We start from the raw sequence: 115,343 nt of genomic DNA, 5'->3' as shown, positions 1-115,343 counted from the left end.
ATAACGATGAAGATGAAATGAAAAGCATTTCTAGTTCAGACGATGTTTACAACACCGAATTGAATATTGAAGATGATTTTATAGATGAAAAAACAAAAGAAAATATTTCTGAAAAAATCGCAAATATTTCGGATATTGAAAACCGAGAATAGATTATGAGAATGTTTTACTTCATAGGCTGCATTGGGTTATCCATTTTCCTTGTACACTCTACTGGAATAATGGCAGAGCAGTTCTTTCAAATAAATAACCAAATAACATATCTTGGTGTTCTTATAGGTTTCGCCTTGACCCTTTACACTTTTGGTTTATCAATTTTGAAGGATATTTATGAAGCGATTGAAAAAATTTCCTTCACAAAAATAGAAAACAAAGAAGAAGTTTATAAATCATTAAAAGACGCATTCGATGAAATTAAAAGCGACATCTTTCTCATATTTGTTTGCATAATCTTCCTTTTTATAAATTCTATCATTGCAAACACAATTAATCCTTTTAATTGGAATGTTGAATATTTGAAAATTCCAGATATAATGAGTGTTTCTGTATTTTTGTTGAGTTCCTTTGCCCTACTTGACATTATGAAAGCTTTGTTTGGATTGTCGAAATTAATATTCAAGGATTAGAACTGCTGGTAACAGCGGTTTTCAGTTTACCGCTTTACATTTTTTCTTAACTTGCCGTTGCTGCGGGTAGCTGCGGGGCGTTAGCGACTATTTTATGAACACTGCACAAAAAGAAATACTTGACAAATTAAGAACCTATTTGGAAAAGAATCCGAACCAGAGATTTGGACAAGTACTTTTCAATTTAGGAATTAACGAGTTTATGGAAAATAAAGAATTTCAGTTGCGTGATATTTATGGCGATGCAGATTCAGAAATCCTAAATAGAATTAAAAAGCGACTTGAACTATTTGACTTGGAAGAGAAAGTGAAAATTGGAGTTGCAAAAGTTGATGGAATTGGAGGAATGACAGTTAACGAAAGGTTATATGCTTCAGATTTGAGTGAACTCTTTGATGAAGTGAAAGAGAATAACAAAGAGCACGCAGAATTTATATTGAAAGCTCTAAAAGTTGATGAAGAATCAATCATGAAAATATTGAAATAAAAAATAGTGCTAACAGCGGTTTGGCCTCGCTCAGTTAGGCCTGTGGCCTTGGGTGTGTCGGTTTTCAGTTTACCGTATGCTATTTTTTATTAACTTGCCGCTACTGCGGGTAGCCGCAGGGCGTTATGAGCAATGCTATAGAACTATGCAAAAATTTTCACTTTATATTAAATCAAACAAATTTTATTGGAGTGCCAATAAAATAATATATTCAGCAATTTTTATATGTTGTGGAATTCTTCTTTTTAAACAGAAAATCTTAAATATAGAAAGTAATATTTTCGATAAAATTTTTGGCTGGATAATAATTTGCTTCTTTATCAGTGGTTTAGTTACAAAATTCAAGGGCTTTTATCAGATTGAACCAATTCATGGAAAACTAGAAGGCTACTTAATATTGGAAAAAGAAGCAATTATTGTTGGAGACGAAATATATCCAATCGAAAAAATAAGAACAATTAAAATTTCAAATGACGATTATAGTGGTGCATTTAAAAATATATCTAAAGGAAATTTAGGACCAGCACTTTCAAATGGAACAAATAACTTTATTGTAATTTATCTTGTGTCAGGTGAATCGAAGAGATATCAGTTTGAGTTAATTAATTCAGATGACTTTCAAAAAGTGAGAGAAACATTAATAGATTACAATATAATTGGAAAAATTGATTATTGGGAATTAGCACAAGTATTAGGTGAAAGAAGTACTTCTGAGACACTTGCTCTAACTGATGAAATTGAAAAAAGGCGCACTACCGCTAACAGCGGTTTACTTCGTCAGTCGGCTTCGCCTCGTGTCGCGCAATAGCTCGTTAGCATTGCGCCGGAAACCAAAACTTGTTCTTCCGTATAACATTTTTTCTTAACTTGGCGCTACTGCGGGTAGCCGCGGAACGTTAGCAGACATTGCTCCTGGCCAACGAAGGACAATAGAAATCGAAAATAATAACTTAAACATTTGAAAAATGAGAAGAGAAAATTTGAACACTTTTTTACTTTTAATTTGTGTTGCATTACTTAGTCTATGTGTATACAAACTTTATCAAAAACCAACTTCGCCAACTTTGGAGCAAATAGATGAGAGAATACAACATTGGGGACAGCACTACGGAGCAGCTTTTTCTCACTAGTTTGTTTGTAAAGTTTGCCGCATAACATTTTTTCTTAACTTGCCGATACTGCGCGAAGTCATGGGACGTTAGCGACTATTTTATGAACACTGCACAAAAAGAAATACTTGACAAATTAAGAACCTATTTGGAAAAGAATCCGAACCAGAGATTTGGACAAGTACTTTTCAATTTAGGAATTAACGAGTTTATGGAAAATAAAGAATTTCAGTTGCGTGATATTTATGGCGATGCAGATTCAGAAATCCTAAATAGAATTAAAAAGCGACTTGAACTATTTGACTTGGAAGAGAAAGTGAAAATTGGAGTTGCAAAAGTTGATGGAATTGGAGGAATGACAGTTAACGAAAGGTTATATGCTTCAGATTTGAGTGAACTCTTTGATGAAGTGAAAGAGAATAACAAAGAGCACGCAGAATTTATATTGAAAGCTCTAAAAGTTGATGAAGAATCAATCATGAAAATATTGAAATAAAAAATAGTGCTAACAGCGGTTTGGCCTCGCTCAGTTAGGCCTGTGGCCTTGGGTCTGGCTGTTTTCGGTTTACCGCATAACATTTTTTCTTAACTTGCCGCTACTGCGCGAAGTTGCGGGGCGTTAGCAGAAACTTTTTACTCAACATTAAAAATAAAACATGCCCAAAATAGACCGAAGAATATTCATAACTGAAAATAATTCTGAACATTTTCAGATTATGAGTATTTCTCAACATATTGATGGAAGTATCTATTTTAATTGGCCTAATTTTGATAAAACAACTTGGCACTTTTTAAAAGATTCAGAAGATGGAATTTTACCATTAGAAGCCAAGTTGCCAAAAGAGGGCAAATTTACAATCCATGGTTCAGGAATGACAGGATTTAGAGAACATAATGGACAATATATTCCAACTGTTGTTTTTCATGGTAACGAACTAAAAAATACGTCTAACAATACAACTGGAATTAGGCATTTACTAACTGCACAAATTCCTCAGCCTAATTTTATTCCATCTCAATCAAAATATCTTAATAGAAAAACAGATTATTTAATTTCAGCATCTGCTATTATTCCTTCAGTTCTTGTTTTCTTTGCTTTTCCAAAGCAAGACTTTTCATTATCTATGCAAATCAAGTTTGACAAGGAATATATGGCTTATTCCGAGGAAGGGTTAATGATTAGTTTTCTTGGAAACATTTTTATAGAACTTGACACACATGTAATTTTATGTACTTCATATTTTACTAAAAATATGTTTTGGCCATCAAATATGCATATCTTTTATGATAATGGATATAAGGTTCCTATAGTCTTAGGGATTGGTGATAGAAAATGCAAAGCTGAATTTAGAGAACCTGAATACAGTAAATCAGATAAAGGTGAAATAATAATCAAATTGTGATAAAAGTTTCTTCTAACAGCGGTTTAGCTTCGCTCCATTTGACTGCTAAAGTAGTCTCGGGTCTTCGCCGGAAATTACTACGTTGGAATTTTTGTTTACATTTACAACTAATCATTAAAAACACGCCACCTTCGGTTAGCTGTAAAACGTTGTGTAACATTTTGACCGAACTACATGAATAACGGTAATGAACAATATAGCTTATCATAAACTTAATGTAATTCTCTACTTTTTACTTGGAATAGTATTTTACTTTTCAATAATAGTTTTAATGCTTTTGAAAGCAACGAAGATTGTCCATTTTATATTTCCTCTAATTTTAATATTCATTGGTGGTTATTTCTATTACCGAATCGTTAAAGCAATTTTTCATATAATAATTAAAAAACCAATGATTGAATTGACTAGCGAAGAGTATATAGATAATTTTAATGGTGTGAATGTAAAGTGGAAAGACATTAAACTACTTTTATTTGAAGACGGCAAAGCTCCTTTTGTTGTTTTTTATTTAAGCCAAAACTCATTATTCTACAATCAAATAAAAAATCCTTTCAAACGTTTATTCTATAAATTGGAAGCGTTTTCCGGGAAATCTTTGCAGACAAACATTCGTTTTGCTAAAGGAAAAAACTCAGAGATCTATAAAGAGATAGAGAGAGAATACAAGAAATCGCAAAAATAAATGCATGACATAGCAGCGGTTTGAAGCAATAGTTGAAGTTACTAATTTGAAATTTTATTTATCTTTACAGTTGCCACTCTTTTTGCCAAGCTGCGAAACGATAGTGGACCGGCTTTGCCCACGTAGGATTCACTTTTATTGTAAACGATATGCTGACTCAAATTTGTCCAAAATTACCCATGCGGGATAAAAACCAAACCAAACGGTTTTATCTTGAAAAGTTGCACTTTTCTGAAATAGCCGATTATGGCCATTATCTTATTTTGCAAAAAGATGCTATGGAATTGCATTTTTTTGAGTTCTCAACACTCGATCCAACCGAAAATTACGGACAGGTTTACATCAGGACTACTGAAATAGAACGTTTGTATGCCGGCTTATTGGAAAATAAGGTTGACATACATCCGGCAGGGCATTTAGAGGTTAAGCCCTGGGGACAAAAGGAATTTGCGGTGTTGGACCCCGACCATAATTTATTGACTTTTGGGCAAAGTGTATAGCGAACGGATGCAATAAAGTAATCGGTCAATATCAACAGCTTCAAAACCAAGCTGCTGTTGTGTGCTCGTCCGATATGATAGATAACCTAACCCTTAAAACAATAACATCATGAAAAACATTCTAAAAAACAGTCTTTATTTGTTTGCTTTTGCCGGAGCCGGTATTTTATTTCAAATCAGTTGTTCGAATTCAGAGGAGAATTCTATAAGTACGGCAATGACCAATAAAGTCGTTTATATTAAAGTAACGAGTGGAATTCCTCATATTTTCACGTGCAATTATGATGGTTCGAACCAAACAGAAGTGGTACTGAACATGCCTCCCGGTGTGGAAATATGGAATCTAGCGTCACAACACAACAATCCGAGAATTTCTCCTGACGGACAAAAAATATTCTTTCTTGCTCAAGACAACTCTGACTTAAATACGCATATCTATTCTGCCAATATCGATGGGAGCGGGGTTACACAGATTGTGAACAGCAGTGACGGACAGATTGAAATAGGGAATATCAATTAGCACCCACCCGGGAGCGGTGTGTGTATTCCCCTAAAACGTCATGACAAAGGCACCTCCTAATTGCTTGCCGTCAAAAGTAGGGGTGAGCATGGCGGTGGTTTTACCGGTAAGCTTAGGAAAGATGTGCCGGTTGAGCCAAGGCGACATCCAATAGGCGGCTTTGGTGCTCAAAATTCCGAAGCCGGCACCGGCGGCTACATCTGTCAACCAGTGCTTGTTGTTGTAAATGCGGAAGACTCCGGTGGCAGAGGCCACGACGTAGCCCGAAACGCCATACCAAACCGAAACGTCTTTGTATTCCTGGTATAAAAATTCGGCTCCGGCAAAGGCGAGGGCTGTGTGTCCGGAAGGAAAGGACTCGTTGTTGGACCCGTCCGGGCGTTCTTCTTTGGTGATTCTTTTCAGTGCCGTTACAGTCGTAGCCACCAAGAGCATCGAGGTACCTATAATCACGGTGCGGTCTTTGAGGTTGTGCTTGCTCGGTACGCCCAAATTGTTGAGGGCGTATACTGAAACGGCCGGGGTGTATTGCATAAAGTCATCGATGGTCAGCTTTTTGTCAATGTCTTCCACCACCTCAGTTCTGATGTCTAAGTTTAAATCTTTTAACTGGTCACTTTCTATTCCGATGACTCCATATCCGATTAATACTGTCGGAATGATGATTTGCTTGTAATTGAATTTGGTGTTTTTAGGCGCTTTGACGGTCACCGTATCTGTTGTTGCCGGGGTTTGGGCGGTGACTGAGAGGCTTACAAAGAAAAGAATGACTGAGAAAACGGAATGTATTTTCATATAAAACAGGTGTTAGCATAATTGAGATTACAACAGTCTATCAGGTATTCACCCTCCTGCAGGTTCCTTTTTATTGTTCTTTTTAAGGATTTGGGTTTCATATCCTACTACTATCAAAAGTAATACAAAAAGCAATAATGAGGTGCCTTTAGTGCCTAAATTCAAACCGCCCTTATCGGCAGACTTTGTCAACACATCTCCGAAAGTGGCTCCGAAAGGACGGGTGAGGACAAATGCCAGCCAAAACAAGATTACCCCTGAGATTTTGGTGCTGTAATGAACCAGCAGTACTATGCCTAACGCCAATCCGATTAAAGCGGCTCCACCGGCGAATCCCAGTCCGGAGTCATCGGCTAAAAAATCCCCCAATGCTGTGCCTAAAGTGTTGGATACCAATATGGCTGTCCAGTAAAACATTTCGGTACTCCGACGGGTAATCTGGGTTACGGATAATGACTTTTCGGAGAATTTCCACACCAAGAGCACCACGCATAACAGTGTCGCAATACACAAGCTGCCTGTAGCATAGCCCAGTTCTAAAGTACGATCCATATAGTCGGAAAGGGTAGTCCCCGAGGTGCTGGTGGCCAAAACAACCAACCAATATATCCAAGGCGTGTATTTTTTGCTGAACAACTGAATTGCCAACAAAACTAAGAAGCATCCGAAAAGCAGCAGCGAACTTAGGGCATAGCCCACATGCAACGTTATTGATACTAAATCGCCGGCGGTTTCCCCCAACGTAGTTGCGATGATTTTAGTTAACCAAAACAGTGCCGTTAGTTCGGGCAACTTTTTCATTATTATTCTTTTTGGTATATCTTGTTTTTAAGCAAATAAGCAGAGGTTTGATAGTAAGCAATGGTTTGATTTACCAAATCTTCGCGCAGGGTAGTCATCGGTTTTTCTTCAAAATACAACTGAAAATTAGGCTGTACTTTAGGATTGGGTTGTGGAATCAATTGGAATTGCTTGGCTTTTTTAACCGGAGAGATGATGGTGAGGATGTTGTCTTTGATTAAGCCTAAATCCTGATAGGTGGCCACAAAAGCTCTGGGCTGATAACCGGGCTGAAAGATATCCTGACCATAGAATTTGCTATCGTAGTTGAAGTGCAACAGGCCGAACAAGGTAGGCATCACGTCAATCTGCGACATTAGGGTATTGACTTCTTTCGGTTGGATCATCTTTGGCGCAAAGATAAAGGCCGGAATGCGGTATTTGTCCATAGGCAGTTCTGTTTTTCCGGAGCTGGAAGCACAGTGGTCAGCCAGTATCACAAAAACAGTGTTGTGGAACCAGGGTTGTTTTTGTGCCATGGCAAAGAACTGGCGGAGGGCGTAATCGGTATATTTTACCCCGCCCATGCGGGATTTGGCTTTGCCGGAAATATCAATCTTCCCTTCGGGATAGGTAAACGGACGGTGGTTGCTCACAGTCATGATGTGGTTGAAGAACGGCTTGTTTTGCTGTGCTTCGGCATTCATCACCTTGATGGCTTTACGATACATGTCTTCATCACAAACGCCCCAAATGTTGGAGAAAGTAATCTCCTGTGGGGAAAACGTTTTTTTATCGACGATGTCATAGCCGTTTCCGCCAAAGAAATCGCCCATATTGTCAAAGAATGCATCGCCTCCGTAAAGGTACTTGATAGTATATCCTTTTTGTTTGAAGATGCTTCCGGTAGAAAATTTGTTTTTATTGTCTTTACGTTTGACCACACTTTCCGCAGCGCTGGGCGGCAGGCAGAGTGTAACGGCTTCGAGACCACGCACGGTGCGATTGCCCACAGCATACAGATTGGTAAACTGGAGACTTTGGGTGGCTAATGAATCGAGGAAAGGGGTGACATTGCTCTCGTTTCCATAAGCTTTCATAAACTCGGCACTGTAGCTTTCTATAGTAATTAATACCACATTTTTGCGATTTTCGACAGAATCGCTGACGATTTTACGCATTGATGTTTCGCCTGTTGTTCCCGGGGTTTGTTTTTGGAGCAAAGCAAAGGCTTCAGCATCGGGCATGGTTTTATAGAATTTATGGAATTCCAATTCGTTATTCATAAAGGCAATATAGAACTTGTACAGCCCGTCAGCCTGTAGCTCATTGGTGAATACATTAGAGGAATTCTCTTGTTTGGCCAAAAAGGGAATTGCCCAAAGTGCCACTAACATTAGCACAACATAAGCCGTCAGGCTTTTGATTTTATCGGCAAATGAAGGTAATTTGGCCAAGAACGGTTTGGTGCGTCTGACCACGATAAAAGTAAAAAAACCGGCTACCAATCCTACGCCGGTAAAGAGCGGCACCACCGGATAGGATTCCATAATGTTCCCGATGACGGTATTGGTATACACTAAATAGTCGACAGCGATAAAGTTGTAACGCACTCCGAATTCATTCCAGAAAAAGAATTCACTGATGGCGTTTTGGATGATGACCAAAACAAAAATAAATACAGTAATGGTGTACAACACCAAGCGGATTTGTTTGCGGTAGCGGGGTAAAAACAATAGCAAACCGAATAAAACCGTTTTGAGGGTGATGAAAGTAATTCCTATTTCGGGTAATGAACCTCCGTATTCATTCAGGATGGTGTTGCCAAAAGTAACATAGAGCATCAAAGCGACCAAGCCGGCAAAGATGGTATAACCCCATGGTTTTTCATATTTGCTGTCAGATAAAAACAACAGGTAAAGCCACAACAAAGCACTGGCTACCGTAAAGACACAAACATCAGAAAGGAATCCGAAAGTGAAAATCTTTCCTATTTCTAAAATACTGAAGGAGGATTGTGTAATAGGATGGAAGAGGAGTACGATTCTGAGAACGATATTGGCGATTACGAAAAGAACCAGCAAGTTGATAAAAGGCGATGATTTCCTGAAGAAGTGCATGTTTATGAATGTTTTGTACAAAAATAGCAAAACATTGGGTCGGAACGTTAAGCGACAAAAAATATATTGTTTGAAATTTCTATTCCGACAGCTAGGGTAAACGGTTTCCCTAAGTGTTTTAGTCACATGAAATAATAATAATCCAAATAATAAAATTATGACGCGTAAAGAATTTTTTTCGAGAGTGGGTTTTGGAGCGGCCGTAGTGTTGGTTCCGGCATGTATTGGAGGTTTAGCCTCCAGTTGTTCAGAAGACGAGGGGTCGCCCGTACCGGCACCCACCAATGTTGATTTTACGTTAGACATCAGTACCGGTGCACTCGCTACTAACGGAGGATTCTTAGTGCATGGCGGCATAGTGGTGGCCCGTACGAACACGGGTGATTTTTTGGCCGTTTCCGCTTCGTGCACCCATCAAGGAACCAACGTGAATTATAATGCGGCAGGCAATAATTTTATTTGTCCGAATCATGGCGCACGATTCAGCAGTACAGGTGTCGTTACCCAAGGACCGGCTACGTCTAATTTGCAACAATACAATACGGAACTGACCGGGAATTCACTACATGTATATTCTTAAATTATGTCTTTCCTGTCTGGAGAAAAACAAGAGTGATGATTAAATTTTGATTAAAATAAAACCTTGGCAATTGCTAAGGTTTTATTTTTAGGTTATATTTATCCAATGCAAAATCAAACTAAAATGAAGCATATACTAATAGTGGAAGATGAGGAAGGAATTGTACAATTTCTGAAACAAGGCTTAGAAGAAGAAGGCTATGAAATATCTTATGCCACGGATGGAGCAGCGGGATTAGCCCTTTTTAAGCAACACAAATTTGATTTGGTTTTACTCGACTGGATGTTGCCCAAAATGACCGGAGTAGAGCTCTGTCAGGCCATCAGGCAATTGAATACAAAACTCCCGATTATTTTTTTAACGGCCAAAGACACCGTTCAGGAAACGGTGGAAGGACTGAAAAGCGGTGCCAATGATTACATCAAAAAGCCGTTTAGTTTTGATGAATTGGTAGAGCGCATCAAAGTACAGCTTCGTGATAAAAGCGAACAGGAAGTCATGACCTTGGGCCCCATTGAAATTAATGTACAGAAACATCAGGTTACGGTGGATAAGAGAGAAGTATCGTTGACCCAAAAAGAATTTGATTTGCTGAGTTATTTGGTAAAAAACAAGGGCAATGTTTGCTCGCGTACGCAAATTATACAGGATGTATGGGATATTCATTTTGAATATGATACCGGAGTGATTGATGTATTTATGAATTCCATCCGAAAAAAACTCAATTTGAAAGTGGATGAGGATTACATCAAAACGATTCGCGGAGTAGGGTATATTGCTAATGAATAAGAACTAATGCAGCAACTTTCGTTTAAAAACAGAATCGCCTCCAATTACATGATTACCACGGCACTACTGATTTTTGTAGTGTTTTCGGTTATTTATGCTATTGTAAAATTCAGTGTTTACATTCGGGTGAATAATGACATTCAAATTGAAGTCGCCAAACACATGAAGGAGATTGAAGTTAAGGAAAACTGTGTTTTATTGGTCAGAGAGCAACAGTGGAAACAGATTCAATTCAACAAGGTAGACGTCAGTCCGGCTTTTATACAATTTGTGGATGAACTTGGTGCTTTGGTCAACAAGTCGCCCAATTTGAAACAAAAAAAGCTAACTTACTATCCTGATGCCATTAACAATGAATTATTTGACGGGAAGCTTGATAATATTTCTGTCCGACAGATTCAGGTACCCTTGTATCAGGGAACCAAGATTATCGGCTTTTTGATGGTGGCCATGTCACTGGAAGATTCCAAGATGGTACTGAATAACCTGTTTGTAATTTTGGTGGTGGCTTATCCTTTGATATTATTGGTACTATTCTTAATCGCCCGTTTCATCGCCGGAAAAAGCATTAAACCTATCAGTGCTATCATTGAGACTTCGAAGGTTATTACCAAAGACAATCTGAAATCGAGAATTCCGTTACCGCAAAACAAAGACGAGTTGTACTTGCTGTCGCAAACCATCAATAACCTGCTGGATAGGGTAGAAAATGCTATTGAAAGAGAAAAGCAGTTTTCTTCGGATGCTTCCCATGAATTGCGAACGCCTTTGGCCGTAATTAAAGGAACATTGGAAGTTTTAGTGCGCAAACCCCGTAATCCTGAAGAATATAAGGAGAAAATTGATTTTTGTATTACCGAAGTAAACCGGTTGAACCATTTGGTGGATGAATTGCTGCTGTTGGCCCGATTTGAAGATCAGAAGCAAACCATCAAGATGGAAAGAGTTTCACTGAATGCTATTTTTTTAGAGGTAATTTCCAGAAACACCACTATTATCAGTGAGAAAAAAATTAATTGTATTGCTCACTTTACCCAGGATTTTTATGTGAATACTGATGCCTATTTGTTATGCATTATTGTGAATAATATTTTAACGAATGCCATAAAGTACTCTAAAAAAGGAGGTACTATTACCTTTGATATCATTGAAACCGAAACGCGATTGCTTTGCTCTGTTTCCGATCAGGGGATTGGTATTGCTGAAGAAGACTTGCAGAAAATTTTCGATCAGTTTTACCGTTCTAAATCCAATCAACATCCTGAGATTAAAGGAACAGGACTGGGGCTCTCCATCGTAAAACGGTTGTCCTCGCTACTTCAAATTGATTTAGATATAGAAAGTCAGGAAAATGTCGGAACCAAAGTCATCTTAAGCTTTGTCAAGTAAACTGTATTGATTCTAAATTGTTGATTATGACATTTCTCATGTATTTGAAACCATATAAATGTTAAATTTGAGCAACACTTTATAAATCTTATCACTTATGAACGATGCACACTTACACTTATTAGTCAACCATTTTCCAATTATCGGAACGATTTTTGGATTGGGAATCTTAGTTGCCGGAATTGTCTTAAAAAACAATGTGGTTAAAAATGTAGCCTACTTGTTATTTGTTGTAGCGGCTGTAGCTGCTGCAGTTAGTATGGGTACCGGGGAAGGTGCTGAAGAGGCTGTGGAAGAAATGCCGAATATCGGAAAACAAATCATTCACGAGCATGAGGAAATGGCTGAGAAATTAGCTTTGGTGTTGTATGTACTTGGAGCGGTTTCGTTATTGGGACTTTACACTAATATCAAAAAACACAGCAAAGCCAATATGATTTCGTATTTGGCAGCACTAATCGCATTAGTGGGTGTGTTTTTAGCCAAAGAGACCGGAACCAGCGGTGGTGAGATACGCCATACTGAAATCAGAAGCGGAGCTGCTGTGCAAAACAATAATGAAGCCGGAGAGGAAGAGCACGATTAATTTTGAACAAAATCTATTCCAGACATAATTTTCACAATCGTACCTTTTGTGTTTGGCAGGAGGTAAAGCTTGAGGCTATTGCCGGCTTGGCCATCAGCTATCAAAGCCCGTCAGGAAGTAAATATATTTTTAACGATACCGGTGTGTACCGCATTTCTAATCATTGGGGAAGAGCTGCCAATTGTCGGTGGCGGTTAGAACCCTTGGAAGCTTACAAGAATCAGCATGTAAAAGTTGGTTTTGCGCTCTGGACCGATTTTTATCCCAACGATGAAAGTTCCAAGTTGTTTTACGTCACAGCCAATTTGGAGACCAATGAAGTTAGCTTTCATCACAAAGATGCCCAACCTTACGATGAAAAATCGGTTTTGAGGAATGCTGCTGAAACTGCCAAAACAATCAAAGCAGTCCGACAGGTTTTAACTGAAACGCATTGGGCGAACCATTTACAATATGATCAACTGTCGACGTTGCGAAAGGAAATTGTAAATGAGTTGATTACTACTGAGAAGCCATTTATTTTGATTAAACAAAAATACCATCAAAACTGATGGTATTTTTTTTATTCGACAATCAATAAAACCTGACTCTTGAGTCTTTCGATGAGCATGTTCATCATCCGCTTGTTAAGATTGGAAGAGTTCTGAATGTATTCGGCATACTCATCCAAAGTGAATAAGGCAATTATCATCCCTTTTAAGGCATTTCTGAACTTGATGTCACGCTGAATGACATTTTCAATGTAAGCCATCTTTTTTTCGGGAGTAAGGGAGAAAAAAACATTTTTCTGTTTGACAGCATAATTGATAAAAACCTGAACGAATAAATCATTTTGCATCTTAAGAATAGGACGGAGCGTTTGGTTTTGAAAAGTTTCCTCCATTGATGACTGACTTGTGATTGTTCCTAAGGCTTCTCCTCGGAGCTCAAGAACGTGGGTATCTCTGGGTTCCATGTTTTTCTTTTAAAGTTAAAAAAAAAACCTCTGTTGGAAACAGAGGTTTTTTATAGTTATTAATAATTAATTGTTAATTATTATTTGATTTTGAACACTACTTTGCGTACTAAACGTCTGGCGTAATCAGAGTTTTTATCAACTGAGTCATCGATACCGTTTCCAACAATTGTTAAACGATTAGGGTTGATCCCTGCTTTTGCTAAAATAGCTTTAACGTTAGCAGCTCTGTCACCTGATAGTTTGTTGTTGTATGCTGTACTTCCTAACTCATCAGCATAACCAATAATTTCAATTGATTTATCCGGATTGTTTTTCAAGTAGTTCAAGATAAACCCAATGTTGTCAGAAGAAGCTGTAGTTGGTTGTGTTTTATTCGGGTCAAAGTATGCCGCAACATAACCATCGTTAATCAATTGTTCTAACATACCATTAGTAACGGTAGCGCTGTTGGTATTGTTATTGTTTGTAATCGTTTTGTCAACGTATTTTTCTAACTCATCCGGAACACCATTGTTGTTTTTGTCAACCATTCTTCCTTTGGTATCTACGGCTACACCAGCAATAGAGTTGTTTTCTGCATCTAAATAATCCGGAACACCATCTTTATCAGAATCGTTCATTAAGGTTTCAATTTCACCTATACGATTGTTAAGAGCGTCAATTTCTTTATCTTTCTTATCTTGAATAAGTGCCCAGTCACCATGAATTTTTTGTTTTCCGAAGGCGTAGGAAAATCCTAATGATGTGGTGAATAAACTTCCGGTTAAGTTATTGCTTCTTTCAGAATAAGAACCGTCCCAGTTGAAGTGTTGTCTGATATTGGAGTTGATGGCAATATCAGCAAAAAGACTTAGGTTATCAAACAGCCTGATGGCAGGAGTAACTCCAACAATGACACCACCGTTTAATTCTTTTTTACCTTTATTATTCGGAGCAGCAGCCGTATTCATTTTTGGAGACATTTGAGAGGCCTGAATACCAAAGTGGAACAATAAACCAAAACGTTTAGCCTCATCCTGAAGATCAAACAAGCGAACTGCATTTACTACTCCTTCAAAAGTCATTTGAATGTGTTGTACCTTGAAATCTAAACTTTCCGAACCCGGAAGTTTTTTGATATCATCATACGAAAGGTGAGTTTTAAGACCAAATTTTGGACTTATCATATAACGAACACCAAAGCCATAGTGATTCAATTGAAAACCACCTAACACTTTGTCCGGATCACTCATATAGTAACCTTCGGCGTAGGGCTTACCTCCTTTACTTTGACCTAAATCAATCTCGACTGACCATTTGTTGTAAGTATCTCCGGTGATTTCTTTATCGGGCTCAGCCGCAATAAGTTCTTTGTCTGCTTTTTTGTCGTCTTTCTTTTTCTGCGCAGTAGCAGTCAGGGAAACACTTAAAAGAGTGATTAGCAATAGTAGGCGATTCTTCATACTCTATGATTTTGTATTTTATTTAATGAAATGTTAAAAATCAATGCAAATATAAAAGTTTCCGCCAAATAACCAACTTTTTTGCCGATTATTGATGTAGCGATTTTGCAAAGGTATTCCTCTCTGAAATCACTGAAATGATCCGTGTTTTCACGTCTTTGTTATCAGTAAGCGCTGTTGTCTTTTAAACTATTAACAATTAATTCAAATTTGTTGTTGATAAAAAGATATTATGCGTTGATTTTAAAGGGTATCTACATGGCAGATAATGGTTGTAGATGATAATACTTTACCTATTTGCCAGTGTTGCTGTTTACCCAAACGAAATCATTAATTTTGCTTTATCAAAAAAGATACAGAACCATGAGATTCCATACCAGAAAATGGGTAAAACCTGAAGATTTAAATCCCAACAGCACTTTATTCGGTGGACGATTGTTAGCCTGGATAGATGAAGAATTGGCCTTGTATTCGGTCATTCAGTTACAGAATAATAAAATTGTTACCAAACATATGTCAGAAATCAATTTTGTCAGCTCGGCCAAACAAGGCGACATTGTTGAAATTGGGATTGATGTGGTGAAATTCGGAATCACATCCCTTACCTTGACCTGTCAGGTGCGTAACATGATGACACATGAAGTAATCATTACATTGGATAATATTACCATGGTAAGCTTAGGAGCAGACGGGAAACCGGCACCTCACGGTAAAACCAAAATCGAATACATAAAAGACCGGTTGAGTGAGAGTTAGTCTATGATGTTCCGAAATCTTTGTCTGAAGGCAGTTCGTAAACTTTTAAATCAAAATAACGGACAGAGGCAAAAATATGATCAAATATATCGGCCATGATGTATTCATAATTCTCAAATCGCTTATCGTTTGAGAAGGTGTAAATTTCCAACGGAACCCCTTGAGGGGTAGGTTGTAATTGGCGACAAAGCAAAATCATGTCTTTGTTCAATCCCGGGTACTGGCTCAGGTATTGGGTGATATACTTTCGGAACAAACCAAAATTGGTCATGTTTCTGCCATTAATCAAAACAGATTTATCAACATTGTGATTTTTGTTAAATTTATCAATCTCCGTTTGACGATGTTCAATGTAATTACTGACTAACTCAATTTTCTTTAACTCTTGGAGCTCTTTTTCGTTTAAGAACCGAATGCTGTTGGCTTTAATCAGGATATGACGTTTGATACGTCTACCGTCAGAATTCAGCATACCACGCCAGTTTCGGAAGGAATCCGAAATCATACTGTAAGTAGGGATGGTAGTGGTCGTATTGTCAAAGTTTCGAACTTTAACCGTAGCTAGATTGATTTCGATTACATCGCCATCAGCGCCAAATTTATCAAACGTAATCCAGTCACCAATGCGAACCATGTCGTTTAAAGAGACCTGAACGCTGGCTACAAAACCCAATATCGTATCTCTGAAAATTAAGATAACAATAGCCGAGATGGCTCCGAATGTTCCCAGCATGGAAGTCGTGCTGATGTCAAAAATTTTGGATACAATGATAAAAAAACCAAAAATCCACAGCACAATCATGATTACCTGAATGTAACTGTCTATGGGTTTATCGCTGTATCTCGGATTTTGTTTCAAGTGATCCCGAAGCGCATGGAAAATAGTTTTGGTAATCCACAAACTCAATAAAACAATATAGATCCCTACCAGTTTCCCAAAAATGGATTCCCAATACACAAAATTTTCCAGAATAATGGGAACACATTTATAAATAAAAAGCAGCGGAATAAGATGGGCAATGTACTTCGCTGTTTTGTTAGAAACCAGTAAATCGTCAAACTTGGTTTTGGTTTTTCGAGCCAATATAATTAAGGTTCTAACCAATAAAAATCGAAATATCAAAAAGATACCATACGATAAAAAGGCTAAAACAACTATATTTATAGCCAAGCTCAAATAGGAGGAAAGTGTTTCTCCAAAATCCCATTTTTTAAATAAATGGTAACTCCAGCCGAATATTTTTTCAACGAGTTTATGCATTTTTCACATATTTTCTTTCCACATAAAAAGTAGCGAACGGAAGGAGGGAGGCTACTTGTATTACCGCGAACTGTTTCAGGTTCCAATTCTGTACCTTTCGAATCATAACTGCAAATAAAACATAGCTGATAAACAATAAACCATGAGCCATTCCAAAAGGAAATAAAAGAGATTTATACAACTCGGGATGTGAAGGTTTTATAACCAGCATATTGAAAAATAAAACTAAATATGAGATTCCTTCTGATACAGCAATTAACTTAAAGAGTTTGGTCATGATTTTTGGATTTGAAGCAAAATTAAACAATAACATTAAAAAAGCCTTTACTTTTGTGGGCTTATTCCTGGTCATGAGTAAAAGAGATTTAAAAAAATACCTGAACGAACTCGGTAAAGAACAACTGGAAGCACAAATTTTGGAGCTTTACGACAAGTTCTCCGATGTAAAAGTGTACTATGATTTTGTTTTCAATCCCAATGAAGACAAACTAATTCGTGAAGCTAAAATTAAAATTAGCAATGAATACTTTCCGGTAAAAGGTAAAAAAGCTAAAATGCGCCGTTCTGTGGCTCAGAACTATCTTAAGCACTTCATAAAGCTGGGAGTTGACCCTTTTATGGTAGCTGATGTGATGCTTTACAATATTGAAATCGCTCAAGCTTATACGCTTGAAAAAACAGTAAAACAGGATTCGTTTTTTAACAGTATGCTGACTTCTTTTCAACAGGCGGTTTTGTTCTTAATTGATAAAGGTATTCAGATGGAATTTCAGAATAGAGTAATAGCCATAAATGAGGAAACGATGCACCAAAATTGGAAGAATCACTATGAGTTCAATACCGTAATTGAGCGATTGGAGTATTAATTTTTTGTAAATTAATCTGAAAATTGTGCGATAACTCTTTTTTAGCTGTACTTTTGCAAAATTGTACAAATCGCCATGACTCATAAAGATTTTAGTATCGAAATTGAAGAAAAAAAGGAGCTTTACGGTTACCAAAAGGGCGATATTGACAAAATTTTTGACCGGCTGGATAATGCTCCGAGTGATCATCATTTACTATATCAATTGCCAACCGGTGGCGGAAAAACAGTAATTTTTTCTGAAATCGTACGACGCTACTTGGCGCAACACAATAAAAAAGTTGTTGTTTTAACGCATCGTATTGAGCTTTGCAAGCAAACTTCTAAAATGCTGAAAGGCTTTGATGTCAAAAACAAAATCATCAACAGCAATATTAAGGAACTGCCTGATCAAGATGAGTATTCTTGTTTTGTGGCTATGGTGGAAACCTTGAAAAATCGATTGAATGATGAGAAGTTATTGATTGACAATGTTGGCTTGGTAATTATCGATGAGGCCCATTATAATTCGTTCAGAAAACTATTCAGCCAGTTTAAAAAGTCATTTATTCTGGGTGTTACAGCCACTCCTTTGAGTTCTAATATTAAGTTGCCAATGCATCATAACTATGATGAATTGATTGTTGGGGACACGATTCAGTCTTTGATAGACAAAGGTTTTTTGGCCAAAGCCACCACGTACAGTTACGACGTGGGACTGACCTCTTTAAAAGTCGGAATTAATGGGGATTACACGGTAAAATCTTCTGATGACCTGTACACCAATATGGTAATGCAGGAGAAATTATTGCATGCCTATACTGAAAAATCTTTAGGAAAGAAAACATTGATTTTCAATAACGGTATCAATACTTCATTGTACGTATATGAAACATTTAAAGAAGCAGGATATCCTATAAAGCATCTTGACAATACAACATCTGCCGAAGATCGAAAAGATATTTTGCATTGGTTCAAAAAAACACCCGATGCCATTTTGACTTCGGTAGGAATATTAACCACCGGATTTGATGAACCTACCGTGGAAAGCATCATTTTAAATCGGGCAACCAAGTCATTAACGCTTTATTTTCAGATGATTGGTCGGGGTTCCCGTAAGCTGCCACACAAAGATAATTTCACAGTAATTGATCTTGGAAATAATGCGCTGCGTTTTGGATTGTGGAATGACCCTGTGGACTGGCAACATATTTTTAAATCACCGGAATATTATCTGGAAAGTCTTCGTGACGATGCTGAAATTGAAAATAACTTCAAATATGTAATGCCGGAAAGCGTTAGGAAAATGTTTGCCAAGTCAGCTGATGTGAGTATGGATATGGAAGATGAATTCCGGAAGAATGCTGCTCAAAATAAACGCGCTAAAGATGTATTGGAAAAATCCATAAACCAACACGCATTGATGTGTGTTGAAAACGCCACTGAATTACAGGAAGCTCGAATGCTGTCCAAATTATTATCAGATGATATTGAATATCGTGTTAAACGGTATGTAAGTTGTCTTGGGAAAACCAGTAAAAATTACCGAGAATGGTTGATTGAAGATTATAAAACCAAATTGAGTTTGGCCATAGGTAAAAAATACAGAGAACTAAATTTTTGATTTTTTACTTTAGAAGAATAACTTAAAATAACTGTAAAACAATATTTAAGAAATATTTATCAGTTCAATATAACGACTTTATAAAAGCGATTAATTAAAACTATAATTTATAGTATGGAAAGCTGAATGAATATTTTTTTCTATATTTGTAGACATCATTTTATTAATTAACCGGCGAGCATGTGCAAAATGCGTTTGAGCCGGTTTTTTTTATTTAATGTTAAACCTTTTTTTTGGTAGTTTAAAAAATTTAGATCCGGGAAGCCGGTAATTTTTTTAATGTATTGAAATAAAAAAAAGGTCACCACAATAAGTGGTAACCCTATGACTGATTAATTAAAATCCAAAATGTAGTGAATTGTTATCATTTTATTAGGTTTTAGGTTATCGGAGTGCAAATCCGAATGCTAAGATAATAATTAATTTGTATCAGCCAAATAAAATAGTGAAAAATTACTTTTTTGGGAGTTTCTTTGATACTTCAACAAGGCTTTGAAGAAATACCGCAGATAGTAATGAGGTTGATTTTAAATAAGCAGATTTATAAGCACAATCAAATTTTTCAAGTGATTTATAGTACTGTTGTGTTAAATCCTTATTTAATGGAATAGCTACAACGTAAAAATTGCCGTAAACAGATTTTGAGAGACAAATAACACCAACGGGGGTATCATTCTTTTCAAATAATTTGTATTCAAATTGGTAACCGTCTTGATTGTCGGTAAAAATATTTTCCACTTTATAGCCTGATTTGATATCCAAGCCTTTTGTGATAGTTTCTAAATATCCATTTTGCATATAATTAAACTCTTCTTGAGTTGTTTGTGATTTAAGAGTGCAAAAGGGGATAACCAATAATAGTAAATAAATTTTTCTCATAATTTTTATGTTTATTCGATAAAAGTAAGAAAAAATTTGAACCGACGGAGATAATCCGTCGGAAAAGCCACATTTGCGCGGGGCTGTTTGTGCGCCCCGCACAATCGCGCCTTTGGGGGCAAAAAGGGTGAAAATTCAATCTTTCCTTTTTTATATATTGCCACCTCCGGTAGGGTCATGACTTTTTGAAAAAAGTCATCCAAAAACTTTTATTAATTGAATGACTAAGGGGTAAACTCGAATAAATATACAGTTTCACCGGCATTTCTGAAATGTGAGGGCTGTATTGGATATTGAGCATTAGAATTTACCTCTTTAAACAACTTATAATAAGTAAACTCATTGTTATTTAAATGGTCGGTGCTTATTTCAATGTTCGGAACATCTACAGCACCACCTTTGCGAATCAACAAAACACAAGGCAATAAAAATGCTTTTTCAGGAAGTATAATATCGATTTTTTGATGCAAATAAGGGTCATCTGTTGTTTCTGAATAGGAATTAATAAACTTTATGAGACCACTTTCTGAAATGTAAGGTAAAGTGTGTATAACTTGTCTAGGTTCCATATTATAAAATATTTAACTGTTGTAATTTTTGTACTTGTGCGGTTGTAAGGTAATCTAAGCAGTCATTTTTTAAATTCCTGCGTGGTGTATCAACATAGTAGTATAGTTGCTCCAAAAGGTGAAAATTATACCTTTGATACATAAGGTAATTAAATGCTTCCTCTTCGCCCCATTCAAACCAATTTGTTGGATTTAAATAATAAGTCCAACTGTTATTATCAAACTTAGTACGAAAGACATTTGCTATTGCAGTTGAGGCAGTTTGTATATCTTTTCGTTTAGTAATTGAATCAGCTGTTACCTGAGAGGTTACCGGATTTAGATTATTAACATATTGTTCGGTAGAAGCGTTGTCGTTTTCATTGACTGCATTTTTAACCGTTTGGTTACGAGACCAACGGCGTAAAATTGGCAATCCAACAACGAAAAAAACAATTATTGCCAAAACAACAATCCACTGTTTTTTGAGAAAATCAAAGACAGTGGAAATATTATTTATTTTGTTGTTTAACGCCATTTTTAACGTTTTTTTGGTTTGAAATACCACATCCCAATTAGGAAACCAACAGCCATACATACAACGGCAGAAAGTACCGGAGAATTAGTCATGAAGTTTTTTAATGTTTGCATATCGCTTTTTTTTTTAAAGTTGATTAGTGAAAAATTTTCTTTGTAATACTTTGCGAAATAATCGGTTACTTCGTGCTTGTATATTTTATTATCGTGAGGATTATTGTCGAAAATTGGATTTTGTTGTGCAATCAAAGAAGCACTTAAATTACTTGTTTGGAACAAATAATCATCAGGTTTACCCAAAGCCAAGGGAAAGAAAACAGCCAAATATAAATCGGTATAACTTTCGATTTTGTCCTTATATGGTTTGAGATACAAATAAACTAAGTTTAGTTGCTCTTCAAAACTCATTGATTTAATTACGTCTAAATCATATTTTAAACCTCCAATTGTCTTATAATTTACACCGGCTTTATCCCTTGTAAACTGAATCAGGCCAACAGCACCCGAAACGGGGTTTGTTTTAGTTGTAGAGAAAGTACCGGCAGTTTCAAAATACATAACACCCAAAATTGAATTAAGAGTTATACCAAGTGGTTTTGAAACAATGTTATAAACAGAACTTAATTGCGCTTCGGTTAGTTTGTTTGTGAAAATTGCCGGTACTGACATATTGAATTGAAGAATTTAAATTTTACTTATCGTTTTTGTATTCGGGCAACTCCTGAATTTCTTCAATAATTGATTGAACACCTTTTACAACGATTGCGATAATCGCACCATATTTTACCACAACGGATAAAACATTTATAATACCTTTAATCTTTTGCATAACTCAAAAAATTACATCGACTGAGGTCGATTCTGTTTTTTTACATGAGTTACACGAACCCAAAATGAAACACCATCTTTGTTTGCCTCGGATGGCTCAAGCTTGTAAAGCTTGCCCCCAAGCTCAACATAACCAACGGCGAAATCAGGATTCTTTTTTGATGGTTTACAACCAATGACCTGATAAGAATTACCAAAACGGTCTGTACTAATTGAACGTGCCATAAATATTAATTATTTTTGTTACGGTTCCGATTAAATTTTATACCTACTATGGTAAAATAAGTTACAAGGATGGAACCTAAAATCCTAACAACTTCATATAATAGACCCAAAAAGGGTAACATTCCAAATAAATTGATAACGGTTAAACCGATTGTACCAATTAACCAACTCTTACCGTGCATAACGTCTTTGAGTTTGTTTTTTATTAGCCAACTTAATTACTATGAAAATAGCAAAGAAAAAGCCCACTAAATAGATCCAATTCTTTTGGAACCATTGAGCAACTGAATTTTGTAAAACATTTGCACCCAAATTTGACAAGGATTGTTGTACATTTTGTTGTCCGGCTACATTTTCAACCGCTGAATTAGTTACTGTGGAAACAACCGTATGAACGGCAGTATCTAAAATATTACCTAACCCACTTTGCACAGTATTCCAAAGATTTCCAAAAAAAGAGCCGGTATCGGATGTTTGAGGGGCAACAACTGTTTGTACCGTAGTAGGTGCAGTATATTGCAATAAAGGAGGTATAGGCGAATCAACCGAAGGTTGTATATTCGTTGCCTCAGTAAAAGCCGAAAAATTCGTAATTTGCTCAGGTGTTAAATTTAAAGTAGGCATTATCTGCGTGTTTTTCGTTTGTTAGAAAATGCTAATTTGTAAACCAAAAAGGAAACAAGAGCAAGCCCCAAAATGACCCAAAGCATATTAGCTTTTAATTGTTCCAAAATTGTTGGTTTAAAGGCTTCTGTACCGGTTTGAGAACCCGCTCCGGTATATGGTTGTAATGTTGTTAATCCCGTTTGTTGCATCGATTGTATTTTTAATTGTAAATAACTTGTAAACTGTGGAGGGGTTGACATGGATTTTGAAGCAAAATAACTTTGCAACTGCTGTTGTGTAGTTATTTGCCCGTTGTCTATCATTGTTTTTGCAGTTTGCAACCATGCTTGCAATGTTGATTGTGATACTGAGGGAACCGAGTAGTTTTGACCTTTGGTACCCAAAGCACTTATAACCAACTGCTGACCAACGGGACCAAGCAAAGAAGAAGCACCGCCCAAAATACTTTGCAAAGAAATCCCACTCAAACCATTCTGTAAAACCTGTTGAACAAATGAACCGGCAGGTAGAAAATTTGTTCCGGCTTGGACTATGTTATTTAACGAAAATCCGCTCCATCCATCCTGAATAACATTATTTATCAAAGAACCCCCAGGTATTGTATTGAGTACCGTTGATGTTAAATCACCAATGTTGATATCGTGGATAGTATCAGTAACACTATTAACAAGACCGCCAAGAGCGCCCCCGATACTATCCCCAATGTCAGAAAAGAAACCCATTTATATACCTAACTAATGAATAAAATTTTACTTTAATTAATCGTTTGACTGTACGATATATCTGCCGTAAAAGTTAACGATTGTTGTATTGTCCTTTTGAACATTAACACTCTGTACCGAATGAATAGGCAAAGCAAAAAAGCCGGTAATTTGTGTTAAGGAATCAGCCCAAGCACTCGAATAATTAGCAATAGGTCGAGCAGTTTGTGACAACATTTTTAACTCGTCATAAGTGTACTTTGCCTGACCGGTTGGATAGTGAAAAGTCATTTGAGCAACCGTATTTGTGTCCGTGAACGATACTACATCGTAAATTGAAGTATTTACATTGTAATCAATTTCAGCGGCCGCAATAGGCTTCATTTCATACTTAAATAATTTGTTTGTGCTTTGTGCATCCTCGAAACCGTCAACCATGTAAGTTTTAGTAGCTGTTAAACCACTTAAAGAGATTACAATTTGTTCTCCCGTTTCTTTTAACTTGTATGCCTTTCCGTCAGGTGTAAATGGAATGACAACCTTTACATTGTAATCAGCATCAGAAGTAATGACGCCACGATGCAAAGAAATCAATTGAAGAATTGGAACGAAACCACCGGTAACATCAATATTACCGTTAGAGGCTTGTTTTACAACCTCAATTTTGATTTTAACTCCGGTCAAATCGGAGGCTTTTACACCGGCCATAATTGAAAAAGCGGAAATACCTTTTGTTGTATATCCGGTTGCTGTTGTTGACGCTGTTGTAGGTGCTGAAATAATTCTCATATTTTTAATTTTTTTATTTGCTTTTGTTGAGTCAAATTTCATATAAAAAAAAACCCCTATTTGAAAATAGGGGAATCTATGGTAATTTTAAGTCAATTTAAAGTATTCTTTGACATGACCAAAGGTAACAACCTTAATATTAAAATGCTTCCTAATATCTGTATAGTACTCTTGTGCTTTGCGCATTGACATATTAACGAAGATCGTACAAAGGTCTTTAGCCTTGATTAATTGGTGTGGGTTTTGTTCGTTGTACATAATTAAAATAAATTTAATTGTTTTGCTTTTTGGGCTTGTATAGCTTCTTTTTTGGATTTTTGTTTTTCGGCTAATTCAAACAAATTTTTATAATATTGGCTTTTTTCAAGTTGCCAACATTTGGCGTTAACTTCTGACCCGTCGACAACCATACAAAAGCGCAAGCAATGACCGACGGCGTTATTAAAATCTGATATCTCATAATTTCCACATGATTGACATTTCAAATCGGGTAGGAGCGAAATTTTTTCGTTATTTACAACCTCTTTTTTCTGCGGTTTTTCAACCCGATTGAAATCGGGGTTAAAGAGTATCATAATGATTTTTAACAAGGTTTTCAAATCCTCTTAAAACAATATCTGTTGTTATATGGGAAACTGAAACTAAATTTGCTACACAATCTGATTGATTAATATAACCCTCAGAAGATGCAAAAATTATTTTACCGTTATCGGATTTAATTTGAATGCGCCATTCTTTTTTATTATCCTGATATAATTTTACTATTGCCATAATATCAATTTTTAATTAAGTATTTATTGATTAAATAGATCAACACTTTTACAACCATGTTAAGTAAATAATTACGTGTTGAAAAATTGCTTTCAGTTGTTTGGTTGAAATTGTCAACCATTGAAATCTGATGTACTCCGTTTGGTTCTACATCGATAGTAATTCTTTTAATTTCGCTTTGTAACATTTTATTAATTTTTTAAGTTTATTTTTTATTTTCTTTAATAAATTTTTCAATATCAGCAGTATAAAATTGCTTTTGTAAATTGAAAATAGTTAATGAAGCAGAAATAAGACCTTTTAATTTAAAATAAAGTTTGTCAGCTTCTTCACCACGTATGTAAAAAAGTTTTTCCTCTAAAGCCTTTAAACGGTCGTATTCTTGCTTTGCTTGTTGGTCAGTCATAATTTTATATTTTTTAATTAAACTATAATTGGTACATCATATTTATCATAAATAATATCGATGTTTTGAAAGTCTTTGAAATAAGTAAGAAGATTGTAAACCCCGTCTAAACCGAACTGAGCAAACTTGTTTATTATCAATGGTTGCAAATCATTTTTGGAAACTTTACGCCATACATTGAGAGAGATTCTTAATTCAGGAGTAGAGTCCTTTTGTTGTTCGTTTACTATTTCCTCATCAGTTTTTTGGAGGTCTTTTAACTCATTGGAGTACATCAATTTGAGGGAATTTGAAACACTTATATAGTGTTTACCTTGCATTGTTTCGACAAATTCAGAGTAAATACCTTTTAAAAGATGTTTTTCGTTTACATCTTTATAATCATTTACCGCTAATTTACCCAAAGCAGTAAAAGGAGTTAAACCATCATAGGATTTTGAAGTTTTAGAAGTGAAAGAAGTCATTTCTGAGGCAATATCATATTTAACCATATAGCCGGCAATTTTCTTTTGAGTATCAACTATTTGTTGATTTTGTGACTTTACCAAAGCGTTATTTTTACCGTATTGTTTAGTTTGATATTTTGCCCATTTGGATAATAATCTCTTTTGCATTGCTTCTATTTCCTTTACATCGGAATTTTTATCATAGAAGTACAATAAATGTAAATGAGGGTGCCAACCGCCTTGTTTTGTGAAAGTTACTTCTAAGGTTTTTACTTGACCTATATAACCTGAATTGGCACGCATATTTTGAAAGAACTTTGTATTTTGAAACGCTCGATAGTTTCCTAAAATTTTATCGAGATTTTCGGTAAGTCTTTGTGTACGCTTATGTCGTACCGTTAAAGTGATGAAACCCAATTTAGCACCGCTGTTAAAATGACTTTGTACCAAAGTTTCAATAACCTTTTTACGCTGTTCAGCGATTTTTACCGCACAAACGGGACAACGCCAAAAAGAACCACAAGAAGCAACACCCTCAAAATAAAATGAATTATCAACCGTCTTTTTGAGGGTTATAGGGCTATTATCGTTTGAGTGTACGGAGTAGCCACAGAACTGAATACGAGGTTTGCGTTTTTCCCTTGTTTCTTGTAGTGTATAGTTGCCTTTGGCAACGTTACGCATTTTGAAGTATAGAGTACGGTAAACTTCTGATAATCCCTTTGAATGCTTCAATGTTTTATCGATTTTAGAACCTTGTTTTTGTTGTACAATGATACGTTTTCCGCATACGGAATACGTATCATTATCGAGGCGCTGCGCTTGTTTGTACTTCAAAGTATTAAAATGTTGATTATCAAAGATTTTCGCCAATTGTTTAGCACCATAATTTATATTATGTAAAATAAAAAATATTTAAAACAAAGAAGATCTCCGTTCCATTTAGTTTTAAAATGTTTTTAACAATTACCTACTTGTTGCCTAAACCTTTAGTATTTTTGTCAATGTATTTTTCATTTTTTTCAAAATAACATGAGTAATTCAATCGCAGAAAATATTGCTAACTTTTTAAAAGAATATCCGCCGTTCAATCATTTAACTTATGATGAATTGATTCAGGTTGCTACCAGCATTAGCGTCGTGAATTTAGATAAGCATAAAATTTTATTTCAAATTGACGATAAACTGCATGATAGTTTTTATGTAGTAGCTTCCGGAGTTATCAACTTGAACGTTGTGGCGGACGCTGAAGAGACATTACTAAATAAATGTTATGCCGGCGATGTATTTGGTTTGCGTCCCTTTTTCGCTAAGAACAACTACATGATGACTGCTAAAGCGCGAGAAGACAGTATTGTTTATGCTATTCCGATTAATACATTCAAACCGTTTGTAGCTCAAAATCAACAAGTACTCGATTTCTTGTTGGAAAGTTTTGCAACTAACACAAGAAATCCTTTCGATAAGGAAAACCGAGGTAAATTGATTACTGATAATGTTTACACTGAACACCAAACTAATGAAATTCAGTATTTTCAATCATTAGCCTATAATAAAACTCCAGTAAAAGTAACCGCAGGAACCATTATTAAAGATGCTGCCCAACTGATGACTGAAAATTTAATTGACAGTGTTTTGATTACGGAACAGAACTTCCCTATCGGAATCATTACTGATACCGATTTCAGAAGTAAAATTGGAACCGGAAGAATTCCGATATCATATACGGTTGATAAAATAATGTCCTCACCAGTGATTACAGTTCCTGAAAATGTTTCTGTGGCTGAAGCACAGCTTTTATTACTCAAACACAATGTAAGTCATTTGTGTGTCACAATTGATGGTTCGGATAAATCGGATGTTAAAGGAATTATATCAGAGCATGATTTAATCGTTGCTCAAGCCAACAACCCAGGAGTTTTAATAAAGGAAATCAAACGTTCGCTTACTCCTAAAGAATTAAAACAAGTCCGTGAAAAATTAACAGATTTAATTCAAACCTCAATAGCCAAAAACATCCCTCTGCCTCATATTTATAATATTTCGGGTGAAATCATTACTGCGATTGTAAAACGATCTGTAGAGCTCGCAATTTTGGATTTAGGTTCTCCTCCTGCCCGTTTTGCTTGGTTAAGTATCGGAAGTCAAGGAAGAAAAGAACAACTATTACTGACTGACCAAGACAGTATTTTGGTCTTTGAAGATGTTGCTGTAGAAAAGTATAGAGATGTTAAAGATTATTTCTTAAAACTCTCCAAAAGAGCTACGGCAATATTGGAAAAAGTAGGATACAGTTATTGTCCTAATGGGCACATGGCTAGTAATATGTTGTGGTGTAAATCGCTGACAGACTGGATTAAGCAGTATAACAATTGGATGAAAACACCAGGTGAGAAATCGAATGAAATCAGCAGCATTTTCTTTGATTATGAGATTGCATTTGGTGAAGGAAAGTTGGAAGATGCCATTACGGATGTTATCTTTAAAGATGTGAAAAGCAATACACTTTTCTTTGATTATTTAGGTAATGATACACTTCGCAAAAACCCTCCGCTGAATTTTTTCAAGAAATTTAATTTAGAAGAAGAAGGAGAGCATAAAGGAAAATTTGATATTAAAAACAGAGCCATAATGCCTTTGGTAGATGGTGCTCGACTCTTTGCCATAAGTATGAATTTAAGAGGAATCAACAATACTTATCTTCGATTCAAGCAATTGGCAATGGTAGATCCAAAATTTTCTGAAATCTATTTGAGCTGTGCCGACGCATTTTTGGTTTTGTCAAAATTCAGAACTTTAGAAGGCTTAAAAAACGATAGTACCGGAGATTATATCAATGTTGATGAGCTAACCAAAGCAGATAAAGAAAAATTAAAAAATGCCTTAGCTCCTATGCGTGAGCTTGAAGAATTAATAAAAGATAAATTCAGATTGACCCAATTTTCTTAGATATGTTAGATTGGATTAAAAATATCAGTAAAGAATACCCGGAATTTTGGAAGTTATATTTGGCCAAATTTGAAACCAAATCCAATCGTTATGTTATTCTAAGTACTGAAACCACCGGTTTGAATCCTAAAAAAGATGTTATACTATCTTTCGGAGCCATTGGAGTGGTTAATGATGTAATCAAAATCGGAGACAATTTTGAAGTGGTTATTTTGCAATACAAGTACTTGCATGACAATGGATTGTCTAATGAATTTTTGATTGAAAGTAAGTTGACCAAATTAGCCGAATACCAAGCAGTTCAAGCTTTAGTAGAATACATAGGCAATGCTGTTTTAGTGGGTCACCGCATTCATTTTGATATAGAAATGATTAATGAAGCACTTGAAAAAATGGAATGTGGCCGATTAAAAAACGAAGCGCTGGATATTGAAATTATGCATCAAAAATTACTGGATGTAACCAAATCTTTTTCTTTGAACGATTTGATTAAGCATTATAAAGTGCCTGAAAACGAAAAGAATTCAGCTTCAGATGATGCTTATGCCATAGCTTTATTGTTCTTGAAACTCAAAACCAGGTTGGGTTTTAAATAAAACAAAAAACCCGCTGGATAGCGGGTTTTTCTAGATCTGTCAAAATCAAACAAAACAATAATCAAACTATTATTTTCTCTTTGTACGCATGGTTATTATTTCTTTTTAATAAACATGTTCGTGTAATATTTTCTTCCAGTAGCTGGATCGGTGGTAACGGAGATTCCGAAATGGGTAAAGTCTCCTTCAATGTTGGCTTTGTGTGTCGGACTGTTCAGCCAGGCATTAAAAGCACTTTCGGCGGTTAAGTAATTGTAAGCAATGTTCTCTCCTACTTTCTCGGCTCCTAATACTTCGATTAAGTTCTCGGAACGATCGTAAAAATAATCATGGTTCACCACTTTGTTATCAATCATGTATTCATTGTGCTCTTCTGATTTGTAAGAGATGTGATTGATTACCTGCAAGGTGTTTAAACCGATGCTTTGACGATAATTGTTGATGAGGGTTACCAACTGCAACTCGGTGTCGTTGTAATTGTAGGTCGTTACAAGTTTGTTGTCAGCTGTAGTACTTTCTGAAGAATCAGAAGAACAAGATACCATAGTGAGCACAATTGCTATCGGCAATAATGCTCTGAACATTTTTGCTTTCATAGTAGTAGGTTAAGTTTTTTGAATAAAGTAGATGTGGGGCAAACACTTTATCGGATTAATAATGACAGAACGTATTGTTTGATTTGGTTTGACAATATTAGGCTAAAACAACGTTTAAATACAAATAAAATCGATGAAATGCATTGTTTTATTGTTTATACATGTATTATTCTTACTTATATTATATTTCAACATGATTACCTTGTCTGCTTACAAAACTAAAAAAACGCTTCGATGAGTGTTAAGCTAGAAATTATGAATGACTGTTATCGGTAAAGACACATAAATTCCATCAAATTCAAAAAGGGGAAACAAATAAATATTTATTTTTCCCTTACTACTAAAAAAAGTAAAAAACACAAATACAAAAAGCACTTCCTAGAGTGCTTTTGATTTTATGCCGATTTATAAATTCGGTTAATAGGTATTGAATGACCCTGTTTGAGAATAACCCGTTGATCGGTGACGGCCCAAACCGTCGTTTCAACAACTTTTTTAGACTGGTTGTCTTCAAAATAGATTCTGATTTTAGAATGTTCTAAGTTTCCCAACGCCAGCGCGCGATTTAAGTCAGAATGCCGTTGTTGCATTTCTTCAAAAGATTCTAAAACATCAGATTGCGGAAAGGAAAGAAGGTGTATTTTTTCCTTTTCAATAGTTTCGAAATTTGGCTTCATACTAAGTAGGATTAAATTAAAAATAGATTAATGGGCAGAATAAAAGTAGTAAAATATTTTTTCTAAACAAGTTTTTTTGAAAATAAATAAAACATAACTGTTTAAATTTCAATATGTTTTTTAGTAATTTCAAATGATTGGTACTTAATATTGTTACATAAAATTTAGAATATCCCTCTATACCCAATTGAAAATTGCAATACATTTACATAAAAAATAATATGCTGACCATCAACTTCCACCCTTTTCAAAATTTAGAAACCAAGCGTTTATTGTTACGTCGGATAGATGAAAATGATGTTGATGAAATACTGGCACTTCGGGGTAATTCGGAAACCATGAAATATATTCCCCGTCCATTGGCTAAAACCAAGGAAGATGCCTTGCAGCATATTGCAATGATTAATGAAAAAATTGAAGACAACACCGGAATTAATTGGGGAATCACCATTAAAGGGAATCTTAAAATTATTGGTATCATAGGCCATTACCGCATCCAACCGGAAAATCATCGCGCTGAAATTGGTTATATGTCGTTGCCGGAAACTTACGGTAAAGGTTACATCACGGAGGCTATCAAAGCAGTAGTGAAATATGGTTTTGAACAAATGAATCTTCACTCTGTAGAAGCCGTAATCGATCCGGACAATATTGCTTCCGAAAAAGTGTTATTAAAGAATGGCTTTGTAAAAGAGGCACATATTCTGGAAAATGAATTGTGGGATGGAAAATTTTGGGATACTGTAATCTACTCCTTGTTGCGTAGAAATTTTAAAGAATAGCTATTCTTTGTTCAGTTTGGGCAATGTTCGAATGTACAATTCTTCTACTTGCTTTCTCGCCCATTCGGTTTTTCTTAAAAATGTCAAACTAGACTTAATGCTCGGATTGCTGTTGAAACATCTTATTTTTATCAATTCACCCAAAGTATCAAAACCGTAAAATGCTTCCAGATCTTCGAGCATCATTTTAAGTGTAATCCCGTGAAGCGGATTATTTGAAGCTTTATTTTGCATAAACAAATATATACAAAAAAACCGCCATTCAATCAAGAATGACGGTCCTCCAGATTCGGTTTCCCGAATACTAACCATTAACTATAAATTAAAACACGAATTTAAATCCGAATGATAACGGAGTGGTCAAACTTCCTCCACTTCCATACAATGCATTGTTGTAGGCTGATTCTACATTGGCCACATGAGCAACTGAAAAATCTGTAATCGTTGTTTTTTCGCCACCGTCCGGTTTTAATGTTGTTTGGCTGAAATTCACCAAATTATATGAGAACTCAACAGAGAAGTTTTTAGTAACAAAGAAATCAACCCCACCCGACATAGTAGCACCAAATTGAGAGATTTTTAAGTTGGTAGTTTCTTCTTTACCGGTTATAATTGGTGTGGCTAACTGGCCGAAGAAATAGAAATTCCCGGCTACATTCCAATATTTACGTGCCAAAGGTTGGATAACGTAGAGCTTAGAGTTTAAGTCAACGGTATTTCCGCCTACGTCGGCATTATCGGCTTTGATGTTAAGGTAACCAATACCAGCTCCAACGGCTACTGTAGGAGTAACAAAGGTCCCCACAATTGGTAACACCATTACGTTAGTACTTTTAACATCTCCTGATTTTGATTGTTGATAGCCAATTTGTGAAGTGGCAAACCACGCTCCTTTTAGGCCTTGACTTTTTTCTTGTGCTTGAGCAGTAAACGTCATTAATACAATTCCTGCTGCTAATAATAATTTTTTCATTTTGATTATTGGTTTAAAATTACACTTCAAAAGTACCGTGAACATTTGGCCCAAAAACTGATATAAATCATAGTTTGACTATTTTTTTTATTGCTAATTTCATATCGAATAAGCTCAATAATTTATACATTTGCCATCCTATGTTAAAAACAATAAACATACTGAACAAGCGGGCTAAGTTTGATTATGAAATAATTGAAACCTATACGGCCGGCATCGTTTTAACCGGTACAGAAATCAAGTCGATTCGTTTGGGTAAAGCCAATATAACGGAAGGATTTTGTGAATTTCACAATGGTGAGTTGTTTGCCATCAATACCCAAATTGATGAATATCTTTATGGTAACCAGTTCAATCACAAAGCCAAAAGTGAGCGTAAACTATTATTGAACAAAAGAGAATTAAAAAAGCTGGAAAGAGCCTTCGATACCAAAGGTTTAACAATTATTCCATTGAAATTGTTTACTAATGAAAAAGGACTGGCCAAGCTAGACATAGGGCTTTGCCGAGGAAAGAAAACGTATGACAAACGAGAATCGCTTAAGGAACAAGATACCAAACGGGATTTAGACCGAATCAAGAAATCATTTTAAAATAAAAAATCCACCCTGAGGTGGATTTTCATTTTTATTTGAAGCCTACAACCTGTTCTTCGTTGGCGATTACTTCTTCAACATATTTTTTATAATCCGGGTACTCTGCAGCAGTGATGTTGTCCCATGGGGTGCTTACAACTCGAGTTACTTTAAGCGAATTAGGTTTTACCAATTCAAAACTGATAGAATAACTGTGGTTTTTATAGGTGTAGTTTTTGTTTTCCGGGATTTCAGTAAACTTTTTATCAGCCGGAATATTCATTACAATTGTTGAGTTATAATTGTAATTGTTCTCATAAGTAATGTATTTAATATCATAATTACGGGTTTCCTTGGCTACGATATCACGGGTATATACTTTATCAATAAAAGGCAAATCCACGATTTTAAGGTTTCCTACGCTTTTGATTTTTTCATTGACTGACAATTGCGTTTGAAACTCAATACTGTCATCAAAGGCATTGTTGGTAATAAGTTTGGCGTTTTCAAGTTTTAAACTTTTTTTCAGTTTGTTGTTGTAATCTTCTTCCAATTCCTTTTTTCTGACATCTTCAGAAGTCGCCGTCGAAAATAATTCATTGAAATACGATTTATTGGCCCCTATAATCTTTTGGGTATTGATGAGTTTGATGTCTTTATCACCCAAATCGACCACGCTGTTGGTAATGACTTCATTTTTCACAGCATTATCAAACGGAATATTGATTAAAGAGGACTTCTCATTTTCGTTTTTATCAAAAGAGATTACCAAAGCATTGGCTTTATACAAAGACATCGGTAATGCTTTATAAGGTAAGTATTTATCAGTCAGTTCCAGGAAAACCTCTTTTCCGTCTATGATTGTTTTCACAATACAATGATTGAATTCTTTAGACGGCAGCGACATCAATTGCGAACTGTTGTCGTTGGTAGATACCAAAACCAAATTGGCTTTCATATTCGCCAATTGAGCCAGAGCCACAAAAAGCGTCGACACATCTTTACAATCGCCTAATTTAGTAGTAATGGTTTTAGATGGTTTTTGCGGTACATAGCCGCTTTGTCTGAAATCCTGTGAGCTATATTTAATGTTTTCTTCTATATATGTATATATTTTTTTGGCAATGGCATCTTGCGTCATGCCAGCCACTCCATTTGGAAAAATCCCTTCAAAAGTACTTTTGGTCACTTTGTCCAATTTCAAGGTTTTTTTAACTAAATCAGCATACCAGTTAGATATCTCTTTCCAGTCTTTGATTGAACTTACGTTGATAGAGTTGGTCAAATCATTATAGTTCTTAGAGTTGGGTTCTAGTAGGGCCAACGCCGGAATTTTGGAACGTTTCCAGATGGTGCATGTTTTGTTGTTGATTTTTTTAACCGTAGGTGTAATATCGCCATTGCTGAATTTAAAATTATATTTAATATCCGATGGATTGATGATGGCAAAAATAGATTCTACCGTTGGAAACGTACTGTTGAAATAACAATCCAAATTGAAATCTTTGTAGAATCGGCCGTACGAATTGCTGAAGGATTCGTATTCTATATAAACCACATCCCCTACTTTCAGGTTAGGAAATACCAAGGTTCCATCGCCCTCATCGGCAGGAACCAAACTTCCGTCTTCTTTTACAATTTCAGATTTTTGTAATGTGATGGAGTATGTATTCAATTTGTATTCTTTCATTTCCTCAATACCGTTTTCGGTAGTGATTTCATATGCTAAAGCGATTTTTGATTTCCGTCCTCCTTCCGGCAGAATATTTACGATATATTCGTCCAAAAGTGTCACGACACCATAATCACTTTTCATATCCGAATGTCTGCGCTCTTTGATGATTTTATATTTGTCTTTGATATCGATTTCTTCAATTTCATCGGGCGTCTTGGTAATGTCGTATAATTGTTTTCGCAATGAACTGTTTTCTGAATTGTGTGTCAAGGATTGACGCATGTATTTTTCGGCTTCTTTTACATTATTCATATAATTGTAAACCTGACCTTTTTGTTCTAATAAATAAAACGAATAAGGGAAGTTTGCCAATGCATTATTAATTTCTTCCAAAGCTTCAGTATACTTTTTCTCTTCAATTAAAATGCTGATGTAGTCCGAAGCTACTCCATTGAAATAAGGATAGTTTTTCTTTCTTTCCAAAAACAGTCGCTTCACATCTTCTTTTCGGTTGGCATCACGGTAATACCCAATTAACTTGGCCAGTGCGGTAAAATTTTCTTTTTTATCTAATAATCCTTCGAGTAAAGCAATCGTTTTTTCCTTTTTCTTTTCCAAACTGTCATAAAGCGGAGCTAAACTGGTAAGATAAAATTCGCTGTTGTTTGACTTGGCAAATAAGTCATCCAGATTGCTAATCATTGCTTCCATATTTGAATTTCGTGCATTGATGAAAAAATCATACAACAGTCCAACCATAGGAGAATTTAACTTTTTAGCCCGGTCTCTGTATTTTTCAAGTTCTGCAATACTCACAGAAGAAATCCAATCGCTGTCTTGTGCTTTGTTAACCAAAGTAAAATAGTAATCAGGATCCTGAACTTCTATGTTTTTCTTTACTTCATCCAACTTTTGATTGTCATCTTTGAAGTTATAGTATTTGGCCAAACGAATTTTTATCATTGAACTGTTCGGATATTGTCGGTCTAAATCTTCAATAATATCTTGGGCTAACTCTACTTTTTTGTTATGAATATAGCAGTCAAAAAGCAAAATCTTATTCAGTACATTTCCCGGGTCTGCTTTAACTTTATTGCTAAAATATGCCTCATAATCAGGTGTCTGTTCTTCTACCTGAAGTGATGACAAAGTAGATTTTGTATACTCTTTATAAGTGTTGTAATAAGTCAGATTCGTAATAGGTTTGTTCTGCGTATCGGTTAGAGCAAGGAAAAAATAACTGTTTGCTTTCGAAATGGCGGTTTTCATCAAAATACGGTTCATGCCTTTTGGCAACAATAGTTTGATTTTATAAGCATTTAAATCCGAAACTCGGTTTAAGGTATTAACATAAACTTCCACATCATTTACAAATATTTTCATAGAAGCACTCATACCAAAATTAAAAATCACTTCCTGATCATTTGGATTGTCTACAAAAACCTGAGAATACATTATGGCATTGCCATATTCGTCTTCATTAGAAAACGTTTGATACCCTTCGTTTTGAATGATTCCAGGATTGTACCATCCCACTACTCCATTGCTGTTCGCATCAAAAGATTTGTCGTTTTTCGGATAAGCTTCGGGCTCGTATTCAATATCAATACCGCTGTCATTCAGATTTTCAAACGGACCACACAATTGCCAATCCATAATGGAATGCAATTGTTTAATTGCATTGGCATAACCTGTATAATCTTTTCGGTTTCTGTCAGCTATGGCCTTATAGTAAATAACCTGAGGATTGTCTTTAAAAGCGGCTAACTGTGCTAAAGCATCTATTTTTTTATAGGTGTTGTCGTTAAAACCTACCGTTTGAATTTCATCCAAGATAAATTGTCTTTTTACCAACGGGCAGTAATAAAAACCACTCTCCGGAAAAGTTGCCAGTGTTTTGACAAAAGTTTCATCATAATCACTCTTGCCGCTTTCCAAATCAATAAAGTTGTCTAACAGAAAAAGGTCAATAGTTTTATTTTTTTTTGATTTCAGTTCTTGATCAAACAGTTTTCTGGCTTCTGTTCTTTTGTTGCTCAGTAATAATTTCCAGACCTTGGTTTCTGTATTCTGAGCTAAAGCGAATTGGGAAATAAAAAGACAAAAAGTAATGATTTTTTTCATACAAATTCAGGTGTTATTATCTGTAGGGTAAGATACTAATTTTTATTTTCCAATAAAGGAACAAAACGGAATTCCCCAAATTCATGTTTTTCAAATTGAGTTTCATTCTTGCGAATCAACAAAGTCATAATTTGTTCATTCTCACCCAACGGAATCACGAGTCTTCCTCCTATTTTCAGCTGGGCCATTAATGGTTTCGGAATTATTGGAGCTCCTGCTGTTACTATGATGCTGTCAAAAGGAGCAAAATTTTCCAGTCCTTTGTATCCGTCACCAAAGGATAAATGTTTAGGACGAATTCCCAGTTTTGGTAACAATGCAGAGGTAATTTTGAACAATTCGTTTTGTCGTTCAACAGAATAGACTTTGGCTCCCATAGTCACCAAAACGGCTGTTTGATATCCGGAACCTGTGCCAATCTCCAACACTTTGTGGTCTTTTTTTACCTGAAGTAACTGCGTTTGAAATGCCACTGTATAGGGTTGGGAAATAGTTTGTCCGGCCGCAATAGGAAAAGCCTTGTCCTGATAAGCAAAATCCTCAAAACCCGAATTCAAAAACAGATGTCTCGGGATTTTCCGAATGGCTTCTAAAACGTGTTTATCTGTAATTCCTTTCTCTTCTAATTGCTTAGCAAGTTGGTTTCTGAGTCCTTGATGTTTGGCAGTATCTTTCAATTTGGGTAGTGATTAATTTTGGTAAAAATAGACGGAAAAAATCCAAAAAACAAATAACAAATTCCAAAAAAACTTTAAACTTGAAACCTAAAACTCGGAACAATTATCTTATTTTTGGTAAAATTTTATTTTATGCTTAAAGTTGGCGTTTTAGGTGCCGGTCACCTCGGAAAAATACACTTACGATTATTACAACAATCTGAAAAATATGAACTAGTAGGGTTTTATGACGAAAACCCGGAATACGCAGAAAAAATAGCAACTGAGTTTGGATACAAAAGATTTGATACCATTGCCAAATTAATTCACGCTGTTGATGTTATTGACATTGTAACCCCTACACTTTCGCATTATAAATGTGCTAAAGTTTCCATCAAATCAGGGAAACATGTATTCATTGAGAAGCCTATTGCTACTACTGTAGAAGAAGCTGAAGAAATTATAGCATTGGCTAAAGAATACAATGTCAAAGGACAAGTGGGTCATGTAGAACGTTTTAATCCGGCATTCATTGCTGTTAAAGATCAAATCGAAAACCCAATGTTTATTGAAACGCATCGTTTGGCTGAGTTCAATCCGCGCGGTACCGATGTTCCGGTGGTATTGGATTTAATGATACACGATATTGATGCCATACTGAGTGTCGTTAAATCCAAAGTTAAAGCAGTACATGCCAGCGGCGTTTCAGTTTTGAGTCAATCTCCTGATATTGCCAATGCCCGTATTGAATTTGAAAATGGCTGTGTGGCTAATATTACTTCCAGTAGAATCTCTATGAAGAACATGCGTAAATCCCGCTTTTTTCAAAAGGATGCTTACATCTCTGTAGATTATTTAGACAAAACCTGTGAAGTAGTAAAAATGAAAGAGGCTCCGGAAGTTCCGGGTGACTTTGATATGATTCTTCAAAATGCAGAAGGTGATCGCAAACAAATTTATTTCAACAACCCCGAAATACACAACAATAACGCCATTTTAGATGAGTTGGAAACCTTTGCCGATGCTATAACAAACAATACAAATCCTATAGTAACTCTTGTAGACGGCACCGAAGCCCTGAGAGTTGCCTATATGATTATCGATTCAATGAACAAACAATAATAACCTAAATCAATAGAATGAAAACAATTGCTGTAATAGGCGCAGGAACTATGGGCAACGGAATTGCTCACACTTTTGCACAAAGCGGATTTACCGTAAAATTAATTGACATCTCTGAAAAATCACTGGAAAAAGGAATGGCTACTATAGCAGCTAATCTTGATCGAATGGTAACCAAAGGAACCATTTCTGAAGAAGATAAACACCAAACGATTTCTAATATTATCACCTATACCGATATGAAAGACGGTGTAGTTGGAACTGATTTAGTTGTGGAAGCGGCTACTGAGAATGTCAGTTTGAAACTCAACATCTTCAAACAACTCAGCGAAATCTGTAATCATAATGTCATTTTAGCTACTAATACGTCCTCTATTTCCATTACGCAAATCGCAGCCCAAGTGGTACATCCCGAAAGAGTAATTGGAATGCACTTTATGAATCCTGTGCCGATTATGAAATTAGTTGAAATCATCAGAGGCTATTCTACCTCAGATGAAGTGACTAAAATCATTATGGATTTGTCTGTAAAATTAGGAAAAACACCAACTGAAGTTAATGACTACCCCGGTTTTGTGGCTAACAGAATATTGATGCCAATGATTAACGAAGCCATTGAAACATTATATAACGGTGTAGCCGGTGTATATGAAATTGATACCGTAATGAAGCTGGGGATGGCTCATCCTATGGGGCCGTTACAGCTAGCAGACTTCATCGGACTGGACGTTTGTCTTTCTATATTAAACGTAATGTACGATGGTTTCAAAAACCCGAAATATGCACCTTGCCCACTCTTAGTTAACATGGTTATGGCAGGAAAGCTGGGAGTAAAATCAGGAGAAGGATTCTATGATTATGCTGAAAGTAAAAAAGCAGAAAAAGTTTCAAAACAATTTAACTCGTAAAAATTACTAGCATTTAATCTTAAGTTTACATCTTTTGGTTATTGTCTGTTATTTAATCTTCCAATGGCAAAAATAATTCCTTTCAAAGCAGTACGTCCTACCCCAGATAAAGTGGCTTTGGTTACTTGTCGCAATTATGATGATTACAGTTCTGCCGAGCTTGCCGCCTGGCTGAGTTTTAATCCGTATTCCTTTTTGCACGTCATCCATCCGGCTTACATGTATTCGCAGAAAATTACCCTGGATAAGCGGTTTAAAGGAGTAGCCCATAAATATCAGGATTTCAAAGATGATGGTGTTTTTATGACGGAAGACCAACCTGTTTATTTTTTATATGAGATTCAGACCAAAACAGAAATTTTTACAGGTATAGTCGCCGGGACATCAATTGAAGATTACAAAAACAATCGTATCAAAAAACACGAAGATACACTGCAATATCGTGTAGAATACTTTAAGGATTACTTACACCAAACCGGATTTAACACCGAGCCAGTCTTGATTACCTATCCCGATAATATTCAGATTAATGAATGGATAGCTAAAAAAAAGAAAGATCAACCGGTCTACAATTATTCAACGACCAATAAAGAAAAACATCAGCTTTGGAAAGTTGAATCCGCAGAAGAAATTCATTGGTTGACCCAACAGTTTGAAGACATTCCCGAGTTGTATATTGCAGACGGACATCATCGCTCGGCTTCGGCAGAATTGCTGTATGATGAAGACAAGCATTTGGGCAACGAAAACCTTAACTATTTTATGAGTTTTCTCATAGCCGAAAGCAATGTCAAAATTTATGAATACAACCGTATCATAAGAGATTTGAATGGTTTTAGCCGTGAAGACTTCCTTGAGAAATTATCGGAACATTTCATTATCAAAGACAAAGAACAGGAATTGTGGAAACCTCAAAGCAAATTTGAATTCGGTATGTATCTCGATGGTCATTTTTATGCTTTGTTCTACAAACAACAAGGAATGTCTGAGAGTATGTTGGGGAATCTCGATGCTCAGATTTTATATGACACGGTATTACTACCTTTATTAGGGATTGAAGATTTACGCAATGATGAACGCATTGAATACATCCCCGGAAAACAATCGGTAGCTACTATAAAAGAATTAGTAGATGAAGGAGAGTTTGAAGTAGGTTTTATGCTTTATGCTTCTGACATCAATGAAATTAAGGCTTTGGCCGATAACAATTTAATCATGCCTCCTAAAAGCACTTACATTGAACCCAAATTCAGAAGCGGTTTAATGGTATATGAATTGTAATTTGGAGAAATGCCAATTTGAAAAAAATTAAAATGTCAATAAAAGAAAAGCTCCTTGATATAAAATCCTCCCTCCCACCACACGTTACGCTTGTGGCGGTTTCTAAAACCAAACCGGTAGCTGATTTAATGGAAGCTTACGAAGCGGGGCAGCGAATCTTTGGAGAAAACAAAATACAGGAAATGACCGAAAAGTGGCAGCAATTGCCAAAGGATATTGAATGGCACATGATCGGTCATGTGCAATCCAATAAGGTAAAATACATGATTCCTTACGTGAAGCTTATTCACGGAGTAGACAGTTTGAAATTATTGAAAGAAATCAACCGTCAGGCGGTGCGTTGGAGAAAGAACATCCATTGTTTACTTCAGATTCATATAGCTGAAGAGGAAACCAAATTTGGATTAGACGAAAATGAACTGAAAGATCTACTTAATTCTGAAGAATTTAAGGCAATGGCTAATATCAAAGTGATTGGTTTAATGGGGATGGCGACATTTACAAATAACCAACTCCAAATCAAACGCGAATTTCAGCATTTAAAATCTATTTTTGACCATTGCCAACAATTTACCAGCGACAACCTGCAGCTAACCACTCTTTCGATGGGAATGAGCGGAGATTACCCGATTGCTATCGAGTGCGGAAGTACGATGGTTCGGATTGGAAGTAGTATCTTTGGTGGAAGATAATATAAACTGTTAATTACAACACTGATTTGTACGCCATACTCGACATAGAAACCACCGGAGGCCAGTTCAACGAAGAAGGCATCACTGAGATTGCAATTTACAAATTTGACGGTCATGAAATTGTCGACCAATTTATCAGTTTGGTCAATCCCGAGAAGCCAATACAGCCTTTCGTGGTAAAACTTACCGGTATTAATAATGCTATGTTGCGCTCGGCTCCCAAGTTCTATGAAGTAGCCAAGCGCATTATTGAAATTACTCAGGATTGTATTGTTGTGGCTCACAATGCCTCTTTTGATTATCGCATACTGCGTACCGAGTTTGGCCGATTGGGTTATGATTACGTCAAACCGACGCTCTGTACAGTCGAATTGTCGCAAAAGCTGATTCCGGGACAACCTTCTTACAGCTTGGGAAAACTGGTTCGTTCCTTAGGCATACCTGTTGCTGACCGGCATAGAGCCAATGGTGACGCCATGGCTACCGTAAAACTTTTCAAAATGCTTTTGGCGAAAGATGTCGAAAAAGAAATTCTCATCAGTCTTATCAAAGCAGAAATCAAGAAAGGATTATCTCCTAAATTATTGGATATAGTGGAAAGTATGCCTAGTAAAACCGGAATCTACTATATGCATAATGAGAAAGGTGATTTGATATATATTGGTAAAAGCCGTAACATTAAAAAGCGAATTAGCCAGCACTTTACAGGTACTTCGGGCAAAAGTAAAAAAATCCAACGGGATGTTTTTGCCGTAACCTACGAAGTAACAGGTAGTGAACTAATTGCTCTTTTGAAAGAAAGTGAAGAAATAAAAATCAATAAACCAATCTATAACCGTTCTCAACGCAAAACCATTTTTCAGTATGCCCTTTATGCCGATAAAGATGAAAACGGTTATTTAGCATTAAAAGTTCAAAAAGCTGATGGACGCAAAAAAGAGATTACCTCATTTGCTTCTTTACAAGAAGGGCGAAACTTGCTCTTCAAAATAACAGCGGAACACCAATTGTGTCAAAAGATTAATGGTTTATATGAAACCAAAAATGGTTGCTTTCAGTTAAAAATTAAAGAATGTTTGGGAGCTTGTTTAGGCAAAGAATCCCCGGAAGATTACAATCAACGCGTGGAGGAATTCATTCAGGAAATGAAGTTTAACAACAGCAATATGGTCATTATTGATCGAGGGCGTACTGTTGATGAACGTAGCGCCGTTTTGATTGAGAACGGAGTTTATAAAGGGTATTGCTTCTTTGATTTAAATTACCAAGTCAATAACATTGAAATCCTGAAAAACATCATCATTCCTATGCAAAACAATCGGGACACACGTACTATTATTCAGGGATTTTTACGTAGAAATAAGGTGATGAAAATTATTAAATTTTAATTGACAGGGAGCTATTTTCGCTGTCCGCGCTACACGGTAGCCTGCTTCCATCGGGGCTAAAAAATATATTGTGAACTACTTAATTGTCATTGTCGGACCAACAGCCATAGGAAAAACTTCTTTAAGTATTGCCTTAGCAAAACATTTCGGATGCGATATTTTGTCCTGTGACAGCCGGCAGTTTTATAAAGAAATGGCTATCGGTACAGCGGTTCCAAGTAAGGATGAATTAGCTTCTGCACCACATCATTTCATTCAAAATAAATCTATTTTTGACAGCTACACTGTAGGCGATTTTGAACAGGAATCCATTGCCTTGCTCGACACTTTATTTCTAAAAAATAAAGTCCAAATTATGGTAGGTGGTTCCGGTTTATATGTAGATGCTGTACTCAAAGGGTTTGATGATTTTCCGAATATAGACAAGTCGTTAAGAGATGAAATAAATGCTGATTTTGAGATATTTGGATTAGATTATCTTCAGCAAGAATTGAAAAAAAGAGATGCTGATTATTATCAAAAACTCCTCACCGAAAATCCCCAAACCCTTCAAAATCCGCAACGCATGAAGCGCTTTGTTGAAGTATGTTTGGGCACCGGAAAGCCTTACTCTTCATTTGTCGGACAAAAGAAAAACCGTCGAAACTTTACTCCTATCATCATCGGTTTGGAAGCTGACAGAGAAATTATGTATGAACGTATCAACCAACGGGTAGACATTATGATGAAAGAAGGTCTTTTGAGTGAAGCCGAAGTTTTGTTTCCGTACAAGATGTTGAATGCCTTACAAACTGTCGGTTATCGCGAATTATTTGAGTATTTGGACGCAACTGTAACATTAGATAAAGCAGTAGAGAACATTAAAATGAATACCAGAAGATTTGCGAAAAGACAAGTAACATGGTTTAAACGCAATGAAAATACAGTTTGGTTTGATTACCTGACAGATATGGATAGGATTACAAATTACATTGAATCTAAAATTAAGTAAATGTCTATATCTTTCGGTTTCACATCTATTTTATCTAAAAATTGGGAAATTAATTTTCTCCAATGTTATCCAAACGGTTATCTCAAATACACTGATTTGTGCAATATTTTACAATTGACGGCAGGTTTGCATGCTGAAATGGGAGGTATTAGTTTTACGGATATGCAAGTTCATCACCAAGCATGGGTACTCAGTCGTATGAGAGTGGAAATTTCAGCCATGCCCAAATGGCGAGATGTTATTACGATAAAAACCTGGATTAACTCATTAGAGAATTCACGTTCCATCCGCTGTTTAGAAGTATATCTTGGTGACAAGAAAATCGTTGGATGTGAAACATTTTGGGCGGTTTTCAATACCAAAACACGAAGACCCGAATCTTTAGTTTTGCCGCATCAACATTTTCAAAAATATTCTGACAGAGCAACTGTGCAATCTTTCAGTAAAATTGACTTTCAGCAGGAAATGCAAAATAAAGGAACACATGTTGTTAAATTATCGGATTTAGATATTGTGAATCATGCCAATAGTGTCAAGTATTTGGAGTGGTGTTTGGATACGGTTGATTTGAATATCCTCATTAATCAAAAAATTGATAGTTTTGAGATGAACTATCTGAAAGAAGTTGCTATGAGCGATATAGTTACCCTCAACCAAAAAGAAGAGTTAAACACTGTTGTTTATACTGTTGAAAAGGATGCTAAAGTTTGCTTTGCCCTGCAATTGCATTTAAAATAACAAGGCTCCGGTTTCCCGAAGCCTCTACCTTTATTTTTTGATAACCAATCGAAATCCTTCTCCATGAATATTGAGAATTTCAACGTTTGGATCTTCTTTCAAATATTTACGTAATTTAGCAATATACACGTCCATACTTCTCGAAGTGAAATAATTATCTTCTCTCCAAATTTTAGTTAACGCCAATTCCCTTGGCATTAAATCGTTTTCATACATTGCCATCATTTTCAATAAATCTGACTCTTTTGGCGATAATTTGATTGGCTCTTCATTTTCAAATTTTAAATATCTTAATTTAGAATTTAAAAGAAATTTACCTATTTGGAACTCAAATTTAGCTGGCTCATTTTTGCTTTCTACCGATTTTCTCTGAATGATAGCCTTAATTTTCATCAATAATACATCAGAATCAAAAGGTTTATTCAAATAATCATCAGCTCCAACTTTATATCCTTTCATTACATCTTCCTTCATCGATTTAGCCGTTAAAAAAATCAGAGGTACGTCCTTGTTTTTTTCGCGTATTTCTTTGGCTAAGGTATAACCGTCTTTGTAAGGCATCATAACATCCAAAATACACAAATCGAAATTGTCTTTTTTGAATTTTTCAAAGCCTTCCATGCCGTTTTTAGCTAGGGTTACTTCAAAATCATTTAAGGTCAAATATTCTCTGAGAACTATTCCAAAGTTCTGATCATCTTCGACTAAAAGAATTTTTTTGTTTGTTTCCATATATGTTAATTTATGAGTGGGACTTTAATAATAAATGTGCTTCCTTTTCCTTTTTCACTTTCAACGAAGATTTCGCTGTTGTGGTCTTCTACAATTCTTTTTACGTAAGCTAAACCTAAACCATGCCCTTTTACGTTGTGCACATCACCGGTATGTTCACGATAAAATTTTTCAAATATTCTTTTTTGAGCCGCTTTTGTCATTCCGGCTCCTTGATCTTTAATTTTGATAATGACAAATTCCTTTATGTTTTCAGTGTAAATGTCAATCATGGGTTCGTTTGGCGAGTATTTTATAGCGTTATCCAAGATGTTCACCAATACATTGGTAAAATGAACATCGTTTAATAAGACAGACGTTCTGGTGGCGTTTAAATGAGTAGTAATTGAACCGTTACGGTCTTCAACAATTAAATTGACATGCTCAATAGCATCTTCAATGATATCGTGAATATTGTTAGATTCTTTATTTATTTCTAATTCTTTCTTTTCCAGTTTTGAAATACGCAACACATTTTCCACTTGGGCATGCATGCGTTTGTTTTCATCACGTATCATCTGCAGGTAACGGTGTACCTTTTCTTTATCTTCAATGACTTTTGGATTTTTAATAGCATCTAAAGCCAAATTTATTGTGGCGATAGGTGTCTTAAACTCATGTGTCATATTGTTTATGAAATCGGTTTTAATTTCCGAAATCTGACGTTGCTTAATTAATTGGCTTAAAGCACTGGAATAGGCAATGATAATCACTAAAGTAAATATGATAGACAGTAGGCAAATCCCGATTAATTCCGAAAATAAGAATTTCTTTTTTTGAGGAAAAGTAACGAGTAACTGATACTTATTATTTCCTTCGTTATCAATAAATATCGGAATGGAATAAGTAGATGATTTGTCATACTTAAAACTTTCTGATTTTATTTTGGTGGCTAAACCGTTGCTGTAAACATTATATTCAAAAGGAGTTTTTACCCCGTACTCATTCATTTCATCGGCCAACAACTTTTGCAATTGTTCGTTAGTAACTCTTTCCTGTATAGGCTTGAGAGCGGCCAAATCTTTGTAAAGCATTTCAAACTGTGAATCTGTCCAGGTGTCTAATGATTTTGTTTTTTCAATTTTAACATCGGGCGCTAAATTTTGCTTCATTCCCGAATTGTCCACACCTTTACTGTAAATCTCAGTTTTGCTTTTTGCCGAGTAATTTTTAATTGGCGTCTGATTATCTGTTTTTTTGTCAAAGAGCGATGATGAAGTAACCCCGTAATCTTCAGAAATAATATTGTTGGTATAAACTATCGTTTCGTTAGTTCTGGTGTCTCGCTGATAGAGATACAATTCCAAGAAGTCACTTCTTTTCGGAACTTTACCCATACTGTCTTTAACGTGATTATACTGCTCAAAAAACTTATAGGTTTCTTGTTTTTGTAGTTTATCCGCAACATTTCCTAGAACTTGCTTAACGTGAAACTTAAATTGCTCTTCATTGTTTTCAAAAGATTTATCAAACCAATACACCTGAACAAGTATAATGCCTATTAAAGACAAACTCATTAAAATGACAAGTAATCGGAAAAACAATTTATTCATCGAACAAATTTAACATTTTAACATTTAAGCAATAAATACATTAACCAAACATTAACATCTCAAATATTAATTATTGATTTTTTAATAATTTAAGAATTCTATCAGTTTGTCTTTGGGTTTCTTTAACAGAAATATTGTTGATTACATAATTGCTTTTTGCAATACGCTCTTCGTCAGTCCATTGATTTTTCATTCTGTTTAAGACATTTTTCGCATCTGTTTTGTCACGCAATACAACTCGTTCAATGCGGGTTTCTAAAGGTGCTGTAACCGTAATGATGCTGTCACAATCTTTATAACTTCCGCTTTCAAAAAGTATCGCGGCCTCTTTAACTACAAAAGGAAAATCTTGATGTTTACTCACCCAGGAATCAAAATGCTTTTTTACTATGGGATGGACAATAGTGTTGAGCTTTTGAAGTTTTTGTGGATTATTGAAAACCAACTGAGCCAATTTTTCTCTGTTGAGTATTCCATCTTTTAGAATATCATCCCCAAATTCTTCGACAAGAGTTTTGAGGATATCATCAGACTGCATTAGCAATTTAGCTTCATCATCAGCAATATAAACCGGTATACCTTTTGACTTCAGGTAATTTGCAACTAAAGTTTTTCCACTACCAATACCGCCTGTTAATCCGATTATCTTAGCCATTATTGTACTTTAAAGAATAATTCCGGAAAAGCGACTTCCGGTTTTTGTTTCATCAATTTTATTTTAATATAAGATATTAAATAACCGCTTCCGTAACCTTTGAACTGTTTATAAACAGCTATCATTGATAAAAAACCTATCTTAAAGCTCTTATTTTCAACCGAAGACAAAACAAAAATTGCTATAAAATAAAGCGCATAGAAGAATATAGGCCACATTATGTTAAACAACAATAAAAAACAAGCCCCAACAAAGCCTAGGATAAAAAATGTAGGAAAGAAAAAGGTTAGCTTCGAATATTCGGGATACCAGCTGTCCAATATCGGTCGAGCTTTGCCGAATTTGTTTACCTGTATCGAAAATTTATTCCAATCTATTCTTCGCTTGTGATATACAAAAGCTTTTGAAAAAAGTCGGGTTTGAAAACCTAATTTCCAAAGTCTTATTGACAAATCCGGGTCTTCTCCGGGATGAATATTGCCAAAGCCATTTGATGCCTCAAAAGCATTCTTAGAAATTCCCATATTAAAACTTCTCGGTTGAAATTTGTTCAGTTTTTCAGAACCACCTCTGATTCCTCCTGTCGTCATAAAAGAAGTCATGGCAAAATTAATAGCTTTTTGAATATCCGAAAACGAGTCCAAAGCGGCATCAGATCCTCCAAAACAGTCTACGTAATTTTTGTTCAACTCCTGCTCTACTTCAGCTAAATAGTTTTTGGGAATAATACAATCCGAATCAAAAATGATAAAATAATCTCCTTTTGCCACCTTCATTCCAAAATTTCTGGAATCTCCCGGACCGGTATTGGTTTTAAAATAATACGAAATATTTAATGAAGATTTAAATCTTTCAATTGCTTCTTTGCAAGTTACTGTTGACCCATCTTCGACTATAACTATTTCATAAGGCTTTTCAAAATCCAAAATCAATAAGCTTTCTATAAGCTCAACAATTTCATCAGGTCGATTGTAAACAGGTATAATAACAGAAAACAACATGCTTAAAATTTTAACAAAGATAAGTTTTATAAAAAACAAAAACCACCTATTTTCTGGTGGTTTTTGTCATAATCATTAGATAAAATTATTGCTTAATTACTTTCAGAGTTTTTACCTGATCTTTGGAAGTCACTCTTACCATATAAGCTCCATCCGATAAATTGGACATATCAATCTGAGCCTGATTATCATTACATTTATTAGAAATAACCTTTTGTCCTAATAAATTAAACACTTCTACAGTTGAAATTCCTTGAGCATAGGTTAAGTTCAAAATATTTTTAACCGGATTTGGATAATAGTTAAAATTGGAACTGTTGAATGCGTCACTTGAAAGAGAGGCATCATAGGCTGATATTCCGAAGCCTCCCACTCCATCATTGTTGTATTCATAAACTCTTATTAACAAAGTCGCTCCCGGAGTCTGTCCTGTTAACGATAAGAAGGAATATGATCCGGTATCTGCACCGTCATCATCACAACCTACCTGAATCGGAGTAGTACAATCTCCTGAATAAACTGTAATTACTGTATCTAAACCAGTTTCTCCTGTAGAAGAATCTCCTGTTTCAATAGTCAACGATCCACTGGCCGGTACCACTACACTATACCAAACATCACCTCCTGCATAACCAAAACAAGTAGTTGGATCCGCTTGTGTAGAGTTCGTTGCTCCTAAATTAGTTCCATCAGTTAAATGATCTCCATAAACACCTCCTACTGTTAAAGCAATAGCATCTGTACAATTATCATTTGCTGGTGCTGGTGGTGGTAAAACAGTTAAAACACCGCTTAAATAAGTTGTACCATCCCAAAAGTTACCATCATTAGTGGCATTAATACCACCATAAACATAACCTCCAGCATTTAAATTGAATCGGGTTGCATAATAATAGGTTCCGGGAGGTAATGCATCACCAAAAGTCACCATATATTCATCATTGTTATTGTTAGGTCCTGTTTCAATGTTAAAAGTTGCCGGAATCCAATTTGACCATGAATTAGGATTGGTGTTGGATGTACTGTAACCCACCCAAGCATTAATTCCAGCAGCCTGACCGTTTGTTCCTTCGGTTAAACCTGCTTCATATATCTGACCATAAACCGTAAAACTTCCCCCTTGAGGAATTGTAGCCGATGGTGGCCATTGTAAATTAACGTAATCTGGAGAATCAGCCGGTGGTAATCCACATACAACCGAACGTGTTCTTGGATTTGAATCTGCTCCACATTGTTCGTCTAAATGTGTATAAAATCGAACCTCTCCAGTCACATCAGCAACCCAAGTAACCGGATTTGGTCCATAAGCAGTTGCAGTGACTCCGTCATCAGAACTAATAGTGATTAAATCAGTTGGAATAGAGCTTTTGAATACATAAGTTTGGCCCGCAGTCACATTTACTAATGAGTATTCACCTGCATAACCATTTTCAGTAACTATATTTTCTGTAAGTCCATCACAAGTATCAGGGGTAATAACTCCCGAAGGCCATTGACCATTAGGGGCATCTAAGCAATATCCGGGAGCATCAATAGTAGTAAAACTCCATTCAGCACATCCAATTGAAGAACCTCCTATGTTTTTAGGTACTATTTTCCAATAAAAAGTTGTACCGTATCCAGAAACATCAATAGTAGCCGAGGTAGTAAGATAGTTTCCAACAAAAATATTTGCACTACCCGGAGTTAATCCATAATACATATCGTATGACTCCGCCGGATCTCCTGTTGTTGGTGCATCCCATGAAAATAATACTGAACTCGGTACTAAAACATCAATAGCTCCATCAGCAGGAGTTAAGTTCGTTGCACAGCCCGGAACTTGAGTTGTATTAAAAGTATATGGCCCGGCCCAAGTACTAAAATCAGCGCCATCTGTACATTCTCCTCTCACATAAAACTCATAGGCAGTTTGTGGTAACAGTAGACTTGCTGAATAGCTGTTACCTGTTACGTTAACGCCGGTATCGTTTGCTGTAGCAGGAATACTCAAACCTGCCAATTGAACAACCACTTCAAAATTAGTTGCTCCCCCAGAAGTCCAGCTTAAATTAGCTGTAGTTGAAGACGTTACTGTTGATAGTCCGGCAAAAGGAGGTAAACATGTTGGAGGTGTCCCCTCAGTATAATTAAATTTAATATTAGGTCGGTTAGCACTTGTTGTCCCTGTTTCAGTATTACATGCAACATCTCCATCAACACGGTATCTTCTGGAACCATTTGTCATAGCGGTAGCTCTGACACCACCATATGGATCTGTGAAAGCATTTGGTCCTTCAGAGCAAATCTCAATTACAATATTATCAACACCATTCCAGATAAACGGAGTGTCAAAATTAATCATATCGAAATCACCAGCAACAGTTTCAGTCGGGTCATAATCAAATGAGTTTTTGACTACTGTGGTTGCATTAAAATTGTGTGAGGCAGAATTGGTAGCTGTTGTGTGTCCCATTTTTATGGTATACCCATAAAGAAGACCCCCTCCATAATCTTCATCAATTGAGAAGCCCAAGGCTGTAATTTGATCATAAGGGGTTAATGAAGCACTCAATTCTGCGGCTGTATAGACTATCTGATATCTGAATGATTCAAAATAGCCATCAACCGGATCGCTTCCTGTTCCTGCTGTTGACACTGTTCCAGTGCCGATTACGATTGATTGTGCCTGCATCTGGACACAAAAAAACAGTAATAAAAATAAAGTAATTTTTTTCATTGTAACTGAATTTGAAATTAAATGTTCATAAAAATAAACTAAATATAAATGTAATACAAATAATATATTAAATAAAAAAGCCATCTGATATTCAGATGGCTTTTGGTATAGCAGTTTAAAATATTATTGTTTAATTACTTTGATTGTTTTAATCTGTTCAGCTGAAGTAACTTTCACCATATAGGCTCCGTCTGACAAATTAGACATATCCACTTGCGCTTGATTTGCACTGTAATTAGTTGAAATCACTTTTTGCCCTAGTAAATTAAAGACTTCAACATTTGAAATCTGTTGAGAATATGACAAATTCAAGATGTTTTTCACCGGGTTTGGATAATACAAAAAATTTGCATTATCAAATGATGAATTTGATAACGAAGCATCATAAGCAGAAATTCCAAAACCTCCGGCATTATCATTATTATATTCATATACTCTTATGTACAAAGTAGAACCCGGAACTTGACCTGTTATACTTTTTAGAGAATAAGCTCCCGCTCCTGAGTCATCATCGCAATCAATTTGAGTCAAAGCACCGCAATCACCACTATAAATTGTGAATACGGTATCCAAACCGGTTGCTCCCGCTGTAGAGTCTCCTGTTTCTAAGGTTAAACTTCCGCTGGCCGGTACTACTACACTATACCAAACATCTCCACCAGCAAATCCGAAACAAGTTGTAGGAGCAGATTGGGATGATGTTGTCGCACTTGATGTTGTTCCATCAGTGATATAATCTGAGTATACGCCACCTGGAGTTAAAGGAATTGCACCGGTACACTCATCATTAGCAGGTGGTGGTGGTGGATCTGCTGTTGTAAAACTCCATTCTGCACAACCGGTTGAAGAGCCGCCGTCATTTTTAGGAACAATTTTCCAATAAAAAGTAGTACTGTAACCTGTGATTGTGATAGAAGCTGATGTGGTTAAATAGTTCCCAACCAAAATAGTAGCACTTCCGGGAGTTAACCCATAATATAAATCATAAGATGTAGCAGGGTCCCCTGTTGTCGGAGCATCCCATGAAAAGAGCACAGTTCCCGGAACAATATCAACAGCACCATCAATAGGAGTTAGATTTGTTGCACAACCTGGAATTAAAGTAGTGTTGAACGTATAAGCAGCAGACCAACTGCTATATCCTGAAGCTCCACAATTTGATCTCACATAAAAAGCATAATTACTCTGTGCCTCTACCGTTGCAGTGTAAGGATTTGTTATGTTAGTGTATGTTGGGGTACCTGTTTGAGTTTCTCCGTTTGTCAGATTCACCAACTCAATATCCCAAGTTGTTTCTGTTCCTCCAGCAATCCAACTTAAGTCAACAGTTGTAGCAGATGTTACATTGGCAGCTAAACCTGTTGGTTGAATACAAGAAACGGACGATATAACTGGTGAATCAAAGCAAAAACCCCAATTCCAGTCAATTCCGGCTAAACTGTCATCATAATGAATTCTGTATTTAAACCCACTTAACTGAGTTGATGTAAACCCTACCATCGATAATACCGGAGTAGTAAAAACTGTTTTGGGAATTGTACAAAAATCATCATAAACACTGGTGCTGTTTCCCGGGAGATTACCGCCCCAAACAACCCAGGTAGCTGCATCAGCATCCCAATATTCGAATCTTAAAATGTCATCGGCTAAGTAATTATAACCGTAGTTAACCGTAACGACTAAACCTATATCTCCTGCTGTAAAAGCCGGTGTCAAATCAATCACCGGTGATTCTGCGGCAATATTGTCTTCGTGTCCTGAACCTGCGTCGTCATCGTCGTATGCAAAATTTGCAGTAGTAATCGGATTGCTCTCAAAAGTACTGGCTCCGGCATTATAGGACCCTGTAATTGTCCATGCCGGATTGGGCCAACTCGCACTCTGATTAAGCGATTGAGAATTGATTTGCCAAGCGCAGAGGATGGCAAATAGCAAAGTAATTTTTTTCATGTGTTTTTAGTTTATAAGTTAATTGACTATAAATTTAGAGTAAATAAAAAAAACTCACAAATATTTGTGAGTTTTAATGCTTCTTTTTAAAATATTTCTAACAGAATTCAACTTTTTATGCTCGGAACTAAAAATAGTTCATTTGCATCCGCTTGATAGTCTACTCCATCAAAACCAAACCCAAAAAGATTTAAGAAATCCTGTTTGTATCCTGCCAAATCTCCAATTTGAGAAAGATTTTCAGTGGTAGCGGTATCCCACAAAGCCTTTATTTGAGCCTGTATGTCTTCGCGCATCTCCCAATCATCAATTCTTATTCTTCCCTTTTCATCTGTCGGTACAGTTCCTTCAGCGTATAATCTCTCAGCAAAGAGGCGTTGAATTTGTTCAATGCAGCCTTCGTGTACACCTTCAGCTTTCATTATTTTGTACAATAAAGAAATATACAATGGAATTACCGGAATCGCCGAACTCGCTTGGGTAACCAATGCTTTATTAACCGAAACATATGCTTTTCCGTTTATTTCTTTTAAAGCATCAGTAATTTCAAAGGCCGTAGCTTCTAAATGATCTTTGGCTCTTCCAATAGTTCCTTTTCTGTAAACGGCTTCGGTTACTTCAGGTCCAATATAAGAATATGCAACGGTTGTGGCACCATTTGCCAAAACTCCGGCAGCTTTTAAAGCTTCCATCCACATAGCCCAATCTTCCCCTCCCATAACCACAACAGTGTTATCAATATCTTCCTGACTGGCAGGCTCAATTGAAACCTGAGATACGTTACCTGTATGAAAATCAACCGTCTTATTCGTAAAAGTATTACCTATAGGTTTTAAAACTGAACGATGCAGAACTCCGGTCACCGGATGCATTCGAACAGGTGAAGCCAAACTGTAAATCACTAAATCCACTTGTCCTAAATCTGCTTTGATTAAATCAATTGTTTGTTGTTTTACTTCATTAGAAAAAGCATCTCCATTAATGCTTTTGGCATACAAACCAGCCTTTCCGGCTTCTACTTCAAAAGCGGCAGAATTGTACCAACCCGGAGTAGCTGTTTTCCCTTCTGCAGGTTCTTTTTCAAAAAAAACTCCAATGGTAGCCGCTCCTGAACCAAAAGCACTTGTGATTCTGGAAGCCAATCCAAAACCGGTAGAAGCACCTATGACTAATACTTTTTTGGCACCGTCAATAGAACCTTTTGATTTTACATAAGCTATTTGATTTTTAACACTTTGCGCACAACCATCGGGATGAGCTGTTAAACAAATAAATCCGCGCATTCTAGGCTCTATAATCATATTTTTTTGAAATTAAATTGTAAATTTTTTAGTTAATGGTGGCACAAAAATAATAAATTAAAACGGTTAGTTAAGCAAGGCTTTAGCATGATTCAACGCTGAATCTGAAATTTCTTTACCCGAAAGCATTTCGGCAATTTCAATTATGCGCTCCTCGCCTGTCAGTAGTTTTAATTCTGAAACGGTAGTTTCTCCCTGAATTGATTTGAAAACTTTGTAATGTTGGTTTCCTTTGGCAGCGATTTGCGGTAAATGGGTAATTGCAAAAACCTGCATAGATTTACTCATATCCCGCATTATTTCTCCCATTTTATTCGCTATCTCACCTGAAACTCCCGTGTCAATTTCATCAAAAATGATTGTCGGCAATTTTGTATATTGTGATAAAATAGATTTTACCGCCAGCATAATTCGCGACATTTCCCCACCGGAAGCCACTTTTTTCAGCAGCCCGAAATCGGTTCCTTTATTGGCAGAAAACAAAAAAGACAATTGATCTTTCCCGTTGTTGTGGTACGTCGGTGAATCTGAAATTTCTATTTTAAAACGAACGTTAGGCATTCCTAACAGGCTAAGAATTTCGATAAGTTTCTCACTTAGACTTGGTATGGCATTCTTTCTGTTTTTACTTATTTCAGAAGCAATTCCATCCAGTTGAAGCTCAAAATCTTTGATACTCTCTTCAATTGTTACAATCTCTTCTTCAAATTCGGAAACCGAAACAACTTTATTTTCTAATTCCGTTTGAATATCTATAAGTTCTTCAACAGTGGCTACATTGTGTTTTTTTTGCAAACTGTAAATAAGTTGCAGCTTTTGATTGATTAATTCCAGTTTTTCCGGATCATTGAAAACTAATTCTGATTCTCGATTCAACTCTTTAACAATATCATCAAACTCAATCAAAACTGAATTAGTTCTTTCAAAAAGTGCTAAATATTCCGAGGAAAAGTTAATGTTCTTTTGTAGTGCAACTTTGAACTCTTTTAAATTTTTCAATACCCCAAATTCATCTTCATTCGCCAGTGCCAATAGTCTTTCAAGGTTTTCCTTAATGAATTCAACATTGTTCAGTGCCTCATAGGTTTGTTCGAGCTCTGCTTGTTCCCCGGCTTTTAGACCGGCTGACTGTAATTCGTTAAAAAGAAATTCATTATAATCTTTCTCTTTGAGAATGGCTGAAAAACTACTTTTTTTATCTTCTAAAGCTGATTTTGCCGTTCGATATTGTTTTAAAACATTCTGATATTCAGCAACTGTCCGCTGATTGTCAGCAATAGCATCTATGATTTTGAATTGATATTCTTCCTCAGACAATTCTAATGTTTGATGCTGGGAGTGTATATCAATAAGATACAAACTTAAATCCTGCAGCTGTTGAAGGTTAACCGGAGAATCGTTTACGAAAGCTCTTGACTTTCCGGAAGGAAGTATCTCCCTCCTGATGATGGTTTCTTCTTCGTAATCCAAATCATTGATTTCAAAGAAATTTTGTAAATCATATTTGCCAATAGAAAAATGAGCTTCAACGATGCATTTTTCTTCTTTATTTTTAAGCGAAGACAAATCGGCACGTTTGCCTAAAACTAATCCTAAAGCGCCTAAAAGTATTGATTTTCCGGCACCGGTTTCTCCGGTAATGATTGAAAAGCCATTGGAAAAATCAATATCTAATTTTTCTATCAATGCAAAATTTTCGATTGAAAGAGTTGTAATCATGCTTGAATGTAACAGGAAAAGTTCGAATAGTAAAAGTACTAATTATAACTTAATGGATGCCCACTTGCTGGAGTTGATTGGAGAAAGTTTATTCAAAGTATCAACAGTATCTGCTATAGGAACGCTGGGACCACCGGAAAGTATTGATACAATTTCATCAGCCTTAGCATCAAAAAAGATTCGCGTCAAAAAGGCATTTGGACGAATTTTATAAATGGCATTCAAGGCATTAACCGATTCCAAAATTTTAGTTTTGGCCAATTTTAAATCTTGATTCATCATATCCAATCCCTCTCTGTGGTATTCGTAGCTTGCTTCTCTGAACGCATCAAATGTCCCGGAAAGAACATCGTTAACCAGGAAATATCTGTTTTGTGTACTGTCTGATTGACTCCAACCTTTATATCCTCCTTGTTGGGCTACAGTTAGAATTTGCTGGGCAACATTAAACCAGTTTGTCCCCCCTTTAAGCGCATAGGTATCCGAATCAAAACCTAATATCATATAGCTGTAATAAGAAAGTACGGAAACCAAATTAGAATTAAAACTGGCCGGATCAAAGTTCAGATTTTCAAACTCTACATAACTAAAATTAAAATCTTTATCATAATAATTAAATACAGGTGTAGAATAAGTAGAATTAAAAACAGGTCGCGAAGATTGAACTTGTATGGTAGCCGAATATTGATTGGAATCGTAACTGTTTAAATTGATAATCATGGAACAGCTTACTTTCTCATTTTGTTTCAGGGTTTCCCCAGTAAAGTCAGTTTTATTGACAAAATCACTGATGGCATTTTGTAATGTTTTAAATACCTGACTGTTGGTAGAAGCCAATTTTTCCGTATTCACTTGTACGGTACAATTTAATTGCTGAGCTTGAAGTGCTCCAATAAAAAACAAAAAAAGAAAACTAGCTGTTTTTTTCATAGTGTACTATTACCTTATTTATTATATCATCCGCTACTGCTTGTTTTGATTTTAAAGGCATGGGTTCAACAACAAAGTCTTTATTTATAAAAGTAATTTTATTCGTTGACTTTGCGAAACCGGCTCCTTCATCCTGAAGCGAATTTAAAACAATCAAATCTAAGTTTTTTTTCTGAATTTTCAACTTGGCATTTTCAATTTCATTCTCTGTTTCTAATGCAAAACCGATTAGCAATTGATTTTCTTTTATTTTGCCCAAAGAAGCTAAAATATCTTCTGTCTTTTCGAGTTCAATGGTAAAATCATCAGCGGCTTTTTTTATTTTCTGTTCCGCTACTTTTTTTGGTCTGTAATCAGCAACCGCCGCAGCACAAATAGCAACATCCGTATTGTGGAAATGTTGATGACAGGCTTCATACATTTCTTTTGCTGAAGTAACCCTTATTAAATTGATATTGGGATGGGATACAGAAAGTGCGGTAGGACCGGAAACCAAAGTCACTTCAGCCCCATTATTAGCTGCGCTTTGTGCAATGTCAAATCCCATTTTGCCCGAAGAGTGATTCCCAATAAAACGAACAGGATCAATAGCTTCATAGGTTGGACCTGCAGTAATTAAAATTTTCTTTCCACGAAGCGGTAGCTTACTCTCCAAATCATTTTCTAAAAAAGTAATGATGTTTTCAGGTTCCGCCATTCTACCTTCTCCTGATAAACCACTGGCTAACTCTCCACTTTCGGCAGGAATCATGATATTTCCGAATTTCTGCAAAAGCGAAAAACTTGAAATCGTGGATGGATGTTTGTACATGTCCAAATCCATTGCCGGCGCAAAGTAGACTGGACATTTAGCCGATAAATAAGTAGCAATTAAAAGATTGTCACAATTGCCATTGGCCATTTTGGAAAGCGTATTGGCAGTGGCCGGAGCAATCAACATTAAATCAGCCCAAAGACCCAATTCTACGTGATTGTTCCATTGAGCATTTTCGTCTTCTTCATTGAAGAAAGCGGAATGCACCGGGTTCTTGGAAAGAGTGGATAAGGTTAACGGAGTTACAAAATCCTTAGAAGCCGGTGTCATAATCACTTGGACCTGTGCACCGGCTTTTATAAATAAACGGACTAAAGTTGCAGTCTTATAAGCAGCAATTCCTCCGGAAACGCCGAGTACTATTTTTTTACCGCTTAAAACAGACATCCTTATTAGTCTTTTGTAGTATCTCTGTAGTAAATTTTGTCATCAAGCCATTCTTGAACAGCCAATGCGTGTGGTTTTGGTAATTTTTCGTAGTATTTAGAAACTTCGATTTGTTCTTTGTTTTCAAAAATTTCCTCAAGACTATCGTTGTAAGTAGCAAACTCTTCCAATTTTTCAGTCAATTCTTTTTTGATTTCAGAATTGATTTGATTTGCTCTTTTAGCCATAATTGTAATTGCCTCGTAAACATTACCTGTTCTTTCTTCAATTACAGTTTTGTTGTAGGTAACTGTATTTACCGGGGCATTTGTCTTTTTTAAATCCATGATTTAATTATTTAGAAAATTGTTGTAAATCTTTATCTATTCGGGCCAACATTTCGTCAGCTTGTGCTTTGAATTCTGTGTCTGCTTTGAATTTTATCAAAGTTAAATAAGCTTGTTTAGCATTTTTTAAACGCTCTTCCATTTTTGATTGAATACTGTTAATGGCCAACTTGTAAGCCGAATCCAATTTATAAAACAGTGCTTTTTCTTTATAAGGTGTTCCCGGATAATTGATAATAAAGTTATCAAAAGCTACCATGGCTGCTTTATAATCGGCAACGTTATTATATATTTTAGCATTCTCGTATGCTTTCTTTTCCAGTTTTTCTCTTAATGTTTTGGCCATGGTATTGGCTTCGGCAAGATTGGAAGATTGCGGATATGTGTCAATAAAGCTCTGTAATTTATCAATAGCTTTGTATGTATCGGTCTGATCCAAGCTGTAAACCGGAGATAATTGTACAAAACACTTAGCACCTAAAAAAGATGCTTCTTCCATTTTTTGGCTTCTTGGATAACTGGAAGCAAAACTTTCAAACTGATAACCCGCTAAATAGTATTGTTCTGTTTTGTACAGCGATTGACAATACATATAAAACATCTTCTCTGCAGATGGTTTTCCTTTGTAAGCAGGCGCTATTTGCTCAAAAAGACGAATCGCTTTGCCGTATTTCTTGGCTTCATACATTTTGGTTGCCACATTGAATTTCATTTCAACATCTTCTGATTTCAATGCTTTTTGGTATTCACTACACGAAGAGAAAAATACTATTACTGCAAAAACGGCTAAAAATTTCTTCATTTTTTGATTTAATGCTGCTGATTTTAAAGGCGTTTTGCCAAGTAAAAATCAACTGCAAATTTAGTTATTAATTGTAGACTACAAAATATTTTTTTTGACTTCACAAAAATTACATTTTTGAAATTTTAGTTGTGAAATCATGTATTCTGTGAGCCAAATTTTCATCAACATTCACCAGTGGTAATCGCACCACATTTTCTGATAAGCCCAGTGATTTAAAGACTTCTTTGATTCCGGCAGGATTACCTTGCTCAAAAATCATATCGATGGAATCAGCAATTAGGTAATGCAATTTATAGGCATCGTCCACTCTTTTATTTAAACCTAAATGCACCATCTCAGAAAATTGTTTTGGAAAACCTTCGGCAATTACAGAAATAACCCCTGCTCCACCGGCTAAAACCATTGGCAGTGTAATCATATCGTCTCCTGAAATCACCAAAAAATCTTTAGGTTTGTTCTGAATCAATTTCATGGCTTGAACCATGTCACCGGCAGCTTCTTTAACAGCTACCACATTTTTAAAGTCATTAGCCAATCGAATGATGGTTGAAGGCAACATATTACTGGCCGTTCGGCCGGGTACATTATATAAAATAACAGGAAGTGGTGAGGCTTCGGCTACAGCTTTAAAATGCTGATAAATCCCTTCCTGTGTAGGTTTATTATAGTAGGGAGAAACAGATAGAATAGCTGTGAAATCTGAAAAATCTCCTGTTTTCAATTCTTCAACAACTTCAGCAGTATTATTACTCCCTACCCCCAAAACTAAAGGCAATCTACCGTTATTGGTTTCCACTACGGTCTTTATTACCAATTGTTTTTCCGCTTTTGACAATGTGGCGCTTTCGGCTGTTGTTCCTAAAACAACTAAATAGTCGATTCCGTTATCAATTTGAAAATTTACAATGGCTTTTAAAGCGTCGACATCTACTGAGAAGTCTTTTTTAAATGGAGTAACAAGCGCAACGCCTGTTCCGATTAGTGATTGCATGTTATAGTTTGTTTAGAATTTTCAAATATTTAAATAATTCATCCATGAAAACCTTGTAATTTTCAGCGTTGGTATTAATCATAAAATGATTCAATCGCTTATCAACCGAAGCGAAACCAACTTTAAAACTTGCTTTAGATAAATGAGAAACCAACAGCAAAGCTGCTTTTTCGGTGTCGTAATAATTTATCCATAAATCAAAGGGCTCAGCGATAAACTCTTTTACTTCATTTTTATCAAAGGTTCCATTCCAGCTCAAGTCTTTGTGGCTGAAAACCGGATAGTCAAAAACTTCATTCTTTTTTATTTTGTCTTTGAACACCAAAAATTTGATGTTATTTTCCTCAATTCCATTTTGAATTAATTCCTGGACCAAGGCTTCTCTTTCATAAAAATAGCTTTCGTCAAAAATAATTCCGACGGTCTTAATCACTTTATCGGAAGCAATAGGCTTAACATTGGATAAACTTTTTTTAACTATTTTTTTTGTTGAAAAATCCTTGAAGTAATTTAAAAACATACTACTTTTACTTGAATTACAAAATTACTAAAATTAGCGCCAAAAGCGATGGTAAAACTAAAAAACTATAGCGTTTTAATGAAACATTTTGTTTTATTATTAACATTTTCAGCTTTTCTTTCCTGTGCTGAAAAAAAATACACGGTAACAAAAATTGAAGGCAAAGAAATAGGCATTACAGACAAAAATGCTGAAGTAGTTGATATTGAAAATTTTATAAAACCATATCGGGATAAAATTGATAAAGATTTGAGTATTGTTTTGTCCACAGCTCCTGAAACTATTGACAAATCAGGCGAATGGCAAACCCCCATGGGAAATTTTTTATCTGACATTACCTTCCAAAAATCAAATAAAATTTTTCAATTGCGCGAAAATAAATCCGTTGATATTTGTTTATTAAACCATGGTGGTATTCGTACCGTCATTCCTAAAGGGGATGTTACTGCTCGAAATGCCTTTGAAATAATGCCTTTTGAAAACAGTTCTGTAGTGATTGCCTTAAAAGGAGAACAAATTTTGGAAATTGTCAATTATATCATTTCTGAAAAAAAACCACACCCCTTGTCCGGTATGACTTTTATCATTGACAAAAACAATCAACCTAAAAATATTCAGGTTCAGGGAATGCCTTTAGAAAATAATCGTGTTTACTATGTGGCCACATCTGATTACCTATCCAACGGAGGAGATAATATGAATTTCTTTAAAAAAGGAATTCAGAAATTTGATTTGGAATACAAATTACGCAATATCATCATCGATTATTTTAAAGAAAATAAAACAATTACAGCTAATAAAGATATTCGAATTTCCAAAGAATAGTTTGGAAACTAAATTACAGTATTAATAATGAAAAGAAGAGATTTTATTCAGAATACAGCGTTAACTTCAGCTTTTTTAGGATTAGGAGGCCTATCGTTAAGCAGCTTTAAAACATTTGATACCAAACACTTGACCATACTGCACACTAATGATGTGCACAGCTATATTGATCCGTTTCCTCCGAATCACCCTAAAAACCCTAATATGGGTGGTGTGGCCCGAAGAGCAGCTTTGATTGAAACCATTCGAAAAGAAAACCCCAATGTTTTATTGTTGGATGCCGGTGATATTTTTCAAGGAACTCCTTATTTCAATTATTACGGAGGAGAATTGGAATTCAAACTAATGAGCATGATGAAATATGATTTGGCAACTATTGGCAATCACGACTTTGACAATGGTATTGACGGGCTTTATAATCAATTACCAAACGCTGATTTTGAATTTGTTTCGGCCAATTACGATTTTAAAAACACGGTTATGAATGGTCATGTTAAACCCTATAAGATATTCCATAAAGATGGAATTAAAGTAGGTATTTTTGGCCTTGGTGTAGGACTAGAAGGATTAGTTGATAAGAAAAACTATAAAGAAACTGTATACAATGACCCCGTAGAAATCTCACAAGATATGGCTCGTATTTTAAAGCATGAGCAAAAATGTGATTTGGTGATTTGCCTATCTCACATTGGTTACAAATATAAAGATGAACCTGAAAAAATATGCGATATCAAACTCGCCGGACTCACTAAAGACATTGATTTAATTATCGGCGGTCACACTCACACATTTCTTGACAGACCTACTGTTCTGAAAAATGCTGACGGTAAAGACGTATTGGTGAATCAGGTTGGTTGTTACGGAGTAAACTTAGGACGAATTGATTTTTATTTTGATTCTGAAGCTAAAACCGCTGTAGGTAAATCAATTATTGTTGGTTGATTTTTCTGCGCTAATGACATATTTATACAATGAGAAAAAGGCTAAAGCGTTCAGTGCCATGGCCAAAGGACGAAACAACTGTTGAAACTCATTTGCTAAATAAAATTTTTCCACAAAAACACTAAACTGTAACATTACAAATAGCAAAGCACTTATGAGGAGTATTGAGTTTTGTTTATTATCATCCATCACATAGCTGGACAAAGCGACGCCCGCAAAAAGTGAAATCAGGATGTTTTGAATGACTAAAAGCATATAACTCTCTTCGGGAATATCTTGGGTCTCCATAAAAAGATAAAAGAAAATAAGCATGAAGGGTGCCGTAGCAATGATGAGCGGGATATAATCTTTAACTTTTTGCAAACTAAAAATCAGATACAATTCCAATACTCTGTGGATAGTAAACACAATTAAAGCATAATACAAGTAAATGGGTTTATTGGGGATGAACAAGAGGTTTGTAACCAATGAAAGCGACAAAACCGTTACAAATAATTTACTCGGTTGCTCCGATTTGGTGCAATACAGCACTAAAAGCAACATCGTAACGAAAGGCTTGAGTACGAAAATAAAAGATTTAGCCATAAAATACTCCGCTATAACTTCTAAAACAGCAGTTATAAAGTAAATGATTGTTAAAGCCTTTACTATGCTTATGAAGGTTTTTTGCATTGAATTTTAAATTTCTTCTATTTTATTAGTAATGACAAACTTCTGTTTTTTCTTTTCGGTATAAAAAATGTATTTAGTCAATAAAAATTGTCCTAATATGAACAACACCATAGCAATCGCCTGAAATAAATTTGCGGAATTGTAATAAAATTTCAAAAGAAATATGAACTGATTGAAAGCCATAGCTAACGTACTCAATAGTAACAAAGAATTTTTTTTATCGGACATCAGTATATAATTTCCTAAACTGAATCCTCCTAAAAAGATGGTAAATATACTTTGGGCTAAAAAAAGGTATACATTTTTACCTAAGACATCATAAGTAAAAATGGTAACAGAAAAATAAATAAACATGAAAGGAATTGACCCCAGAATTAGAGGAACAATACTGGGCATTTTTACTTTGTTTATTATAATATAGATAACCAAGATTCGGTATAGATTAAAGAAAATCACACCATAAATGATTAAATTAAAAGTACTTTGTATAAAGAGCATATTAGCAATCCAATTAAAAAAGAGTGCTAAGATGAAAAACCAATTTATTCTTTTTGAACGCCTAATGTAATAAGCCGCCAATAAAGGTAAAAGCAATGGTTTCGTGATCCAAATCCAAGTTGTATCCCCTCGATATTCAGCAATTATTTCCATTACTGCAACCAGAAAAAAGGCCATCAGCAGTTGACTTGTCATTTTGTTTTTTTTCCAACTATTGGGGTAATATCCCATCGGCTACTTTTTTATATGTTTAAAAATACAATATTATTTGGGGATTTGAATTCCTTATGCAGTTTGTTTTAAATCATTTCTTAATTAGGATGAATTATTCTTTCGTGGCAATCATGAGTAAAAAATCATCCTCCGATATAATCGGAACTTTTAACTGAACCGCTTTCTCTAATTTTGCGGGTCCCATATTTTCACCGGCTACAACAAAATCAGTCTTGGCCGAAATTGAACTACCTACCTTCCCTCCGTTATCTTCAATGGCTTTCTTTAAATCATCTCGAGAGAACTTTTCAAAAACTCCGGAAACAACAAAGGTTTTACCAATTAAAATTGTTGTGGCATTTGGATTGTGTTTTTCAATCAATTCCAACTGAACACCATATTGCCTTAATCGTTCGATAATTTTTACATTTTCCGAATTGTCAAAAAACTCAATGACCGATTGGGCAATCTTATCTCCAATTTCATCCACCAAAATCAAATCCATCATAGATGCGTGTTGAAGGGCATCAATAGATTTGTAGTGTTTAGCCAATTTCTTGGCTACGGTTTCTCCAACGTATCGAATTCCGATTGCATACAAAACCCTTTCAAATGGAACCTCTTTTGATTTCTGAACACCATTGACTAAGTTCTCCGCCGATTTTTGTGCCATACGTTCCAACGGAAGAATTTGTTCCACCGTTAGTTGGTATAAATCTGCATAATCTTTTACCAATCCGTTATTGTATAGCAATGCCACAGTCTCACCTCCCAGTCCTTCTATATCCATCGCTTTGCGCGATATAAAATGTTGAATTCGACCAATAATTTGTGGCGGACAACCATAAAAATTAGGGCAGTAATGATTAGCTTCTCCTTCTGTTCGGACTAGTTCCGAATGACATTCCGGACAATGGGTAATGTATAGTGTTGGTTCAGAATCTGTATTTCTTTTTGCAAAATCTACTCCTATTATCTTCGGTATAATTTCACCTCCTTTTTCTACAAAAACCGTATCTCCAATTCGGATATCTAATTTCTCAATTTGATCGGCATTGTGTAACGAAGCTCTTTTTACAATAGTACCAGCCAGTTGCACCGGCTCCAAATTGGCTACCGGTGTTATTGAACCTGTTCTTCCTACTTGATACGAAATCGAATTCAATCTCGTAGAAACCTGCTCGGCTTTGAACTTGTACGCCATGGCCCAACGTGGTGATTTTGCGGTATAACCGAGTTCATCCTGCAAATGAAAATCATTTACTTTCACCACTACTCCATCGGTTTCATAAGGCAATTGATGACGATGTGTATCCCAATAATTAATGTATTCAAAAACTTCATCTAATGAGTTGGCCAATTTGGCTTCTTTTGGAACTTTAAATCCCCATTTACGGGCAGCTTCCAATCCTTCAAATTGAGAGGTTATGTTTAAATTGTTTCCAACAATAAAGTACAACAAACATTCCAGTGGGCGTTTGGCCACTTCAGCACTGTCTTGTAATTTTAAACTGCCCGAAGCAGTGTTTCTGGGATTAGAATAAGGGGTTTCACCAATTTCTATTAACTCCTGATTCATTTTCTCAAATCCTTCAAAAGGAAGGATAATTTCCCCACGAATATCAAATCGGTCCGGATAATTTCCTTTCAGTTTCAGCGGTATCGATTTGATGGTTTTTATATTCGTTGTGACATCATCGCCCTGGAATCCGTCTCCGCGGGTGACTGCTCGTTTGAGTTTGCCATTTTCATAAGTAATGCTAATGGATGCTCCGTCATATTTTAACTCACAGGTATATTGCAACCGCACATTCCCTAAAACTTTTTGAATTCGGGTTTCCCAATCAATCAAGTCTTCTCTAGAATAGGAATTGTCTAGGGAATACATGCGATAGTCATGAACTACTGTATTGAAATTTTTAGTAATGGCCCCTCCAACGCGTTGTGTTGGGGAGTTTTCATCATAATATTCAGGATGTTGAGCTTCTAATTCTTGAAGTTGTTTTAGTTTTTGATCAAATTCAAAATCAGAAATAGTGGGATGATCCAACACATAATAGTTATGGTTGTGTTCGTTAAGTTCATCTCGTAAATCCTGAATGATTTTTGGAATATCCATAAAAAGAAATTGGCTATTTTAGTTACAAATTGTGTGCACTAAAATAGCCAATATTTTTGAAAAGTATAATCTTTACGATTGAATTATTCCGTTGATTTGGAGGTATAATTGCCCATCACTAAGTATAGCTCCTTGCTTTATTAAATCAAATATAGCCTGATTTCTTTCTTCTTGGTATTCCTTTTTTCCCAAATGAATTTCAACCGTGTCGGTAAATAAATTATCACTCAACCATTGTAGCCCTTCTTTCTCCATCAAATTTACTTCAGACTCTAAAGCTTTTAAAACAATCGACTGTATCAATTTTTCTTGGCAATGGAAAAGGAAGATATGGTTTTTGGAAAAGTGCTCTAAATATTGTGCGTTAGTCAAAACACCTTCCCAAATCAAATCGGAAAACACGTCTAGTTCTTGTTCTGCCACTTCGGGCTGGTTGGCTTTAATCGAATCCCATTCGGCCTTGTCTATAGACTGCGTCGCCAGAAAGTTGCTGAACTCCTGATGCAGGGCTTCGAATTGCTCTTTGGTTAATCTTTTATATTTCACTCGAATTTGTTTATTGTTTTTAATCGTTCAAACTATGCTGAAGTTACTGTGTCAATTTGTTTTTTGTAATTAATTTTGACACGCTTTTGTGTCAATTAAAAATTTTTTCTTTATTCTGACACTTCTTTGTGTCAATTATTTTTTTTTCATTTCAATTTGACACAAATACATTAAAAAAAATCCCGATTTGCATCGGGACTTTCTGTTTTGTATGTTGAAATATTATTTCTCAGCTACAATTTCGTATGGCAATTCGATAACTACTTCTCTGTGTAATCTCACAGAAGCAGCATATTTACCGGTACGTTTTACTACACCGCTGGTGATAAATTTTCTATCGATTGGTTGACCGGCAGCTTCTAAAGCAGCAGCTATATCAATATTAGTAATCGAACCGAATAATTTTTCTCCACCTGCTTTTGCAGTGATTTTAATTTCCAAAGCTTTTAAGGCTTCAGCTAATTTTTTAGCATCGTCAACAATTTTAGCTTCTTTGAAAGCTCTTTGTTTTAAATTTTCAGCTAAAACTTTTTTAGCAGAAGGAGTTGCTAAAGTAGCAAAGCCTTGCGGGATTAGGTAATTACGACCGTAACCATTTTTTACTGTTACTACATCGTCTTTAAAACCTAAGTTTTGAACGTCTTGTTTTAAGATCAATTCCATGTTGTTGTCCTTTATTAGAGAAGTTAGTCTCGTTGTGTTGCAACGAGACAACAACTATTGTTTACATATTATTTTAATAAATCGGCCACGTATGGCATTAAAGCTAAGTGACGGGCTCTTTTTACAGCTACCGATACTTTTCTTTGGTATTTTAATGAAGTTCCGGTTAAACGACGTGGTAAAATTTTACCTTGCTCGTTTACGAATTTCAATAAGAAGTCAGGATCTTTGTAGTCTACATATTTGATTCCTGATTTTTTGAAACGACAATACTTTTTAGTTTTGTTAGTTTCGATGTTTAAAGGCGTTAAATATCTGATATCTCCGTCTTTTTTTCCTGAAGCTGATTGTTGCAAATTTGCCATGATAATTAAGCTTTAGATGATTCTTTTAATTTAGCTCTTCTTCTTTCTGCCCAAGAGATAGCGTGTTTGTCAAGACTTACAGTCAAGAAACGCATTACTCTTTCGTCGCGTCTGAACTCAGTTTCAAAAGCGATTAACGCTTCAGGAGACACTTGGAATTCGAATAAATGGTAAAAACCACTTTTCTTGTTTTGGATTTCGTAAGCTAGTTTTTTCAAGCCCCAATCCTCTTTCGATACCATCTTTGCTCCTTTAGCAGTAAGAAAATCTTCAAATTTGCTTACTGTTTCCTTTACCTGAACTTCAGATAAAACGGGATTTAAGATGAAAACAGTTTCGTAATGATTCATAATAAAATGATTAAAATTTTAAATTGGGCGCAAAAATATAAAATACTTTTGAATAAACAATGGGTGATGGTGATAAATCGGCTAAAAGTAAAAAATACCGTTTAAAAGCAAAAAAAATCGATAAAATGTTAGGTGGATTAAAAAAAAGATTCTATTTTTACAACTCCAAATCTATAAAAATAAAATTATGAAACTAAATTGTGTTGTTGTTGATGATAGTTCAATCCAAAGGATGATCATCGCAAAGTTAGTGAATAATCATCCAAATCTACATTTAGTTGGTGATTTTTCTAATGCAATTGAAGCAAAAAATTGCATGTCTGTACATACTGTTGATTTAATATTTCTAGATATAGAAATGCCGGTCATCAGTGGTTTTGATTTTCTGGACGGATTAAAAGTAAAACCCCAAATTATTTTTATCACGTCGAAAGCCGAATATGCTATGAAAGCATTTGACTATGATGCTACGGACTACCTACAGAAACCGATAGCTCTGGATCGTTTCAATGCTTCTGTGAGAAGAGCAATGGATTTCCATATGCTGAAAAAAGAAAATCAGGAAGAAGAAGGTGAACACATTTTTATTAAAAGTAATCTCAAAAAACTTAAAGTGTACACCAACAAGATTAAGTGGATTGAAGCCTATGGCGATTATGTAAAAGTAGTTACCGAAGAAGATAGCAATCTGGTACTTTCCACAATGAAGTCTTTTGAAAAAGATTTATCCAAAGATAAATTTATACGCGTGCACAAGTCCTATATTATTAATATTGATAAAGTAGAGCGTTTTAATAGCAAGTTTGCCGAAATTGGAGTCACAAAAATTCCGTTGAGTCGAAATAAAAAAGAAGATTTAATTAAGGCATTGGCTATTGCTTAATAAAAGTCCACATTTACAGTAACTTTAATAGTTCTGTACGGAGCAACCAAATCAAAACTATTCAGTACTTTCTGGATAGTTTTTTTTGTGCTTTGCAGCGGTGCTTCTCCGGGGATTTTAACCATAATCACACGGATATATTCATTGCGAACACGACTCACTACAGGTTCTTCCGGACCAAGTACCGGAATTGACAAATTTTGCTTTAATACCTGATACAACCACATCGAACCTTCTTTTAGCTTCTCAAAATCGCGATGTTTTAAGGTTAGGCGAATCAAACGATAATACGGAGGATAGTAATAAATCTTTCTTTCATAAAGTTGCTCTTTATACATCCCTTCATAATCGTTGTTGGTGACTTGCTGGATTATATTATGTAGAGGATTATACGTTTGGATAATCACCTTCCCTCTTTTCTCTGAACGCCCTGCCCTTCCTGAAACCTGTGTCATCATTTGAAAACTTCGTTCAAAGGCTCTGAAATCAGGATGATACAACATATTATCAGCATTCATAATCCCTACCAAAGACACATTATCAAAATCCAATCCTTTGGCCAACATCTGAGTACCCACTAAAACATCAATTTCCCTGTTTTTAAATCCATCAATGATTTTTTCAAAACTGTATTTCCCACGGGTAGTGTCCTGATCCATACGTTTGATATTCTTTCCGGGAAATAATTCTGCTAATTCCAATTCGATTTGTTCGGTTCCAAAACCTTTCGTTTCTAAATCCACACTCGAACAAACATGACAGTTGGTTGGTTTGGCCATTGAATATCCGCAATAGTGACATCGCAGTTGATTTTTATATTTATGATAAGTCAAACTTACATCGCACTGTGAACACTGAGGTACGTGACCGCAACTCATGCATTCCAATACCGGAGAGAACCCCCTGCGGTTTTGAAATAAAATTACTTGTTCACCATTAGCAAAGGCTTCAGTAATAGCCTCTATAAGAGTCAGACTGAAATGACCCTTCATTTTCTTTCTGAAATAACTGTCCTTAAGATCCACCAATTCAATTTCGGGCAGTTGTACTTTTCCAAATCGTTCTTTCAACGTAACCAACCCAAACTTACCGGAAGTCGCATTATAGTAAGTCTCAATACTTGGCGTAGCTGAACCTAGTAAAACTTTAGCTTGATGAGCATTTGCCAATACAATAGCAGCATCTCTGGCATGATATCTTGGCGCAGGGTCTTGTTGCTTGAAGGTAGCCTCATGCTCTTCATCAACAATGATTAATCCTAAATTTGAAAAAGGCAAAAACAAAGCTGAACGTGCCCCGATAACAATCTGAGCCGATGCGGCATTTTGGTTCACATTATTCCAAACTTCCACACGTTCGTTATTGGAATATTTGGAATGGAACACAGCTACTTTGTTCCCGAAATGCTTTGTCAAACGGGAAACCAATTGGGTGGTTAAGGCAATTTCGGGCAACAAATACAACACTTGTTTCCCTTTTTCGCTATACTCTTCAATCAATTTGGTATAAATCTCCGTCTTCCCGCTCGATGTAACACCGTGGAGCAAACAAACGTCTTTTTCGATAAATTTATCTTTAATTTTAGTTAAGGTGATTTTCTGAATTTCACTTAAAACCAATTCGTTATCAGATTTATTTTTATCAAAATTGACACGATCTTCCTGAAGATAATATTCTTCAAAAACTTGCTTGTCGACTAAGGCTTTTACAATGGCTGCTGACGATTTGGTTGTTTCTGTTAGTTGTTTGACTGATATGGGCTTTTTTTCCTGAGCGTGTAATTGAAAGTACTGCAAAACCAACTCTTTTTGTTTATTGGCATTTTTATTAAAGTTATCCAATAGACCAATCAAATTAGCTTCCGATTCATACTGCTTATGCAAACGAATGTACCGAATGAGTTTGGGCTTATATGCCTCCTGAATTTCTTCCTGGAGAGTGACTACTCCTTTATTTATGAGTCTTTGAATAACCGGCAATACCGTTTTTTTGTTAAGGATGCCCATAATGTGCTCCACTTTTAAAGAAGACTGGTGTTGTAAAGCCTCATAAATTAAAAACTCATCGTCTGTCAAAGTAGCTTCATCAATGAGAGCTTCCTGTTTTTGGGAAATAATGGTTTCGCTTTCAAGCAAGAGAGCCGATGGTAATGCTCCTCGATACACATCACCAATAGTGCACATATAATAAGACGCAATCCAAAACCAATGATTAATTTGAACTTCATTAACTATCGGTTGTTCATCCAGGATTTGGTGAATCTCTTTGGCTTCGTAAAGCGTTGGCGCCGTTTGATGCAAGTCAATAACTAAAGCGGTATAAATTTTATTTCGTCCAAACGGTACCGCTATTCGCATTCCTTTTTTTATAAAAGCATATTCAGCTTCTGAAACCTTATAAGTAAAGGTTTTAGGCAGTGAAAGCGGCATGATGACTTCAATAAAAAAAGACATAATAAAGGTGGTTTGTAAAAATGGGGACCGTTGGTGTTTAACCCTGAATGAAGAACTACCATATAGCTTCTACAACAGGAATCAGGTCGATACAAATGTTAAGGTTGGAGTTCTAATTCTTTTTGTTTTTCGCGCTTGATGTGTTGTATAGAAGCATTTAGATCAAATCCCAACAGCAAAACCATACAGTTAATCCAAATGTAAAACATGACTACCAATAACGTACCAATGGAGCCATAGAGTTCATTGTATTTTGAGAATTTCACTACCCAAATTCCAAAGAAGTAGGATGAAATAATAATCAGTATGGTTGTAAATACAGAACCAATAGAAATAAAGGGGCGCTTTCTATCGTGCTTGATTCCAAATTTGAATAACAATGAAGTGGCAAATAATATCATTAGTATCACAAAAATATAACGTCCCATTTCTATCAGCGGAATGTTATCGGACAAGACATCCTGTATTTTTGTTTTTTGAATAAATACCTCAAAGATTACGATGGCTGCCACCGTTATGAGCAACAATAACGATAATAGAATTGACAAGGCCAAGGCAACAATATACTGTCGAAAGAATTTACGCTTAGAAGTTATATGCACATGATGTGAGCTTTCAAACCCGCCAAGAATAGCATTAACCCCATTGGTCATCAACAAAATAGCCATCAAAAAACCTACTGATAACAAACCGCTGTGACTGTTGTGCAAAATATCATTGATGATTTTATAGATAGCGTCGTATGTAGTAGGCGGCACACTCTGTTGTACAAATCCCAAAAAATCATCCTGAAATCCTTGAATCGGAATGTACGGGATAAGGTTCAATATAAATAACATAAACGGAAACAAAGCCATAAAAAAACTCCAGGCAATAGCCGAAGCTCGGTAAGAAATGGCACCCTCTACTATACCCACAAAGTACAAATCAATCAATTCGTATAACGACAGACCATGAAGCCACGGCAGCTTTATTTTGTGCAGCAAAAGGGCAAGCTGTCTCAATATTGGAATTTTGGTGATTTTATCTTCGGTTTCCACTGGCATTTAGAAGGCTTTAAGGCTTAAGTCCATATTGTATATTGAATGTGTCAATGCGCCGGAAGAGATATAATCCACACCGCATTCTGCATACTGACGAATCGTATTTTCATTGATGTTCCCGGACGACTCTGTGAGGCAGGTATCACGAATCAAATCAACGGCTTTACGGGTATCTTCAAAATTGAAATTATCAATCAGAATACGATACACTCCTTCATTTTGAAGTATTTCTTTTATTTCATCCAGGTTTCTGGCTTCGACAATGATTTTTAAATCCAGATTGTTTTCCTTTAAAAAAGCTTTGGTTTTGGTAATCGCTTGGGTGATGCCTCCGGCAAAATCATTGTGATTGTCTTTGAGCATAATCATGTCATATAACGCAAAACGATGATTTTCTCCTCCCCCTATTTTTACTGCCCATTTTTCACAGGCCCGGAAACCAGGTGTGGTTTTGCGGGTATCTAATATTTTAGTCTTGGTCCCTTCCAATAATTTAACGTATTGATTTGTTTTGGTTGCTATGGCCGACATACGCTGCATCGAATTCAACACCAAACGCTCTGCTCTTAAAATCGACTGAGAGCTGCCCGAAACATGAAAAACCACATCACCGTGTTTTACCTCGGCACCATCATTGATAAAGATTTCTACTTTTAGCGTACTGTCGACTTCAGCAAATATCATTTGCGCAAATTCTACTCCGGCTATGATGCCGTTATCTTTGACCAAAAGCTTTGCTCTTCCGGTGGCGGTATAGGGGATACAGGCTAACGAACTGAAATCACCCGGTCCAATATCTTCCCGAATGCCGTTTTCTATAATTAATTGGAGCTCATGCTCAAACTGTTGCTGTGAAATCATGTCAAAAAAATTGTTTTGCTAAAATAGAATATTATTTACCGAATAAAAAATGAATTTGATTTTCTATTTTTGCACTACAACAACACTACACATGTACAAACTACTCATCCGCCCGATTCTTTTTTGGTTTGACCCCGAAAAAGTACATTATTTCTCCTTTGGTTTTATTCGGTTTATTTCTAAAATCCCTTTTGTTTCCAGTATCTTGAAGTCGATTTACGAAGTCAAAGACCCTCGTTTGGAACGTGAAGTTTTTGGCTTAAAGTTTAAAAACCCTGTGGGTTTAGCTGCCGGTTTTGACAAAGATGCCAAATGTTATCAGGAACTGTCCAACTTTGGTTTTGGTTTTATCGAAATAGGAACCTTAACTCCCAAACCACAGGACGGCAATCCCAAAAAACGATTGTTCCGTTTAAAAGCGGATTCTGCCATCATCAACCGTATGGGTTTTAATAATGGCGGCGTGGATGCTGCTGTACTGCGATTAAAGAAAAACAAAGGTGTTTTAATAGGTGGCAATATCGGAAAAAACAAAGTTACCGATAATGAAAATGCCACCTCTGATTATATGATTTGTTTTGAAACACTCTTTGATTATGTCGATTATTTTGTGGTCAATGTAAGTTCCCCAAACACCCCTAACCTCAGGGCGCTTCAGGATAAAGAACCGCTGACCGCTTTACTGCAAACCCTGCAAAATAAAAACCTGACCAAACCCAAACCTAAGCCCATCCTTCTGAAAATTGCTCCCGATTTGAGTGATGATCAATTAACAGACATCATTGATATTGTGAACACGACCCAAATTGCCGGTGTGATTGCCACCAATACTACGCTTTCCCGCGAAGGGCTTCATTCGGAAAACAAAACAGAAACGGGTGGTTTGTCCGGGAAACCGTTAACCAAACGCGCTACTGAAGTGATTCGGTTTTTGTCTGAGAAAAGTAACAAGTCCTTCCCTATCATTGGCGTGGGCGGTATTCACTCGGCTGAAGATGCTATGGAAAAATTAGAGGCAGGAGCTACTTTGATTCAACTCTATACCGGGTTTATATATGAAGGACCGGTTTTAGTAAAGCAAATCAATCAGGCCATTTTGAAAAAATCTTAGTAACTTAGCCCTTTTGCAACCCGAAGCTTTGAACACCAACGTAAAAATCATCGAATGTCCGCGAGATGCCATGCAAGGCATCAAGACTTTTATTCCTACTGAACAAAAAGTACAATACCTCCAAGCCCTGCTACGCGTAGGGTTTGACACCATTGATTTCGGGAGTTTTGTATCGCCCAAAGCCATTCCGCAAATGCAGGACACTGCTGAAGTATTGGCCCAACTGGATTTGTCACAAACCCAAAGCAAACTGTTAGCCATTATTGCCAATACGCAGGGAGCACAACTGGCTTCCGTTCATAAAGAAATTCAATATTTAGGTTTTCCCTTCTCTATTTCTGAAAATTTTCAGATGCGAAATACCCATAAAACGATTGCTGAAAGCTTAGTTACCCTCAAGGAAATACTCGACATTGCGGCGGCTTCTGACAAAGAAGTGGTTGCCTATCTTTCGATGGGCTTTGGGAATCCGTATGGCGACCCATGGAATGTAGATATAGTGGGAGAATGGACCGAGCGCTTAGCGAACATGGGAGTCAAAATCCTTTCGTTATCGGATACCGTAGGTAGTTCCACACCGGAAGTGATTGATTATTTGTTCTCGAATTTAATTCCAAAATACCCTCAGATTGAATTTGGTGCCCACTTGCATACCACTCCGGATAAATGGCATGAAAAAGTAGATGCCGCTTACAAAGCGGGTTGTGTACGTTTTGACGGAGCCATCCAGGGCTTTGGAGGCTGTCCGATGGCCAAAGACGATTTGACCGGTAATATGCCTACCGAACGACTGCTTTCTTACTTTACCGAACAAAGGGCCCATACCAACACGAGACCTATGAGTTTTGAAAGTGCTTATAACGAAGCGACTAAAATTTTCAGTCAATACCATTAAAGTTAAAAACTTCGTAAATCGTACTACGTACTTCTAACTTTTACCGTATATTTGCACGCAATTTAACTACAACTACAAATTGCAATGAACGCACACAACACAAAAATCATCGGTGAGGGTTTAACCTACGATGACGTTCTTTTGGTACCTAATTTTTCTGAAGTATTACCAAGAGAAGTTTCTATTCAATCCCAATTTTCCAAAAACATCAGTCTTAATGTTCCTGTCGTTTCTGCGGCTATGGATACTGTTACGGAAAGCGCTATGGCTATTGCTATGGCTCAGGAAGGCGGTATCGGCGTGTTACACAAGAACATGACCATTGAACAACAAGCCGCTAAAGTGCGCAAAGTAAAACGAGCGGAAAGCGGAATGATTATCGATCCGGTAACTTTGCCTTTAACGGCTACCGTAGGTGATGCCAAAGCAGCCATGAAAGAATTCGGTATCGGCGGAATCCCAGTTGTAGATGACAATCAAATACTCAAAGGCATCGTAACCAACCGTGATTTGCGTTTTGAAAAGCAAAATTCCCGTTCTATTTTGGAAGTCATGACTTCTAAAAACCTTGTCACTGCTGCTGAGGGTACTACTTTACAGGAAGCAGAAGGTATTTTGCAACAAAATAAAATTGAAAAGTTACCGGTAGTAGATGCACATAACAAACTGATAGGTTTAATAACTTTCAGAGATATCACCAAATTATCCCAAAAACCCATAGCCAACAAAGACCGTTTCGGTCGTTTGCGCGTGGCCGCTGCTATCGGAGTCACTGCCGATGCTCTTGAACGCGCAACAGCATTGGTCAATGCCGGTGTAGATGCCGTCATTATTGATACCGCACACGGACATACCAAAGGAGTAGTCACTGTGTTGAAAGAGGTTAAAGCTAAATTCCCTGAGTTAGACGTTGTGGTAGGTAATATTGCCACTCCCGAAGCCGCCTTGTATTTGGTAGAAAACGGTGCCGATGCCGTAAAAGTAGGTATTGGTCCCGGGTCTATTTGTACAACCCGCGTGGTGGCCGGTGTGGGATTCCCGCAATTCTCTGCTGTTCTTGAAGTAGCAGCTGCTTTGAAAGGAACCGGAATACCGGTAATTGCTGACGGAGGGATACGGTATACGGGAGACATCCCGAAAGCCATAGCCGCCGGTGCCAGCTCCGTGATGCTGGGTTCACTCTTGGCCGGAACTAAAGAATCTCCGGGAGAAACCATCATATTCGAAGGACGTAAATTCAAATCTTACCGTGGTATGGGGTCTGTTGAAGCGATGCAGGAAGGCTCCAAAGACCGTTATTTCCAAGATGTGGAAGACGATATCAAAAAGTTAGTGCCTGAAGGTATCGTGGGACGCGTGCCGTATAAAGGGGAACTGAATGAAAGCATGCAACAATTCATTGGCGGACTGCGTGCCGGTATGGGCTACTGTGGTGCCAAAGACATCCCTACCCTACAGGAAAACGGACGTTTTGTTCGCATCACTTCCAGCGGTATTACTGAAAGTCATCCGCATAACGTAACCATTACAAAAGAAGCTCCGAATTATTCGCGTTAAAAGTATTGCGTTTACAGTCGCAGTCGCAGTTACAGTATGAAATGCAGTCAGGAGTGGTAATATCATCTCTTTAATTTGTTTTTTACAAGGCATTTTAGGTGCTTTTCAAACAAATTGACTTCATTAACTATAGAAAGCCGTGACTGAAAACTGCGACTGCAAACTACATCTTTAACGGTAAACTAAACACCTGCCCAAAGGATAACACTCGGGTTAAACGCTTTATGGTTCAGGCTGTACCTCCCGCTTACGGAATTGGTAGCATAATAGCCCAATTGCGCCGTCGCTACCAGTACACTTTGCTCCGGTAACAACTCGCTTATCCATATTTGTTCAGCTAAAGTAGTAGTTGATTTAGTCATTGTAAATACCATACTTACAGTCTTTAGTAATTCTCCTGTTATGATGTCTGTTGCCGTGATACACACCCGCAATTCGGCATTTGTACAACGGTCAGGATAACGAATACTTTGTGCCGTATTCAGCTCGGGCAGGGTAATTTTCAAGGTACGGTTAGGCGTTATTTCTGTCGTTATAGCGGCTTTGCAATAGGTTTCAAACAGCGATTGGGTATTGCATTCAAATCCTTTCAGGCTATCCAAAGGAGTATTGGACCAAGTGCGTTCCCCTTTGGGTTGGGTCGTATTGTGCTGCAAGGCAGTATACAGTGCGGAGGTAAGCCGTTGACTCACCCTACTGTCGGTATTGCCGAGCCATAAAGGGTATAGCCCCATTCTCAGATATTTGCTCCACGTACTGCAATACCGAAACTCTGTGCCGCTCACCCGGGTGGCTTGGGTTTGTTTCACCTTCGTCGGTTTACTGCGTACTACTGTTTTACCAAACTGCTGCTGAAAAATAACAGGACCTATTGTGCCGCTCAACTGATTTTTATACCCTTGCGTTGCCATCTTGTTTTCATTTAAGTTACTGTATATCAAATCATATCAAAATGCGTACCAAGTCTAATCAATAAAAGCATTTTATCAGACTTGCCTTAGACTTGGATTAGACTTCCTATAGTGTTGGTTGCTGAAAAGGCAGCGGCTGTCATTCGTAAAAATTGGGTTTACTTCCCGTTATCTCTTTCGTAAGTTGTTATTTTCCGGAATTGAAATAGCCCTTAAGCGAGGACCGGACCGAATTTTATATCTGATGGGATTTTAAGAAGTTCAGAAACCACCAAGACAAGCGGTTTGAATAACGCTTTCTGAGCGGCTACACATAACTATACAGACTAAAAAAGGCATAAGAATACTACTTATGCCTTTTTGTTGGTCTTATGATGGTATTGCGTTAAATCCCGGTATAATTGGACGGGCTGATATGAAGTAATTCTTCCTTAACAGTCTCAGATACGGCCAAGGTTTGTATAAAAGTCTGTATGGCTTCTTTATTGATTACGGTATTGGTACGGGTGAGTTCTTTTAATGCTTCATACGGATTAGGGTATCCTTCCCTTCTCAGTATAGTCTGGATTGCTTCCGCCACTACGGCCCAATTGTTCTCAAGGTCTTCGGCAAACTTGCTTTCGTTTAAGAGCAATTTGTTTAATCCTTTTAAAGTCGCTTCAAATGCAATAAGGGTATGTCCCATCGGCACGCCAATGTTGCGCAACACCGTACTGTCGGTCAAATCGCGTTGCAATCTTGATACCGGCAGTTTGGCCGAAAGATGTTCAAAGATGGCATTGGCCATGCCTAAATTACCTTCCGAATTTTCAAAGTCTATCGGGTTTACTTTATGAGGCATGGCAGAAGAACCAATCTCTCCGGCTTTAATCTTTTGTTTGAAATAGTCCATGGATACATAGGTCCATATATCGCGATCTAAGTCAATCAGTATGGTATTAATGCGTTTTAAGGCATCAAAGAAAGCCGCAAAATGGTCGTAATGTTCGATTTGGGTAGTGGGAAAAGAATGGTGCAATCCCAGGGTGTCTTCCACAAAATCGGTACCGAATTGTTTCCAGTCTACTTTAGGATAAGCCACATGATGGGCGTTGTAATTTCCGGTAGCCCCACCAAATTTGGCAGCAAACGGAATGTTGAACAACTGACGCATCTGCTCTTCCAGACGTTCCACAAAGACCAATAGTTCTTTTCCTAAACGTGTCGGTGATGCGGGTTGTCCGTGGGTGCGTGCCAGCATAGGAATGTCTTTCCACTCCATGGAAAGTTCTTTTAACTTAGCTATAACCGCAACTAATGACGGTAAATACACTTTTTCAAAGGCTTCCTTCGTAGATAGCGGAATAGCCGTATTGTTGATATCCTGAGACGTTAACCCAAAGTGGATGAACTCTTTGAATTCACTTAAGCCCAAAGCTTCAAACTTGTCTTTGATGAAATATTCTACGGCTTTGACATCGTGATTGGTGGTCTTCTCGGTTTCTTTAATCCAAAGAGCGTCTTCCGTGGTGAACTCCGTATACAGCTTTCGCAAATCGGCATAAACGGATTTATTAACCGCTTTTAACTGCGGTAATTCTACCTCGCACAAGGCGATAAAGTATTCAACTTCTACCAGTACGCGGTATTTGATTAAGGCTTCCTCGGAAAAGAAAGCAGCCAGTCCTTTCGTATTCTTACGGTAACGGCCGTCTATAGGCGAAATGGCATTGAGTGTAGTTAGTGACATGAGTAGTGTGGTGTTTAGTGCTGCAAAAATAACTATTAGTTATAAGTTATGGCGTATGAGTGGGCAGTTTTTTAAAGCAAATAACGCAATTTTTCTTTCAGATAAGGAACGCCTTCGGTGGCTGTCATCGGGATGATTTCTAATGGGTTTTGCAAATCGTAAATGGTGGCCGGCTTTGGATCGATGTAAAAAACAGGAACAGCACTATGAGCATAATGCATCAAACCTGCTGCAGGATACACCTGAAGTGAAGTGCCAATTACAGCTAAATAATCTGCTTGTTGTGTGATACTTACCGCTTTCTCTAAAGCAGGAACCATTTCGCCAAACCAAACAATGTGAGGACGCAATTGAATTCCTTGGGCATCGGTATCTCCAATGTGCAAATCGGCAGTCCAATCGAGAATTTGATTGGGAGGATTGCAGTCGCTACTCACTTTGAGTAATTCGCCATGCAGGTGCAATACCTTGCTGCTTCCCGCCTGTTCATGCAGGTTGTCTACATTTTGGGTAATGATGTGTACCTCAAAATCTGCTTCCAGTTCGGCTAAGGTATAATGCCCCTGATTGGGACTGACTTCCTGTAGTTGGCGGCGACGCTGGTTGTAGAAATCCAATACCAAGGCTTTATTTTGAAGCCAACCGTCATAAGAAGCCACTTCCATCACATCATGACCTTCCCACAATCCTCCAGCATCACGAAAGGTTTTGATGCCACTTTCCGCAGAAATCCCGGCACCGGTTAATACGACTAATTTCTTTTTCATCAGGATGAATTTTACTTTCAAAAGTATCAATTTTAGGCTAACTCTGTTGTTCGCCAAAGGCATTTATGGCACTATTTGAAGTCTTACCGCAATGTTATGGCACTCTAACAGCACTCTAGCGGCAATCTAGCAGCACTCTAGAGGCAATCTAGAGAAATTAAAAGAGTCTGTTCCTTTCTTGTAGCGTGCTATTTGTTCAGGAGTAGACAAATTAGTATTTTTGGCAAAATGACTACCGTGATTGATCTTAATTATCTTGCTTACCTCGAAACATTCCTAACGGATAATCGCAAAGAGCGATTTGCCGCTGTATTAGCCAACCGAACCAATCATTTTACCATTGCCATGGAAGATGTATACCAACTACACAATACCAGTGCCGTGATGCGCAGTTGTGAAGTTTTTGGAATACAAGAATTGAATGTGGTGGAGCAAAAATTCGGGAAGCGCATTGACAGTGAAATTGCCATGGGCGCTCAAAAGTGGGTAGATGTCAACCGGTTTTCCAACAATCAGAATTGCATTGATGCTGTAAAGGCCAAGGGCTATCAGATCATTGCCACTACCCCTCACAATGATTCCTGTATGCTGAGTGATTTTGACATCAGCAAACGTTCGGCTATTTTTTTCGGTACCGAAAAAGCCGGGCTATCGGAAGAAGTGCTGGCACAGGCTGATGGGTTTATTAAAATTCCGATGGTAGGCTTTACGGAGAGTCTGAACATATCGGTATCAGCTGCCATTATCATACAAGACATTACTACACGTTTGCGTCAGTCAAACGTAGCCTGGCAACTTTCGGAAGACGAGCTTTTGGAAAAAAGATTGCTTTGGGCAAAGAACTCGATAAAAGACATTAAACGCATTGAGGAGCGTTATTATGCGGAAAAAATGAACCAATAACCGTTTAGTTTTTCTTCAACACTTTATACTGCTCGTAGCATTCGCTGATGGCATCCATGATTTGCAGGTCATTGGCCGTTTGGATGAAAGATTCGGAATAGTTACACCGTTGGAGGATTTCGGCAATTTCCTTTTTATCTACCCCCAGCAGTACTGCAATGGTTTCGCGGTCAAACTTGGACTCCAACAGGTTGCGAACGGTGTCATCCTTTTTCATCTGTTTGAGTTTCTTGAGTTCCTTAGGTTTTTTGCCAAAGAAATTATACAGCATATCGGCCGGATTGAAGATGGAACCCAACACACGTGAAAAAGCATTGGGAGAGCTCTCCCCTGCTTCATAGCCTTGGGGTAAACCGGAGATGCTGTAACGGTAGTTTTCTTTTTCAGGAATTAATTTGGAATCAATTTCGAGGTAACCCGTTAAATCGTATTTTCGCACGATTACTTCTTCGAGGGCAATGGCTTTTTCAGTCAGCATGATTTTGGCCGTACCGTTTTTGAGCCAGTCGTTGGTTACTCTGATACGCAGTGATTGATAGCCTAATATGGTGATGTGTAGAGTATCGCTGACGCTTACTTCTAATTCAAAAAAGCCTTTGGCATTGGTTACTGTACCTTTTACTTTGTTCACATTAATGACGTTGGCATTGGCAATAGGCAATAACGTATTGTCATTAATAACGGTTCCGGTTACCTTTTGAGAAATGGGATTATCTTGTGCCAGCGCAGTAAAAGAAACTAAAAATAAAAGTAAAAAGGCGAAATATTTCATAGCATATTTGATGGTTTAAAAGTATGAAACTCTTTTAAGATATAACAGCCTTTGACGAGAGAATTAGAATAAAATTAACAAATTGAAGTATATACCTCAAAAAACTCCGTTTTCACCTCAAATGTTAAGAGAAAACGGAGTTTATATTCTATACTGAAAGTACGTTTCAGCGATTAGCTTCTTCTGGGTCTGCGGTTTTTAGCAGCTTCAAAAGAACGTCCTGCCGGTCTTTCATTGTGATCGGATGAACGTCTTGGTGCTCTTTCCTCTCTTTGAAAAGAACCCGGTTCTCTTCTTGGTCGGTCTGAACTTCTTTCGCTTCTAAAACCACCTTCTTTTCTCGAACCGAAACTTCCGCCACTTCTTCGTTCACCTCCAAAGTTTCTGTCGCCTCTGAATCCGCCACTGTTTCTTCCGTTGTGGTCGCGTCTTGAGCTGCTTCCGCCATCATTTTTAGAAATTTCTACGTTGATGCGACGACCGTTTAAATCGTAACCGTTTAGGATAGACATTACTTTATCCGTATGTTCTCCATCGGTGTTGAAGAAAGAGAATCCTTCTTTTACATCTACTTTGAATACGTCATCACGACCTAAATCTAAGGTTTCTTTTAAGAAGTCTTTTAATTGCATCCAATCGAAATCATCACGTGATCCGATGTTTACAAAATAACGTACCGGGTCACCCGCTCTTATTTCTCTAGGCTCCGAACTTCTTTCACCTCGGCTGTCACCTGATAAATCACGTTTCTTTTTGTAGTATGCAATGAATCGGTTAAATTCTACCGAAACCATTTTCTTGATTAATTCTTCTTTAGACAAACCGTCCAATACTTCATTGATGGCCGGTAAATAATTGTCTATTTCGTGGTCTACTTCGGTATCTTTGATTTTATTGGCTAAGTGCAACAATTGGATTTCACAGATTTCGATGCCGCTTGGAATCGTTTTCTCTTCAAACTTTTGTTGGATGATTTTTTCAATCGCATGGATTTTACGTACTTCACTTTTGGTAATAATTACGATAGAAGTCCCTAGTTTACCGGCACGACCTGTACGGCCCGAACGGTGGTTGTAGGTTTCGATTTCATCCGGCAATTGGTAGTTTACCACGTGTGTTACGTTATCTACATCAATACCACGGGCAGCTACGTCTGTGGCTACCAACATTTGGATTTGACGACCGCGGAACGACTTCATTACCCCGTCACGTTGTGCCTGGGACAAATCGCCGTGCAATGCCGCTGCATTGTAACCGTCTTCGATTAACTTTTCAGCTACGGCCTGCGTATCTCTTTTGGTTCTACAGAAAACTACTGAGAAAATGTCGGGATTGGCATCGGCCAATCTTTTTAAAGCTTCATAACGATCACGAGCATTTACTACATAAAATTCGTGAGATACTGTTTTAGAACCTGAGTTTTTATGCCCTACCGTAATCTCTGCAGGATCCGCCATGAATTTCTTAGCAATGCGAGCTACTTCAGCCGGCATGGTTGCTGAGAATAACCAAGTGTTTTTATCATCAGGAGTATCTGATAATATCGAAACGATATCGTCATAGAATCCCATGTTTAACATCTCGTCTGCTTCATCCAGAATACAGTAGTTGATGTTTTTAATGTTGACAAGACCACGATTAATCATGTCCTGCATTCTACCGGGTGTGGCCACAATGATTTGGGCGCCACGTTTTACCTCTCGGGCTTGTTCTGTAATGCTTGCACCACCATAAACTGCCACTGTATGTAAACCCTTTACATATTTTGAGTATTGTTTAATTTCGTTGGTGATTTGTAAGCAAAGCTCACGCGTTGGTGATAAAATTAATGCCTGAGTACTTCTGTCATCGGCATCAATTTTTTGAATTAGCGGAAAACCAAAAGCTGCCGTTTTCCCTGTTCCTGTTTGTGCTAAAGCTACTAAGTCAGTGTTTTGTTCCAATAGTACCGGAATCGCTTTTTCTTGCACTTCTGACGGATTCTCAAATCCTAGATCCTTGATCGCCAGCAGTAACGATTCATTCAGACCTAATTGTTCAAATTTATTCATATTGTATTTTAAATTGGGTGCAAAGGTAGTCTATAAATACCACATACCCTAATTTAAAATTAACTGAAAATCAATAAATTAAACTATTTAACGATTTATTCACAATCAAAAGATGTTTAACAGGCCTATTTTTGAGAATTTTTTATTGCAAAAAAGAAACCAATTGACTGACCGCTAAACCGCGATGACTGATAGCCGACTTCTCTTCTATTGACAATTCAGCAAATGTTTTTTCATAACCATCCGCTACAAAGATTGGGTCATAGCCAAAGCCATTGGTTCCTCTTTTGGTATCGATAATTCTCCCTTTGACAAGGCCGGTAAATAAGGTTTGCTTTCCGCTTAAATTCAAAGCAATTACCGTTTTAAAATGGGCGGAGCGGTTTGGTTTGTCGGCAAGGTTAGCCAATACTTTATTCATATTATCCTCTGCATCCCGCTGTTCACCGGCATAGCGGGCGGAATACACTCCGGGTTCCCCATTGAGGGCCTCCACTTCCAATCCTGTATCGTCCGCAAAGCAATCATAACCATATTTTTCGGTAACATAATTGGCCTTGAGAATGGCATTCCCTTCAATAGTATCGGCAGTTTCGGGGATTTCTTCCAAGCAGCCTATGTCTTCGAGGCTGAGAATATGGATGGAATCCGGCAATAACAATTGTATTTCTTTGATTTTGTTTTGGTTATTGGAAGCGAAAACGAGTTGCATTTTGATACCTTAAATTATTTGACTGCAAAGATGAAAAGAATATTAAAATAAAAGAATTCCTATTCATAAAAACAATTTGCTCTTTCTTCTTAAGCCATAATTTCACTTGTAAAAAAGAATGATTTACAAATTTAATCATAACATTTTCTCGATTTTGGGAATTGTTTAATCCATATCGTTTTTATATTCGTAAATAATACCACAATGATGCCCCATGAAAAAACCAATTACATTACAAAATTGGAATATTTTGTTATGCCTTACAGGCTTATTTCTTTTACTGTCACAAAATATTTCAGCACAATTCATTTTACAAAAAGAAAATCTTACCGATAAAATATCCATTCATAACAAAGCCGAATATGTTGATGTTGGCTTACTCAATATTTCTTTGGAACAAGTAATGCATTCAAAAGCGCTTGATTTCAAACCCATGCCTAATGAAAATACCGATTTTGGGTTTACTACGCACCATTTTTGGATTCGATTTCAACTTAAAAATACTACCGATGAAGAATTGTTTTACTTTTTTGAAACCGCCCGTCCCATTACAGATGTTGCCGAACTGTACACCCTAAAATCAGACCGTCAAGTCACTAAGTATGTTAGTGGAGATGCTATTCCGCTTGCTAAAAAAAGCTTTGACCATCGAAAGACAATTTTCAAAATCGGATTGAAACCAGGCGAAATGCAACAATTTTATCTGCACGTTAAAAGCGATGGAGAGATGCTCACCATGCCTTTAGTGCTCCATAGTTTTGAAGGGTTGATGAAAATCACTTCGTTTGAGCAATTCGTCTTTGGGTTGTTTTACGGAATCCTGAGCATCGCCGCCATACTCTATATGTTCTTTTTCTTTGGTATGCGCGATAAAACATTTCTTTATTACAGTTCTTATGTAGTTTTTATCGGGTTGTTGCAATTTTCTGTTGACGGTTATTTCCATGAATTTATTACACCACAGTCGGGTTGGTTGTCTTTGCATTCTGTCATTATTTTTGCAACGGTCGCTAATTTTTTCTTAGGCCGTTATGCCCAGATATTCTTAAAAATAGAAGTATACAGCCCTTTCATCAACAAGGTATTTTATGTTTTGTATGGGCTGGATTTACTACTATTTCTTTCCTTACTTTTCATTCCGAAAGTTCTTTCCTTATCCTACCCTATTGCCAATGTGCTGGGTTTGATCTTATTGCTTTTAATCATCGCTTCACAGGTAGTGATTTATGTTAAAACCAAAGCTATTGATCGCTTTTTTACCATTGGCGTATTCTTTCTCATTTGTGGTTTTGTTGTTTTTATTTTGAAAAACTTCAGTCTGCTACCACAGACTTTTTGGACAGAAAACGGCTCTAAACTGGGAACCGGACTGGAAGTGATTTTTCTTTCGCTATCGATGGCAAACTTAATACGGAACTTAAAAAATGAACGGGAAGAACTGCAGACTTTAGCTTTACAGCGTTCGGAAGAAATGAATGAATTGAAATCTTATTTTTTATCCAACATCAGTCACGAGTTGCGAACACCCTTAAACGCCATATTAAGTTTAACTGATGCTACAGCCAACGAAACCGATACCGCAAAAATCAAATCGAATTGCAATATCATCAAATACTCTTCTCAAAGTTTACTCAGTTCGGTAAATGACATCCTGGATTTTTCCAAAATTGAAAAAGGTGAGCTTAAATTAGAGCGACATCCGTTTGAGCCGGTCAAAATTTTAGAACAAATCAAAAGTAACGCCGTTCACATTGCTCAAGATAAAGATCTCAAAATTAAGTTTACTATTGCTGAAAATTTTCCGGAGCAATTGCTGGGTGACGCTATCCGGTTTGGCCAAATCACCAACAACATCATCAATAATGCCCTCAAGTTTACTCAAGAAGGTCATGTGAATATACAACTGGACTGGGAGCAAATCAATGAAACTACTATTACCCTTTTGCTGGAAGTAAAAGACACCGGAGTCGGAATTCCGAAAGAAAAGATGAACAGCATCTTTGATTCGTTTTCACAGGAAAGTATTAATAACAAACGTAAGTTCGGTGGTCTTGGGCTTGGCTTGTATATTGTAAAAACATTAGTTGATATGCATAAAGGGAAAGTCGATATTCAAAGCCAATTGGGCATTGGAACTTTGTGCAAAGTAGCTCTGAATTATGAATTGGTAAAAACCGAAAAGAAAATCGTTGCTGTTGTCCCAACAGAAGATTATGATTTAAAAGGCAAGCGCATTTTGGTGGTGGAAGACAATGCCATGAACCAAATGGTCATCAAAATGATTACTAAAAAATGGTTGAATACAGTAGTGGAATTTGCCAACAACGGTGAGGAAGGCGTTAATCAATTAAAGACTCATCCGTTTGATATTGTTCTGATGGATTTGCAAATGCCGGTCATGGACGGTTATGAAGCTACAATCGCCATTCGAAACGGAGATGCGGGCGAAGAAAACAAGAACATTCCCATCATAGCGGTAACTGCCGATGTGATGGAAAGTACCAAAGAACGAGTGTTTGAAATAGGAATGAATAAATATTTATCAAAACCAGTTGACAAAGATTTGCTTTTTGAAAACATTAAATCATTAGTATAACTATTTGCTGAATACGATTAGGAGTAAACTAAATTTATCTTTACTTTTGCCTCGTTTTTAAATACACTTTACCATGGTAAAAGATTTATTCGAAAGAATACAAAACAATAAAGGCCCACTGGGAAAATGGGCTTCACAAGCAGAAGGCTATTATGTATTTCCAAAATTGGAAGGCGAATTAGGGCCGAGAATGCAGTTTCACGGAAAGAACATTTTGAACTGGAGTCTGAACGATTACTTAGGTTTGGCTAACCATCCGGAAGTACGCAAAGCCGATGCGGAAGCAGCAGCACAATATGGTGCGGCTTACCCTATGGGAGCTCGTATGATGAGTGGTCATACAGATGCTCACGAACAATTGGAAAGAGAGTTGGCGGAATTTGTCATGAAAGAAGCGGCTTATCTTTTAAACTTCGGATATCAGGGTATGGTTTCCATCATTGATGCTTTGGTTACCAAGAACGATATCATAGTGTATGATGTAGATGCACATGCTTGTATTATTGACGGCGTGCGTTTGCATATGGGAAAACGTTTTACCTACAAGCACAATGATTTGGAAAGTATGGAGAAAAATCTCCAGCGTGCCACTAAAATGGCTACGGAAACCGGAGGCGGAATTTTATTCATCACCGAAGGTGTATTCGGAATGCGCGGACAACAAGGCAAGCTGAAAGAGATTGTGGCTATGAAAGAAAAGTACAATTTCCGTATGTTGGTTGATGATGCTCATGGTTTTGGAACGCTTGGTAAAACAGGTGCCGGAGCCGGAGAAGAGCAAGGGTGTCAGGATGGTATTGATGTGTACTTTTCTACTTTTGCCAAATCGATGGCGAATATCGGTGCTTTTGTAGCCGCAGACAAAGACATTATTGATTACTTAAAATACAATTTGCGTTCACAAATGTTTGCCAAAGCATTACCGATGATTCAAACTGTAGGATCGTTAAAACGTTTACAAATGTTGCGCACGATGCCGGAGTTGAAAGACAAACTTTGGGAAAATGTGAATGCATTACAAAACGGGTTAAAAGCAAAAGGGTTCAACATTGGTGACACCAACACCTGTGTAACGCCGGTATATTTAGAAGGCTCTATTCCTGAAGCCATGGTAATGGTGAATGATTTAAGAGAAAACTATGGTATCTTCTTGTCTATTGTAGTTTACCCGGTAATTCCAAAAGGGATTATATTGTTGCGCATGATTCCTACCGCTTCGCACACTTTGAATGATATTGAAGAAACGCTTACGGCTTTTGATGCCATCAGAGAAAAATTAGTAAACGGAACGTATAAGAAAATTGCCGAAGCTACTACGGTTGATGTTTCTTAAAAAAATAGCCCCCCTTTATCAAAGAGATACTTCACCGTATCTCTTTTTTTATTTTTAAGGAAACTTTAAAAATTTAAGATTCGTTTTATTTTAAAAATACGCTATTTTTGAGCCTCATCACCTCAAAGATTATAATAGATTTGTTTATGAAAAAAGGATTACTGAGTTTCATTATTTGTATTGTTTCTTTCTGTGCCAATGCCCAATCGGGGTATGAAATCACCATCAATCTGAAAAACTGCAAAGATACCCTGGCCTATCTTACCTTCTACCAGATGGATAAAACCATGATTAAGGATACCTGTACCACCATCAAAAACGGTAAAATTGTTTTCAAAGGAAAAGGAAAACTGGACAAAGGAATTTATTCATTGGTAAGCCAACAAAAATCTATTTGTTTTGACTTTTTCATTGATGATGCCACACAAAAACTGGAAATTTCGAGCGATGCCGCTCCTGATAAAATCATCAATGAACTCACGGCGGTAAACAATCCCAGAGAGAATACTTTTTTTGAGTATGTCAGATTCATTACCAAACAAAAGAGAGATTTTCAGGAATTGAAACAACGAACTATTCTTAAAACCAAAAAAGACACTCTTGATTTTAATGAGAAACAAGCTGCATTGGAAAAGACCATTAATACCTTTGAAGAAAAGTATTTGGCGGAAAACAAAGGCACATATATTGGGGATGTCTTTAACCTGAAGGTTGAAAAAGTATTAAAAGAGATTCCTAAAGCCTCCAACGGTAGGCCTGACAGTTTGAAAGTATACCAATACTATAAAGACCACTACTGGGAGAACGTCAATTTTAAAGACGACGGTATCATGCGAAATCCGTTCTTTTTCAATAAACTGAAAAAATATTTCACGTCTTTGGTGCCGGTACACCCTGATTCTGTTAGTGTTGAAATAGATAAAATCATGGCGAAAACGGTTCCCGGGACTATACTCAACAAGGTCTTGCTTGCGCATTTCACGTATACCTATGAAACCTCGGAAATAATGGGATTTGATAAGGTTTTTGTGCACATGTCTGACCAGTACTTTAAGACCGGAAAAGCCGTAGGAGTATATGAAGATGAAAATATTGCTAAAATCATCAAACGAGCAGACAAACTAAAACCGTTGCTGATTGGGGCACCTGCTCAGGAATTATACATGATTAAGGCTGAAGACTTTGACAAGATGAAAGCCATGGGCTTTGAAAACGCAAAGAACAGTGAAGAAATGACAAACGTGTTTTATGCCCATCAACAAGAGGTCAATAAACTGTTTTTGAAATTGAGTGACGTCAAAGCCAAGTACACTTTATTAATTTTTTGGGATGTAGATTGTAGTCATTGCCAAAAAGAAATTCCGAAGCTTCTAGACCAATACAACGAGCTTATTAAACAGCATAAAGACATCAAAGTATACAGTGTTTACATGCAGCATGAAGGTGAGAAATATTTAAAATACATTGCCGAACACAAGCTTCCTTGGATTAATGTTTACGATGGTGCTCACTATAACAATGCTATTGAAAAATACGATGTATACTCTACTCCGGTGTTTTACCTGTTAGACCAAAACAAAGTAATCAAGGCCAAACGCTTTGGAGCAGATCAATTGGGCAAAATTGTGGAAACAATAGAGAAAGAAACGAAATAAGATTATTTGAGAATCTCTTCAAAACTGGGTTTAAAGTAGTTAGGCCCTTTCATCACTTTACCGTCTTCGCGGTAAATCGGTTTACCGTCGTGACCCAGTTTGCTCATATTGCTGCGTTGGATTTCGTCAAACACTTCTTCAATTTTGTGTTGCAATCCGTGTTCTAAAATAGTGCCGCATAAAATATAGAGCATATCGCCGAGCGCGTCTGCAATTTCAATTAAATCGTTGTTTTGAACTGCTTCAAGATATTCTTCGTTTTCTTCTTTCATCAAATTGAAGCGAAGTAGGTTTTTTTGTTCTCCTAAGTGTGCAACCATTTCATGGCTTACGCCTAAACCGAATGCGGTGTGAAATTCCTTTACTGCGTTGAGCTGTTTTTGCATTTTGTTTGTAATTTATTCTTGCTGCAAATTACAACTTTCCAATGCAATTGAGTAAATTTGTTGAAAATTTGAAATAAATGTTCACAACCGGTCAATGGACTTTTGCGGTACTGTTTTTTATAGCTTTTGTCATCGCAACTTACTTTGCTTACGGCAAAGACAAAGCCCTACATCAAAAAGTATACAAAGGAAATTATAAAGTGCTGATTGCCTTTTTGTTGTTTATTGCTTTATTGTTTGTCATAAAAGTAACGATGAAACATTAAATCATCTGCCTTTTAAAAGATTAACACTCACCGTAGCCAAGTCAGAATTGGGAAACTTAGTGAATACTTTTTCATCTGAAAACAGTCCCACTTCAGCAGCTATTTTATGTAATACTTCAATCTCTACAATGTATTGGTCGGAAAAACCGTGGGTAGCATCATAAGCTGTAGCCGCAGTTCTCCCAATGGCATTGGCGGTTAATTCCGGCGCTATCGTATGAAGTTCAATCAACAGTAAGCCGAATTTATCAACGAATGGAGCCCATTTTCTTAAATGTTCCAACAAATTATCCTCTACTTCTGCATTGCTAATCCGTTGACCGCGGTGTGCAAAAGCACCCGAAGAAGTACTGATTCGGTTTGGCGTCCTATTAACCGGAGTCTCCCAAATGCGGTTATGATCTAAGAAGGTACGCACATTCAACAGCTCTTTCAAATCAATATTGTAATCTTCCTGCAACGTTTGAGCTAAAAGCTGTGGTCTTCCGATATCACCCCAAATTACTTTTGCCCAAATATCGGCCTTAATTAAATTGGCTCGTGTTACTTTGAGAGCGGCTTCGTTGTAATCCACCCCCACCAAAAACAATGGGTAAGCGTCGAGCATTTTCCCGCGATTGGTTTGGCGCTCAATTACGTCAAACATATGTTCTAAAAATGCCCCATTACCACAGCCCATGTCCAGAATTCCTTTGGGTTGTTCGGCTATGGGGCGATTGAACAATTCGATGATGATTTGATCTACAATTTTAAAGTACTCGGCATGAGCGCCGCCACTTCCCCATACGTTCATTTCTCTGTCCACATGCAATTCGGTTTCGTGCTCTCCTATATTTCTGAGGATTGCCGCGTTACCAAAAAGCAATTCATCCATTTTACGCAAAGTGGGTATATAAGAAACGGTTACACCATAGGCTGAGGCTCTTTTGGCATAAAACAAGCCGTTTTCAGTGAATTGGTAGTTTTCATTTTTCTTAATAAACCAACCCAGATAGGTTAGAAAATCGAGAATTTCTTTAAAGCATTCCGGATTTTTGTGAAACTCTTCAGGGCGGAAAGAGGTTTCCATAAAATACTTATGGAACATTCCTGTCATCCCGAGCATTACTATAGTTGGTCCAATCAAAATTCCTTCAATATGATATAAAACCTGCTGTTGTATTGAATGTTCATTGGGTTCATCCGAAAAAGAAATGCCGTATTTGGATTTGTATTTAGCAAACAAAGTGCTCAGCATTTCAAAGGGCTCTAATTCAAATTTTCGCGGATGAAAATGTTCTGAAAACTGCAATAGGTTGACCACGTCTTCATACAACGGAACCAGACTGAATGCGATTTCACTTTTGTCATTTATTTCAAAAGTGATTTGATCTTTTTGGTGGTCAATGTGTTGTAGAAGCCATCCTTGGGAGGCCAACACCCGGAATCCCACATTGAGATAGCCTTCATTAGCCTTGAACTTTTCGGTCAGTTCAGATAACGTAACTCTTTGTTGCTGTAAGATATACTGGAATACCCCTTTCTTATACATCGAGTACGCTACAGGAGCCGTTGTAATTCCATCTAAATGCCTGAATAAAATACCTCTCAGCTCGCTTGTTGTTTTCATTGCCAGTCAAATTTGAATCGATTCTAACAAATATATGCAATCTATAAATACCGTCAAGGAAATGTTTAGCGTGTTATTAAATTCATAACTTTGTCCTACTTAAAATCATTGCTTTCATGAGAATTTTAAAATATATTTTCTTGTTGTTGCTTTTGGCACTCATAGGAATTACTGTTTATGTTACCACCCAGAAAGGGAGTTTTGCAGTATCGAGAAGCAGCATCATAAAAGCACAGCGAAGCACCGTATTTGACTACATCAATGATTACAGAAACTGGGAGACTTTTGGTTCCTGGATGACGAAAGATAATACCTTTACCTTTGAATATGCCCCGAAGACTATTGGAGCCGGAGGCTCTTTCTCTTGGAAAAACGGATCTGATTTCGGCAGCCTTAGAACCTATTTTGTAAAAGAGAATGACAGCATTGCTCAAAAAGGACATTACAACGGAACTTCCTCTTCTCTTTATTGGACTTTTAAAGATACCATTGGCGGTACAAAAGTTACCGTACATAGCAAAGGCGAGATGGATATCTTTACCAAAATCACTACTTTCTTCAAAGGAGGAATGACTTCAGTATTGGATGACATTTGTGAAAAAAGCCTTCGCAATTTGGACAAAACATTGGATTATGAGATGAAAACCTATACGATCAAAGTCAATGGCATATCTCAAAGATCTTCAGGTTATTGTTTGAAACAAACTGTTTCCTGTAAAATAAAAAGTCTTTCCAAGAACATTAAAATTATGATGCCACGGATGGTTCATTTTTTCAAGAAGAACAAAATAGCCATGGCCGGTAAACCTTTTGTACTCTATGAACGTTATGACAAGGCTAATGATTTCGTAACTTTTTCAGTAAACATTCCTACTGTTAAACAAGTATTTGTGATGCCCGGAAGCGATGTAGAATCGGGTGAGATAATGGCCTTCACTTGTCTAAAAACCACTTTGATTGGTGACCATTCCCATACTCAGGAAGCTTGGGATAAAGCTAAGAGATATATTGCAGATAATGGATTAAAGGAAAATGTTGCTGGGAAATATACCGAAGTTTACCTAAAAACCATTGATGATGTAAAGCAACCCTCCAAATGGATTACCGAAATTTACATTCCTGTTTTTCCAAAAGCTGTGGTTACAACATCCCCTGCAACTCCTAACCTGCAAACTGCTGTGCCAATTACGACACCCAACACTGATTCTGCGAAAACACCATAACTCTAAGGTCGGATTAAACCTTTTCTGTTAACTTTATTCCAACCGTTAAATTTTCACCTTGCAAGAAGAAAAGGATTTCATTCAAGACTTGTTAAATCCGAAAACGCAGAATGTTGCGTTTCAAAGACTCCTACGCGAATACCAAAGACCATTATACCATCACATACGAAATATTGTTCTAAATCACGATGATGCCGACGATGTGTTGCAGAATACATTTATCAAGGTGTTTCAGTACCTGAAGGATTTCAAAGGTGAAAGTAAATTATTTTCGTGGATGTATCGGATAGCCACAAATGAAGCTATCACCTTCATCAACCAGAAAGCCAAACGAAACGGAACTACCAGTGAAGCTTTGCAAAGTAAAGCCATTGATAATTTAAAGGCAGACCTTTATTTTGATGGAAATGATATACAGATTAAATTGCAAAAGGCCATTACTCTTTTACCGGAAAAACAGCAGTTGGTTTTTAAAATGAAGTATTTTGAAGAACTCAAATACGAAGAGATATCAGGTATTTTAGGGACTTCGGTTGGTGCATTAAAGGCATCTTACCACCATGCTGTCAAAAAAATTGAAGATTTTATGAATACCAATTAAACCTTTATTGAAAAGAATTGTCAAAAAGAACATGAAAGAATTCAGATTAGATAATGAACCCAAGATTACCTCAGGATTTACAATGCCTGATGGGTATTTTGATTCATTTGAAAAAAGACTTTTAACACAGTTACCAAAGCCCAAAACCAAGGTTATTTCCTTTCTTGGAAGAGCAAAAACATGGTATTTCTCTGCAGCAGCTGTTCTGATTTTACTGTTGTCCGTTCCGTTATATAATAATTATAAATTGAACCAGGAGGAGATTGATGCTGCAACTTTAGAAGATTACATTGCTTCCCGCTCCTCCATTTCTGAAGAAGATATTGTAAATTTATTGGATGAAAGTGATTTAGAAAAAATAAAATTAGATTTGAATCTGCAGGATAAAGACATCGAGGAAGTATTAGAATCGAACAACAATATAGAACAATACATTTTAGACTAAACCAATGACAATCAAAAAAATAATTCCGCTACTTATCGTATTTATTTCTCTGAACGCTATTGCTCAGGATGGTCCTTTTGCACGCAAGAAGAGAGAACAGATTAAAGCATTGAAAGTGGCTTTTATCACGAATGAATTGCAATTAACGCCTGATGAAGCTGCTAAATTTTGGCCTTTGTTCAATGCTTATGAAGACAAACAACAAGAAATTAAAAAACAAAGAATGAAAGGCTATCTCAACCGTATGGATGATGATTCTTTTGATAAACTATCCGACAAAGACGCTGCTGCCATGTTGGCCCAAATGGAAAACAATGAGGATGATTTGTATCAGGCAAAGAAAAAATTTATTACCAGTTTAAAAGGTATTTTACCGCCTGTAAAAATTTTGAAGCTCAAAAAAGCAGAAGAAGATTTCAATCGGAAATTACTACAACAATACCGCGATAAAAAGTTGGGTAAATAAGCACAAAGGGAATTCAGTAGATTCCCTTTATTTTTTGAATCTAATCCGGATGATTTTATCCTTCCCTGCTGCAAATGCTGTTTTTTCATCTACAAACCGAATTGTAAAAAGTGTCTTGTCTTCCGACAAGATTTTCCAACTTTTTCCTCCATCTGCCGAATAATGCAATCCTGTAGCTCCTACAGCAACCAATTGTTTTCCATTTGATTTCGGTACAAACTGAATGCAGGAAGCGTATCCAAAACCTGTATTCTCGGCTATTAATTGCCAAGTTTTTCCTCCGTCAGTAGTTATTGCTTTGTTTTGAAAATTCTGTTCCGGAACTTCATAATTTCCTCCGGCTACAAAACCTAATTGATCATTGTAAAAATCGGAAGTAAAAATCCCGGTCATGGCTTTGCCCTGAACGATTGGTGTTTCAGTGACTTGCCAGGTTACCCCTTTATCCGGAGAAAAAAACACTCTCGATTTTACGCCTCCGGATACTATCCATGTTTTGCTTCCTTTGATACAAATATTGGTATTACTGGCTGCAAATGCGGCCTCTCCCTCTGCCATTTTTGGTAACTCATTACAATTTATTTTTTCCCATGACCGTCCCGCATTTCTTGTAACCAGTATAGAAAGACAATTTTCGGTTGGATCACCAATGGCTATGCCTTCCTTATTATTCCAAAAATTCATACTATCATAAAAGGCATTTTTATGTGTTTCTGTATAGACTTTTTCCCAACTCAAGTCCAATTTATTAATTTTAAAAATAAAAGCAGGACTCCAGATGTTTGCTACAAATAATGCTTCTTTAGTCTGCGCAATACTTCGAAATTCAAGTTTTCCACTATCATTTTGAATTTGCTTTTTGATTAATTCGCCTGTCTTTATTGAATAATAACCAAAGTGATTATCATCCCCTGCATACCATAATTTATCATTATCTACCAGAATTGCCCGAATGCTTATTCTTTCCTTCAAAATAGTATCAATTGCTATTGATTGATACGGAATGACTTCGGTATGAAAAGAAGAAATATTATTAAACAAGCTGAATAAAGCAGAAAAAAAAAGAAAATAGTTTTTCATTGTGAATACTTGAAATATAAGCGAATATACACTTTTTGGTTGAGTTAAGTTTTAGTTAAATGCGTTTCAAAAAAATATTGTGGCACAGTAATTGGATATTCACCATAAAACTATTCAATATTAAAAAACGATACTTATGAAAACAACAATTTTATCTTTATCCATACTATCGATAATGAGTGTAACGAGTTTGTTTGCTCAGGACAGGACTACCGTTACAGCAAACAATTCAGAGATTAGCGATAATTTAGATTTGCGTGCCGTGGCTTCTATTTTTGGAGAATCATCCGATTTGAATGATTTTGAAAGAAGGCTTAACGATCCAAAAATTCAGATTTCCAATTTGGATTTGAACGATGACAACAAAGTGGATTATTTGAGAGTAATTGAAACTGTAGAAGGTAATGCCCACTTAATTGTAATCCAATCTGTTTTAGGTCGTGATACTTATCAGGATATTGCTACTGTTGAAGTACAGAGAGACCGAGATAACCGCGTACAAGTTCAGGTTGTTGGAGACGTGTACATGTATGGTGCCAATTACATTTACGAACCAGTATATGTAAGTACTCCGGTGATTTACGCTTCTTTCTGGATTGGGAATTACCGACCTTATTATTCCTCTTGGTACTGGGGTTATTATCCAACGTACTATTACGCATGGGAACCGTGTCCTGTATTTAGATACAGAAGCCATATTGGGATTTGTATCAACACCTACAACACTTATAATTATGTAAGTTACAGAAGATGTGAGGTCGCTTACAACTCCTACAGAGCTCGCAGAGGTTGCGCTTATGAAACCCGATACCCAAATCGCTCTTTCGGTGTCAGAAGCGGAGGTTTTGTGAATCGTTATGAATTAGATAAAACCAGAAACATCAGAACTGTGGGTACCCGAAATGAGTTGGTTTCCAATTCGCCGAGAAATAACGTTTACAGTAATGCTTCACCACGAGGTAACGGTAACAAAGATTTGTCAAGCCCAAGAGCAAATAGTCCAAGAGACTACGAGTCAAATGGCAATGGAAACAGAGATTTATCAAATCCTAGAGTTAACTCGCCAAGAAGTTACGAATCAAATGCATATGGAAACCGTGACTTATCTAATCCAAGAGGAAATTCACCAAGAAACTATGAATCAAATGGAAACAGTCCCAGAGTAAATTCTCCAAGAGCTGTTGAACCCAGAGAAAATAACAGAGCATATGAATCGCCAAGAAACAACAATACTCAAGCCAATTCACCAAGAATTATAGAATCAAGAAGCGTAAACAACAGAAGTTATGAATCGCCAAGAAATTCGGCTCCCAGAGAAATGTCAGCCCCAAGAGGTAATGGAAATAGTGTAGGAAATGGCATGGGCAGAGGAAATTCAGGCAACAGCAGAAGAAATTAATATTGTCATATAATACGTTTTAAATGTTAATAAAAATCATCACAACTCTTGTGGTGATTTTTTTTGTCAGTCCATTAAAAATAACCTGCTAAAAAAATAATTATTTTAAAAAAACAGTACATTTGTACCCTTTTAAGAAATATTTATGAGCGCTCATAATCACCAGCTTCACAGCAAACTTACCATAGGCGGATTACTGATTACATTGGGAATTATTTATGGTGACATTGGAACTTCTCCTCTATATGTGATGAAAGCTATAATCGGGCTACACCATGTTATCAATCCTGATATTATTTTAGGCGGACTGTCTTGTATCTTTTGGACACTGACACTGCAAACTACTTTAAAATATGTAATTATAACGCTTAGCGCAGACAATCACGGTGAAGGCGGAATTTTTGCTTTGTACGCCTTGGTAAAAAGAACCAAAATCAAGTGGCTGATTGTACCGGCTATAGTGGGGGGAAGCGCACTTTTAGCGGATGGAATCATCACTCCCCCAATCTCAGTCTCTTCGGCTGTAGAAGGTATAAAAACCTTTTACCCTTCTTTGAATACCGTACCTATCGTTATTGCTATTTTAGTAATTCTTTTTACCATTCAACAGTTTGGAACCAAATTGGTGGGTAAATTTTTTGCACCAATGATGTTGGTCTGGTTTGGGATGTTGGGTGTTTTGGGGATTATTCAAATTAGTGATAATCTTTCCGTGTTTCATGCGATAAATCCTTATTATGCCTACGAATTACTAAAAATTCATCCTGATGGTTTTTATGTTTTAGGCTTTGTTTTCCTTTGTACTACCGGAGCAGAAGCTCTTTATTCCGACATGGGTCATTGCGGGAGAAAAAACATTCGCATCAGTTGGATTTTTGTAAAAACCACTTTGGTACTAAACTATTTCGGGCAAGGTGCCTATTTAATCAAACATCAGGGTGACACCTTGTTCCATCTGGGCGGAAAAAATGCCAATCCTTTCTATTTGATTATGGAAAATTGGTTCCAGCCTATCGGAATCGTGGTCGCTACCATGGCCGCAGTGATTGCTTCTCAGGCGTTAATCAGTGGTTCATTTACTTTGATAAATGAAGCCATGCGATTAAGTTTTTGGCCAAAAGTTAAAATCAAATACCCAACGGATTTGAAAGGACAATTGTATATTCCTTCCATCAACTGGCTCCTGTTAGCGGGATGTATCGGAATTGTATTGCACTTTGAAGAATCAGGAAATATGGAAGCCGCTTACGGTTTGGCTATTGTTTTGTGTATGATAATGACTACTCTGTTGTTGAATTATTATCTGATTATGAAACGTGTTTCATGGTATTTCATTGCACCAATAATCTTATTGTATTTGACAATCGAATTTAGTTTTCTGATTGCCAATTTGGATAAGTTTCCACACGGAGGTTATGTCACTCTGTTTATAGCCTGCATCTTGATTGGCATCATGACGGTTTGGTATTTGGCTAAAAAAATCAGCAAGAACTATACTAAAATGGTCAAAATTGACACATACAAAAAAGTATTGGCTGAATTGAGTTTGGATCTTTCTATTCCTAAATACGCCACCCATTTGGTTTACATGACTAATTCGAACCGTGTGGACGAAATTGAAGAAAAGGTAATGTATTCCATACTCCAAAAAAGACCAAAACGTGCCGATATTTATTGGTTAATACACGTAAATATCTTGAGTGAACCTTATCGTAAAGAATACAAAGTAAACGAAATTATCAAAGACGATTTGTACCGAATCGACTTTTATCTTGGATTCCGGGAGCCTACCAAAATCAATTTGATGTTTAAAGAGGTTATTAAAGACATGGTAAAAAATGGCGAAGTGGACATTACCAGTCGTTACGAATCGCTCAATAAAAACAACATCATCGGAGATTTTAAATTTGTACTTTCAGAGAAGTTTTTGTCTAATGACAGCGATTTAACCTTCTTTGAAAAAATTGTGATGTATTCTTATTTCTTTATGAAAAAATTCAGTTTATCTGAAGAAAAAGGTTTCGGATTAGACAGTAGCTCTGTTAAAATTGAACAATTCCCGTTGGTTATTCATGCGCCTGAAAACATTGAAATGAAGCGCATCTTTTCGCAATACTAAATAAATACAATGATTTTAAAAGTATTCTTTAATTCCTTTTTATAAGGTTTTAAAGAATATTTTTTTTATCAGTAATCCAACTTACCGGCCGAAGTCTATTTTATAAATTTTCCGGTACTAACAGCTATTCCTTGACTTTGCAAGGAATAGAAATAAATTCCCTTTGGCAAGTTGACCGTTTCTATGGTAGTTTCTGTAGTAAATACTTTTGTTAGAAGCTCTTTAGCTGAACTGTCATAAATTGTAATCGTATACAACCTCCCTTCTATTCCGCTTACATTGATAATATCTTTTACAGGTACAGGAGTTAATCTTATTCCATTATTATTTTCAAAATTATCAGTAGTTAAACTGTTGCACTGAATACAGTTTTTTTGAAATGAAATACTATTGTCAGATAGTAGCTGTGTATCAAAAGAATTTCCTTGTGCGCAATTGCCTTTTAATTGAAAATCCAGCCAAGGCAACAGATAAGTATTTATAATGTTTTGTTGTGCCGCTCTGGTTATAGTTGGTTGAGGCGAACAACTTGATTCCCCCACTCCACAGAAAAAATTACTATTTGCCATTTGACAATGACTTCCTCCCAGTATAGTCAGTAGCGTTTTACAATTACTAAGCAGTTCATTGTACATCGGAATTTGATTGGTATTTGGAGGAGTAACACAATCATTGCCTCCGGAAAAAATTAATGACGGAATTTGTATTGAAGCTGCCGCTTGTATGGCAGAAGGATTTGTTTCTGCCGCTGCAAAATTCACCAGAGTCTTAATATTTGTATTTAATTGTGCCGCCAAAAATGAAGCTCCCCCTCCCATACTATGGCCCATCACAGCATTCATTGGACTTATCTTATTATAAAACAGTGAAGTGGCATTAGTATTCAAAACTGCCATCTGGTCCAAAACAAAAGACAAATCTTTGCCAAAATCAAGATGTGAGGGAGCAAGAGACCCTTCTGTTTTAGGAAAAACCATGATGTAACCATTAGGGACCAATGAACTCCAAAAATTCTGGTATGCATCCCAAGTCATCACGAATCCGTGTCCAAAACTCAAAACCGGAAAAACAGCTGTAGTCGAAGTTGTCACCGGTACATTATCACCAGCAGCATCCGCCGGATAATAGATTTCTGTGGCTATCACTCTATTGCCTCTGGATGTATCTGTAAAATTTACAGTGGTGTGACCCACTTGAAACAATTGAGAAAAACCAAATTGAACAGCAAATAATACCGCAAGTGTAATTTTTGATTTCATCGTTTGGTATGTTAAGAAGTACGTTTATCCTATCAAATATAGTTAAATTAAATGCCACTCTGTTTTTAGCTTGTTAAATTTAATTGCGCATAACAAAAAAGCAATATCTTTGCGGGCTTATTTTTTTACACTATGCGATTACACCGAAATTTAGTTTACACCACTATTGACTCTTTAAACGCCATCTTTAACGAAGGAGAATATGCAGATAAGGTAGTGGCTCGCGCTTTGAAGAAAGACAAGCGCTGGGGCAGTTCCGACCGTAAGTTTGTCGCCGAGACCATATACGAAATCGTGCGTTGGAAACGACTATACATGGAAATAGCAGGAGTAAAAGAGCCCTTTGATCGAGATGACTTGTGGAGGATGTTTGCTGTTTGGGCTGTGTTGCGAGGTTATCCTATCCCAGATTGGCGTCAATTGGAAGGAACTCCGGAACGAAAAATCAAAGGCCGTTTTGATGAGTTGTCTAAAATCAGAAAGTATCGGGAATCTATTCCGGATTGGATGGATGAACTGGGCGTAAAAGAATTAGGTGAGGCTGTTTGGACTAAAGAAATAGCGGCACAAAATCAGCAGGCTCAAGTCATTTTGAGAGTCAATACTTTAAAGACTACCAAAGAAAAACTGCGTGCCATCCTGATGGACTTAAATATTGAAACCGAGTTTCTTAAAGATCAACCGGATGCCTTGGTACTAAAAGAAAGAGCCAACGTGTTTTTAACCGATGCCTTTAAAGAAGGCTTATTTGAAGTTCAGGATGCTTCTTCGCAATTGGTTGCCGCTTTCCTTGATGTACAACCCGGGATGCGTGTTGTTGATACTTGTGCAGGCGCGGGTGGAAAAACATTACATATGGCTTCCTTAATGCAAAACAAAGGCCAATTGATTGCCATGGATTTGTATGAAAGCAAACTAAAACAACTAAAATTAAGAGCCAAAAGAAACGGGGCTTTCAATATTGAATACCGAATTATAGATACTACAAAAGTTATCAAAAAACTTCACGAAAAAGCTGACCGTGTGTTGATTGATGCTCCTTGTAGCGGACTGGGAGTTTTAAAAAGAAATCCCGACGCTAAATGGAAATTACAGCCTGAATTTATTGATAACATCCGTAAAGTTCAAGCTGAAGTTTTGGAAAATTATTCCAAAATTGTAAAACCCGGAGGCAAGTTAGTTTATGCTACTTGCTCCGTCTTACCCTCTGAAAATCAGGAACAAATACAAAAATTTTTAAAATCCGAAACCGGAAAAAACTTTACCTTTGTCAAGGATTCTAAAATCCTGGCACAAGACACCGGATTTGATGGTTTTTACATGGCGCTGTTAGAACGAAAAAAAGAATTATAAAAAACTGAAATGAAAAGAATCTTAACCACCTTACTATTAAGTTTTACACTTATTAGCGTTGCTCAACAAGCAGCAAAAAATACTAATGCCACAGCCTCTATCCCTCCTGGTTATTATAATGCAGCCACCGGTACCGGTTATGCACTGAAAACACAGTTGGCCACCATCATTAGCAACAATTACATTGACAGAAGTTATTCCGGCTTGTATACTACCTACTTAACTTCGGATGTTGATTCGTATTATGAAAATGACGGTACCTTATTGGATATGTATACCGAAAATCCAACCGGTCCGGAATGCGAGTTCACTTACGGTACCAATCAAGATGACGGAACCCAGGGAACTGCCGAATGCCAGAAATACAACAGAGAGCATACCATACCGCAATCCTACTTTGCCTCAGCCACACCTATGTATTCTGATGCCCATTTTGTTGTGCCTTCCGATAAATATGTAAATGCGCAACGTGCCGATTATCCGTATGGTAAAGTAAACAATGCGACCAGCACCTATTCCAACGGTTCTAAAAAAGGAAGTAACCTGAACTCCGGATATTCTGCCGGTTATAGTGGTGTAGTGTTTGAACCGATTGATGAGTTCAAAGGAGATATCGCTCGTATGCTATTGTATTTTGCCACCAGATACGAAAGTCAACTTCCCGGGTTTTACACCGCTTCTTCTTCCGACATCAAAGTAATGTTTGATGGCACCAGCAATCACTCATTTTCAAATACTTTTTTAAACATTTTATTAACCTGGAATGCACAAGACCCTGTAAGCCAAAGAGAGATTGACAGAAACAATGCTGTGTATGCCCGTCAAAACAACAGAAACCCTTATATTGATAACAATAATTATGTAACCCAAATTTGGGGGCTTCCACTAGCTGCACCATCGTTTAATTTGAATGCTATCAGCATTTATCCAAATCCGGGAACAAACGGAACAATCAACATCAGTAGCGAGATTGCTTTGGATGAGATTGATTTGATTACAATCAATGGTCAGGTTTTACAAACCATCACAAAACCGGAATTCGAAAACAACACTTATGCTGTTACCAATATACCAACCGGTTTTTATTTCTTGAAGCTGACTTCAAATAACGAAACGATTACTAAAAAGGTTTTAATAAACTAAATTACAAGCTTTACACTCATAGAAAAACGCTGTTGAAATTCAACAGCGTTTTTTTGTTTTTAATCGAAAATGATGATTTTTTAACCTTAAAGACATCGAGAAAAGCCGTATTTCCTTTGAATTTTAGTACTACTTTACTATCTTTCGCCCTCCAATTGTGTAACCCTTAAAACATTGAACCAATGTTAGAAGAAAAGAATGATAACCTGCCACAAGCAGACGGAAATGTAAATAACGAATCGCATGAAACGGTAACTACTGAAAATCAAGAGATTGCCATTGAAGCGCCAGCGGATACTGCAACTGCAGAAACCGAAACCACTCCACTACAGGAAGTAGTAGAACCCGTAGCAGAAGCTACTGAAGCAGCAACAGAAATCGTTGCAGACAACTTGGCTCCTGAAGCTGAAGCAGCTGCTGTTGAAGTTGCTGTTCTGACCGAATCACTTACAGAGGATGAGATTGAATTAGCCGCTGAAAAAGAATCACTGGTAGAAGAAACCGTTGAAGCTCCGGCTGAATCGACGATGGAAACTGAAGTAACGGACACTATTGTAGCTGAAACTGCCAATGATGAAGTGATGAATGCCATTCAGGAAGTAAATGCTGAGGAAGGGGAAGACGAAACCTTAAAAGACCGTCATGACATTCCAATGCTCGATTACGAAGCGTTATCTATGGAACAGTTAGTAGATGAGTTGGCCAATTTGGTGGTGGTTGAAAAAGTAATGTCTGTTAAAGACCATGTAGAAGAACTTAAAAAGGCTTTCTTATCCAAATACTATCATTTTATTGATGAGAAAAAAGAAGAGTTTCTTGCCGAAAACCCTGATACTACTGAAGATTTCCATTATCATTTTCCACTGAAGGTAAAATTTGACCAACTGTATTCACAATACCGAGACAAGAAAAACAATCACTTCCAAAGCCTGCAAAACAACTTAAAAGCGAATTTGGAAAACCGTTTGGCTATTGTTGAAGAACTTAAAAATTTAATACACAGTCAGGAAAGCATTCCGGTAACACTGAAAAAATTCAACGACATTCGCGATCGTTGGAAAGTGGCCGGTCCCATTCCAAAAGACAAATACAACCACGTTTGGAATAACTACCATTTTCACCTAGAGAACTTTTATGATATCCTGCATTTGGACAGAGAAATCCGCGATTTGGATTTCAAACACAATTTGGTTCAAAAGCTTAAAATCATTGAGCGTGTTGAGGAATTAGTAAAAGAAGAAGACATCAATAAAGCCTTCCGAGAGCTGCAGGATTTACACCGCATCTGGAAAGAAGAAATCGGACCGGTGTCCAGAGAACACCGAGAAGAAGTTTGGAATCGCTTTAGTGAATTAACCAAGCAAATGCACGATAAACGCGAAAGTTTATACGAAAAATTGCGTGAAGTGGAAACCGAAAATCTAAACCGTAAAAAAGAAGTTATTGCTCAAATTGAAGTATTAGCTCAGGAAAAAGTAGGTTCTCACAGTGCCTGGCAAGGGCAGATTGAAAAAGTGGAAGCACTACGCAATCAATTTTTCGGAATAGGCAAAGTACCGGCTGAGTTGAATGAAGATACCTGGACTGCCTTTAAAAACGCGGTTAGAAACTTCAACATCCTTAAAAACTCTTTCTACAAAGACATCAAGAAAGACCAAAACGATAATTTAAGTAAAAAGCAAGCCTTGGTAGCCAAAGCTCAGGAACTGAAAGACAGTACTGATTTTGCGGCAACTACTCCTCTTTTCAAACAAATTCAAGAGGAATGGAAAACCATAGGTCATGTGCCGAGAAAGTTGTCTGACAAACTTTGGACGGAATTCCGTGCCGCTTGTAATGAATATTTTGAAAAACTGAAAGAGCAAAAATCAGAAGTAAACGAAGAGGAAGTAGCTGCTTTTGAAAACAAAAAAGCCTACCTCGAAACCTTAAGAGCTTTTGAACTTTCGGGAGAGCACCGCGCCGATTTGGATGCCATCAAAGCCCATATTGAAACTTGGAAAAGTTTTGGCAAAGTGCCTTTTGCCCGTCGTCACATCGAAGGGAAATTCAATAAAATTCTGGATGCCTTATTCGAAAAGTTGAGCGCGAGCAAGAAAGATAACGAACGTGCCCGCTATGCCAACCGATTGGATACCTTAGCGCATTCGGATACCCGTAAACTGGACAGTGAGAAAGTATTCATCATGCGTAAGATTGATGAAGTACAAGGCGAAATCTTTCAGTTGGAAAACAATATTCAATTCTTTGCTAATGCCAAAGCGGATAATCCCATGGTAAAAGAAGTAATGAAAAACATTGAGCGCCAAAAAGAAGAATTGGCTACTTGGAAAGACAAGTTGAAACAACTGAGAAATCTCAAAACTGAATAACAAAAAAGTCCCGATAATTCGGGACTTTTTTTATGCTTGAATCTGTATTTTCCTGATATCGTTATTCTCGTAAATCTCTTTGTGCCCACCGTGCAACCCTACTTCTACCATCACACTGGCCAATTGTTCCGAAGTGACACTGGCACCGGGAAACAACCAACGAATAATCGGTTTATAGAGCAGTCGCATCAGTTTATAGGTTATGTTCGGTTCCTTTCTTGGCACTACCGGGTAAATATAACCGGGACGGAACGAATGGGTTCGATAGAAATGAAGACCAAATAAATGATTCTCTGCCTTGCCTTTGTCTTTGGCAAACATCATGAGGCTTTTTTCGCTGCGGTCAGCCCCTTGTCCACTGAGGAAACAAAAGGTTGTTTTATCGCTTTGTCTGCGCAAGGTCTCAGCAAAAGCCTTTGTAAAATCAATCGTAATTTGGGCAAATTCCGCTCGGGAAACCTGACCGGTATACACCCCGATGCAATAGAAACAAACGTCTTGGTTTTGAAAGGAATCTTCAATAGCGGAGAAATCCAGAAAGTCAGTGTGAATGATTTCCTTTAGTTTGGGATGTTTGTGTCCTGTTGGTTTTCTGACAATAGAAGTCACCTGAGTTACTTCATCACTGGCGAGGCATTTGGTTACAATCAAACTACCAATCATACCGTTGCCGCCTGTGAGGATAACATTCATTATTGCTGTATTTTAGAAGCTAGTAAATAGATTACGGCCATTCGAATGGCCACGCCGTTTTCCACCTGATCCAAGATTACAGACTGTTGGGAATCGGCCACATCCGAAGTAATCTCTACTCCTCGGTTGATGGGCCCCGGGTGCATGATGACAATTTCTTTATTTAAAGAGTCTAACAACGCTTTGTCCAGACCGTATTGTTGAGCGTATTCTCTGGTGGATGGAAAGTAATTGACATCCATGCGTTCGTTTTGCACGCGTAACATGTTGGCCACATCACACCACTCGAGTGCTTTTCTTAAATTAGATTCTACGGTTACTCCCAGACTCTCTATGTGCTTTGGAATGAGGGTTTTGGGACCGCACACTTTAACTTCTGCTCCTTGCATTTGAAGCGCATAGATATTGGATAAAGCCACACGCGAATGAAGAATATCACCTACAATGACCACCTTTTTACCTCCCACTTCTCCCAGTCTTTCTCTGATGGAAAAACTGTCTAACAACGCTTGTGTAGGATGCTCATGCGCACCGTCTCCCGCATTGATGATACTCGCCTTTACATTTTGTGAAAGAAAATAAGCGGCTCCGGGGTTAGCGTGACGCATGACCACCATATCGACTTTCATCGAAAGGATGTTATTCACCGTATCGATAAGCGTTTCCCCTTTTTTGACCGAGGACTGAGCCGCAGAAAAGCTAATCACATCCGCAGACAACCTTTTTTGCGCCAGTTCAAAGGAAAGCTTGGTGCGGGTACTGTTTTCGAAAAAGATATTGGCTATGGTGATGTCGCGCAGTGACGGTACTTTTTTAATGGGACGATTGATTACTTCCTTGAAATGGTCGGCCGTTTCAAAGATTAAATCAATATCTTTTTTTTGGAGATATTTTATGCCTAATAAGTGGTTGACTGATAGTTCGGACATATAGTGTGTTGTTGTTGCGTGTTGTGTCGTTATCTTATATCAAATATACTGCGTCTTCGCCTTCTTTCTCTTTCCAGCATACCTTTACTTTCTCGTCATTAATCACATCTACCTGTCGGCCCCGGTAATCCGGTTGTATGGGCAGGTGTCGGCTGAATCTGCGGTCGATGAGCACCAGCAATTCGATTTCGGAAGGTCTTCCGAAGGATTGAATAGCGGTTAGAGCGGCGCGAATGCTTCTTCCGGTGAACAGCACATCGTCAATAAAAACCACTTTTTTATCTTCTACCAAAAAATCGATTTGGGTTTTGTTTGCTTCAAGCTGCTTTTCGCCCCGACGAAAATCATCGCGGAAAAAAGTAATGTCTAAAAATCCGAGCGGTACCTCTTTGATTTGGTATTCTTCTTCCAGAATGGTCTTAAGACGCGAAGCCAAGGAAACCCCGCGGGGTTGGATACCGATAAGGACTGAATTGGAAAAATCAAGATGGTTTTCGATTAACTGACAAGCCAAACGATGGAGTATGATATTGACTTCTTTGGAAGTGAGCAATACTTTTTGACTCATGATAGTGTTGTTTGGGTTGTAAAAGTAGTATTTTTTATTGAATGTGTCAAAAATTAGTGAGGCGTTAATCAATTATGCGTTACGAGTTCCGGCTGATGGTACTCTTTCACAGCAGTCCGAATGACCTTGTTGAATTCTTACAAAAAACTGTTCCGCACACCTTGAAAAAAAGCTCCTGATGAATCGTCAAATTCGTCCTGATGAGTTTTGCAACTCGTCCTGACGAGTTGGCGAACTGGTCCTGATGAGTTGGTAAACTCGTCAGGACGTTTCTGATGCCTTGTGTTTACTGGTGCTCCCGAAGGTCAAAATAAGCTTTTGGACTAGTACTGGGTTGCATTTTTGTAAGAATGGATTAAATTCCACTCCAGGACGGAATAAAAAAAACTCCCGCTAATGGCGGGAGTTTCTTTATTATATTAACTATACATCTTTTTACGCATTTCCTGAATCTTATCATCATCAAGGTATTCGTCAAAGGTCATGTAGCGATCAATCACCCCGTTTGGCGTGATTTCCAACACGCGGTTGGCCACCGTTTGCGCAAACTCGTGGTCATGGGTGGTAAACAATACCGAACCTTTGAAGTTTTTCAGGGAGTTGTTAAAGGCCGTGATAGACTCCAAATCCAAGTGATTGGTGGGTTCGTCCAGCATCAACACGTTGGCACGCAACATCATCATGCGGGACAACATACAACGTACTTTTTCACCTCCTGATAATACCGTACATTTTTTCAAGGCTTCTTCTCCGGAGAAAATCATTTTTCCTAAGAACCCGCGCACGTAAACTTCGTCGCGTTCTTCTTCGGTTTTGGCCCATTGGCGCAACCAGTCTACCAAGTTCAAACTACCATCCGTAAAGAATTCGTGGTTGTCATTTGGCAGGTACGACTGTGTGGTGGTAATCCCCCATTCGAAGGTTCCGGTATCGGCTTTTACGTTTCCGTTTAATATTTCATAAAAAGCGGTAGTTGCTCTGGAGTCTTTGGAGAACACAACCACTTTGTCACCTTTGGCCATGTTTAAATCCACATTTTTGAATAGCAATTCGCCATCAATTGAGGCCGAAAGGTTTTCCACGTGTAGGATTTGGTCACCCGCTTCACGCTCCGTATCGAAAATGATGGCCGGATAACGGCGGCTTGACGGTTTGATTTCGTCTAAGTTTAGTTTTTCAATCATCTTTTTACGCGAAGTAGCCTGTTTGGATTTGGCTACGTTGGCACTAAAACGACGAATGAATTCTTCCAACTCGGCTTTCTTCTCTTCGGCTTTCTTATTTTGTTGTGCTTTCTGACGAGCGGCTAATTGGCTCGATTCATACCAGAAAGTATAGTTCCCGGAATAGTGATTGATTTTCCCGAAGTCGATATCTGAAATATGGGTACAAACCGCATCCAAAAAGTGACGGTCGTGTGACACTACAATTACCGTATTTTCATAATTGGCCAGGAAGTTTTCTAACCAGGAAATGGTTTCAAAGTCCAAGTCATTGGTAGGCTCATCCATTACCAATACATCCGGATTGCCAAAAAGCGCTTGTGCCAATAAGACACGTACTTTGAGTTTTCCTTCCATTTCGCCCATTAGGGTATAATGCATATCGGATTGGATTCCTAAGTTGGACAACATGGCACCGGCATCAGACTCTGCATTCCAACCGTTCATTTCCTCAAACTGCACCTGCAACTCTCCTATTCTATCGGCATTGGCATCATCATAATCGGCATACAACGCATCCATTTCTGATTTGACTGCAAATAAGACTTTGTTTCCCATCATCACCGTTTCTAAAACCGTATGTTCGTCAAACATATTGTGATTTTGGTTCAATACCGACATTCGTTTTCCGGGCTCCAAAAACACTCTTCCGGATGTGGGTTCGATATCTCCGGCAAGGATTTTAAGAAAGGTAGATTTACCGGCACCGTTGGCACCGATTACCCCGTAACAGTTGCCTTGGGTAAAGGTGGTGTTTACTTCGTCGAATAATATTCTTTTACCAAATTGGACTGATAAATTATTTACAGTTAACATGAATTGTATTTTATTAAATTTTTATTTCCTGCTGTTCGGCCTTTTTAGCCTTAAGCGGTGCAAAAGTAATGAAATATAGGCAGTTTTCAGTATCGCAATTCTGTTTTTTTGGCAACTGTTGCTACTCTTTCAGCAGTTGTGATAAAGCTGCGTTTAAACTCTCATAATCCGAGAGCACTTTTACAATCATCCCCTCTTTATTCAGTATGAAATGCGTGGGAAAAGCATTCAGGTTTAAAACCTGATTCATATAGATTTTCATATTGGGCACCACAGCATAGGCTAACGGCTTTTTAGTCAGAAAAGCATTGAGCTGCTCGGGAGTATCTTCGGCCAGGCTGACAAACTGTATGTCATTGCGGTTTTTATATTTTTCCGCCAGCGCATTCACATAAGGAAACTCCTGAATGCAGGCAGTGCAATGGATGTACCAGCATTTGATTACTACAATCTTCCCTTTCATCGTTGCATTGGTAATGGGTTGTCCGTTCAAATCGACGAAATTGAAATCGGGAAAGGGCTTTCCTTCCATTTTAAAATGTTCGTATTCATCAAAGGCTATTTGGGTGATGGTGGCCTTGATACTGGTATCGGCTTTGGGATTTATTTTGAAGAGTTTGTAGGTCAGTCCTTTTTCAGTGTTGAGCCGAATAGGAATACAGGTTCCTGTCAGGAGGGTTTTGAGAAATACTGCTTTGCTCACCTGTACTGATTTGGTATTTAGCGGAATAAAATCAGCCGAGAGCCTGATGTGTTGCTTTTGATAATCGGCCCAGTTGCTGAACTTTTTCTGAATGGTGATGGGGCTTACTTCAGGCGTTCCGGATTTAATTTGACCGAAACCGATACTGAAAATAAAAGCCATTATCAGGGAGGCAATTGTGTTTTTCATGGAATTGAGAATACTGAGTTTCAAAAGTACTCTAAAATTTAATTTTCAAATGATTTATTTAAAAAGGTATATTAGCTGAAATTTCAGTTGATTGACCATGACTTTTCCTTATCAGATTTCTTTATTTGGTGACAAAGTATACCTGCATTTCTTTTTTGAAACCTTGGCTTTTATTGTGGGGGTTCGGTTGTATTACTATTTAAGGAGAGGCATTACCGACCCGATTTCGGACATCAACCGGCTCTGGATATTGCTTGGTGCTATGCTTGGTGCCCTGATAGGTTCCCGGGTGCTTGCCATGCTGGAAACGCCTTCGGAAATCATGCATCAAACACTGCTGAGTTTTTATCAGAATAAAACTGTGGCCGGGGGCTTTTTGGGTGGTTTGTTCGGAGTAGAGCTGATTAAGAAAATCATTGGAGTCCAAACCGCTTCGGGCGATATTTATGTGATCCCGATAGTGGTTGCTTTGTTTATCGGACGGATGGGTTGTTTCAGTATGGGGATTGCCGAACCTACTTTCGGTACAGAAACGACTTGGTTTACCGGTATGGATTTGGGCGATGGCAAACTTCGGCATCCTGTAGCTTTATACGAAATGGTGCTTATGGTTCTGCTCTTTGTACTCTTTCTAAGTATCCGTCATAAAACCATGGTTAACGGCGACCGATTCAAGTTATTTATGGTTTTGTATTTTACCTATCGCTTTTTAGTGGAATTTATTAAACCCTATAATCCTTTGTTCTTAGGTCTGAGCAGTATACAATGGAGCGCTTTGTTTGTACTTGTTTATTATTATAAATTTTTAATCCGATTGCCAAAATATGCCCAATAGAGATTACATCTACTACGATTATACCAAGAGTCTGTGTCCGGAGTGTCTGCACACGATTGATGCCAAAATTGTCTTTCAGGACGATAAAGTATGGATGCTGAAGCACTGCAAAACCCATGGCGATACCAAAGTCATGATTGCTGATGATGTGGAATACTACCGCCAAATCAGAAACTATAATAAGCAATCGGAAGTCCCGTTGAAGTTCAATACCAAAGTGCATTATGGCTGTCCTTATGATTGCGGTTTGTGTACCGATCACGAGCAGCATTCCTGTCTTTCCATAGTGGAAGTAACAGACCGCTGCAATCTTACCTGCCCGACATGTTATGCGAGTTCAGGCCCCAATTACGGCAATCACAGGACACTCGAAGAAATTGAAAAGATGTTTGACATCATCGTTGCCAATGAGGGAGAACCCGACGTCGTTCAGATTTCGGGAGGAGAACCGACGGTGCATCCGCAGTTTTTTGAAATTCTCGACATGGCCAAGCGCAAACCGATACGTCATTTGATGTTAAACACCAACGGCATCCGTATTGCTAAGGACATTTCCTTTGTGGAAAAACTGGCAAGCTATATGCCTGACTTTGAGATTTATTTGCAGTTTGACAGCTTTAAACCCGAAGTTTTAAAAAAGTTGCGAGGTGAAGATTTGACGGAAGTTCGTAAAAAAGCCATAGCAAATTTGAATCAATTCAACCTCTCCACCACCCTGGTGATTACTTTACAAAAAGGAGAGAACGATGATGAGATTGGGCAAATTTTAGAATATGCCGTTCAACAGCGTTGTGTGCGTGGCGTGACTTTTCAACCTACTCAGGTAGCCGGAAGAAACGAGGATTATAAAGATGAAGAAGGCCGAATTACACTGACCGAAGTGCGCAGGAAAATCTACGAACAATATCCCGTTTTTACTCCGCAGGATTTAATCCCTGTACCTTGTAATCCGGATGCTTTGTGTATGGCCTATGCGTTGAAAATTAATGGAGAAATCATGCCGATGACCCATTTAATCAATCCTGAAGATTTGCTCAACAACTCCAAAAATACGATTGTTTTTGAAAACGATGAGAAACTGAAAAATCATATGCTAACCCTGTTCAGCACGGGAATTTCCGTTGATTGTGCTGAAGAAACTTTTGGTGAACTGATGTGTTGTTTGCCTCGGGTCCAATCGGATCATTTGCATTATGAGAATTTGTTTCGTATTATTATCATGAATTTCATGGATGCTCAGGATTTTGACGTCAGAGCCGTTAAAAAATCATGTGTTCATATTGTGGATAAAAGAGGAAAGTTGGTGCCGTTTGAAACGATGAATTTGTTTTACAGAGACAATACCATTGAAAAATTAAGAAAAGAAATAAACTATTAGTTATGGAGATTTTATTACAGTTGGCTATGATATTACTAGTACTCTGTGCCGTAGTGTTTATTTGGGGATTTATCCAACTCCTTACCAGTAAAGGCAAATCCAAAACCGCTCTCAGAATGGTCTTGATTTCATCTATAACCGCCTGTGTAATAGTAGTCATAGGTTTCGGTACTTGTTTGTATGCTTTATCTAATTAATCATGATGATCTACCTTATAATCCTTTTAGCCCTGGTTGTTGTAGCGAGTGGAATAGCTTTCCTTATTGGCTTATACAAAGTGTTTTTTCAGAAAGAGGACAAAAAATTCGGCCTTAAATTACTCATCTATTCCACTATAATTTTCCTGATTGGATTTGGCACATGTGCTGGAATACTGAATTTTGGAGGTGTTTAACTTTAACGATAGATTAACAGTAAAATCCAAAACATCAGATTAATTTTGTTTACCAGTTTTAAATACATGCACCAACTCAACAATATAAAAGTATTAGGTTTTCTCCTCCCGATGTTCGTTCTTTTCAGTTCATGTAAAAATGAATTCAAAGGGAATGACTATGTAGCCTATTTTGGGGGTGAAATTGTCAACCCGAACAATCCATATGTACTCTTTTGCAAAGACAATGAAGTGATTGACACTTTGAAACTGGACAAGAACAATCGCTTTTTCATTCAGTTTGACTCGCTAACGCCGGGCTTATACAGCTTCAAGCACGAGCCAGAATACCAGTATGTGTATTTTGATAAAAACGACAGCATCATGGTACGCGTTAACACTCAGGACTTCGACGGTTCTGTTGTTTTTTGCGGACGCGGTGATCAAAAAAACAATTATCTGATGGAGCAATACCTCCGAAATGAAAAAGATAAAAACGACATGTTTGAAGCTTTTGACTATGATATTGACAAGTTTACCAAAACCATTGACTCAGCTTATCAACTTTCCCAAAAGTTTTACAACAGCAAAAAAGAAGAAATCAAATGGAGTGATGAATTTGATGCTTATGCCAAAGCTGCTGTTGATTTTCCGTATTATTCCCGAAAGGAATTGTATCCCATCATTCACAAATTAAGAACCGGAAATGATGTTTTTGAAAAGATTCCGAAAGATTTTTATGCCTTCAGAAAGAAAGTAAACTGCAACAATGTAGCACTTTCCTATTACTCCCCTTTTGTAATGTATTTATCGCACATGCTCAACAACATGGGGGCTATCAATTATCACAATCATTTTTCAGAAGTGGATTTGGCATTGAAAACCAACATCAACAAACTGAACATTGCCGATACTTTGATTAAAAACGAAAAAGTTAAAAATACCATTCTCAACAACATTGCCTTTACCTATTTGCTCGAAGATCAAAACATGGTAAACAACCAGAAATTTTTGGCTACTTATCATAAATATTCGACCGATAAAAGTCAGAAGAACGAGATTACCAAAATTGGAAATGCCATCCAATTATTAAAAATCGGTAACAAACTCCCCGAAGTGTCATTAATGACAACGGCAGGCGACACTATTGCTTCTACTTCTTTTACGAATAAAAAAACGGTGCTTTTCTTTTGGACTGAAAATGCCATGTCTCACTTTGAAGCCGTACATAAAAAAATATTGGCTTTGCACGTGAAGCACCCGGAATACCATTTTGTGGGAATAAATCTGAACGACCCTAAAGACAATTGGTTGAAA

General features: G+C 37.0%; 117 protein-coding genes (2 of these 117 cut by a window edge). 52 read left to right on the top strand and 65 right to left on the bottom strand.

All coding sequences use genetic code 11. The features are described 5' to 3' along the window. The 9 genes from ACSVH6_RS05855 to ACSVH6_RS05815 all read left to right on the top strand — a co-directional run. On the top strand, positions 1-152 hold the final stretch of the coding sequence (locus ACSVH6_RS05855) for a hypothetical protein (RefSeq protein ID WP_438076488.1). Its footprint begins 709 nt before the window's first position; the window shows 152 of its 861 coding nt (coding positions 710-861); its start codon lies beyond the left edge, outside the window; it ends in the stop codon at positions 150-152. 3 nt (positions 153-155) lie between these two features. Further along, entirely contained in the window at positions 156-626 is a 471-nt protein-coding gene (locus ACSVH6_RS05850) for a hypothetical protein (protein ID WP_438076486.1), read from the top strand. Between the two features lie 94 nt (positions 627-720). After that, positions 721-1,113 carry a hypothetical protein gene (locus ACSVH6_RS05845; RefSeq protein ID WP_438076482.1) on the top strand — a complete coding sequence of 131 codons (393 nt, stop codon included), beginning with the start codon at positions 721-723 and terminating at the stop codon, positions 1,111-1,113. A 76-nt stretch (positions 1,114-1,189) separates the two neighbouring features. Further along, a complete protein-coding gene (locus tag ACSVH6_RS05840; protein ID WP_438076484.1) occupies positions 1,190-1,921 on the top strand; it encodes a hypothetical protein in 732 nt (243 codons plus the stop codon). Positions 1,922-2,325: 404 nt separating this feature from the next. Then, positions 2,326-2,718, top strand: coding sequence for a hypothetical protein (locus ACSVH6_RS05835; protein ID WP_438076482.1), 393 nt, complete (start codon positions 2,326-2,328; stop codon positions 2,716-2,718). A gap of 160 nt (positions 2,719-2,878) precedes the next feature. Next, positions 2,879-3,625, top strand: coding sequence for a hypothetical protein (locus tag ACSVH6_RS05830; protein ID WP_438076480.1), 747 nt, complete (start codon positions 2,879-2,881; stop codon positions 3,623-3,625). A 187-nt stretch (positions 3,626-3,812) separates the two neighbouring features. Beyond that, positions 3,813-4,307: a hypothetical protein gene (locus tag ACSVH6_RS05825; RefSeq protein ID WP_438076478.1), complete on the top strand. Its 495-nt coding sequence runs from the start codon at positions 3,813-3,815 to the stop codon at positions 4,305-4,307. A 149-nt stretch (positions 4,308-4,456) separates the two neighbouring features. After that, positions 4,457-4,807, top strand: a complete 351-nt coding sequence (locus ACSVH6_RS05820) for a bleomycin resistance protein (RefSeq protein WP_438076476.1) — start codon at positions 4,457-4,459, stop codon at positions 4,805-4,807. 109 nt (positions 4,808-4,916) lie between these two features. After that, the gene (locus ACSVH6_RS05815) at positions 4,917-5,327 is read left to right on the top strand and encodes a TolB family protein (protein ID WP_438076474.1); all 411 of its coding nucleotides are present in this window, start codon (positions 4,917-4,919) and stop codon (positions 5,325-5,327) included. Between the two features lie 30 nt (positions 5,328-5,357). Here the strand turns inward: ACSVH6_RS05815 and ACSVH6_RS05810 are convergent, their stop codons facing one another. Genes ACSVH6_RS05810 through ACSVH6_RS05800 form a run of 3 tightly spaced genes read right to left on the bottom strand, consistent with a single transcriptional unit; the run spans position 5,358 to position 9,022 of the window. After that, positions 5,358-6,122: a phosphatase PAP2 family protein gene (locus tag ACSVH6_RS05810; RefSeq protein ID WP_438076472.1), complete on the bottom strand. Its 765-nt coding sequence runs from the start codon at positions 6,120-6,122 to the stop codon at positions 5,358-5,360. Between the two features lie 48 nt (positions 6,123-6,170). After that, on the bottom strand, positions 6,171-6,923 hold the full coding sequence (locus tag ACSVH6_RS05805) for a COG4705 family protein (RefSeq protein ID WP_438076470.1): 753 nt from the start codon (positions 6,921-6,923) through the stop codon (positions 6,171-6,173). Between the two features lie 2 nt (positions 6,924-6,925). Continuing rightward, positions 6,926-9,022, bottom strand: coding sequence for an LTA synthase family protein (locus ACSVH6_RS05800; RefSeq protein ID WP_438076469.1), 2,097 nt, complete (start codon positions 9,020-9,022; stop codon positions 6,926-6,928). A gap of 157 nt (positions 9,023-9,179) precedes the next feature. On the opposite strand from ACSVH6_RS05800, the gene ACSVH6_RS05795 reads away from it, so the two are divergent. From ACSVH6_RS05795 to ACSVH6_RS05775, 5 genes are all read left to right on the top strand, one after another. Next, a complete protein-coding gene (locus tag ACSVH6_RS05795) occupies positions 9,180-9,602 on the top strand; it encodes a ubiquinol-cytochrome c reductase iron-sulfur subunit (RefSeq protein WP_438076467.1) in 423 nt (140 codons plus the stop codon). Between the two features lie 123 nt (positions 9,603-9,725). After that, a complete protein-coding gene (locus tag ACSVH6_RS05790; RefSeq protein WP_438076465.1) occupies positions 9,726-10,391 on the top strand; it encodes a response regulator transcription factor in 666 nt (221 codons plus the stop codon). 6 nt (positions 10,392-10,397) lie between these two features. Then, positions 10,398-11,780 (top strand): ATP-binding protein, encoded by a 1,383-nt coding sequence (locus ACSVH6_RS05785; RefSeq protein WP_438076463.1) that lies wholly within the window; start codon positions 10,398-10,400, stop codon positions 11,778-11,780. 97 nt (positions 11,781-11,877) lie between these two features. After that, complete coding sequence (locus ACSVH6_RS05780; RefSeq protein ID WP_438076461.1) at positions 11,878-12,366, top strand: hypothetical protein; 489 nt, start codon at positions 11,878-11,880, stop codon at positions 12,364-12,366. A 2-nt stretch (positions 12,367-12,368) separates the two neighbouring features. After that, positions 12,369-12,917: a hypothetical protein gene (locus tag ACSVH6_RS05775; protein ID WP_438076459.1), complete on the top strand. Its 549-nt coding sequence runs from the start codon at positions 12,369-12,371 to the stop codon at positions 12,915-12,917. An 11-nt stretch (positions 12,918-12,928) separates the two neighbouring features. Here the strand turns inward: ACSVH6_RS05775 and ACSVH6_RS05770 are convergent, their stop codons facing one another. Continuing rightward, positions 12,929-13,321 (bottom strand): glyoxalase, encoded by a 393-nt coding sequence (locus ACSVH6_RS05770; RefSeq protein ID WP_438076458.1) that lies wholly within the window; start codon positions 13,319-13,321, stop codon positions 12,929-12,931. Between the two features lie 80 nt (positions 13,322-13,401). After that, on the bottom strand, positions 13,402-14,766 hold the full coding sequence (locus ACSVH6_RS05765) for an OmpA family protein (RefSeq protein WP_438076456.1): 1,365 nt from the start codon (positions 14,764-14,766) through the stop codon (positions 13,402-13,404). A 363-nt stretch (positions 14,767-15,129) separates the two neighbouring features. Between ACSVH6_RS05765 and ACSVH6_RS05760 the strand changes: the two genes are divergently transcribed. Further along, a complete protein-coding gene (locus ACSVH6_RS05760) occupies positions 15,130-15,522 on the top strand; it encodes an acyl-CoA thioesterase (protein WP_438076454.1) in 393 nt (130 codons plus the stop codon). Position 15,523: 1 nt separating this feature from the next. On the opposite strand, the gene ACSVH6_RS05755 is transcribed toward ACSVH6_RS05760, so the two are convergent. Both ACSVH6_RS05755 and ACSVH6_RS05750 read right to left on the bottom strand, forming a co-directional pair. After that, positions 15,524-16,783, bottom strand: a complete 1,260-nt coding sequence (locus ACSVH6_RS05755; RefSeq protein ID WP_438076452.1) for a mechanosensitive ion channel family protein — start codon at positions 16,781-16,783, stop codon at positions 15,524-15,526. Beyond that, positions 16,776-17,060 (bottom strand): DUF3817 domain-containing protein, encoded by a 285-nt coding sequence (locus ACSVH6_RS05750; RefSeq protein WP_438076450.1) that lies wholly within the window; start codon positions 17,058-17,060, stop codon positions 16,776-16,778. Before ACSVH6_RS05750 ends, ACSVH6_RS05755 begins: the two co-directional genes overlap by 8 nt. A 73-nt stretch (positions 17,061-17,133) precedes the next feature. Between ACSVH6_RS05750 and ACSVH6_RS05745 the strand changes: the two genes are divergently transcribed. Both ACSVH6_RS05745 and ACSVH6_RS05740 read left to right on the top strand, forming a co-directional pair. After that, complete coding sequence (locus tag ACSVH6_RS05745) at positions 17,134-17,649, top strand: DUF6155 family protein (protein ID WP_438076729.1); 516 nt, start codon at positions 17,134-17,136, stop codon at positions 17,647-17,649. A gap of 75 nt (positions 17,650-17,724) precedes the next feature. Further along, positions 17,725-19,251, top strand: a complete 1,527-nt coding sequence (locus tag ACSVH6_RS05740; RefSeq protein WP_438076449.1) for a DEAD/DEAH box helicase — start codon at positions 17,725-17,727, stop codon at positions 19,249-19,251. 453 nt (positions 19,252-19,704) lie between these two features. Here ACSVH6_RS05740 and ACSVH6_RS05735 read toward each other — a convergent pair whose 3' ends face one another. From ACSVH6_RS05735 to ACSVH6_RS05675, 13 genes are all read right to left on the bottom strand, one after another. Further along, the gene (locus ACSVH6_RS05735; protein ID WP_438076447.1) at positions 19,705-20,130 is read right to left on the bottom strand and encodes a hypothetical protein; all 426 of its coding nucleotides are present in this window, start codon (positions 20,128-20,130) and stop codon (positions 19,705-19,707) included. Positions 20,131-20,354: 224 nt separating this feature from the next. Beyond that, positions 20,355-20,699 carry a hypothetical protein gene (locus ACSVH6_RS05730; protein WP_438076445.1) on the bottom strand — a complete coding sequence of 115 codons (345 nt, stop codon included), beginning with the start codon at positions 20,697-20,699 and terminating at the stop codon, positions 20,355-20,357. Position 20,700: 1 nt separating this feature from the next. Next, the gene (locus ACSVH6_RS05725) at positions 20,701-21,216 is read right to left on the bottom strand and encodes a hypothetical protein (RefSeq protein WP_438076443.1); all 516 of its coding nucleotides are present in this window, start codon (positions 21,214-21,216) and stop codon (positions 20,701-20,703) included. Positions 21,217-21,218: 2 nt separating this feature from the next. Further along, positions 21,219-21,773 (bottom strand): hypothetical protein, encoded by a 555-nt coding sequence (locus ACSVH6_RS05720; RefSeq protein ID WP_438076442.1) that lies wholly within the window; start codon positions 21,771-21,773, stop codon positions 21,219-21,221. Between the two features lie 133 nt (positions 21,774-21,906). Next, on the bottom strand, positions 21,907-22,044 hold the full coding sequence (locus ACSVH6_RS05715; RefSeq protein WP_438076440.1) for a hypothetical protein: 138 nt from the start codon (positions 22,042-22,044) through the stop codon (positions 21,907-21,909). A gap of 11 nt (positions 22,045-22,055) precedes the next feature. Continuing rightward, positions 22,056-22,268, bottom strand: coding sequence for a hypothetical protein (locus ACSVH6_RS05710; RefSeq protein WP_438076438.1), 213 nt, complete (start codon positions 22,266-22,268; stop codon positions 22,056-22,058). Between the two features lie 171 nt (positions 22,269-22,439). Further along, the gene (locus tag ACSVH6_RS05705; protein WP_438076436.1) at positions 22,440-22,892 is read right to left on the bottom strand and encodes a hypothetical protein; all 453 of its coding nucleotides are present in this window, start codon (positions 22,890-22,892) and stop codon (positions 22,440-22,442) included. Then, positions 22,892-23,617, bottom strand: coding sequence for a hypothetical protein (locus tag ACSVH6_RS05700; RefSeq protein ID WP_438076434.1), 726 nt, complete (start codon positions 23,615-23,617; stop codon positions 22,892-22,894). The genes ACSVH6_RS05705 and ACSVH6_RS05700 overlap by 1 nt, the downstream gene beginning before the upstream one ends. 36 nt (positions 23,618-23,653) lie before the next feature. Continuing rightward, positions 23,654-24,385 (bottom strand): hypothetical protein, encoded by a 732-nt coding sequence (locus ACSVH6_RS05695; RefSeq protein ID WP_438076432.1) that lies wholly within the window; start codon positions 24,383-24,385, stop codon positions 23,654-23,656. A 260-nt stretch (positions 24,386-24,645) separates the two neighbouring features. After that, positions 24,646-24,975 (bottom strand): hypothetical protein, encoded by a 330-nt coding sequence (locus ACSVH6_RS05690; RefSeq protein ID WP_438076430.1) that lies wholly within the window; start codon positions 24,973-24,975, stop codon positions 24,646-24,648. Further along, positions 24,947-25,156 carry a DUF1508 domain-containing protein gene (locus ACSVH6_RS05685; RefSeq protein WP_438076428.1) on the bottom strand — a complete coding sequence of 70 codons (210 nt, stop codon included), beginning with the start codon at positions 25,154-25,156 and terminating at the stop codon, positions 24,947-24,949. The genes ACSVH6_RS05690 and ACSVH6_RS05685 overlap by 29 nt, the downstream gene beginning before the upstream one ends. Positions 25,157-25,361: 205 nt before the next feature. Then, a complete protein-coding gene (locus tag ACSVH6_RS05680; protein WP_438076426.1) occupies positions 25,362-25,562 on the bottom strand; it encodes a hypothetical protein in 201 nt (66 codons plus the stop codon). Positions 25,563-25,579: 17 nt separating this feature from the next. Continuing rightward, positions 25,580-26,881: a protein rep gene (locus ACSVH6_RS05675; protein ID WP_438076424.1), complete on the bottom strand. Its 1,302-nt coding sequence runs from the start codon at positions 26,879-26,881 to the stop codon at positions 25,580-25,582. A gap of 159 nt (positions 26,882-27,040) precedes the next feature. Here ACSVH6_RS05675 and ACSVH6_RS05670 point away from each other — a divergent pair, with 159 nt between their 5' ends. Further along, a complete protein-coding gene (locus ACSVH6_RS05670) occupies positions 27,041-28,957 on the top strand; it encodes a DUF294 nucleotidyltransferase-like domain-containing protein (protein ID WP_438076422.1) in 1,917 nt (638 codons plus the stop codon). A gap of 2 nt (positions 28,958-28,959) precedes the next feature. Continuing rightward, positions 28,960-29,553 carry a 3'-5' exonuclease gene (locus ACSVH6_RS05665; protein WP_438076420.1) on the top strand — a complete coding sequence of 198 codons (594 nt, stop codon included), beginning with the start codon at positions 28,960-28,962 and terminating at the stop codon, positions 29,551-29,553. Positions 29,554-29,648: 95 nt separating this feature from the next. On the opposite strand, the gene ACSVH6_RS05660 is transcribed toward ACSVH6_RS05665, so the two are convergent. Then, positions 29,649-30,149 carry a CAP domain-containing protein gene (locus tag ACSVH6_RS05660; protein WP_438076418.1) on the bottom strand — a complete coding sequence of 167 codons (501 nt, stop codon included), beginning with the start codon at positions 30,147-30,149 and terminating at the stop codon, positions 29,649-29,651. A gap of 395 nt (positions 30,150-30,544) precedes the next feature. Then, entirely contained in the window at positions 30,545-30,826 is a 282-nt protein-coding gene (locus tag ACSVH6_RS05655) for a hypothetical protein (protein WP_438076416.1), read from the bottom strand. Positions 30,827-31,047: 221 nt separating this feature from the next. Here ACSVH6_RS05655 and ACSVH6_RS05650 point away from each other — a divergent pair, with 221 nt between their 5' ends. After that, positions 31,048-31,608 carry a GNAT family N-acetyltransferase gene (locus tag ACSVH6_RS05650; protein ID WP_438076414.1) on the top strand — a complete coding sequence of 187 codons (561 nt, stop codon included), beginning with the start codon at positions 31,048-31,050 and terminating at the stop codon, positions 31,606-31,608. Here ACSVH6_RS05650 and ACSVH6_RS05645 read toward each other — a convergent pair whose 3' ends face one another. Together ACSVH6_RS05645 and ACSVH6_RS05640 are read right to left on the bottom strand one after the other, a co-directional pair. Next, positions 31,609-31,842: a VF530 family DNA-binding protein gene (locus tag ACSVH6_RS05645; RefSeq protein ID WP_438076412.1), complete on the bottom strand. Its 234-nt coding sequence runs from the start codon at positions 31,840-31,842 to the stop codon at positions 31,609-31,611. Between the two features lie 88 nt (positions 31,843-31,930). After that, positions 31,931-32,581: an outer membrane protein gene (locus tag ACSVH6_RS05640; RefSeq protein ID WP_438076411.1), complete on the bottom strand. Its 651-nt coding sequence runs from the start codon at positions 32,579-32,581 to the stop codon at positions 31,931-31,933. 140 nt (positions 32,582-32,721) lie between these two features. On the opposite strand from ACSVH6_RS05640, the gene smpB reads away from it, so the two are divergent. Further along, positions 32,722-33,174 (top strand): SsrA-binding protein SmpB, encoded by a 453-nt coding sequence (gene smpB / locus ACSVH6_RS05635; RefSeq protein ID WP_438076409.1) that lies wholly within the window; start codon positions 32,722-32,724, stop codon positions 33,172-33,174. 34 nt (positions 33,175-33,208) lie between these two features. Here the strand turns inward: smpB and ACSVH6_RS05630 are convergent, their stop codons facing one another. Then, positions 33,209-36,955 carry a transglutaminase domain-containing protein gene (locus ACSVH6_RS05630; protein ID WP_438076407.1) on the bottom strand — a complete coding sequence of 1,249 codons (3,747 nt, stop codon included), beginning with the start codon at positions 36,953-36,955 and terminating at the stop codon, positions 33,209-33,211. A 35-nt stretch (positions 36,956-36,990) separates the two neighbouring features. Continuing rightward, positions 36,991-37,632, bottom strand: coding sequence for a protein-L-isoaspartate(D-aspartate) O-methyltransferase (locus tag ACSVH6_RS05625; protein ID WP_438076405.1), 642 nt, complete (start codon positions 37,630-37,632; stop codon positions 36,991-36,993). Between the two features lie 132 nt (positions 37,633-37,764). Between ACSVH6_RS05625 and ACSVH6_RS05620 the strand changes: the two genes are divergently transcribed. From ACSVH6_RS05620 to ACSVH6_RS05590, 7 genes are all read left to right on the top strand, one after another. Further along, entirely contained in the window at positions 37,765-38,733 is a 969-nt protein-coding gene (locus ACSVH6_RS05620) for a Gfo/Idh/MocA family protein (RefSeq protein ID WP_438076403.1), read from the top strand. Positions 38,734-38,750: 17 nt separating this feature from the next. Beyond that, complete coding sequence (locus ACSVH6_RS05615) at positions 38,751-39,641, top strand: 3-hydroxyacyl-CoA dehydrogenase family protein (protein ID WP_438076401.1); 891 nt, start codon at positions 38,751-38,753, stop codon at positions 39,639-39,641. 63 nt (positions 39,642-39,704) lie between these two features. Beyond that, positions 39,705-40,922 carry a DUF1015 domain-containing protein gene (locus ACSVH6_RS05610; protein WP_438076399.1) on the top strand — a complete coding sequence of 406 codons (1,218 nt, stop codon included), beginning with the start codon at positions 39,705-39,707 and terminating at the stop codon, positions 40,920-40,922. 17 nt (positions 40,923-40,939) lie between these two features. Continuing rightward, positions 40,940-41,614: a YggS family pyridoxal phosphate-dependent enzyme gene (locus tag ACSVH6_RS05605; protein WP_438076397.1), complete on the top strand. Its 675-nt coding sequence runs from the start codon at positions 40,940-40,942 to the stop codon at positions 41,612-41,614. Between the two features lie 26 nt (positions 41,615-41,640). Further along, entirely contained in the window at positions 41,641-43,002 is a 1,362-nt protein-coding gene (locus ACSVH6_RS05600) for an exonuclease domain-containing protein (protein WP_438076395.1), read from the top strand. Between the two features lie 70 nt (positions 43,003-43,072). Further along, positions 43,073-43,993 (top strand): tRNA (adenosine(37)-N6)-dimethylallyltransferase MiaA, encoded by a 921-nt coding sequence (gene miaA / locus ACSVH6_RS05595; RefSeq protein WP_438076393.1) that lies wholly within the window; start codon positions 43,073-43,075, stop codon positions 43,991-43,993. Further along, complete coding sequence (locus ACSVH6_RS05590; RefSeq protein ID WP_438076391.1) at positions 43,994-44,731, top strand: acyl-[acyl-carrier-protein] thioesterase; 738 nt, start codon at positions 43,994-43,996, stop codon at positions 44,729-44,731. A 30-nt stretch (positions 44,732-44,761) separates the two neighbouring features. Here the strand turns inward: ACSVH6_RS05590 and ACSVH6_RS05585 are convergent, their stop codons facing one another. The 14 genes from ACSVH6_RS05585 to ACSVH6_RS05520 all read right to left on the bottom strand — a co-directional run bounded on the left by ACSVH6_RS05585 (position 44,762) and on the right by ACSVH6_RS05520 (position 61,173). Then, entirely contained in the window at positions 44,762-45,463 is a 702-nt protein-coding gene (locus ACSVH6_RS05585; RefSeq protein ID WP_438076389.1) for a response regulator transcription factor, read from the bottom strand. A 5-nt stretch (positions 45,464-45,468) separates the two neighbouring features. Continuing rightward, the gene (locus ACSVH6_RS05580; protein ID WP_438076387.1) at positions 45,469-47,055 is read right to left on the bottom strand and encodes a sensor histidine kinase; all 1,587 of its coding nucleotides are present in this window, start codon (positions 47,053-47,055) and stop codon (positions 45,469-45,471) included. A 70-nt stretch (positions 47,056-47,125) separates the two neighbouring features. Then, positions 47,126-47,710 (bottom strand): dephospho-CoA kinase, encoded by a 585-nt coding sequence (gene coaE / locus ACSVH6_RS05575; RefSeq protein ID WP_438076385.1) that lies wholly within the window; start codon positions 47,708-47,710, stop codon positions 47,126-47,128. After that, on the bottom strand, positions 47,710-48,711 hold the full coding sequence (locus ACSVH6_RS05570) for a glycosyltransferase (protein WP_438076383.1): 1,002 nt from the start codon (positions 48,709-48,711) through the stop codon (positions 47,710-47,712). The genes coaE and ACSVH6_RS05570 overlap by 1 nt, the downstream gene beginning before the upstream one ends. 85 nt (positions 48,712-48,796) lie before the next feature. Continuing rightward, a complete protein-coding gene (locus ACSVH6_RS05565) occupies positions 48,797-51,430 on the bottom strand; it encodes a T9SS type A sorting domain-containing protein (RefSeq protein ID WP_438076381.1) in 2,634 nt (877 codons plus the stop codon). 123 nt (positions 51,431-51,553) lie between these two features. After that, a complete protein-coding gene (locus tag ACSVH6_RS05560; RefSeq protein WP_438076380.1) occupies positions 51,554-53,380 on the bottom strand; it encodes a T9SS type A sorting domain-containing protein in 1,827 nt (608 codons plus the stop codon). A gap of 107 nt (positions 53,381-53,487) precedes the next feature. Then, on the bottom strand, positions 53,488-54,681 hold the full coding sequence (gene fabV / locus ACSVH6_RS05555; RefSeq protein ID WP_438076378.1) for an enoyl-ACP reductase FabV: 1,194 nt from the start codon (positions 54,679-54,681) through the stop codon (positions 53,488-53,490). Positions 54,682-54,747: 66 nt separating this feature from the next. Next, a complete protein-coding gene (gene recN / locus ACSVH6_RS05550) occupies positions 54,748-56,400 on the bottom strand; it encodes a DNA repair protein RecN (protein ID WP_438076376.1) in 1,653 nt (550 codons plus the stop codon). A 42-nt stretch (positions 56,401-56,442) separates the two neighbouring features. Further along, a complete protein-coding gene (locus tag ACSVH6_RS05545; protein WP_438076374.1) occupies positions 56,443-57,330 on the bottom strand; it encodes a DUF4835 family protein in 888 nt (295 codons plus the stop codon). Next, a complete protein-coding gene (gene coaBC, locus ACSVH6_RS05540) occupies positions 57,314-58,531 on the bottom strand; it encodes a bifunctional phosphopantothenoylcysteine decarboxylase/phosphopantothenate--cysteine ligase CoaBC (protein WP_438076372.1) in 1,218 nt (405 codons plus the stop codon). Before coaBC ends, ACSVH6_RS05545 begins: the two co-directional genes overlap by 17 nt. 5 nt (positions 58,532-58,536) lie before the next feature. Then, a complete protein-coding gene (locus ACSVH6_RS05535) occupies positions 58,537-58,857 on the bottom strand; it encodes a DNA-directed RNA polymerase subunit omega (protein ID WP_284652222.1) in 321 nt (106 codons plus the stop codon). Between the two features lie 7 nt (positions 58,858-58,864). Next, the gene (locus ACSVH6_RS05530) at positions 58,865-59,659 is read right to left on the bottom strand and encodes an outer membrane protein assembly factor BamD (RefSeq protein WP_438076370.1); all 795 of its coding nucleotides are present in this window, start codon (positions 59,657-59,659) and stop codon (positions 58,865-58,867) included. A 109-nt stretch (positions 59,660-59,768) separates the two neighbouring features. After that, on the bottom strand, positions 59,769-60,653 hold the full coding sequence (dapA, locus tag ACSVH6_RS05525; RefSeq protein WP_438076368.1) for a 4-hydroxy-tetrahydrodipicolinate synthase: 885 nt from the start codon (positions 60,651-60,653) through the stop codon (positions 59,769-59,771). A gap of 1 nt (position 60,654) precedes the next feature. Continuing rightward, positions 60,655-61,173 (bottom strand): DUF6913 domain-containing protein, encoded by a 519-nt coding sequence (locus ACSVH6_RS05520; protein ID WP_438076366.1) that lies wholly within the window; start codon positions 61,171-61,173, stop codon positions 60,655-60,657. A gap of 78 nt (positions 61,174-61,251) precedes the next feature. On the opposite strand from ACSVH6_RS05520, the gene ACSVH6_RS05515 reads away from it, so the two are divergent. Next, positions 61,252-61,998: a 5'-nucleotidase C-terminal domain-containing protein gene (locus tag ACSVH6_RS05515; protein WP_438076364.1), complete on the top strand. Its 747-nt coding sequence runs from the start codon at positions 61,252-61,254 to the stop codon at positions 61,996-61,998. A 27-nt stretch (positions 61,999-62,025) separates the two neighbouring features. Further along, on the top strand, positions 62,026-62,940 hold the full coding sequence (locus ACSVH6_RS05510; protein WP_438076362.1) for a bifunctional metallophosphatase/5'-nucleotidase: 915 nt from the start codon (positions 62,026-62,028) through the stop codon (positions 62,938-62,940). Here ACSVH6_RS05510 and ACSVH6_RS05505 read toward each other — a convergent pair. The 7 genes from ACSVH6_RS05505 to rpsF all read right to left on the bottom strand — a co-directional run bounded on the left by ACSVH6_RS05505 (position 62,923) and on the right by rpsF (position 68,366). Beyond that, positions 62,923-63,612, bottom strand: coding sequence for a lysoplasmalogenase family protein (locus tag ACSVH6_RS05505; RefSeq protein ID WP_438076360.1), 690 nt, complete (start codon positions 63,610-63,612; stop codon positions 62,923-62,925). The two genes, ACSVH6_RS05510 and ACSVH6_RS05505, sit on opposite strands and share 18 nt — an antisense overlap. A 6-nt stretch (positions 63,613-63,618) precedes the next feature. Beyond that, the gene (locus tag ACSVH6_RS05500; RefSeq protein ID WP_438076727.1) at positions 63,619-64,263 is read right to left on the bottom strand and encodes a lysoplasmalogenase family protein; all 645 of its coding nucleotides are present in this window, start codon (positions 64,261-64,263) and stop codon (positions 63,619-63,621) included. A 172-nt stretch (positions 64,264-64,435) separates the two neighbouring features. Next, positions 64,436-66,442: an NAD-dependent DNA ligase LigA gene (ligA, locus tag ACSVH6_RS05495; protein ID WP_438076358.1), complete on the bottom strand. Its 2,007-nt coding sequence runs from the start codon at positions 66,440-66,442 to the stop codon at positions 64,436-64,438. A gap of 72 nt (positions 66,443-66,514) precedes the next feature. Beyond that, positions 66,515-66,988, bottom strand: coding sequence for a DUF6495 family protein (locus ACSVH6_RS05490; protein ID WP_438076357.1), 474 nt, complete (start codon positions 66,986-66,988; stop codon positions 66,515-66,517). A 222-nt stretch (positions 66,989-67,210) separates the two neighbouring features. After that, positions 67,211-67,651, bottom strand: coding sequence for a 50S ribosomal protein L9 (gene rplI, locus ACSVH6_RS05485; RefSeq protein ID WP_438076356.1), 441 nt, complete (start codon positions 67,649-67,651; stop codon positions 67,211-67,213). Between the two features lie 68 nt (positions 67,652-67,719). After that, positions 67,720-68,016 carry a 30S ribosomal protein S18 gene (rpsR, locus tag ACSVH6_RS05480; RefSeq protein WP_131476582.1) on the bottom strand — a complete coding sequence of 99 codons (297 nt, stop codon included), beginning with the start codon at positions 68,014-68,016 and terminating at the stop codon, positions 67,720-67,722. A gap of 5 nt (positions 68,017-68,021) precedes the next feature. Then, positions 68,022-68,366, bottom strand: a complete 345-nt coding sequence (gene rpsF, locus ACSVH6_RS05475) for a 30S ribosomal protein S6 (RefSeq protein ID WP_438076355.1) — start codon at positions 68,364-68,366, stop codon at positions 68,022-68,024. Positions 68,367-68,553: 187 nt separating this feature from the next. On the opposite strand from rpsF, the gene ACSVH6_RS05470 reads away from it, so the two are divergent. Then, complete coding sequence (locus ACSVH6_RS05470) at positions 68,554-69,249, top strand: LytR/AlgR family response regulator transcription factor (RefSeq protein ID WP_162128163.1); 696 nt, start codon at positions 68,554-68,556, stop codon at positions 69,247-69,249. Here the strand turns inward: ACSVH6_RS05470 and priA are convergent. From priA to nadC, 3 genes are all read right to left on the bottom strand, one after another. After that, positions 69,246-71,702 carry a replication restart helicase PriA gene (gene priA, locus ACSVH6_RS05465; protein WP_438076354.1) on the bottom strand — a complete coding sequence of 819 codons (2,457 nt, stop codon included), beginning with the start codon at positions 71,700-71,702 and terminating at the stop codon, positions 69,246-69,248. The two genes, ACSVH6_RS05470 and priA, sit on opposite strands and share 4 nt — an antisense overlap. Positions 71,703-71,800: 98 nt before the next feature. Beyond that, positions 71,801-72,748 carry a YihY/virulence factor BrkB family protein gene (locus tag ACSVH6_RS05460; RefSeq protein WP_438076353.1) on the bottom strand — a complete coding sequence of 316 codons (948 nt, stop codon included), beginning with the start codon at positions 72,746-72,748 and terminating at the stop codon, positions 71,801-71,803. After that, complete coding sequence (nadC, locus tag ACSVH6_RS05455; RefSeq protein ID WP_438076351.1) at positions 72,749-73,606, bottom strand: carboxylating nicotinate-nucleotide diphosphorylase; 858 nt, start codon at positions 73,604-73,606, stop codon at positions 72,749-72,751. A gap of 91 nt (positions 73,607-73,697) precedes the next feature. Here nadC and ACSVH6_RS05450 point away from each other — a divergent pair, with 91 nt between their 5' ends. The 3 genes from ACSVH6_RS05450 to guaB all read left to right on the top strand — a co-directional run bounded on the left by ACSVH6_RS05450 (position 73,698) and on the right by guaB (position 77,169). Beyond that, positions 73,698-74,717: a quinone-dependent dihydroorotate dehydrogenase gene (locus tag ACSVH6_RS05450; RefSeq protein ID WP_438076349.1), complete on the top strand. Its 1,020-nt coding sequence runs from the start codon at positions 73,698-73,700 to the stop codon at positions 74,715-74,717. Between the two features lie 28 nt (positions 74,718-74,745). Then, entirely contained in the window at positions 74,746-75,612 is an 867-nt protein-coding gene (locus tag ACSVH6_RS05445) for a hydroxymethylglutaryl-CoA lyase (protein ID WP_438076347.1), read from the top strand. An 84-nt stretch (positions 75,613-75,696) separates the two neighbouring features. After that, positions 75,697-77,169 (top strand): IMP dehydrogenase, encoded by a 1,473-nt coding sequence (guaB, locus tag ACSVH6_RS05440; protein WP_438076345.1) that lies wholly within the window; start codon positions 75,697-75,699, stop codon positions 77,167-77,169. A gap of 182 nt (positions 77,170-77,351) precedes the next feature. Here the strand turns inward: guaB and ACSVH6_RS05435 are convergent, their stop codons facing one another. The 3 genes from ACSVH6_RS05435 to ACSVH6_RS05425 all read right to left on the bottom strand — a co-directional run bounded on the left by ACSVH6_RS05435 (position 77,352) and on the right by ACSVH6_RS05425 (position 80,576). Then, a complete protein-coding gene (locus ACSVH6_RS05435) occupies positions 77,352-78,080 on the bottom strand; it encodes a hypothetical protein (RefSeq protein ID WP_438076343.1) in 729 nt (242 codons plus the stop codon). A gap of 385 nt (positions 78,081-78,465) precedes the next feature. Beyond that, on the bottom strand, positions 78,466-79,809 hold the full coding sequence (gene purB, locus ACSVH6_RS05430; RefSeq protein ID WP_438076341.1) for an adenylosuccinate lyase: 1,344 nt from the start codon (positions 79,807-79,809) through the stop codon (positions 78,466-78,468). 71 nt (positions 79,810-79,880) lie between these two features. Beyond that, complete coding sequence (locus ACSVH6_RS05425; RefSeq protein ID WP_438076339.1) at positions 79,881-80,576, bottom strand: SIR2 family NAD-dependent protein deacylase; 696 nt, start codon at positions 80,574-80,576, stop codon at positions 79,881-79,883. 237 nt (positions 80,577-80,813) lie between these two features. On the opposite strand from ACSVH6_RS05425, the gene ACSVH6_RS05420 reads away from it, so the two are divergent. Then, complete coding sequence (locus ACSVH6_RS05420) at positions 80,814-81,479, top strand: TrmH family RNA methyltransferase (protein ID WP_438076337.1); 666 nt, start codon at positions 80,814-80,816, stop codon at positions 81,477-81,479. Between the two features lie 4 nt (positions 81,480-81,483). Here the strand turns inward: ACSVH6_RS05420 and ACSVH6_RS05415 are convergent, their stop codons facing one another. From ACSVH6_RS05415 to ACSVH6_RS05405, 3 genes are all read right to left on the bottom strand, one after another. Then, positions 81,484-82,251 carry a carboxypeptidase-like regulatory domain-containing protein gene (locus ACSVH6_RS05415; protein WP_438076335.1) on the bottom strand — a complete coding sequence of 256 codons (768 nt, stop codon included), beginning with the start codon at positions 82,249-82,251 and terminating at the stop codon, positions 81,484-81,486. Positions 82,252-82,424: 173 nt separating this feature from the next. Continuing rightward, positions 82,425-84,302, bottom strand: coding sequence for a DEAD/DEAH box helicase (locus tag ACSVH6_RS05410; RefSeq protein WP_438076333.1), 1,878 nt, complete (start codon positions 84,300-84,302; stop codon positions 82,425-82,427). Positions 84,303-84,444: 142 nt separating this feature from the next. Then, the gene (locus tag ACSVH6_RS05405; RefSeq protein ID WP_438076331.1) at positions 84,445-85,014 is read right to left on the bottom strand and encodes a non-canonical purine NTP diphosphatase; all 570 of its coding nucleotides are present in this window, start codon (positions 85,012-85,014) and stop codon (positions 84,445-84,447) included. Between the two features lie 214 nt (positions 85,015-85,228). On the opposite strand from ACSVH6_RS05405, the gene ACSVH6_RS05400 reads away from it, so the two are divergent. The 3 genes from ACSVH6_RS05400 (at position 85,229) to ACSVH6_RS05390 (ending at position 90,598) form a co-directional block, all read left to right on the top strand. Further along, the gene (locus ACSVH6_RS05400) at positions 85,229-87,610 is read left to right on the top strand and encodes a 7TM diverse intracellular signaling domain-containing protein (protein WP_438076329.1); all 2,382 of its coding nucleotides are present in this window, start codon (positions 85,229-85,231) and stop codon (positions 87,608-87,610) included. Positions 87,611-87,683: 73 nt separating this feature from the next. Next, on the top strand, positions 87,684-88,943 hold the full coding sequence (locus tag ACSVH6_RS05395) for an aminotransferase class I/II-fold pyridoxal phosphate-dependent enzyme (protein ID WP_438076328.1): 1,260 nt from the start codon (positions 87,684-87,686) through the stop codon (positions 88,941-88,943). 146 nt (positions 88,944-89,089) lie between these two features. After that, complete coding sequence (locus ACSVH6_RS05390; RefSeq protein ID WP_438076326.1) at positions 89,090-90,598, top strand: redoxin domain-containing protein; 1,509 nt, start codon at positions 89,090-89,092, stop codon at positions 90,596-90,598. A gap of 2 nt (positions 90,599-90,600) precedes the next feature. Here ACSVH6_RS05390 and ACSVH6_RS05385 read toward each other — a convergent pair whose 3' ends face one another. Continuing rightward, positions 90,601-90,984, bottom strand: coding sequence for a hypothetical protein (locus ACSVH6_RS05385; RefSeq protein WP_438076325.1), 384 nt, complete (start codon positions 90,982-90,984; stop codon positions 90,601-90,603). A gap of 77 nt (positions 90,985-91,061) precedes the next feature. Between ACSVH6_RS05385 and ACSVH6_RS05380 the strand changes: the two genes are divergently transcribed. Then, positions 91,062-91,250 (top strand): hypothetical protein, encoded by a 189-nt coding sequence (locus ACSVH6_RS05380; RefSeq protein ID WP_438076323.1) that lies wholly within the window; start codon positions 91,062-91,064, stop codon positions 91,248-91,250. Between the two features lies 1 nt (position 91,251). On the opposite strand, the gene ACSVH6_RS05375 is transcribed toward ACSVH6_RS05380, so the two are convergent. After that, the gene (locus ACSVH6_RS05375; RefSeq protein WP_438076321.1) at positions 91,252-92,859 is read right to left on the bottom strand and encodes a class I SAM-dependent methyltransferase; all 1,608 of its coding nucleotides are present in this window, start codon (positions 92,857-92,859) and stop codon (positions 91,252-91,254) included. A 116-nt stretch (positions 92,860-92,975) separates the two neighbouring features. Between ACSVH6_RS05375 and ACSVH6_RS05370 the strand changes: the two genes are divergently transcribed. From ACSVH6_RS05370 to ACSVH6_RS05355, 4 genes are read left to right on the top strand one after another with little or no spacing between them, the layout of a single operon-like run. Then, positions 92,976-94,082 (top strand): GyrI-like domain-containing protein, encoded by a 1,107-nt coding sequence (locus ACSVH6_RS05370; protein ID WP_438076319.1) that lies wholly within the window; start codon positions 92,976-92,978, stop codon positions 94,080-94,082. A 58-nt stretch (positions 94,083-94,140) separates the two neighbouring features. Then, positions 94,141-94,683, top strand: coding sequence for an RNA polymerase sigma factor (locus ACSVH6_RS05365; protein WP_438076317.1), 543 nt, complete (start codon positions 94,141-94,143; stop codon positions 94,681-94,683). A gap of 7 nt (positions 94,684-94,690) precedes the next feature. Beyond that, a complete protein-coding gene (locus ACSVH6_RS05360) occupies positions 94,691-95,128 on the top strand; it encodes a hypothetical protein (RefSeq protein ID WP_438076315.1) in 438 nt (145 codons plus the stop codon). A gap of 4 nt (positions 95,129-95,132) precedes the next feature. Continuing rightward, positions 95,133-95,594, top strand: a complete 462-nt coding sequence (locus ACSVH6_RS05355; RefSeq protein ID WP_438076314.1) for a sensor of ECF-type sigma factor — start codon at positions 95,133-95,135, stop codon at positions 95,592-95,594. Positions 95,595-95,621: 27 nt separating this feature from the next. On the opposite strand, the gene ACSVH6_RS05350 is transcribed toward ACSVH6_RS05355, so the two are convergent. Next, positions 95,622-96,674, bottom strand: a complete 1,053-nt coding sequence (locus tag ACSVH6_RS05350) for a WD40/YVTN/BNR-like repeat-containing protein (RefSeq protein WP_438076312.1) — start codon at positions 96,672-96,674, stop codon at positions 95,622-95,624. 136 nt (positions 96,675-96,810) lie between these two features. On the opposite strand from ACSVH6_RS05350, the gene ACSVH6_RS05345 reads away from it, so the two are divergent. Further along, positions 96,811-98,073: a hypothetical protein gene (locus tag ACSVH6_RS05345; RefSeq protein ID WP_438076310.1), complete on the top strand. Its 1,263-nt coding sequence runs from the start codon at positions 96,811-96,813 to the stop codon at positions 98,071-98,073. A 145-nt stretch (positions 98,074-98,218) separates the two neighbouring features. Further along, a complete protein-coding gene (locus ACSVH6_RS05340; RefSeq protein ID WP_438076308.1) occupies positions 98,219-100,192 on the top strand; it encodes a KUP/HAK/KT family potassium transporter in 1,974 nt (657 codons plus the stop codon). A gap of 95 nt (positions 100,193-100,287) precedes the next feature. Here ACSVH6_RS05340 and ACSVH6_RS05335 read toward each other — a convergent pair whose 3' ends face one another. Next, on the bottom strand, positions 100,288-101,451 hold the full coding sequence (locus tag ACSVH6_RS05335) for a poly(ethylene terephthalate) hydrolase family protein (protein WP_438076306.1): 1,164 nt from the start codon (positions 101,449-101,451) through the stop codon (positions 100,288-100,290). 132 nt (positions 101,452-101,583) lie between these two features. Between ACSVH6_RS05335 and ACSVH6_RS05330 the strand changes: the two genes are divergently transcribed. The 3 genes from ACSVH6_RS05330 to ACSVH6_RS05320 all read left to right on the top strand — a co-directional run bounded on the left by ACSVH6_RS05330 (position 101,584) and on the right by ACSVH6_RS05320 (position 106,319). After that, positions 101,584-102,804: an RsmB/NOP family class I SAM-dependent RNA methyltransferase gene (locus ACSVH6_RS05330; protein ID WP_438076304.1), complete on the top strand. Its 1,221-nt coding sequence runs from the start codon at positions 101,584-101,586 to the stop codon at positions 102,802-102,804. A gap of 9 nt (positions 102,805-102,813) precedes the next feature. Continuing rightward, the gene (locus tag ACSVH6_RS05325) at positions 102,814-103,947 is read left to right on the top strand and encodes an endonuclease (protein ID WP_438076302.1); all 1,134 of its coding nucleotides are present in this window, start codon (positions 102,814-102,816) and stop codon (positions 103,945-103,947) included. Positions 103,948-104,129: 182 nt separating this feature from the next. Continuing rightward, positions 104,130-106,319, top strand: a complete 2,190-nt coding sequence (locus ACSVH6_RS05320; protein WP_438076300.1) for a DUF349 domain-containing protein — start codon at positions 104,130-104,132, stop codon at positions 106,317-106,319. 30 nt (positions 106,320-106,349) lie between these two features. On the opposite strand, the gene ACSVH6_RS05315 is transcribed toward ACSVH6_RS05320, so the two are convergent. From ACSVH6_RS05315 to ACSVH6_RS05295, 5 genes are all read right to left on the bottom strand, one after another. Then, the gene (locus ACSVH6_RS05315; protein WP_438076298.1) at positions 106,350-107,012 is read right to left on the bottom strand and encodes an NAD(P)H-binding protein; all 663 of its coding nucleotides are present in this window, start codon (positions 107,010-107,012) and stop codon (positions 106,350-106,352) included. Continuing rightward, a complete protein-coding gene (locus ACSVH6_RS05310) occupies positions 107,012-107,941 on the bottom strand; it encodes an aspartate carbamoyltransferase catalytic subunit (protein WP_438076296.1) in 930 nt (309 codons plus the stop codon). Before ACSVH6_RS05310 ends, ACSVH6_RS05315 begins: the two co-directional genes overlap by 1 nt. 34 nt (positions 107,942-107,975) lie before the next feature. Next, a complete protein-coding gene (gene pyrR / locus ACSVH6_RS05305) occupies positions 107,976-108,509 on the bottom strand; it encodes a bifunctional pyr operon transcriptional regulator/uracil phosphoribosyltransferase PyrR (RefSeq protein ID WP_438076295.1) in 534 nt (177 codons plus the stop codon). 419 nt (positions 108,510-108,928) lie between these two features. Then, on the bottom strand, positions 108,929-110,548 hold the full coding sequence (locus ACSVH6_RS05300) for an ABC-F family ATP-binding cassette domain-containing protein (protein WP_438076294.1): 1,620 nt from the start codon (positions 110,546-110,548) through the stop codon (positions 108,929-108,931). 121 nt (positions 110,549-110,669) lie between these two features. After that, complete coding sequence (locus ACSVH6_RS05295; RefSeq protein ID WP_438076292.1) at positions 110,670-111,440, bottom strand: TlpA family protein disulfide reductase; 771 nt, start codon at positions 111,438-111,440, stop codon at positions 110,670-110,672. Between the two features lie 97 nt (positions 111,441-111,537). On the opposite strand from ACSVH6_RS05295, the gene ACSVH6_RS05290 reads away from it, so the two are divergent. The 4 genes from ACSVH6_RS05290 to ACSVH6_RS05275 form a co-directional block, all read left to right on the top strand. Next, entirely contained in the window at positions 111,538-112,275 is a 738-nt protein-coding gene (locus ACSVH6_RS05290; RefSeq protein ID WP_438076290.1) for a prolipoprotein diacylglyceryl transferase, read from the top strand. Beyond that, positions 112,265-113,653 (top strand): radical SAM protein, encoded by a 1,389-nt coding sequence (locus tag ACSVH6_RS05285; protein ID WP_438076288.1) that lies wholly within the window; start codon positions 112,265-112,267, stop codon positions 113,651-113,653. The genes ACSVH6_RS05290 and ACSVH6_RS05285 overlap by 11 nt, the downstream gene beginning before the upstream one ends. A gap of 2 nt (positions 113,654-113,655) precedes the next feature. Next, the gene (locus tag ACSVH6_RS05280; protein WP_438076286.1) at positions 113,656-113,850 is read left to right on the top strand and encodes a hypothetical protein; all 195 of its coding nucleotides are present in this window, start codon (positions 113,656-113,658) and stop codon (positions 113,848-113,850) included. A 242-nt stretch (positions 113,851-114,092) separates the two neighbouring features. After that, positions 114,093-115,343 carry the 5' portion of a peroxiredoxin family protein gene (locus ACSVH6_RS05275; RefSeq protein ID WP_438076284.1) on the top strand. 180 nt of this gene lie beyond the right edge of the window, so 1,251 of the gene's 1,431 nt are visible here — the first part of the coding sequence; its start codon is at positions 114,093-114,095; the stop codon falls past the right edge of the window.

It is taken from the genome of Flavobacterium sp. XGLA_31 (genome assembly GCF_051547105.1).
GTDB lineage: Bacteria > Bacteroidota > Bacteroidia > Flavobacteriales > Flavobacteriaceae > Flavobacterium.
This window is presented reverse-complemented; position numbering and strand designations above follow the sequence as displayed.

Coding starts and splice junctions, on each gene's coding strand:
- ACSVH6_RS05850 (WP_438076486.1), top strand. CDS start 156: ATGAGAATGTTTTACTTCATAGGCTGCATTGGGTTATCCATTTTCCTT.
- ACSVH6_RS05845 (WP_438076482.1), top strand. CDS start 721: ATGAACACTGCACAAAAAGAAATACTTGACAAATTAAGAACCTATTTG.
- ACSVH6_RS05840 (WP_438076484.1), top strand. CDS start 1,190: ATGCTATTTTTTATTAACTTGCCGCTACTGCGGGTAGCCGCAGGGCGT.
- ACSVH6_RS05835 (WP_438076482.1), top strand. CDS start 2,326: ATGAACACTGCACAAAAAGAAATACTTGACAAATTAAGAACCTATTTG.
- ACSVH6_RS05830 (WP_438076480.1), top strand. CDS start 2,879: ATGCCCAAAATAGACCGAAGAATATTCATAACTGAAAATAATTCTGAA.
- ACSVH6_RS05825 (WP_438076478.1), top strand. CDS start 3,813: ATGAACAATATAGCTTATCATAAACTTAATGTAATTCTCTACTTTTTA.
- ACSVH6_RS05820 (WP_438076476.1), top strand. CDS start 4,457: ATGCTGACTCAAATTTGTCCAAAATTACCCATGCGGGATAAAAACCAA.
- ACSVH6_RS05815 (WP_438076474.1), top strand. CDS start 4,917: ATGAAAAACATTCTAAAAAACAGTCTTTATTTGTTTGCTTTTGCCGGA.
- ACSVH6_RS05810 (WP_438076472.1), bottom strand. CDS start 6,122: ATGAAAATACATTCCGTTTTCTCAGTCATTCTTTTCTTTGTAAGCCTC.
- ACSVH6_RS05805 (WP_438076470.1), bottom strand. CDS start 6,923: ATGAAAAAGTTGCCCGAACTAACGGCACTGTTTTGGTTAACTAAAATC.
- ACSVH6_RS05800 (WP_438076469.1), bottom strand. CDS start 9,022: ATGCACTTCTTCAGGAAATCATCGCCTTTTATCAACTTGCTGGTTCTT.
- ACSVH6_RS05795 (WP_438076467.1), top strand. CDS start 9,180: ATGACGCGTAAAGAATTTTTTTCGAGAGTGGGTTTTGGAGCGGCCGTA.
- ACSVH6_RS05790 (WP_438076465.1), top strand. CDS start 9,726: ATGAAGCATATACTAATAGTGGAAGATGAGGAAGGAATTGTACAATTT.
- ACSVH6_RS05785 (WP_438076463.1), top strand. CDS start 10,398: ATGCAGCAACTTTCGTTTAAAAACAGAATCGCCTCCAATTACATGATT.
- ACSVH6_RS05780 (WP_438076461.1), top strand. CDS start 11,878: ATGAACGATGCACACTTACACTTATTAGTCAACCATTTTCCAATTATC.
- ACSVH6_RS05770 (WP_438076458.1), bottom strand. CDS start 13,321: ATGGAACCCAGAGATACCCACGTTCTTGAGCTCCGAGGAGAAGCCTTA.
- ACSVH6_RS05765 (WP_438076456.1), bottom strand. CDS start 14,766: ATGAAGAATCGCCTACTATTGCTAATCACTCTTTTAAGTGTTTCCCTG.
- ACSVH6_RS05760 (WP_438076454.1), top strand. CDS start 15,130: ATGAGATTCCATACCAGAAAATGGGTAAAACCTGAAGATTTAAATCCC.
- ACSVH6_RS05755 (WP_438076452.1), bottom strand. CDS start 16,783: ATGCATAAACTCGTTGAAAAAATATTCGGCTGGAGTTACCATTTATTT.
- ACSVH6_RS05750 (WP_438076450.1), bottom strand. CDS start 17,060: ATGACCAAACTCTTTAAGTTAATTGCTGTATCAGAAGGAATCTCATAT.
- ACSVH6_RS05745 (WP_438076729.1), top strand. CDS start 17,134: ATGAGTAAAAGAGATTTAAAAAAATACCTGAACGAACTCGGTAAAGAA.
- ACSVH6_RS05740 (WP_438076449.1), top strand. CDS start 17,725: ATGACTCATAAAGATTTTAGTATCGAAATTGAAGAAAAAAAGGAGCTT.
- ACSVH6_RS05735 (WP_438076447.1), bottom strand. CDS start 20,130: ATGAGAAAAATTTATTTACTATTATTGGTTATCCCCTTTTGCACTCTT.
- ACSVH6_RS05730 (WP_438076445.1), bottom strand. CDS start 20,699: ATGGAACCTAGACAAGTTATACACACTTTACCTTACATTTCAGAAAGT.
- ACSVH6_RS05725 (WP_438076443.1), bottom strand. CDS start 21,216: ATGGCGTTAAACAACAAAATAAATAATATTTCCACTGTCTTTGATTTT.
- ACSVH6_RS05720 (WP_438076442.1), bottom strand. CDS start 21,773: ATGTATTTTGAAACTGCCGGTACTTTCTCTACAACTAAAACAAACCCC.
- ACSVH6_RS05715 (WP_438076440.1), bottom strand. CDS start 22,044: ATGCAAAAGATTAAAGGTATTATAAATGTTTTATCCGTTGTGGTAAAA.
- ACSVH6_RS05710 (WP_438076438.1), bottom strand. CDS start 22,268: ATGGCACGTTCAATTAGTACAGACCGTTTTGGTAATTCTTATCAGGTC.
- ACSVH6_RS05705 (WP_438076436.1), bottom strand. CDS start 22,892: ATGCCTACTTTAAATTTAACACCTGAGCAAATTACGAATTTTTCGGCT.
- ACSVH6_RS05700 (WP_438076434.1), bottom strand. CDS start 23,617: ATGGGTTTCTTTTCTGACATTGGGGATAGTATCGGGGGCGCTCTTGGC.
- ACSVH6_RS05695 (WP_438076432.1), bottom strand. CDS start 24,385: ATGAGAATTATTTCAGCACCTACAACAGCGTCAACAACAGCAACCGGA.
- ACSVH6_RS05685 (WP_438076428.1), bottom strand. CDS start 25,156: ATGGCAATAGTAAAATTATATCAGGATAATAAAAAAGAATGGCGCATT.
- ACSVH6_RS05680 (WP_438076426.1), bottom strand. CDS start 25,562: ATGACTGACCAACAAGCAAAGCAAGAATACGACCGTTTAAAGGCTTTA.
- ACSVH6_RS05670 (WP_438076422.1), top strand. CDS start 27,041: ATGAGTAATTCAATCGCAGAAAATATTGCTAACTTTTTAAAAGAATAT.
- ACSVH6_RS05665 (WP_438076420.1), top strand. CDS start 28,960: ATGTTAGATTGGATTAAAAATATCAGTAAAGAATACCCGGAATTTTGG.
- ACSVH6_RS05660 (WP_438076418.1), bottom strand. CDS start 30,149: ATGAAAGCAAAAATGTTCAGAGCATTATTGCCGATAGCAATTGTGCTC.
- ACSVH6_RS05655 (WP_438076416.1), bottom strand. CDS start 30,826: ATGAAGCCAAATTTCGAAACTATTGAAAAGGAAAAAATACACCTTCTT.
- ACSVH6_RS05650 (WP_438076414.1), top strand. CDS start 31,048: ATGCTGACCATCAACTTCCACCCTTTTCAAAATTTAGAAACCAAGCGT.
- ACSVH6_RS05645 (WP_438076412.1), bottom strand. CDS start 31,842: ATGCAAAATAAAGCTTCAAATAATCCGCTTCACGGGATTACACTTAAA.
- ACSVH6_RS05640 (WP_438076411.1), bottom strand. CDS start 32,581: ATGAAAAAATTATTATTAGCAGCAGGAATTGTATTAATGACGTTTACT.
- smpB (WP_438076409.1), top strand. CDS start 32,722: ATGTTAAAAACAATAAACATACTGAACAAGCGGGCTAAGTTTGATTAT.
- ACSVH6_RS05630 (WP_438076407.1), bottom strand. CDS start 36,955: ATGAAAAAAATCATTACTTTTTGTCTTTTTATTTCCCAATTCGCTTTA.
- ACSVH6_RS05620 (WP_438076403.1), top strand. CDS start 37,765: ATGCTTAAAGTTGGCGTTTTAGGTGCCGGTCACCTCGGAAAAATACAC.
- ACSVH6_RS05615 (WP_438076401.1), top strand. CDS start 38,751: ATGAAAACAATTGCTGTAATAGGCGCAGGAACTATGGGCAACGGAATT.
- ACSVH6_RS05610 (WP_438076399.1), top strand. CDS start 39,705: ATGGCAAAAATAATTCCTTTCAAAGCAGTACGTCCTACCCCAGATAAA.
- ACSVH6_RS05590 (WP_438076391.1), top strand. CDS start 43,994: ATGTCTATATCTTTCGGTTTCACATCTATTTTATCTAAAAATTGGGAA.
- ACSVH6_RS05585 (WP_438076389.1), bottom strand. CDS start 45,463: ATGGAAACAAACAAAAAAATTCTTTTAGTCGAAGATGATCAGAACTTT.
- ACSVH6_RS05580 (WP_438076387.1), bottom strand. CDS start 47,055: ATGAATAAATTGTTTTTCCGATTACTTGTCATTTTAATGAGTTTGTCT.
- coaE (WP_438076385.1), bottom strand. CDS start 47,710: ATGGCTAAGATAATCGGATTAACAGGCGGTATTGGTAGTGGAAAAACT.
- ACSVH6_RS05570 (WP_438076383.1), bottom strand. CDS start 48,711: ATGTTGTTTTCTGTTATTATACCTGTTTACAATCGACCTGATGAAATT.
- ACSVH6_RS05565 (WP_438076381.1), bottom strand. CDS start 51,430: ATGAAAAAAATTACTTTATTTTTATTACTGTTTTTTTGTGTCCAGATG.
- ACSVH6_RS05560 (WP_438076380.1), bottom strand. CDS start 53,380: ATGAAAAAAATTACTTTGCTATTTGCCATCCTCTGCGCTTGGCAAATC.
- fabV (WP_438076378.1), bottom strand. CDS start 54,681: ATGATTATAGAGCCTAGAATGCGCGGATTTATTTGTTTAACAGCTCAT.
- recN (WP_438076376.1), bottom strand. CDS start 56,400: ATGATTACAACTCTTTCAATCGAAAATTTTGCATTGATAGAAAAATTA.
- ACSVH6_RS05545 (WP_438076374.1), bottom strand. CDS start 57,330: ATGAAAAAAACAGCTAGTTTTCTTTTTTTGTTTTTTATTGGAGCACTT.
- coaBC (WP_438076372.1), bottom strand. CDS start 58,531: ATGTCTGTTTTAAGCGGTAAAAAAATAGTACTCGGCGTTTCCGGAGGA.
- ACSVH6_RS05535 (WP_284652222.1), bottom strand. CDS start 58,857: ATGGATTTAAAAAAGACAAATGCCCCGGTAAATACAGTTACCTACAAC.
- ACSVH6_RS05530 (WP_438076370.1), bottom strand. CDS start 59,659: ATGAAGAAATTTTTAGCCGTTTTTGCAGTAATAGTATTTTTCTCTTCG.
- dapA (WP_438076368.1), bottom strand. CDS start 60,653: ATGCAATCACTAATCGGAACAGGCGTTGCGCTTGTTACTCCATTTAAA.
- ACSVH6_RS05520 (WP_438076366.1), bottom strand. CDS start 61,173: ATGTTTTTAAATTACTTCAAGGATTTTTCAACAAAAAAAATAGTTAAA.
- ACSVH6_RS05515 (WP_438076364.1), top strand. CDS start 61,252: ATGAAACATTTTGTTTTATTATTAACATTTTCAGCTTTTCTTTCCTGT.
- ACSVH6_RS05510 (WP_438076362.1), top strand. CDS start 62,026: ATGAAAAGAAGAGATTTTATTCAGAATACAGCGTTAACTTCAGCTTTT.
- ACSVH6_RS05505 (WP_438076360.1), bottom strand. CDS start 63,612: ATGCAAAAAACCTTCATAAGCATAGTAAAGGCTTTAACAATCATTTAC.
- ACSVH6_RS05500 (WP_438076727.1), bottom strand. CDS start 64,263: ATGGAAATAATTGCTGAATATCGAGGGGATACAACTTGGATTTGGATC.
- ligA (WP_438076358.1), bottom strand. CDS start 66,442: ATGGATATTCCAAAAATCATTCAGGATTTACGAGATGAACTTAACGAA.
- rplI (WP_438076356.1), bottom strand. CDS start 67,651: ATGGAATTGATCTTAAAACAAGACGTTCAAAACTTAGGTTTTAAAGAC.
- rpsR (WP_131476582.1), bottom strand. CDS start 68,016: ATGGCAAATTTGCAACAATCAGCTTCAGGAAAAAAAGACGGAGATATC.
- rpsF (WP_438076355.1), bottom strand. CDS start 68,366: ATGAATCATTACGAAACTGTTTTCATCTTAAATCCCGTTTTATCTGAA.
- ACSVH6_RS05470 (WP_162128163.1), top strand. CDS start 68,554: ATGAAACTAAATTGTGTTGTTGTTGATGATAGTTCAATCCAAAGGATG.
- priA (WP_438076354.1), bottom strand. CDS start 71,702: ATGTCTTTTTTTATTGAAGTCATCATGCCGCTTTCACTGCCTAAAACC.
- ACSVH6_RS05460 (WP_438076353.1), bottom strand. CDS start 72,748: ATGCCAGTGGAAACCGAAGATAAAATCACCAAAATTCCAATATTGAGA.
- nadC (WP_438076351.1), bottom strand. CDS start 73,606: ATGATTTCACAGCAACAGTTTGAGCATGAGCTCCAATTAATTATAGAA.
- ACSVH6_RS05450 (WP_438076349.1), top strand. CDS start 73,698: ATGTACAAACTACTCATCCGCCCGATTCTTTTTTGGTTTGACCCCGAA.
- guaB (WP_438076345.1), top strand. CDS start 75,697: ATGAACGCACACAACACAAAAATCATCGGTGAGGGTTTAACCTACGAT.
- ACSVH6_RS05435 (WP_438076343.1), bottom strand. CDS start 78,080: ATGGCAACGCAAGGGTATAAAAATCAGTTGAGCGGCACAATAGGTCCT.
- purB (WP_438076341.1), bottom strand. CDS start 79,809: ATGTCACTAACTACACTCAATGCCATTTCGCCTATAGACGGCCGTTAC.
- ACSVH6_RS05425 (WP_438076339.1), bottom strand. CDS start 80,576: ATGAAAAAGAAATTAGTCGTATTAACCGGTGCCGGGATTTCTGCGGAA.
- ACSVH6_RS05415 (WP_438076335.1), bottom strand. CDS start 82,251: ATGAAATATTTCGCCTTTTTACTTTTATTTTTAGTTTCTTTTACTGCG.
- ACSVH6_RS05410 (WP_438076333.1), bottom strand. CDS start 84,302: ATGAATAAATTTGAACAATTAGGTCTGAATGAATCGTTACTGCTGGCG.
- ACSVH6_RS05405 (WP_438076331.1), bottom strand. CDS start 85,014: ATGCAACTCGTTTTCGCTTCCAATAACCAAAACAAAATCAAAGAAATA.
- ACSVH6_RS05400 (WP_438076329.1), top strand. CDS start 85,229: ATGAAAAAACCAATTACATTACAAAATTGGAATATTTTGTTATGCCTT.
- ACSVH6_RS05395 (WP_438076328.1), top strand. CDS start 87,684: ATGGTAAAAGATTTATTCGAAAGAATACAAAACAATAAAGGCCCACTG.
- ACSVH6_RS05390 (WP_438076326.1), top strand. CDS start 89,090: ATGAAAAAAGGATTACTGAGTTTCATTATTTGTATTGTTTCTTTCTGT.
- ACSVH6_RS05385 (WP_438076325.1), bottom strand. CDS start 90,984: ATGCAAAAACAGCTCAACGCAGTAAAGGAATTTCACACCGCATTCGGT.
- ACSVH6_RS05380 (WP_438076323.1), top strand. CDS start 91,062: ATGTTCACAACCGGTCAATGGACTTTTGCGGTACTGTTTTTTATAGCT.
- ACSVH6_RS05375 (WP_438076321.1), bottom strand. CDS start 92,859: ATGAAAACAACAAGCGAGCTGAGAGGTATTTTATTCAGGCATTTAGAT.
- ACSVH6_RS05370 (WP_438076319.1), top strand. CDS start 92,976: ATGAGAATTTTAAAATATATTTTCTTGTTGTTGCTTTTGGCACTCATA.
- ACSVH6_RS05355 (WP_438076314.1), top strand. CDS start 95,133: ATGACAATCAAAAAAATAATTCCGCTACTTATCGTATTTATTTCTCTG.
- ACSVH6_RS05350 (WP_438076312.1), bottom strand. CDS start 96,674: ATGAAAAACTATTTTCTTTTTTTTTCTGCTTTATTCAGCTTGTTTAAT.
- ACSVH6_RS05345 (WP_438076310.1), top strand. CDS start 96,811: ATGAAAACAACAATTTTATCTTTATCCATACTATCGATAATGAGTGTA.
- ACSVH6_RS05340 (WP_438076308.1), top strand. CDS start 98,219: ATGAGCGCTCATAATCACCAGCTTCACAGCAAACTTACCATAGGCGGA.
- ACSVH6_RS05335 (WP_438076306.1), bottom strand. CDS start 101,451: ATGAAATCAAAAATTACACTTGCGGTATTATTTGCTGTTCAATTTGGT.
- ACSVH6_RS05330 (WP_438076304.1), top strand. CDS start 101,584: ATGCGATTACACCGAAATTTAGTTTACACCACTATTGACTCTTTAAAC.
- ACSVH6_RS05325 (WP_438076302.1), top strand. CDS start 102,814: ATGAAAAGAATCTTAACCACCTTACTATTAAGTTTTACACTTATTAGC.
- ACSVH6_RS05320 (WP_438076300.1), top strand. CDS start 104,130: ATGTTAGAAGAAAAGAATGATAACCTGCCACAAGCAGACGGAAATGTA.
- ACSVH6_RS05315 (WP_438076298.1), bottom strand. CDS start 107,012: ATGAATGTTATCCTCACAGGCGGCAACGGTATGATTGGTAGTTTGATT.
- ACSVH6_RS05310 (WP_438076296.1), bottom strand. CDS start 107,941: ATGTCCGAACTATCAGTCAACCACTTATTAGGCATAAAATATCTCCAA.
- pyrR (WP_438076295.1), bottom strand. CDS start 108,509: ATGAGTCAAAAAGTATTGCTCACTTCCAAAGAAGTCAATATCATACTC.
- ACSVH6_RS05300 (WP_438076294.1), bottom strand. CDS start 110,548: ATGTTAACTGTAAATAATTTATCAGTCCAATTTGGTAAAAGAATATTA.
- ACSVH6_RS05295 (WP_438076292.1), bottom strand. CDS start 111,440: ATGAAAAACACAATTGCCTCCCTGATAATGGCTTTTATTTTCAGTATC.
- ACSVH6_RS05290 (WP_438076290.1), top strand. CDS start 111,538: ATGACTTTTCCTTATCAGATTTCTTTATTTGGTGACAAAGTATACCTG.
- ACSVH6_RS05285 (WP_438076288.1), top strand. CDS start 112,265: ATGCCCAATAGAGATTACATCTACTACGATTATACCAAGAGTCTGTGT.
- ACSVH6_RS05280 (WP_438076286.1), top strand. CDS start 113,656: ATGGAGATTTTATTACAGTTGGCTATGATATTACTAGTACTCTGTGCC.